Annotated in this window: 102 protein-coding genes and 1 riboswitch (1 of these 103 running past the window's edge); of the genes, 56 read left to right on the forward strand and 46 right to left on the reverse strand. The window is 72.3% G+C overall.

Annotated elements, in window-relative coordinates; translation table 11 throughout:
* Positions 1–187: 187 nt before the first annotated feature.
* From ACZ7G1_RS34755 to ACZ7G1_RS34800, 10 genes are all read left to right on the forward strand, one after another.
* Positions 188–796, forward strand: a complete 609-nt coding sequence (locus ACZ7G1_RS34755; protein ID WP_470879146.1) for a CDP-alcohol phosphatidyltransferase family protein — start codon at positions 188–190, stop codon at positions 794–796.
* A gap of 115 nt (positions 797–911) precedes the next feature.
* Complete coding sequence (locus ACZ7G1_RS34760; RefSeq protein ID WP_470879144.1) at positions 912–3,407, forward strand: sugar phosphate nucleotidyltransferase; 2,496 nt, start codon at positions 912–914, stop codon at positions 3,405–3,407.
* A gap of 100 nt (positions 3,408–3,507) precedes the next feature.
* Positions 3,508–4,437: a DUF881 domain-containing protein gene (locus tag ACZ7G1_RS34765; RefSeq protein WP_470879142.1), complete on the forward strand. Its 930-nt coding sequence runs from the start codon at positions 3,508–3,510 to the stop codon at positions 4,435–4,437.
* Positions 4,434–4,766 (forward strand): small basic family protein, encoded by a 333-nt coding sequence (locus ACZ7G1_RS34770; RefSeq protein ID WP_015032176.1) that lies wholly within the window; start codon positions 4,434–4,436, stop codon positions 4,764–4,766. The genes ACZ7G1_RS34765 and ACZ7G1_RS34770 overlap by 4 nt, the downstream gene beginning before the upstream one ends.
* Entirely contained in the window at positions 4,763–5,752 is a 990-nt protein-coding gene (locus ACZ7G1_RS34775; protein WP_470879140.1) for a DUF881 domain-containing protein, read from the forward strand. Before ACZ7G1_RS34770 ends, ACZ7G1_RS34775 begins: the two co-directional genes overlap by 4 nt.
* Before the next feature lie 79 nt (positions 5,753–5,831).
* Positions 5,832–6,773, forward strand: a complete 942-nt coding sequence (locus tag ACZ7G1_RS34780; RefSeq protein ID WP_470879151.1) for an FHA domain-containing protein — start codon at positions 5,832–5,834, stop codon at positions 6,771–6,773.
* Between the two features lie 29 nt (positions 6,774–6,802).
* Complete coding sequence (ftsR, locus tag ACZ7G1_RS34785; protein ID WP_470879139.1) at positions 6,803–7,546, forward strand: transcriptional regulator FtsR; 744 nt, start codon at positions 6,803–6,805, stop codon at positions 7,544–7,546.
* Positions 7,547–7,599: 53 nt separating this feature from the next.
* The gene (locus tag ACZ7G1_RS34790; RefSeq protein WP_367827877.1) at positions 7,600–8,073 is read left to right on the forward strand and encodes a bifunctional nuclease family protein; all 474 of its coding nucleotides are present in this window, start codon (positions 7,600–7,602) and stop codon (positions 8,071–8,073) included.
* 192 nt (positions 8,074–8,265) lie between these two features.
* On the forward strand, positions 8,266–8,883 hold the full coding sequence (locus tag ACZ7G1_RS34795; protein WP_470879137.1) for a MerR family transcriptional regulator: 618 nt from the start codon (positions 8,266–8,268) through the stop codon (positions 8,881–8,883).
* 110 nt (positions 8,884–8,993) lie between these two features.
* Complete coding sequence (locus ACZ7G1_RS34800; RefSeq protein WP_470879135.1) at positions 8,994–10,427, forward strand: DNA polymerase IV; 1,434 nt, start codon at positions 8,994–8,996, stop codon at positions 10,425–10,427.
* A gap of 96 nt (positions 10,428–10,523) precedes the next feature.
* Here ACZ7G1_RS34800 and ACZ7G1_RS34805 read toward each other — a convergent pair whose 3' ends face one another.
* Positions 10,524–10,889, reverse strand: coding sequence for a PRC-barrel domain-containing protein (locus ACZ7G1_RS34805; protein ID WP_470879134.1), 366 nt, complete (start codon positions 10,887–10,889; stop codon positions 10,524–10,526).
* Positions 10,890–11,002: 113 nt separating this feature from the next.
* Positions 11,003–11,102: riboswitch (glycine riboswitch) on the forward strand.
* Positions 11,103–11,279: 177 nt separating this feature from the next.
* Here ACZ7G1_RS34805 and gcvP point away from each other — a divergent pair.
* Entirely contained in the window at positions 11,280–14,165 is a 2,886-nt protein-coding gene (gene gcvP / locus ACZ7G1_RS34810; protein WP_470879133.1) for an aminomethyl-transferring glycine dehydrogenase, read from the forward strand.
* Between the two features lie 93 nt (positions 14,166–14,258).
* On the opposite strand, the gene ACZ7G1_RS34815 is transcribed toward gcvP, so the two are convergent.
* On the reverse strand, positions 14,259–14,465 hold the full coding sequence (locus ACZ7G1_RS34815; protein ID WP_017238438.1) for a DUF5999 family protein: 207 nt from the start codon (positions 14,463–14,465) through the stop codon (positions 14,259–14,261).
* Positions 14,466–14,797: 332 nt separating this feature from the next.
* Positions 14,798–15,388 carry a hypothetical protein gene (locus ACZ7G1_RS34820; RefSeq protein ID WP_470879131.1) on the reverse strand — a complete coding sequence of 197 codons (591 nt, stop codon included), beginning with the start codon at positions 15,386–15,388 and terminating at the stop codon, positions 14,798–14,800.
* 481 nt (positions 15,389–15,869) lie between these two features.
* On the opposite strand from ACZ7G1_RS34820, the gene ACZ7G1_RS34825 reads away from it, so the two are divergent.
* Both ACZ7G1_RS34825 and ACZ7G1_RS34830 read left to right on the forward strand, forming a co-directional pair.
* Complete coding sequence (locus ACZ7G1_RS34825) at positions 15,870–17,369, forward strand: glutamate-cysteine ligase family protein (RefSeq protein ID WP_470879130.1); 1,500 nt, start codon at positions 15,870–15,872, stop codon at positions 17,367–17,369.
* A 182-nt stretch (positions 17,370–17,551) separates the two neighbouring features.
* Positions 17,552–18,334, forward strand: coding sequence for a CPBP family intramembrane glutamic endopeptidase (locus tag ACZ7G1_RS34830; RefSeq protein ID WP_470879128.1), 783 nt, complete (start codon positions 17,552–17,554; stop codon positions 18,332–18,334).
* 80 nt (positions 18,335–18,414) lie between these two features.
* Here the strand turns inward: ACZ7G1_RS34830 and ACZ7G1_RS34835 are convergent, their stop codons facing one another.
* From ACZ7G1_RS34835 to ACZ7G1_RS34860, 6 genes are all read right to left on the reverse strand, one after another.
* Positions 18,415–19,224 carry a PhzF family phenazine biosynthesis protein gene (locus ACZ7G1_RS34835; protein WP_470879127.1) on the reverse strand — a complete coding sequence of 270 codons (810 nt, stop codon included), beginning with the start codon at positions 19,222–19,224 and terminating at the stop codon, positions 18,415–18,417.
* 655 nt (positions 19,225–19,879) lie between these two features.
* Positions 19,880–20,665, reverse strand: coding sequence for an ABC transporter permease (locus ACZ7G1_RS34840; RefSeq protein WP_470879125.1), 786 nt, complete (start codon positions 20,663–20,665; stop codon positions 19,880–19,882).
* Positions 20,662–21,714, reverse strand: coding sequence for an ATP-binding cassette domain-containing protein (locus ACZ7G1_RS34845; RefSeq protein WP_470879124.1), 1,053 nt, complete (start codon positions 21,712–21,714; stop codon positions 20,662–20,664). The genes ACZ7G1_RS34840 and ACZ7G1_RS34845 overlap by 4 nt, the downstream gene beginning before the upstream one ends.
* 78 nt (positions 21,715–21,792) lie before the next feature.
* Complete coding sequence (locus tag ACZ7G1_RS34850; RefSeq protein ID WP_470879122.1) at positions 21,793–22,635, reverse strand: DUF4097 family beta strand repeat-containing protein; 843 nt, start codon at positions 22,633–22,635, stop codon at positions 21,793–21,795.
* Positions 22,636–22,729: 94 nt separating this feature from the next.
* A complete protein-coding gene (locus ACZ7G1_RS34855) occupies positions 22,730–23,248 on the reverse strand; it encodes a hypothetical protein (protein WP_470879120.1) in 519 nt (172 codons plus the stop codon).
* Positions 23,249–23,514: 266 nt separating this feature from the next.
* Positions 23,515–23,892: a hypothetical protein gene (locus ACZ7G1_RS34860; protein ID WP_470879118.1), complete on the reverse strand. Its 378-nt coding sequence runs from the start codon at positions 23,890–23,892 to the stop codon at positions 23,515–23,517.
* Positions 23,893–24,023: 131 nt separating this feature from the next.
* Between ACZ7G1_RS34860 and ACZ7G1_RS34865 the strand changes: the two genes are divergently transcribed.
* Positions 24,024–24,641: a PadR family transcriptional regulator gene (locus ACZ7G1_RS34865; RefSeq protein ID WP_470879116.1), complete on the forward strand. Its 618-nt coding sequence runs from the start codon at positions 24,024–24,026 to the stop codon at positions 24,639–24,641.
* Positions 24,642–24,699: 58 nt separating this feature from the next.
* Here the strand turns inward: ACZ7G1_RS34865 and ACZ7G1_RS34870 are convergent, their stop codons facing one another.
* Complete coding sequence (locus tag ACZ7G1_RS34870; protein ID WP_470879114.1) at positions 24,700–25,128, reverse strand: type II toxin-antitoxin system Rv0910 family toxin; 429 nt, start codon at positions 25,126–25,128, stop codon at positions 24,700–24,702.
* 69 nt (positions 25,129–25,197) lie between these two features.
* Entirely contained in the window at positions 25,198–25,422 is a 225-nt protein-coding gene (locus ACZ7G1_RS34875) for a hypothetical protein (RefSeq protein ID WP_470879112.1), read from the reverse strand.
* 239 nt (positions 25,423–25,661) lie between these two features.
* Here ACZ7G1_RS34875 and ACZ7G1_RS34880 point away from each other — a divergent pair, with 239 nt between their 5' ends.
* From ACZ7G1_RS34880 to ACZ7G1_RS34890, 3 genes are all read left to right on the forward strand, one after another.
* Positions 25,662–26,303, forward strand: a complete 642-nt coding sequence (locus tag ACZ7G1_RS34880) for a Clp protease N-terminal domain-containing protein (protein WP_470879150.1) — start codon at positions 25,662–25,664, stop codon at positions 26,301–26,303.
* 41 nt (positions 26,304–26,344) lie between these two features.
* A complete protein-coding gene (locus ACZ7G1_RS34885; protein WP_470879110.1) occupies positions 26,345–27,412 on the forward strand; it encodes an EamA family transporter in 1,068 nt (355 codons plus the stop codon).
* A gap of 174 nt (positions 27,413–27,586) precedes the next feature.
* The gene (locus ACZ7G1_RS34890; RefSeq protein ID WP_470879108.1) at positions 27,587–28,561 is read left to right on the forward strand and encodes a DMT family transporter; all 975 of its coding nucleotides are present in this window, start codon (positions 27,587–27,589) and stop codon (positions 28,559–28,561) included.
* A 76-nt stretch (positions 28,562–28,637) separates the two neighbouring features.
* Here the strand turns inward: ACZ7G1_RS34890 and ACZ7G1_RS34895 are convergent, their stop codons facing one another.
* Both ACZ7G1_RS34895 and ACZ7G1_RS34900 read right to left on the reverse strand, forming a co-directional pair.
* Complete coding sequence (locus ACZ7G1_RS34895; RefSeq protein WP_470879107.1) at positions 28,638–29,282, reverse strand: FMN-binding negative transcriptional regulator; 645 nt, start codon at positions 29,280–29,282, stop codon at positions 28,638–28,640.
* Between the two features lie 32 nt (positions 29,283–29,314).
* Entirely contained in the window at positions 29,315–29,986 is a 672-nt protein-coding gene (locus ACZ7G1_RS34900) for a pyridoxamine 5'-phosphate oxidase family protein (RefSeq protein ID WP_471204381.1), read from the reverse strand.
* A gap of 35 nt (positions 29,987–30,021) precedes the next feature.
* On the opposite strand from ACZ7G1_RS34900, the gene ACZ7G1_RS34905 reads away from it, so the two are divergent.
* A complete protein-coding gene (locus ACZ7G1_RS34905; protein ID WP_470879105.1) occupies positions 30,022–31,356 on the forward strand; it encodes an aminotransferase class I/II-fold pyridoxal phosphate-dependent enzyme in 1,335 nt (444 codons plus the stop codon).
* A 54-nt stretch (positions 31,357–31,410) separates the two neighbouring features.
* On the opposite strand, the gene ACZ7G1_RS34910 is transcribed toward ACZ7G1_RS34905, so the two are convergent.
* Positions 31,411–32,397, reverse strand: coding sequence for a DMT family transporter (locus ACZ7G1_RS34910; RefSeq protein ID WP_470879104.1), 987 nt, complete (start codon positions 32,395–32,397; stop codon positions 31,411–31,413).
* 73 nt (positions 32,398–32,470) lie between these two features.
* Here ACZ7G1_RS34910 and ACZ7G1_RS34915 point away from each other — a divergent pair, with 73 nt between their 5' ends.
* Complete coding sequence (locus ACZ7G1_RS34915; protein ID WP_470879102.1) at positions 32,471–33,373, forward strand: LysR family transcriptional regulator; 903 nt, start codon at positions 32,471–32,473, stop codon at positions 33,371–33,373.
* A gap of 10 nt (positions 33,374–33,383) precedes the next feature.
* Here the strand turns inward: ACZ7G1_RS34915 and ACZ7G1_RS34920 are convergent, their stop codons facing one another.
* Complete coding sequence (locus ACZ7G1_RS34920; RefSeq protein ID WP_470879101.1) at positions 33,384–33,851, reverse strand: pyridoxamine 5'-phosphate oxidase family protein; 468 nt, start codon at positions 33,849–33,851, stop codon at positions 33,384–33,386.
* Positions 33,852–33,928: 77 nt separating this feature from the next.
* Between ACZ7G1_RS34920 and ACZ7G1_RS34925 the strand changes: the two genes are divergently transcribed.
* A complete protein-coding gene (locus tag ACZ7G1_RS34925) occupies positions 33,929–34,609 on the forward strand; it encodes a cysteine hydrolase family protein (RefSeq protein ID WP_470879100.1) in 681 nt (226 codons plus the stop codon).
* Here ACZ7G1_RS34925 and ACZ7G1_RS34930 read toward each other — a convergent pair.
* On the reverse strand, positions 34,596–34,994 hold the full coding sequence (locus ACZ7G1_RS34930; protein ID WP_470879098.1) for a Rieske (2Fe-2S) protein: 399 nt from the start codon (positions 34,992–34,994) through the stop codon (positions 34,596–34,598). The two genes, ACZ7G1_RS34925 and ACZ7G1_RS34930, sit on opposite strands and share 14 nt — an antisense overlap.
* A gap of 195 nt (positions 34,995–35,189) precedes the next feature.
* On the opposite strand from ACZ7G1_RS34930, the gene ACZ7G1_RS34935 reads away from it, so the two are divergent.
* Positions 35,190–36,257: an AraC family transcriptional regulator gene (locus ACZ7G1_RS34935; RefSeq protein ID WP_470879096.1), complete on the forward strand. Its 1,068-nt coding sequence runs from the start codon at positions 35,190–35,192 to the stop codon at positions 36,255–36,257.
* 106 nt (positions 36,258–36,363) lie between these two features.
* Entirely contained in the window at positions 36,364–36,972 is a 609-nt protein-coding gene (lepB, locus tag ACZ7G1_RS34940; RefSeq protein WP_470879094.1) for a signal peptidase I, read from the forward strand.
* A gap of 3 nt (positions 36,973–36,975) precedes the next feature.
* Here lepB and ACZ7G1_RS34945 read toward each other — a convergent pair whose 3' ends face one another.
* Entirely contained in the window at positions 36,976–37,578 is a 603-nt protein-coding gene (locus ACZ7G1_RS34945) for a TetR/AcrR family transcriptional regulator (RefSeq protein ID WP_470879092.1), read from the reverse strand.
* Positions 37,579–37,712: 134 nt separating this feature from the next.
* On the opposite strand from ACZ7G1_RS34945, the gene ACZ7G1_RS34950 reads away from it, so the two are divergent.
* From ACZ7G1_RS34950 to ACZ7G1_RS34985, 8 genes are all read left to right on the forward strand, one after another.
* Positions 37,713–38,393, forward strand: a complete 681-nt coding sequence (locus ACZ7G1_RS34950; protein WP_470879090.1) for a DUF6230 family protein — start codon at positions 37,713–37,715, stop codon at positions 38,391–38,393.
* Between the two features lie 118 nt (positions 38,394–38,511).
* Positions 38,512–39,030, forward strand: coding sequence for a DUF6114 domain-containing protein (locus ACZ7G1_RS34955; protein ID WP_470879089.1), 519 nt, complete (start codon positions 38,512–38,514; stop codon positions 39,028–39,030).
* Positions 39,027–39,803, forward strand: coding sequence for a DUF6230 family protein (locus tag ACZ7G1_RS34960; protein ID WP_470879087.1), 777 nt, complete (start codon positions 39,027–39,029; stop codon positions 39,801–39,803). The genes ACZ7G1_RS34955 and ACZ7G1_RS34960 overlap by 4 nt, the downstream gene beginning before the upstream one ends.
* A complete protein-coding gene (locus tag ACZ7G1_RS34965; protein ID WP_470879085.1) occupies positions 39,797–40,189 on the forward strand; it encodes a DUF6114 domain-containing protein in 393 nt (130 codons plus the stop codon). The genes ACZ7G1_RS34960 and ACZ7G1_RS34965 overlap by 7 nt, the downstream gene beginning before the upstream one ends.
* Entirely contained in the window at positions 40,186–40,800 is a 615-nt protein-coding gene (locus ACZ7G1_RS34970; protein WP_470879084.1) for a hypothetical protein, read from the forward strand. The genes ACZ7G1_RS34965 and ACZ7G1_RS34970 overlap by 4 nt, the downstream gene beginning before the upstream one ends.
* On the forward strand, positions 40,797–41,498 hold the full coding sequence (locus ACZ7G1_RS34975; protein WP_470879082.1) for a DUF6230 family protein: 702 nt from the start codon (positions 40,797–40,799) through the stop codon (positions 41,496–41,498). The genes ACZ7G1_RS34970 and ACZ7G1_RS34975 overlap by 4 nt, the downstream gene beginning before the upstream one ends.
* 116 nt (positions 41,499–41,614) lie before the next feature.
* On the forward strand, positions 41,615–42,988 hold the full coding sequence (locus ACZ7G1_RS34980) for a cryptochrome/photolyase family protein (RefSeq protein WP_470879080.1): 1,374 nt from the start codon (positions 41,615–41,617) through the stop codon (positions 42,986–42,988).
* A 254-nt stretch (positions 42,989–43,242) separates the two neighbouring features.
* Positions 43,243–43,905: an alpha/beta fold hydrolase gene (locus ACZ7G1_RS34985; RefSeq protein WP_470879078.1), complete on the forward strand. Its 663-nt coding sequence runs from the start codon at positions 43,243–43,245 to the stop codon at positions 43,903–43,905.
* A 17-nt stretch (positions 43,906–43,922) separates the two neighbouring features.
* Here ACZ7G1_RS34985 and ACZ7G1_RS34990 read toward each other — a convergent pair whose 3' ends face one another.
* From ACZ7G1_RS34990 to ACZ7G1_RS35000, 3 genes are all read right to left on the reverse strand, one after another.
* Entirely contained in the window at positions 43,923–44,483 is a 561-nt protein-coding gene (locus ACZ7G1_RS34990) for a GNAT family N-acetyltransferase (protein WP_470879076.1), read from the reverse strand.
* 86 nt (positions 44,484–44,569) lie between these two features.
* Complete coding sequence (locus ACZ7G1_RS34995; RefSeq protein WP_470879074.1) at positions 44,570–45,529, reverse strand: MerR family transcriptional regulator; 960 nt, start codon at positions 45,527–45,529, stop codon at positions 44,570–44,572.
* A gap of 40 nt (positions 45,530–45,569) precedes the next feature.
* On the reverse strand, positions 45,570–46,277 hold the full coding sequence (locus ACZ7G1_RS35000; protein WP_470879072.1) for an adenosylcobinamide amidohydrolase: 708 nt from the start codon (positions 46,275–46,277) through the stop codon (positions 45,570–45,572).
* A gap of 361 nt (positions 46,278–46,638) precedes the next feature.
* On the opposite strand from ACZ7G1_RS35000, the gene ACZ7G1_RS35005 reads away from it, so the two are divergent.
* The 9 genes from ACZ7G1_RS35005 (at position 46,639) to ACZ7G1_RS35045 (ending at position 64,084) form a co-directional block, all read left to right on the forward strand.
* The gene (locus ACZ7G1_RS35005; protein ID WP_470879071.1) at positions 46,639–57,237 is read left to right on the forward strand and encodes a LamG-like jellyroll fold domain-containing protein; all 10,599 of its coding nucleotides are present in this window, start codon (positions 46,639–46,641) and stop codon (positions 57,235–57,237) included.
* A gap of 35 nt (positions 57,238–57,272) precedes the next feature.
* Entirely contained in the window at positions 57,273–57,806 is a 534-nt protein-coding gene (locus ACZ7G1_RS35010) for an SMI1/KNR4 family protein (protein WP_470879069.1), read from the forward strand.
* Between the two features lie 269 nt (positions 57,807–58,075).
* Positions 58,076–58,921 (forward strand): HipA family kinase, encoded by an 846-nt coding sequence (locus ACZ7G1_RS35015; protein WP_470879068.1) that lies wholly within the window; start codon positions 58,076–58,078, stop codon positions 58,919–58,921.
* On the forward strand, positions 58,918–59,301 hold the full coding sequence (locus tag ACZ7G1_RS35020; RefSeq protein WP_470879066.1) for a DUF3037 domain-containing protein: 384 nt from the start codon (positions 58,918–58,920) through the stop codon (positions 59,299–59,301). The genes ACZ7G1_RS35015 and ACZ7G1_RS35020 overlap by 4 nt, the downstream gene beginning before the upstream one ends.
* Positions 59,302–59,483: 182 nt before the next feature.
* A complete protein-coding gene (fabG, locus tag ACZ7G1_RS35025; RefSeq protein WP_470879065.1) occupies positions 59,484–60,245 on the forward strand; it encodes a 3-oxoacyl-ACP reductase FabG in 762 nt (253 codons plus the stop codon).
* 32 nt (positions 60,246–60,277) lie between these two features.
* Positions 60,278–61,045, forward strand: a complete 768-nt coding sequence (locus tag ACZ7G1_RS35030; protein ID WP_470879064.1) for an SDR family oxidoreductase — start codon at positions 60,278–60,280, stop codon at positions 61,043–61,045.
* A 148-nt stretch (positions 61,046–61,193) separates the two neighbouring features.
* Positions 61,194–62,771 carry an ABC transporter substrate-binding protein gene (locus ACZ7G1_RS35035; RefSeq protein ID WP_470879063.1) on the forward strand — a complete coding sequence of 526 codons (1,578 nt, stop codon included), beginning with the start codon at positions 61,194–61,196 and terminating at the stop codon, positions 62,769–62,771.
* 82 nt (positions 62,772–62,853) lie between these two features.
* Positions 62,854–63,537, forward strand: a complete 684-nt coding sequence (ung, locus tag ACZ7G1_RS35040; protein WP_470879061.1) for a uracil-DNA glycosylase — start codon at positions 62,854–62,856, stop codon at positions 63,535–63,537.
* A 70-nt stretch (positions 63,538–63,607) separates the two neighbouring features.
* Positions 63,608–64,084 carry a hypothetical protein gene (locus tag ACZ7G1_RS35045; protein WP_470879060.1) on the forward strand — a complete coding sequence of 159 codons (477 nt, stop codon included), beginning with the start codon at positions 63,608–63,610 and terminating at the stop codon, positions 64,082–64,084.
* A 64-nt stretch (positions 64,085–64,148) separates the two neighbouring features.
* Here the strand turns inward: ACZ7G1_RS35045 and ACZ7G1_RS35050 are convergent, their stop codons facing one another.
* Together ACZ7G1_RS35050 and ACZ7G1_RS35055 are read right to left on the reverse strand one after the other, a co-directional pair.
* Entirely contained in the window at positions 64,149–64,631 is a 483-nt protein-coding gene (locus tag ACZ7G1_RS35050; protein ID WP_470879058.1) for a hypothetical protein, read from the reverse strand.
* 121 nt (positions 64,632–64,752) lie between these two features.
* Positions 64,753–65,406: a TetR/AcrR family transcriptional regulator gene (locus ACZ7G1_RS35055; RefSeq protein WP_470879056.1), complete on the reverse strand. Its 654-nt coding sequence runs from the start codon at positions 65,404–65,406 to the stop codon at positions 64,753–64,755.
* A gap of 102 nt (positions 65,407–65,508) precedes the next feature.
* Here ACZ7G1_RS35055 and ACZ7G1_RS35060 point away from each other — a divergent pair, with 102 nt between their 5' ends.
* Both ACZ7G1_RS35060 and ACZ7G1_RS35065 read left to right on the forward strand, forming a co-directional pair.
* Positions 65,509–66,756: an FAD-dependent monooxygenase gene (locus ACZ7G1_RS35060; RefSeq protein ID WP_470879055.1), complete on the forward strand. Its 1,248-nt coding sequence runs from the start codon at positions 65,509–65,511 to the stop codon at positions 66,754–66,756.
* Positions 66,757–66,865: 109 nt separating this feature from the next.
* A complete protein-coding gene (locus tag ACZ7G1_RS35065; protein WP_470879053.1) occupies positions 66,866–67,771 on the forward strand; it encodes a Gfo/Idh/MocA family protein in 906 nt (301 codons plus the stop codon).
* 44 nt (positions 67,772–67,815) lie between these two features.
* Here ACZ7G1_RS35065 and ACZ7G1_RS35070 read toward each other — a convergent pair whose 3' ends face one another.
* Positions 67,816–68,259 carry a nuclear transport factor 2 family protein gene (locus tag ACZ7G1_RS35070; protein WP_470879051.1) on the reverse strand — a complete coding sequence of 148 codons (444 nt, stop codon included), beginning with the start codon at positions 68,257–68,259 and terminating at the stop codon, positions 67,816–67,818.
* 81 nt (positions 68,260–68,340) lie between these two features.
* On the opposite strand from ACZ7G1_RS35070, the gene ACZ7G1_RS35075 reads away from it, so the two are divergent.
* Positions 68,341–68,934: a flavin reductase family protein gene (locus ACZ7G1_RS35075; protein ID WP_470879050.1), complete on the forward strand. Its 594-nt coding sequence runs from the start codon at positions 68,341–68,343 to the stop codon at positions 68,932–68,934.
* A gap of 5 nt (positions 68,935–68,939) precedes the next feature.
* Here the strand turns inward: ACZ7G1_RS35075 and ACZ7G1_RS35080 are convergent, their stop codons facing one another.
* Together ACZ7G1_RS35080 and ACZ7G1_RS35085 are read right to left on the reverse strand one after the other, a co-directional pair.
* Complete coding sequence (locus ACZ7G1_RS35080) at positions 68,940–69,812, reverse strand: undecaprenyl-diphosphate phosphatase (RefSeq protein ID WP_470879049.1); 873 nt, start codon at positions 69,810–69,812, stop codon at positions 68,940–68,942.
* Positions 69,813–69,893: 81 nt separating this feature from the next.
* Entirely contained in the window at positions 69,894–70,355 is a 462-nt protein-coding gene (locus ACZ7G1_RS35085; RefSeq protein WP_470879048.1) for a winged helix-turn-helix transcriptional regulator, read from the reverse strand.
* Positions 70,356–70,512: 157 nt separating this feature from the next.
* Between ACZ7G1_RS35085 and ACZ7G1_RS35090 the strand changes: the two genes are divergently transcribed.
* Positions 70,513–71,682: a thiolase family protein gene (locus ACZ7G1_RS35090; protein WP_470879046.1), complete on the forward strand. Its 1,170-nt coding sequence runs from the start codon at positions 70,513–70,515 to the stop codon at positions 71,680–71,682.
* A 21-nt stretch (positions 71,683–71,703) separates the two neighbouring features.
* On the opposite strand, the gene ACZ7G1_RS35095 is transcribed toward ACZ7G1_RS35090, so the two are convergent.
* On the reverse strand, positions 71,704–72,456 hold the full coding sequence (locus ACZ7G1_RS35095) for a TVP38/TMEM64 family protein (protein WP_470879044.1): 753 nt from the start codon (positions 72,454–72,456) through the stop codon (positions 71,704–71,706).
* Positions 72,457–72,589: 133 nt separating this feature from the next.
* Here ACZ7G1_RS35095 and ACZ7G1_RS35100 point away from each other — a divergent pair, with 133 nt between their 5' ends.
* Both ACZ7G1_RS35100 and ACZ7G1_RS35105 read left to right on the forward strand, forming a co-directional pair.
* Entirely contained in the window at positions 72,590–73,342 is a 753-nt protein-coding gene (locus ACZ7G1_RS35100) for a DNA alkylation repair protein (protein WP_470879042.1), read from the forward strand.
* Positions 73,343–73,402: 60 nt separating this feature from the next.
* A complete protein-coding gene (locus tag ACZ7G1_RS35105) occupies positions 73,403–74,248 on the forward strand; it encodes a spermidine synthase (protein WP_470879040.1) in 846 nt (281 codons plus the stop codon).
* Here ACZ7G1_RS35105 and ACZ7G1_RS35110 read toward each other — a convergent pair.
* Together ACZ7G1_RS35110 and ACZ7G1_RS35115 are read right to left on the reverse strand one after the other, a co-directional pair.
* Positions 74,210–75,532 (reverse strand): MFS transporter, encoded by a 1,323-nt coding sequence (locus ACZ7G1_RS35110; protein WP_470879038.1) that lies wholly within the window; start codon positions 75,530–75,532, stop codon positions 74,210–74,212. The two genes, ACZ7G1_RS35105 and ACZ7G1_RS35110, sit on opposite strands and share 39 nt — an antisense overlap.
* Before the next feature lie 124 nt (positions 75,533–75,656).
* Positions 75,657–76,769, reverse strand: a complete 1,113-nt coding sequence (locus tag ACZ7G1_RS35115; protein WP_470879036.1) for a DUF8017 domain-containing protein — start codon at positions 76,767–76,769, stop codon at positions 75,657–75,659.
* A gap of 97 nt (positions 76,770–76,866) precedes the next feature.
* Here ACZ7G1_RS35115 and ACZ7G1_RS35120 point away from each other — a divergent pair, with 97 nt between their 5' ends.
* The 3 genes from ACZ7G1_RS35120 to ACZ7G1_RS35130 all read left to right on the forward strand — a co-directional run bounded on the left by ACZ7G1_RS35120 (position 76,867) and on the right by ACZ7G1_RS35130 (position 80,737).
* Positions 76,867–77,304, forward strand: a complete 438-nt coding sequence (locus ACZ7G1_RS35120; protein ID WP_470879149.1) for a DUF4442 domain-containing protein — start codon at positions 76,867–76,869, stop codon at positions 77,302–77,304.
* Between the two features lie 157 nt (positions 77,305–77,461).
* A complete protein-coding gene (locus tag ACZ7G1_RS35125; RefSeq protein ID WP_470879035.1) occupies positions 77,462–80,017 on the forward strand; it encodes a beta-glucosidase in 2,556 nt (851 codons plus the stop codon).
* 66 nt (positions 80,018–80,083) lie between these two features.
* Positions 80,084–80,737 (forward strand): DedA family protein, encoded by a 654-nt coding sequence (locus ACZ7G1_RS35130; RefSeq protein ID WP_470879034.1) that lies wholly within the window; start codon positions 80,084–80,086, stop codon positions 80,735–80,737.
* A 72-nt stretch (positions 80,738–80,809) separates the two neighbouring features.
* Here ACZ7G1_RS35130 and ACZ7G1_RS35135 read toward each other — a convergent pair whose 3' ends face one another.
* The gene (locus ACZ7G1_RS35135) at positions 80,810–81,337 is read right to left on the reverse strand and encodes a gamma carbonic anhydrase family protein (RefSeq protein ID WP_470879032.1); all 528 of its coding nucleotides are present in this window, start codon (positions 81,335–81,337) and stop codon (positions 80,810–80,812) included.
* A gap of 131 nt (positions 81,338–81,468) precedes the next feature.
* Here ACZ7G1_RS35135 and ACZ7G1_RS35140 point away from each other — a divergent pair, with 131 nt between their 5' ends.
* Complete coding sequence (locus tag ACZ7G1_RS35140; RefSeq protein WP_470879030.1) at positions 81,469–82,224, forward strand: acyltransferase; 756 nt, start codon at positions 81,469–81,471, stop codon at positions 82,222–82,224.
* A gap of 50 nt (positions 82,225–82,274) precedes the next feature.
* Here ACZ7G1_RS35140 and ACZ7G1_RS35145 read toward each other — a convergent pair whose 3' ends face one another.
* The 7 genes from ACZ7G1_RS35145 to ACZ7G1_RS35175 form a co-directional block, all read right to left on the reverse strand.
* Positions 82,275–82,937 (reverse strand): hypothetical protein, encoded by a 663-nt coding sequence (locus ACZ7G1_RS35145; RefSeq protein ID WP_470879028.1) that lies wholly within the window; start codon positions 82,935–82,937, stop codon positions 82,275–82,277.
* Positions 82,934–83,383 carry a hypothetical protein gene (locus tag ACZ7G1_RS35150; RefSeq protein WP_470879026.1) on the reverse strand — a complete coding sequence of 150 codons (450 nt, stop codon included), beginning with the start codon at positions 83,381–83,383 and terminating at the stop codon, positions 82,934–82,936. The genes ACZ7G1_RS35145 and ACZ7G1_RS35150 overlap by 4 nt, the downstream gene beginning before the upstream one ends.
* A 22-nt stretch (positions 83,384–83,405) precedes the next feature.
* Entirely contained in the window at positions 83,406–85,829 is a 2,424-nt protein-coding gene (locus ACZ7G1_RS35155; protein ID WP_470879025.1) for a glycoside hydrolase domain-containing protein, read from the reverse strand.
* Positions 85,830–86,024: 195 nt separating this feature from the next.
* Positions 86,025–86,711, reverse strand: a complete 687-nt coding sequence (locus tag ACZ7G1_RS35160) for a hypothetical protein (protein ID WP_470879023.1) — start codon at positions 86,709–86,711, stop codon at positions 86,025–86,027.
* Positions 86,711–87,130 carry a hypothetical protein gene (locus ACZ7G1_RS35165; RefSeq protein WP_470879022.1) on the reverse strand — a complete coding sequence of 140 codons (420 nt, stop codon included), beginning with the start codon at positions 87,128–87,130 and terminating at the stop codon, positions 86,711–86,713. The genes ACZ7G1_RS35160 and ACZ7G1_RS35165 overlap by 1 nt, the downstream gene beginning before the upstream one ends.
* 64 nt (positions 87,131–87,194) lie before the next feature.
* The gene (locus ACZ7G1_RS35170; protein WP_470879020.1) at positions 87,195–89,669 is read right to left on the reverse strand and encodes a glycoside hydrolase domain-containing protein; all 2,475 of its coding nucleotides are present in this window, start codon (positions 89,667–89,669) and stop codon (positions 87,195–87,197) included.
* Positions 89,670–90,106: 437 nt separating this feature from the next.
* Positions 90,107–90,970 (reverse strand): EamA family transporter, encoded by an 864-nt coding sequence (locus ACZ7G1_RS35175; protein ID WP_470879018.1) that lies wholly within the window; start codon positions 90,968–90,970, stop codon positions 90,107–90,109.
* A 111-nt stretch (positions 90,971–91,081) separates the two neighbouring features.
* On the opposite strand from ACZ7G1_RS35175, the gene ACZ7G1_RS35180 reads away from it, so the two are divergent.
* Positions 91,082–91,654, forward strand: a complete 573-nt coding sequence (locus tag ACZ7G1_RS35180) for a helix-turn-helix domain-containing protein (RefSeq protein ID WP_470879017.1) — start codon at positions 91,082–91,084, stop codon at positions 91,652–91,654.
* Positions 91,655–91,698: 44 nt separating this feature from the next.
* Positions 91,699–92,262, forward strand: coding sequence for a YbaK/EbsC family protein (locus ACZ7G1_RS35185; RefSeq protein ID WP_470879015.1), 564 nt, complete (start codon positions 91,699–91,701; stop codon positions 92,260–92,262).
* A gap of 45 nt (positions 92,263–92,307) precedes the next feature.
* On the opposite strand, the gene ACZ7G1_RS35190 is transcribed toward ACZ7G1_RS35185, so the two are convergent.
* The 3 genes from ACZ7G1_RS35190 to ACZ7G1_RS35200 form a co-directional block, all read right to left on the reverse strand.
* Positions 92,308–92,757: a CoA-binding protein gene (locus ACZ7G1_RS35190; protein ID WP_470879013.1), complete on the reverse strand. Its 450-nt coding sequence runs from the start codon at positions 92,755–92,757 to the stop codon at positions 92,308–92,310.
* Between the two features lie 69 nt (positions 92,758–92,826).
* Positions 92,827–94,308 carry a carboxylesterase/lipase family protein gene (locus ACZ7G1_RS35195; protein ID WP_470879012.1) on the reverse strand — a complete coding sequence of 494 codons (1,482 nt, stop codon included), beginning with the start codon at positions 94,306–94,308 and terminating at the stop codon, positions 92,827–92,829.
* A gap of 15 nt (positions 94,309–94,323) precedes the next feature.
* On the reverse strand, positions 94,324–95,847 hold the full coding sequence (locus tag ACZ7G1_RS35200) for a long-chain-fatty-acid--CoA ligase (RefSeq protein WP_470879011.1): 1,524 nt from the start codon (positions 95,845–95,847) through the stop codon (positions 94,324–94,326).
* Positions 95,848–96,070: 223 nt separating this feature from the next.
* Here ACZ7G1_RS35200 and ACZ7G1_RS35205 point away from each other — a divergent pair, with 223 nt between their 5' ends.
* The 4 genes from ACZ7G1_RS35205 to ACZ7G1_RS35220 all read left to right on the forward strand — a co-directional run bounded on the left by ACZ7G1_RS35205 (position 96,071) and on the right by ACZ7G1_RS35220 (position 102,550).
* Positions 96,071–97,429 carry a PucR family transcriptional regulator gene (locus ACZ7G1_RS35205; RefSeq protein ID WP_470879010.1) on the forward strand — a complete coding sequence of 453 codons (1,359 nt, stop codon included), beginning with the start codon at positions 96,071–96,073 and terminating at the stop codon, positions 97,427–97,429.
* Positions 97,430–97,438: 9 nt separating this feature from the next.
* Positions 97,439–98,065 carry a YigZ family protein gene (locus ACZ7G1_RS35210; RefSeq protein WP_470879009.1) on the forward strand — a complete coding sequence of 209 codons (627 nt, stop codon included), beginning with the start codon at positions 97,439–97,441 and terminating at the stop codon, positions 98,063–98,065.
* A gap of 208 nt (positions 98,066–98,273) precedes the next feature.
* Positions 98,274–99,443 (forward strand): exonuclease SbcCD subunit D, encoded by a 1,170-nt coding sequence (locus ACZ7G1_RS35215; RefSeq protein WP_470879008.1) that lies wholly within the window; start codon positions 98,274–98,276, stop codon positions 99,441–99,443.
* Complete coding sequence (locus tag ACZ7G1_RS35220) at positions 99,440–102,550, forward strand: AAA family ATPase (RefSeq protein WP_470879007.1); 3,111 nt, start codon at positions 99,440–99,442, stop codon at positions 102,548–102,550. The genes ACZ7G1_RS35215 and ACZ7G1_RS35220 overlap by 4 nt, the downstream gene beginning before the upstream one ends.
* Here the strand turns inward: ACZ7G1_RS35220 and ACZ7G1_RS35225 are convergent.
* From ACZ7G1_RS35225 to ACZ7G1_RS35235, 3 genes are all read right to left on the reverse strand, one after another.
* Positions 102,540–102,989, reverse strand: coding sequence for an Lrp/AsnC family transcriptional regulator (locus ACZ7G1_RS35225; protein WP_470879006.1), 450 nt, complete (start codon positions 102,987–102,989; stop codon positions 102,540–102,542). The two genes, ACZ7G1_RS35220 and ACZ7G1_RS35225, sit on opposite strands and share 11 nt — an antisense overlap.
* An 86-nt stretch (positions 102,990–103,075) precedes the next feature.
* The gene (locus ACZ7G1_RS35230; RefSeq protein WP_470879005.1) at positions 103,076–104,779 is read right to left on the reverse strand and encodes a DUF885 domain-containing protein; all 1,704 of its coding nucleotides are present in this window, start codon (positions 104,777–104,779) and stop codon (positions 103,076–103,078) included.
* A gap of 49 nt (positions 104,780–104,828) precedes the next feature.
* A complete protein-coding gene (locus ACZ7G1_RS35235) occupies positions 104,829–105,326 on the reverse strand; it encodes an Lrp/AsnC family transcriptional regulator (protein WP_470879004.1) in 498 nt (165 codons plus the stop codon).
* 59 nt (positions 105,327–105,385) lie between these two features.
* Between ACZ7G1_RS35235 and ACZ7G1_RS35240 the strand changes: the two genes are divergently transcribed.
* Positions 105,386–106,612, forward strand: a complete 1,227-nt coding sequence (locus ACZ7G1_RS35240) for a trans-sulfuration enzyme family protein (RefSeq protein ID WP_470879003.1) — start codon at positions 105,386–105,388, stop codon at positions 106,610–106,612.
* Here the strand turns inward: ACZ7G1_RS35240 and ACZ7G1_RS35245 are convergent.
* The 4 genes from ACZ7G1_RS35245 to ACZ7G1_RS35260 form a co-directional block, all read right to left on the reverse strand.
* Entirely contained in the window at positions 106,524–108,296 is a 1,773-nt protein-coding gene (locus ACZ7G1_RS35245) for a GNAT family N-acetyltransferase (RefSeq protein ID WP_470879002.1), read from the reverse strand. The two genes, ACZ7G1_RS35240 and ACZ7G1_RS35245, sit on opposite strands and share 89 nt — an antisense overlap.
* 88 nt (positions 108,297–108,384) lie before the next feature.
* A complete protein-coding gene (locus tag ACZ7G1_RS35250) occupies positions 108,385–111,051 on the reverse strand; it encodes a DUF7824 domain-containing protein (RefSeq protein ID WP_470879001.1) in 2,667 nt (888 codons plus the stop codon).
* 89 nt (positions 111,052–111,140) lie between these two features.
* Positions 111,141–112,529: an SWIM zinc finger family protein gene (locus ACZ7G1_RS35255; RefSeq protein WP_470878999.1), complete on the reverse strand. Its 1,389-nt coding sequence runs from the start codon at positions 112,527–112,529 to the stop codon at positions 111,141–111,143.
* 80 nt (positions 112,530–112,609) lie between these two features.
* Positions 112,610–113,390, reverse strand: partial view of an alkaline phosphatase D family protein gene (locus ACZ7G1_RS35260; RefSeq protein WP_470878997.1) — the final stretch only. The gene runs 809 nt beyond the window's last position; the window shows 781 of its 1,590 coding nt (coding positions 810–1,590); its start codon lies off the right edge, out of view — the gene reads right to left on this strand; it ends in the stop codon at positions 112,610–112,612.

The raw sequence follows: 113,390 nt of genomic DNA on the forward strand, positions 1-113,390 counted from the left end.
CTGCAGGGGGGACCCTGTGGGAGAGTAGGACGCCGCCGAACAAATTTTAGCCTCAACCCCCGGATTTATTCCGGGGGTTGAGGCATTTTTGCGTTGTGGTGGCGGGAGGGGCCCCGTGCGGGGGAGGGGGTGGCTGAGGGTAAGGTCGGGGGGCAATGTCGGCACCAGCCCAGCAGGAGGCCCCCGGGTGGAGGTCCAGGAGACTCGCGTTCAGACGGACCGGGTCCTCACCATCCCCAACATTCTCAGCATGGCGCGCCTCGCTGGCGTGCCGCTGTTTCTGTGGCTGATTCTCCGTCCGGAGTTCGGCGGGCCCAACAGTGACGGGTGGGCGCTGCTCGTCCTGATGCTCAGTGGTGTCAGCGACTATCTCGACGGCAAGCTCGCGCGGCGCTGGAACCAGATCAGCAACCTCGGCCGGCTGCTCGATCCCGCCGCCGACCGGCTGTACATCCTGTCCACGCTGGTGGGTCTTACCTGGCGGGAGATCCTTCCGCTTTGGCTTACGGCCGCCCTTCTGGCGCGTGAGGCCATGCTGCTCGTGATGGTGGGAATCCTCCGCCGGCACGGGTACCCGCCGCCGCAGGTGAACTTCCTCGGGAAAGCTGCGACTTTCAACTTGATGTATGCCTTCCCGTTGCTGCTTCTCAGTGACGGAACGAGCTGGCTTTCGTCACTCGCTGAAGTTTTCGGGTGGGCCTTCGCCGGATGGGGTACAACTCTGTATTGGTGGGCAGGGATCCTCTACGTGGTCCAGGTCCGTCGACTCGTGAAGACGGATACAACGGCCGATTGAGCCCGTCCGTCCTGTGTCGAGCAGCGTCGCCGGCAACAACGAGGACAGCCGAGGGCTACTAGCGGACAGGTGAAGTCGGCAGGACCGTCGTCTCTTCAAGGAGGACGCTTCCGACATGAAGGCCGTCGTGATGGCCGGTGGCGAAGGCACACGCCTTCGCCCGATGACCTCGAGCATGCCCAAGCCTCTGTTGCCGGTGGTGAACCGGCCGATCATGGAGCACGTCCTACGACTGCTCAAGAGGCACGGTCTCAATGAGACCGTCGTCACCGTGCAGTTTCTCGCCTCGCTCGTCAGGAACTACTTCGGCGACGGCGAGGAGCTCGGCATGGAGCTCACGTATGCCAATGAGGAGAAGCCACTCGGTACAGCGGGAAGTGTGAAGAACGCCGAGGAAGCGTTGAAGGACGACGCTTTCCTCGTCATCTCGGGTGACGCGCTCACCGACTTCGACCTCACGGACCTGATCTCCTTCCACAAGGAGAAGGGCGCCCTCGTCACGGTCTGTCTGACCAGGGTTCCGAATCCGCTGGAATTCGGGATCACGATCGTCGACGAAGAGGGAAAGGTCGAGCGTTTCCTGGAGAAGCCCACCTGGGGCCAGGTCTTCTCGGACACGGTGAACACGGGCATCTACGTGATGGAGCCCGAGGTCTTCGACTATGTCGAGGCGGACGTTCCGGTGGACTGGTCGGGTGATGTGTTCCCGCGGCTCATGAAGGACGGCAAGCCGATCTACGGCTATGTCGCCGAGGGCTACTGGGAGGACGTCGGCACCCATGAGAGCTATGTGAAGGCTCAGGCGGACGTCCTGGAGGGCAAGGTCCAGGTCGACATCGACGGCTTCGAGATCTCGCCCGGGGTCTGGGTCGCCGAGGGCGCCGAGGTGCACCCCGACGCGGTGCTGCGCGGGCCGCTGTACATCGGTGACTACGCCAAGGTCGAGGCCGGCGCGGAGATCCGCGAGCACACGGTCATCGGGTCGAACGTCGTCGTCAAGAGCGGTGCCTTCCTGCACAAGGCCGTCGTCCACGACAACGTGTACATCGGCCAGCAGAGCAATCTGCGCGGCTGTGTGATCGGGAAGAACACCGACATCATGCGGGCCGCCCGGATCGAGGACGGGGCCGTCATCGGGGACGAGTGCCTGATCGGTGAGGAATCGATCGTGCAGGGCAACGTCCGGGTGTATCCGTTCAAGACGATCGAGGCCGGTGCCTTCGTCAACACCTCGGTCATCTGGGAGTCCCGGGGGCAGGCGCATCTCTTCGGGGCGCGGGGTGTCTCCGGCATTCTGAACGTGGAGATCACGCCCGAGCTGGCCGTGCGGCTGGCGGGGGCGTACGCGACGACCCTGAAGAAGGGCGCGACGGTCACCACCGCGCGCGACCACTCACGGGGTGCGCGGGCGCTGAAGCGGGCGGTGATCTCGGCGCTGCAGGCCAGCGCCATCGACGTACGGGATCTGGAGAACGTGCCGCTGCCGGTGGCGCGGCAGCAGACCGCGCGGGGAAGCGCCGGCGGGATCATGGTGCGGACCTCGCCCGGGGTGCCGGACTCCGTGGACATCATGTTCTTCGACGAGCGGGGTGCGGACCTCTCGCAGGGCGGGCAGCGGAAGCTCGACCGGGTGTTCGCACGTCAGGAGTACCGGCGGGCGTTCCCCGGGGAGATCGGTGACCTGTCCTTCCCGGCGAGCGTGTTCGACTCGTACACCGGCTCGCTGCTGCGGAACGTCGACACCTCCGGGATCGCGGAGGCGGGGCTGAAGGTCGTCGTGGACGCCTCCAACGGCAGTGCCGGGCTCGTGCTGCCCAGCCTGCTCGGGCGGCTCCAGGTCGACTCGCTGACGATCAACCCGGGGCTCGACGAGTCCAGGCCCACCGAGTCGGCGGAGAGCCGGCGGGCCGGGCTCGTACGGCTGGGGGAGATCGTCGCTTCGGCGCGGGCGGCGTTCGGGGTGCGGTTCGACCCGGTCGGCGAGCGGCTCTCGCTCGTGGACGAGCGGGGGCGGATCATCGAGGACGACCGCGCGCTCCTGGTGATGCTGGACCTGGTGGCGGCCGAGCGGCGCTCGGGAAGGGTGGCGCTGCCGGTGACGACCACCCGCATCGCGGAGCAGGTCGCCGCGTACCACGGCACCCAGGTGGAGTGGACGACGACGTCGCCGGACGACCTCACGAGGGTCGGCCGTGAGGAGTCGACGATCTTCGGTGGTGACGGGCGCGGCGGGTTCATCGTGCCCGAGTTCAGCAGCGTCTTCGACGGGGCCGCGGCCTTCGTGCGGCTGATCGGCCTGGTGGCGCGGACCCAGCTCACCCTGAGCCAGATCGACGCGCGGATTCCCAGGGCACACGTCCTCAAGAAGGACATCGCGACCCCGTGGGCCGTCAAGGGCCTGGTGATGCGCCGGGTGGTGGAGGCGGCGGGCAGCCGTTCCGTGGACACCACCGACGGGGTGAGGGTGGTCGAGGCGGACGGGCGCTGGGTGATGGTGCTGCCCGACCCGGCCGAGGCCGTCACCCATCTCTGGGCGGAGGGGCCCGACGACGCCTCCGCTCAGGCGCTGCTCGACGAGTGGGCCGAGGTGGTCGACAGCGCAGGTCGCTGACGGATCGGAGCGTTCGGCCGGGAGGTGCCCGTGGGGTGCCTCCCGGCCTCGTACGGGGGGCATTCGGCGGTAGGCCGTGCGACGTGCGACGATGTGCGGCATGTCGCAGCAGCCCCCCGTTCGGAGCACCGGATCACCACCGCCGCGCCCGGACGCGTCGATGTCGCTGCTGAACAACGTGATAGACCACGCGCTCGACGACGGCTACGCGGAGGCCACGGCCCGGCGCGCGGCCGAGGGCGGTGGTCTGCCCCGAAGCCTGCGGGCCAAGCTCGGCGTCGCCGCGGGGCTGGTGCTCGCGGCCGCCGTGGTGACGGTGGGCGCCGCCGAGGCGCGGATCTCCGCCCCGGTGGTCGCCAAGGAGCGGCAGGAGCTGATCGACCGGATCGAGGCGGAGACCTCGGCGGCGGACGGTCTCGAACGGGACGTCGAGCGGATCAGGACCGAGGTCGGGAACCGCCAGCGGCAGGCGTTGCAGCAGCACGGCGGCGACCAGGCCGAGCTCGTGGCGCTGCTCTCGGGGGCGACGCCGGTGCACGGGCCCGGCGTGAAGCTCGTGATCGACGACGCCAAGGGCACCGACACCGGTGGCGGCGGACCGCGGGAGAGCAGCGGCTTCTCGGACACGGGCCGGGTGCGTGACCGGGACATGCAGCGCGTGATCAACGGGCTGTGGGAGTCGGGCGCCGAGGCCGTCGCGATCAACGGTCAGCGGCTGACCTCGTTGTCCGCGATCAGGGCGGCCGGTGACGCCATACTGGTCGACAACCGGCCGCTGGTGCCGCCGTACACCGTCCTCGCGATCGGGGACGGGCAGCGGCTGAGCACAGCGTTCCAGGACAGCGCCGACGGGCAGTATCTGCACGCGCTGGTGGAGAACTTCGGGATCAGGAGCGGCATCTCGGCCGAGGGCGACGTGAGCCTGCCGGCCGCGCCGAGTCTGACCGTACGTACCGCAGAGCCGAGGGGGGCCGGGGCGGCGACGCCGTCCGGTCGGGCCACGGCAGACACAGGGAAGGGCACATCGTGATCGCCGTACTGGGCCTGATCGTCGGAGTCGTGGTCGGACTGTTGGTCCGTCCCGAGGTTCCGGCGGTGGTCGAGCCCTATCTTCCGATCGCCGTGGTCGCCGCCCTCGACGCGGTGTTCGGTGGTCTCCGGGCCATGCTCGACGGGATCTTCGTCGACAAGGTCTTCGTGGTGTCGTTCCTGTCGAACGTCGTGGTGGCGGCGCTGATCGTCTTCCTCGGCGACAAGCTGGGCGTGGGCGCGCAGCTGTCGACCGGTGTGGTCGTCGTGCTCGGCATCCGGATCTTCTCCAACGCGGCCGCGATCCGCCGCCATGTCTTCCGGGCGTGAGGCCGATGAGCGAGAACCCCCAGAACCCGCAGAACCCGCAGAACCCCCAGAACTCCGAGGACTCCCGGAACCCCGAGAGCTCCCAGGACCCGCGGAAGCCCGAGGGGCGCGGGGACGCCGGTGGCGTCGAGAGCCCGCGCGCGGCCGAGGCCGCTGGGGCGCCGGAGGTGCCGGTGGTCCCGGTGGCGTCTGAGGGCGCTGTCGGTGGTGACGCGCTGGGCCAGGACGTCCCGGCGCCCGGGCCGGGCGCGGTGGCCGGGGACGAGTCGAACGGGCGGCGGAGGCTGGCGTCCGCGCTGTGGCCGCCGCGGGTGACGCGGGCCCAACTCATCGTGGCGCTGCTGTTGTTCGTGCTCGGGCTGGGCCTGGCGATCCAGGTCTCGTCGACGAGCGAGAACAGTGCGCTGCGCGGGGCGCGCCAGGAGGACCTGGTGCGGATCCTCGACGAGCTCGACGACCGGACGCAGCGCCTGGAGGACGAGCAGGCCCGGCTCGAGAAGCAGCGCTCCGAGCTGGAGTCCAGCTCGGACCAGGCCGAGGAGGCCCGTAAGCAGACCCAGGAGAAGGAGCAGCAGCTCGGCATCCTGGCCGGCACGGTGGCGGCCCAGGGGCCCGGCATCACGCTGACCGTCGGCGATCCCACCGGTGCCGTCGAGTCGGACATGCTGCTCGACGCGATCCAGGAGCTGCGTGCCGCGGGCGCGGAGGCGATCCAGGTCAACGGTGTGCGGGTGGTCGCGGACAGTTATTTCACCGGCAGCGGTGAAGACATGCGGATCGATGGAACGAAGGTGGCCGCTCCGTACGTCTTCAAGGTCATCGGCAAGCCGGAGGATCTCGAGCCCGCGCTCAACATTCCCGGCGGTGTCGTGCAGACCCTCGAGAAGGAGCAGGCCACGGCCCGGGTGGAGCGGTCGGCGAAGATCGTCGTCGACGCCTTGCGACCCGCGAAGCGGCCTGACTACGCTCGGTCGTCCTCGCAGTGAGCGGGGACGAGGGGGTCCCGCGACAAGGGCATGACGTTGCGGGGGGTCGGCGCACCACAACGGTGGTGCGTGGTGGAAACTGTCCGGAGGATACGGACGTTGTGAAGGTGTCCGGGTCGGCAGGTGTGATGGATCTCGGTTCGTCCTGCCCCACGGGCGGGTCTGTTTCGGTCAAGGGGAATCGCCCGTGAGTTTTTTTGCGAAGTTGTTCGGCAAGAGCGGACGCGAGGACGGCGGTAACGCCAAGCACCGCGCGTCGCGCCACGCCCAGAGCGAGGAGCAGGGTGCCGAGCGCCCGCTCTTCCGCGATGAGGTCGGCGGCCAGGGCGGTGACATTCCGGGCACTCAGGGCGCGTCGTCTGTTGACCCCGCCGGTGCCGCCCGCATAGGTTTCGGAGAACCATCAACCTCAAGTACGGGTGGAGGGTTTGCCCCCGATCCGTACGCGACCCAGACCTCCGCGGGGCTGCCGCGGCAGGAGGACGCGTCCATGCCGGTGTGTACGAGGTGCGGTCACCGCAACACGGCCGACAGCCGCTTCTGCTCCCACTGCGGCACGCCGCTGCGGGGCGGGGTCGCCGCCGAGCGCGCGTCGGAGACGACGTCGACCATCTCCATCTCGGGCCTTGAGGCGTACGACGCCGAGGTCACCGGCCAGACGCAGCTGCCGTCGCTCTCTCCCGAGGCGCTGGCGGCCGTGGAGGCGCTGCCGTCGGGTTCCGCGCTCCTCGTGGTGCGCCGGGGTCCGAACTCGGGCAGCCGGTTCCTGCTCGACGGCGAGCTGACCACGGCCGGCCGCCACCCGCAGAGCGACATCTTCCTGGACGACTTCACCGTCTCCAGGCGGCACGTCGAGTTCCGGCGGGCGCAGGACGGCAGCTTCACCGTCTCCGATGTCGGCAGCCTCAACGGCACGTACGTGAACCGTGAACCGATCGACTCGGTCGTTCTGTCCAACGGCGACGAGGTGCAGATCGGCAAGTACCGGCTGGTCTTCTACTCGAGCCAGCGAGGCGTGTGACGCCTCGGAGAAGCCTTCAGGGAAGGTCCATGCTGCGAACACCGACGGGCGGTGCCGGATCCGGCACCGCCACCGCGGGCGACCGGCTGGTCAGCATCGGTACGGTGCTGAACCAGCTGCGCGACGAATTTCCCGAAGTGACGATCTCCAAGATCCGGTTCCTGGAGGCCGAGGGGCTGGTCGAGCCCCGGCGTACGGCCTCCGGATACCGGAAGTTCAGCCCGCAGGACGTGGAGCGGCTCGCCCAGATCCTGCGGATGCAGCGTGACCACTATCTTCCGCTGAAGGTCATCCGCGAGCATCTCGACGCCCTCGCCCGCGGGGAGCAGATCAGGCTTCCGGCGCCCGGGCGCCGGCGGGACCTCCTGGAGGGGGCCTGGGAGCAGGACGCGGAGGCGCCGACCGCCGCGCGGATCGGGCGGGCCGAGCTGCTCGCCGCCGCCGAGGTGACCGAGGCCGAGCTCGCCGAGTGGGAGTCGTACGGTCTGATCGCCGAGACAGAGGGCGGAGGCTACGACGCCGAGAGCGTGACGGTCGCCAGACTCGTAGCGGATCTGGGGAGATTCGGTCTGGAACCGCGCCACCTGCGGGCCGTGAAAGCGGCCGCGGACCGGGAGGCCGGGCTGATCGAGCAGGTGGTCGCACCGCTGCGCCGGCACCGGAATCCGCAGACCAGGGCCCATGCGGAGGCCACCGCGCAGGAGCTGGCGGCGCAGTCCGTACGGCTGCACGCGGCGCTCGTCCAGACGGCCCTGGGCATCCGGCTGCAGTGAGCCCCGAGGGGCCCGACTATCCAAACCGGTCGGGCACGTCCTAGGGTTGCTGTGTGAACGAGCTCGACGTTGTGGGTGTCCGGGTGGAAATGCCCTCCAACCAGCCGATCGTGCTCCTGCGTGAAGTGGGAGGCGATCGGTATCTCCCCATCTGGATCGGACCGGGGGAGGCGACCGCGATCGCCTTCGCCCAGCAGGGGATGGCGCCGCCGCGGCCGCTGACGCACGACCTGTTCAAGGACGTGCTGGAGGCCGTGGGCCAGGAGCTCACCCAAGTCCGCATCACGGATCTGCGTGACGGGGTCTTCTACGCCGAGCTGGTCTTCGCCAGCGGCGTCGAGGTGAGCGCGCGGCCGTCCGACGCGATAGCGCTGGCCCTGCGGACCGGGACGCCGATCTTCGGCAGTGACGGTGTGCTGGACGACGCCGGCATCGCGATTCCGGACGAGCAGGAGGACGAGGTGGAGAAGTTCCGCGAGTTCCTCGACCAGATCTCACCGGAGGACTTCGGGACCAACAGCCAGTGAGGCGCGAAGCCGCGGCCGGAGGCCGTTCGCGGGGTGCCGTCGGAGTAAACGAGTAGCCTTTCCCCGGGGAGAGATCAGGGAAACCACTCTCAGGGTGATTATCACTCGGCGTGCCGAGTGTGGCGATCGTTGACGCACCCCTGGTGACTGCCTACCTTCGTGTGGGCAGGTCAAGGACGGAGGGTCGGCGTGATGAGCAGCGCGGACGGTACGGCAGGTAGCTCGCTCGGACGTGTGTCCGGGGAGAGCGGTCCGTATCCGCTTCACGGCAGTGTGGGCGACTTCGGGACGGACGCGAGTGCCGGCACGGCGGACGAGGCCGTCGGCTATCGCGGACCGACGGCGTGTGCCGCCGCCGGGATCACCTATCGCCAGCTGGACTACTGGGCGCGCACCGGGCTCGTGGAGCCGAGTGTGCGGCCCGCGTACGGGTCGGGGACGCAGCGGCTCTACAGCTTCCGCGACGTCGTCGTGCTGAAGATCGTCAAGCGTTTCCTCGACACCGGGGTGGCGCTGCAGAACATCCGGGCCGCCGTGCAGCACCTGCGGGCCCGGGGTTTTCGCGATCTGGAGCGGATGACGCTCATGAGCGATGGCGCCACGGTCTACGAGTGCTCCTCGCCGGACGAGGTCGTCGACCTGCTCCAGGGCGGGCAGGGCGTCTTCGGGATCGCCGTCGGGGTCGTGTGGCGGGACGTCGAGGCAGCGCTCTCGCAGCTGCACGGGGAGCGCGTCGACACGGGCGAGACGCTGGTCGGACACAACCCGGGTGACGAGCTGGCCAGGCGCCGGCGCGACAAGGCCGTCTGAGCCGGCCCCTTTCGCGGCCCCGCGGATCGATTCGTACGAAGCCGGAACTTCAGCGGCCCCGCCGATCGTGTGCGGGGCCGTTGTCAGTGGCGTAGGGCAGCATCGGAACCGTGAGAGCCGCGCCGACGATCCTGCATCTCGACATGGATGCGTTCTTCGCCGCCGCCGAGCAGGCGGCGAAGCCGAGCCTGCGCGGAAAGCCGGTGGTGGTCGGCGGTCTGGGGCCGCGGGGTGTGGTCGCGACGGCCTCGTACGAGGCGCGGCGGTTCGGGGTGCATTCGGCGATGCCGATGGGGCAGGCGCGCAGACTGGCGCCGAACGCCGCCTATCTCGTGCCGCGGTTCGCCTTCTACCGGTCGATCAGCGAGCAGGTGATGGAGCTGCTCGGCAGACTCTCGCCGCTCGTGGAGCCGCTCAGCCTGGACGAGGCCTTCGTCGATCTGGAGGCCGGGGGTGTGGCCGACGACAGCGCGAGCGCGCGGGCCGTGGGGGAGCGGCTGCGGGCCGACATCCTGGCGACGACGGGGCTGACGGGGTCCGTGGGGCTCGCGGGGTCGAAGATGATCGCGAAGATCGCCTCCGAGGAGGCGAAGCCGAACGGTCTCGTGCTCATCGAGCCGGGCACCGAGCGGGAGCTGCTCGGGCCCAGGTCCGTGCGGATTCTTCCCGGGGTCGGGCCCGCCACCGGGGAGCACCTGCGGAGGGCCGGCATGACCACCGTGTCCGACCTCGCGGAGGCGGGCGAGGACGAGCTCGTACGGCTCCTGGGGCGGGCGCACGGGACCTCGCTGTACCGGATGGCCCGGGGGTACGACGACCGGCCGGTGGTCGCCGAGCGGGACGCGAAGTCCGTGTCGGTCGAGGACACCTTCGACGTGGACCTGCACGACCGGGTGCGGATCAGGGGCGAGGCGGACCGGCTCGCCGACCGGTGTGTGGGGCGGCTGAGGGCCTCGGGGCACTCGGGGCGGACCATCGTCCTGAAGGTGCGGCGGTACGACTTCTCGACGCTGACGCGGTCCGAGACGCTGCGGGGGCCGACGGACGATCCCACGGTGGTCAGGGAGGCCGTGGGGCGGCTCCTCGAGGCCGTGGACACCACCGGGGGCGTACGGCTCCTGGGGGTCGGGGTGAGCGGGCTCGCGGACTACACGCAGGAGGACCTGTTCGCGCAGGCGAGTGCGAGTGCGAGTGCGAGTGCGGAGGCGGGCGCGGGTCCGGGTCAGGGTCCAGGTGCGGAAGCGGGGGTGGGGGAAGGTGCGGAAGGCGCCGCCGCGGCCGTTGAGGGCCCCGTGGGCGGCCTGGAGGACGCGGAGGGGGCAGGAGTGGCGGGAGAGGCTGCCGGGCCCGTGGAGCGGCACTGGGCGCCCGGGCGTGATGTGCGGCATGCGGTGTACGGGGCCGGGTGGGTGCAAGGCAGCGGGCTCGGGCGGGTCACCGTGCGGTTCGAGGAGCCGAGGTCGGCCGTACCGGGGCGGGTCCGGACCTTCGCGGTGGACGATCCGGAGCTGGTGGAGGGGGAGCCGTTGCCCCTGGTGGGGTGAGACGGCCGCGACTGTGCCCCACCCGCGCCGGCCGGCGGTCGTGCGGGTGGGTGGGGGTGCGCCCCGCGGAGGTCGGCCGGGGCGGGGCGCCGGGGGTCAGGGGCCGGCGAGGCGCCCGAAGTCGGTGTCGGGGTAGTCGCTGGGGGGCGGGGGGAGGGTGAGGCTGTAGTGGCGGTAGAGCTGGAGCTCCTGCTCGGGGGAGAGGTGGCGGCCGACGCCGAAGTCGGGGGCGTCCTTGATGAGCGCCCGTTCGAAGGGGATGTGGAGGCCGTCCGCGAGGAGATCGCTGGGTTCCAGGGGGACGAAGGCGTCCCGGCTGAAGAGGCCGGTGCGGACGGCGGCCCATTCGGGGATGCCGGTCGCGTCGTCGAGGTACACCTCGTCCACGGTGCCTATCTTGTGTCCGTTGCGGTCGAACGCCTTGCGGCCGATCAGGCTGCGCGGATCGATGTCGGTCTGCACGGTCCCTCCAACTGGTCGCAACTGCTCTACACCCCTACCAAAGTGCACAACTGGGATGTCGGCCACTTGAGCGATGGGAGGGACAACCGCGCTGGTAGGCTGGCTGTGGCTGTCGACCCTGTGCGGGAGAGTCCCCCGGAGAAACCTTCCGGTGGGCGCCGAAGGAGCAAATCCTCCCCGGAATCTCTCAGGCCCCTGTACCGCGCGGACGAGGTCACTCTGGAAAGCAGAGCGGTGTCCGACGGCACTCGCTCTCACCGACGGTGAAAGCCGGCGTGCCGCGAGGCGTGCCGGTGAAACTCTCAGGTTGAGATGACAGAGGGGGAGGCCGTCCGGGTACCCGCGCCGTGGTGCCCCTCGCAGGTCGTGACGACCAGGAGGCCTCCGTACATGACCGCCAACCGCATTCCGCTCTCCGAGCTCGAGCAGGGCATCCCGTTCGAGCAGCGGCACATCGGACCCGACGCCGAGGCGCGGGCCAAGATGCTCGCCCAGGTCGGTTACGGCTCGCTCGACGAGCTCACCGCCGCCGCGGTGCCGGACGTGATCAAGAACGCCGAGGCGCTGGGCCTGCCGGCCGCGCGCACCGAGGCAGAGGTCCTCGCCGAGCTGCGTACGCTCGCCGACCGCAACCAGGTCCTGGCCCCGATGATCGGACTCGGCTACTACGGCACCTTCACGCCGCCGGTCATCCTGCGCAACGTCATGGAGAACCCGGCCTGGTACACGGCGTACACGCCCTACCAGCCGGAGATCTCCCAGGGCCGCCTCGAAGCCCTGCTGAACTTCCAGACCATGGTCGCCGACCTGACCGGTCTGCCCACCTCGGGCGCCTCCCTCCTGGACGAGGGCACCGCCGCCGCCGAGGCCATGGCGCTGTCCCGCCGTGTCGGCAAGGTCAAGAACGGCGTCTTCCTCATCGACGCCGACGCCCTGCCGCAGACGATCGCCGTCATCGAGACCCGCGCCGAGCCGACCGGTGTCGAGGTCGTCGTCGCCGACCTGAGCGAGGGCATCCCCGCCGAGGTCGCCGAGCGCGGTGTCTTCGGCGTGCTGCTCCAGTACCCCGGTGCCTCCGGCGCCGTCCGCGACATCAAGCCGCTGATCGACGCCGCCCACGAGCTCGGCGCGATCGTCACCGTCGCCGCCGACCTGCTCGCGCTGACGCTGCTGACCTCGCCCGGCGCGCTCGGCGCCGACATCGCGGTCGGCACCACCCAGCGCTTCGGTGTGCCGATGGGCTTCGGCGGTCCGCACGCCGGCTACATGGCCGTCCAGGACAAGCACGCCCGCTCCCTGCCCGGCCGCCTGGTGGGCGTGTCCGTCGACGCCGACGGCAACCGCGCCTACCGCCTGGCCCTGCAGACCCGCGAGCAGCACATCCGCCGCGAGAAGGCCACCAGCAACATCTGCACCGCCCAGGTGCTGCTCGCCGTCATGGCCGGCATGTACGCGGTCTACCACGGCCCGGACGGCCTGAAGCAGATCGCGCAGCGCACCCACCGGTACGCCGCCATCCTCGCCGCGGGTCTGACCGCCGGCGGCGTCGAGCTCACCCAGGGCGCCTTCTTCGACACCGTCACCGCCCGCGTCCCGGGCAAGGCCGACCAGGTCGTGGCCGCCGCCCGCGAGGCCGGCGTGAACCTCCACCGCGTCGACGCCGACCACGTGTCGATCTCCTGCGACGAGACCACCGGCCGCGCGCAGCTCGCCACGGTCTGGGGCGCCTTCGGCGTCACCGCCGACGTCGAGGCCCTCGACCTCTCCGTCGAGGACACCCTGCCGGCCGGGCTGCTGCGCTCCGACGCGTACCTGACCCACCCGGTCTTCCACGCGCACCGCTCCGAGACCTCGATGCTGCGCTACCTGCGCAAGCTCGCGGACCGCGACTACGCGCTGGACCGCGGCATGATCCCGCTCGGCTCCTGCACGATGAAGCTGAACGCGACGACCGAGATGGAGCCGGTGACCTGGCCCGAGTTCGGCCAGATCCACCCGTTCGCCCCGGTCGAGCAGGCGCAGGGCTACGTCACGCTCATCACCGAGCTGGAGGAGCGCCTCGCCGAGGTCACCGGCTACGACAAGGTGTCGATCCAGCCCAACGCCGGTTCGCAGGGCGAGCTGGCCGGCCTGCTCGCCGTCCGCGCCTACCACCGCGCCAACGGCGACCTGCAGCGCACGGTCTGTCTCATCCCGTCCTCCGCGCACGGCACCAACGCCGCCTCCGCGGTGATGGCCGGCATGAAGGTCGTCGTCGTCAAGACCGCCGACGACGGCGAGGTCGACGTCGCGGACCTGCGCGCCAAGATCGAGCAGTACCGCGACGAGCTGTCGGTGCTGATGATCACCTACCCGTCGACGCACGGCGTCTTCGAGGAGCACGTCGCCGACATCTGCGCCGAGGTCCACGAGGCCGGCGGCCAGGTCTACGTCGACGGCGCCAACCTCAACGCGCTGGTCGGTCTGGCCAAGCCGGGCAAGTTCGGCGGCGACGTCTCGCACCTGAACCTGCACAAGACCTTCTGCATCCCGCACGGCGGCGGTGGCCCCGGCGTCGGCCCGGTCGGCGTCCGCGCCCACCTCGCCCCGTACCTGCCGAACCACCCGCTCCAGCCCACCGCGGGCCCGGAGACCGGCGTCGGCCCGATCTCGGCCGCCCCGTGGGGCTCCGCGGGCATCCTGCCGATCTCGTGGTCGTACGTCCGCCTGATGGGCGGCGAGGGCCTCAAGCGCGCCACCCAGGTCGCCGTCCTCGCGGCGAACTACATCGCCAAGCGCCTGGAGCCGCACTTCCCGGTGCTCTACACCGGCCCGGCCGGTCTGGTCGCCCACGAGTGCATCGTGGACCTGCGTCCGCTCTCGAAGGAGACGGGCGTGACGGTCGACGACATCGCCAAGCGCCTCATCGACTACGGCTTCCACGCGCCGACGATGTCGTTCCCGGTGGCCGGCACGCTGATGATCGAGCCGACCGAGTCCGAGGACCTCACCGAGCTCGACCGCTTCTGCGACACGATGATCGCGATCCGCGCCGAGATCGAGAAGGTCGCCTCGGGCGTGTGGCCCGGCGACGACAACCCGCTGCACAACGCGCCGCACACCGCGGCCGCGCTGGGCGGCGAGTGGAACCACCCGTACACCCGTGACGAGGCGGTCTTCCCGGCCGGCGTCTCGGCCGCCGACAAGTACTGGCCGCCGGTGCGCCGCATCGACGGTGCCTTCGGTGACCGGAACCTGGTCTGCTCGTGCCCGCCCATGGACGAGTACGACCACTGAGCATGAGCCGAGGGCCGGTTCGGAGGATCTCCTCCGGGCCGGCCCTCGGTCTTTCCCTCGAAGGCCTTTCCCTCGAACGGTGGCGCCGCCCGCTCAGGCGGCGGTCGTCACCTGGCCCGCGGTGAGCGGCCGGTGCGGGGCGATGATCTGCCCGTCCGGCAGCAGTTCACCGGTGTCCTCGAAGAGCAGGACGCCGTTGCACAGCAGGCTCCAGCCCTGCTCCGGGTGGTGTGCCATCAGTCGGGCCGCCTCCCTGTCGGCGGAGTCGGCGGTCGGACAGGCAGGCTGGTGCTGGCACATGGGTGGGTTCTTTCGCTGCGTCGTAGTGGATGTCCTGCGGCTCTTCGCGCTCATCGCCGCCCCCGTCGGTCGGTTCGGTTCCGATCCCAGTCTTGCCCTACGGAAGGTCATCCGCAGGTATTTCGCGTCAGCTCGTCCTCTCCGGGGAAGACGCATCACCCGCAGGGGCGGTTCAGGTCAACTGCACCGTCTCTTCGGGTGGTTCGGGGTGGTCCGAGCGGGCTAGTCCGTACGGGAGGGGTGTTCGGGAGGTCCGTTCGGGCGCGTTGCTCGGACAGCAGTGCGCCCCGTGACCCGGCCGGGTCACGGGGCGGTGCGGCGCGTGCGGTGGATCAGGCGGGCGCCGCCGAGCCCAGAAGGGGCGGCGGCGCGAGGCGCGTACTCAGGACGGGCAGGAGGTCGGCCACCTGGTAGGGCCGGTGGGCCGCGATCCCGGGCGGCGCGGGGGCGAGCGGCACCATCAGGTCGGCGGCGGCCGGGGCGACGGCGGTGCCCTCGGGCTCCGGGTCCGCGTGCAGCCAGAGGGTCAGCATGTAGAGCTCCGGTACGGAGAGCAGCCGGGGTTCGTACGGGACGGGCAGCGCCTCGGCCTGGAGGAGGGCCCGTTCGGTCGCGGTGACGTACGGTCCCTCGAAGAAGTGCGAGAACGTCCAGCCGTCCGGTGTGAGCATGGTGTCCGCGGCGGCGATCGCCCGGTCCCCGTGCCGGATGAGGAAGCGCCAGCCGGCGAGCCGGGTGCGGGGCGCGATCCCCGGTGCTCCGGCGACGCCGAGGACGTGCACCGGCAGCGGGTGTTCGGGGCTCAGTGGTCCCTGTGCGGCCCGCAGGGCGGGCGTTCGCGCCTCGCGGACGGCGGTCGGCGAGCCGAGGGCCGCGAGGACACTGCGGAGGGCCGGCGCGGGGGCCGGAGAGGGTCGGAGCATGGTGGGTCGCCTCTCACTCAGGAGACACGGTGACGCGTGGGCAGGTACGACGGCGCTGTCGGCGGCGGGGCCAGAGAGGGGCCATGAGGCCATGGCCGGGCGCCAACACTCTGCCTCGTCCGCGGAGTTTATACGACACGTGTTCACACAGTGTTTCCGCTAGACGCCGCCGATATTCCTGACAAGGCGTCATCAAGCCGTATTCGGGGGGAGTTGAAGCGGAATCGTGATGAAGGCGCCGCCCTCACCTGCGTAAATCCCGTGGAGCCGGACGGCTGAATTCCGACCCCGGCTTCGCGGACAATAGGACATTGGTATATGTCGGCCGTTCCGTGCCTTCGGGATGTGCCGGTGGAGCTCTCCGTCAAGACTATCGTCCGACGGCTCACTTCCGCAGGCGTTGTGGATCAGAGGGTTGGGCATCATCGTCCGTGACACGCGGCCGCCATGCGCGGCCGCCCGCTCGGGGAGGGACGCTTCGATGGGGGAGAAGGTCGTGGCCGACGGGTTCGGCCCGTCCGACCGGCAGCACTACCGGAGAAAGCTCCAGCAGTGTCTCGCGGGACTCGCGAGGCTCCTGGCGGAGAAGAGGTTCGACCGGCCGCGCAATCTCATGGGCGTGGAGATCGAACTCAATCTCGCCGGTGCCGACGGGCTGCCCCGCATGCTGAACCAGCCCGTTCTCGAAAAGATCGCGAGCGCCGATTTCCAGACCGAACTCGGAATGTTCAACCTCGAAGTGAACATCGCCCCCCACCAGCTCGGCGGGCGCGTATTCGACCGCCTCGCGGAAGAGATCGGCACCGGGCTCGGATATGCCGACCGGAAGGCCGCCGAACTCGACGCGAGCGTCGTCATGATCGGCATACTGCCCACCCTCGCGCAGAGCGACCTCGTCCACGAGAACCTGTCGTCCGCCGACCGCTACACGCTCCTCAACGACCAGATCCTCGCCGCCCGAGGCGAGGACTTCACCCTCGACATCCACGGCGTCGAACGGCTGCTCTGCACCTCGGAGTCGATCGTCCCCGAGGCGGCCTGCACATCCGTCCAGCTCCACCTCCAGGTCACCCCCGCCCGCTTCGCCGCCGTGTGGAACGCGGCCCAGGCGGTCTCGGGCGTCCAGATCGCGCTCGGCGCCAACGCGCCCTTCGTCTTCGGCCGCGAACTGTGGCGCGAGTCCCGCCCGCCGCTCTTCCTCCAGGCCACCGACACCAGGCCGCCCGAGCTGCAGTCCCAGGGCGTACGGCCCCGCACCTGGTTCGGCGAGCGCTGGGTGGACTCCGTCTACGACCTCTTCGAGGAGAACGTCCGCTACTTCCCCTCGCTCCTGCCCATCTGCGACGAGGAGGACCCGCTCCTCGTCCTCGACGAGGGCGGAGTGCCGCGCCTCCAGGAACTCGTCCTCCACAACGGCACGATCTACCGCTGGAACCGCCCCGTGTACGGCTGGGTCGACGGCGTCCCGCACCTGCGCGTCGAGAACCGCGTCCTGCCCGCGGGCCCGACCGTCGCCGACGTGATCGCCAACGCGGCCTTCTACTACGGCCTCGTCCGCTCGCTCGCCGACGACCCACGGCCGGTCTGGAAGCGGATGACCTTCGAGGACGCCGAGGCCAACTTCGACGCGGCCTGCCGGCACGGCATCGAGGCCGAGCTCCGCTGGCCCCGGTCCGGCCGCGCGGGCGGCGTCGCGACCGTCCCCGCCGTACGGCTCGTCCTCGACGAACTGCTGCCGCTGGCGGCGGCGGGTCTCGACGCCTGGCACATCGAGCCGGCCGACCGCGACCACTACCTCGGGATCATCGAACAGCGCTGCCTGCGGCGGGTGAACGGCGCATCATGGCAGGCCGACACCTTCCATCAGGCCCTGGAATCGGGCCTCGACCGGGAGGCGGCGCTCGCGGCGACGACCCGGCGGTACCGGACGCTGATGCAGGAGGGGGAGCCGGTGCACACCTGGCCGGTGGGCATCGGCTGACGAGGAGAGGTGCTGCCCGCCCCGGGGCGGGCGGGCGGTGGGTCTCCTGCTCTCCGGCGGGTCATGGGTGATCATGTCAAGGTGGTCGAGTCCGGGCGGGGCCAACCGGTCCGGACGAGGCCGACGGATCGGCGTGCGCCCGCGACGGGGAAGTGGAGACAGGTGTGGTGTCGGAGCAATACGTGAGGGACGCTTCCCTGCCCCCGGACGGACTGCCGCGCAAGGTGCTGCGCTCCGAGACCCTGATCGTGCTGGCGCTCTCGCTCGGCGCGAGCGGGGTGTCGTCGCTCATCAGCTTCATCGGCTCGCTCACCAAGCCCGGCGCGCTGAAGGAGCAGGCGGCGACCCTCAACGGCTCGTACGCCCCCGGCCGGCCGTGGCTCGACCTGTCCTGGCAGCTCTTCGGCATCGCCACGGCCCTCGTGCCGGTCCTGCTCGTGGCCCACCTCCTCATGCGCGAAGGCGCCGGGCTCCGGGCCATCGGCTTCGACCGGACCCGCCCCTGGCCGGACCTCGGGCGCGGGACGCTCGTCGCGGCGGGCATCGGGAGCGCGGGCCTCGCCTTCTACCTGGCCGCGCGGGCGTCCGGCTTCAACCTCACCGTGGTGCCGGAGTCGCTGCCCGAGGTGTGGTGGAAGTACCCGGTCCTCATCCTCTCGGCGGTGCAGAACTCCGTCCTGGAAGAGGTCATCGTCGTCGGCTACCTGCTGCGCAGGCTCGGCCAGTTGGGGTGGACGCCGATGGCCGCCCTCGTCGCGAGTTCGGTGCTGCGCGGCTCGTACCACCTCTACCAGGGGATCGGCGGCTTCCTCGGCAACGTGGTGATGGGCGTGGTCTTCGTCCTGCTCTACCGCCGCTGGGGCCGGGTCGGACCGCTGGTGGTGGCGCACGCGCTGCTCGACATCGTGGCCTTCGTCGGGTACGGCCTTCTCGCCGGCAAGGTGGGGTGGCTGCCCACCGGCTGAGGTGCCTCGGCCGTTCTGGGGGGGGAGAGAGACGTGGGGCGTACGGACCGGGTCCGTACGCCCTTCGCCGTTCCCGGGTGTCAGGCGTGCAGTTCGCCGTCGATGACCGTCACGGCACGGCCGGTCAGCAGGGTGCGCTCGCCGCGCAGACGGGTGTGCACGAGGCCGGTGCGGGCGCCGCCCTGGAAGCCGGTGAGGTCCTCGCGGCCGAACCGGGCCGACCAGTACGGGGCGAGGGCCGTGTGGGCGCTTCCGGTCACCGGGTCCTCGTCGATGCCGACGGCGGGGAAGAAGCCGCGGGACACGAAGTCGTAGCCGCTGTCCGGGCGTTCGGCGGCGGCGGTCACGATGACGCCCCGCGAGGAGAGCGTCACCAGGGCCGCGAAGTCCGGGGTCAGGGAGCGGACGGTGGCCTCGTCGCGCAGCTCGACGACCAGGTCGCCGATGTGGGCCGCGGTGTCGTGGACCGCCACGATCTCGGCCCCCAGGGCCTTCGCCAGACCTTCGGGGGTGGGTACGGGGGTCAGGGACGAGGTCGGGAAGTCCATCGTGATCGTGCCGTCCGCCTCGGCCGTGGCGCCGAGGACGCCGGAGCGGGTCGCGAAACGGACGGTGCCGTCCGCCTTGCCGGTGGCGTTCAGGACGTGGGCGGTGGCGAGCGTGGCGTGGCCGCACATGTCGACCTCGGTGGTCGGCGTGAACCAGCGCAGGGCCCAGTCCACGTCCCCGCCGGCCGGCAGCGGGTGGGCGAAGGCCGTCTCGGAGAGGTTGACCTCCGCGGCGACCTTCTGGAGCCAGGCGTCGTCCGGGAAGGAGTCGAGGAGCAGGACCCCGGCGGGGTTGCCGGCGAACGGCCGGTCGGTGAAGGCGTCGACGATTCGGATGCGCATGCCACCGACCGTACAAGGGCCGTGAAGCCCCGGACCAAGGCCAATCGCCGAGAACTGGACCCTCGATGCCGGGCGTCCTCCGGGTGGGGCGTGACCACGCCCACGGTCTTGTGCCGGGCTTCCGGCGCACGGTCACTGGGGGGCTTCGATGATGTTCGGTTATTCGGACGAGTGGTGGGCGCTGCTGTTCGTCCCGGTGATGCTCTGGGTTCCGTTCGGGCCTTTCATCATGTGCGGCATGGGCGTTTGCTGCGCCCTGCGGCCGGGCTGGCGGGCCCGGTTGTGGTCCGTGCTGCTGCCGCTCGTACCCGTGGGGGTGTCCTCGGCCGTCATGCTGCGCCCCTGGGGAGAGCCGAGACGGACCGACGATCTCGTCGGGTACTTCGGTGTGTACGTCCTGGGGATCACCGTGCTGCCCTGGGTGCTGGGGTACGGGGTGACGCGGGTGGTGCGGGCGGTGAAGGCCGCTCGGGGTCGGGGTGCCAAGGGGGGGGCGGCGAGGCGGACGCGGAAGGGGCGGACGCGGAAGGGGGGGGGGGGGGGGGGGGGGGGGGGGGGGTGGTTGGGGGGGGGGGGGGGGGGGGGGGGGGGGAAGGGGGGGGGGGGGGGGGGGGGGGTGGGCCCCCCCCCCCCCCCCCCGGGGTGGGGGAGAGGGCTACTTCGGGTCGCGGTCGAAGGAGGACTTCGACCAGAAGTAGCCGAGCACGGAGAGGGCGAGGCACCAGCCGAGGGCGAACCAGCCGTTGTGGCCGATCTCGGTGCCGAGGAGCAGGCCGCGGAGGGTCTCGATGGCGGGGGTGAAGGGCTGGTACTCGGCGATGGGCTGGAACCAGCCGGGCATCGCGTCGATCGGGACGAACGTGCTGGAGATCAGCGGCAGGAAGATCAGCGGCATCGCGTTGTTGCTCGCCGCCTCGGGGTTCGGGCTGACCAGGCCCATGCCGACCGCGATCCAGGTCAGCGCCAGGGCGAAGAACGCGAGCAGTCCGAAGGCCGCGAGCCATTCGAGGGCCGTGGCGTCCGTGGCGCGGAAGCCGATCGCCACGGCGACGCCGCCGACGAGGGCCACGCTGACCACGCACTGCAGCACGCTGCCGATGACGTGGCCGATGAGCACCGAGCCGCGGTGGATCGCCATCGTGCGGAAGCGGGCGATGATGCCCTCGGTCATGTCCATGGAGACGGAGACCGCGGTGCCGATCGTGGTGCTGCCGATCGTCATCAGGACCAGGCCCGGGACGAGGTACGCGATGTAGTCGGAGCGTCCGGCGCCGCCCATGCCCGCGCTCATCACGTCGCCGAAGACGTACACGAAGAGCAGCAGCAGCATGATCGGCGTGAGCAGCAGGTTGAGCGTCATCGACGGGTAGCGCCGGGCGTGCAGGAGGTTGCGGCGCAGCATCGTGGACGAGTCGCGCACGGCGAGGGAGAGGGTGCTCATCGGACGTTCTCCTTCGACTGGTCGGCCGGGCCGGTCTGGCCGGTCTGGCCGGTCTGGTGGGGCTGGTGGGAGTGGTCGGGGTCGTCGTTGCCGGTGAGGGCGAAGAAGACGTCGTCGAGGTCGGGGGTGTGGACGGTGAGTTCGTCGGCCTCGATGCCGGTCGAGTCCAGCCAGTCGAGGATGGCCCGGAGTTCGCGCTGGCTGCCGCCGCTGGGGAGCTGGAGGGTGAGCGAGTCGTCGTCGCGGGTGACCTCGCGCAGCGCGGTGGCGGCGGCGCGGTAGGTGTCGGGGTCGGTGAAGCGGAGTCGTACGTGTCCGCCGGGGATGAGGCGCTTGAGTTGTTCGGCGGTGCCTTCGGCGGCGATCTTGCCGTTGTTGAGGACGGCGATGCGGTCGGCGAGTTGGTCGGCTTCTTCGAGGTATTGGGTGGTGAGGAAGACGGTGACGCCGGTGGTGACGAGTTCGCGGATGATCTGCCACATGTTGTGGCGGGAGCGGGGGTCGAGGCCGGTGGTGGGTTCGTCGAGGAAGATGACGCGGGGGTCGCCGACGAGGGTCATGGCGATGTCGAGGCGGCGTTTCATGCCGCCGGAGTAGGTGGAGGCGGGATTCTTGGCGGCTTCGGTGAGGTCGAAGCGGGCGAGGAGTTCGGTGGTGACGCGGCGGCCTTCCTTCTTGGGGAGGTGGTGGAGGTCGGCCATGAGGAGCATGTTCTCCTCGCCGGTGATGAGGCCGTCGACGGCGGAGAACTGGCCGGTGACGCCGATCGCGGAGCGGACCTTCTGGGCGTCGGTGGCGAGGTCGTGGCCCGCGATCTGGGCCTGGCCGGCGTCGGCGCCGATGAGGGTGGAGAGGATCTTGACGGCGGTGGTCTTGCCGGCGCCGTTGGGGCCGAGGAGGGCGAAGACCGATCCGGCCGGGATGCGGAGGTCGATGCCGTCCAGGACCACCTTGTCGCCGTAGGACTTGCGCAGGCCGATGGCGGAGATGGCGGTGGGCGGGAGTTGATCACCGGGTCGGGTGGGCATGGGCATGACAGAAGAAGGCATGAGGCCCTCCAATCGAGGGGTGAAAGCGGGGGTGAGGAGGGGCGTTGAGCGGCGCGGGGGCTGAGGGGGTGGTGGTGCTCAGGCCTTGGCGCGGCGGATGTCGATGTTGCCCCAGTTGCTGCGGGCGCGGACCTTGACCGTGTCCTCGGTCGCGTCCGGCGCCTCGGCGGAGGCGAGCGTGTTGCGGACCTGGCCGCGGTGGGAGCTGACGTCGAGCCAGGCGGCGGTGCCCTGGCGGATGCCGACCTCGATGGAGCCGTTCGAGGTCTCCAACTGGACGGTGCCACGGGCGACGTCGGCGACGCGGAGGAAGCCGTGGGTCGCGGTGCCGGTGACCGAGGACTCGGCGCGCATGATGTCGATGCCGCCGTTGGCGCCGCTGACGCGCAGTTCGCCGGTCACGACGTCGACGGTGGTGGCGCCGTGGGAGTTCTTGAGGACGGCGGGGCCGTCGATCGTGCCGATGCGTACGTTGCCGCTGCTGCTGGTGATCTCGGCGAGGCCCTCGACGCGGTCGATGACCGTCGAGCCGTGGGACGCGTTCAGCGTCACCGGGCCGGTGGTGTCGAGGCGGACGTCGCCGGCCGTGGTCTTCACGCGGACCTCGCCGAGCCGGCCCTCGCCGAGGATGTTGGCCGCGGCGCCGTTCACGTCGATCCGCGAGCCCGAGGGCAGGTCGACCGTCACGTCGACGGTTCCGGCGCGTCCGAGCAGGTTGGCCTTGGGGGTCCTGACGGTCAGCACGCCGCTCGCGTACGTCACCTCCGTCTGCTCGGCCGCCCGGACGTCCAGGTCCTTCTTCGCGACGCGGGGCCGCACTTCGACGACGGTGTCGTGACGGTCGCTCGCGGTGAACTGGATGGAACCGGTGTACACGTACGCGTTGACGGTGATCGGTGCGGGAGTGTCGAAAGAAGGCATGGCTGTCCCGTCCTCTTGGGTCTTCGGATCGTCCCCGCTGGTGGGACGTGGTGTGGGCGACGTGATGCGGGGCAGGGGCGCGCCTGCCGCCGGGCTAGCGGACCCAGCCCGTGATGCTCTGTCCGGCGGACTGGGCCTTCTGCGTCGACTGCGGCTGGGTGCCGCCGCCGACCGCGGCCGAGACGGCCCGTACCAGCCACGCGTTGACCGACAGGCCCTCGCGCGCGGCCGCCTCCTCGGCGCGGATCTTGAGGTGGGCCGGGAGGCGCAAGTTCACTCGGGCCGTGCCGCCCTCGTCGCCCTCGGCGGGCGCAGGCGCCGGGAGCGCCTCGGTGGGCACGGCGGGTTCGGCGGGGGTGCTGTCTCCGGTCGGCGGCAGCGTCACCACGAAGTCGGGGTCGAGGCCTCGGAGTCGTACGTCGACGGATCCGGGAGCGAGTTCACGCGTGATCTCGTCCGTCGCCGCGGACAGCACGTTGAGCATCGTCAGGCGGGCCGCCGACTCCAGGGGCGCGGTCAGCCTGTCCGCCAGCTCTCGTGCTTCCTCGCCGCCGGCCTCGGCGGCCACCGCGAGTTCGCGGCGGAGGGTGTCGACATACGGGGTGAGGTCCATGACGCCATCATGGCACCACCTTGGCGCCATGCGCAAGCGCTGAGGGCGTCTTGGGTGGGATGAAGTGCTGCGGGGTGGCGCTGACCTGGGGGAATTGGGTGATGGGGGGTTGTGGGGGAGTGGCGTCGGGGGGTGTGGGGGGATGCTGGGTGGCATTGGGTGGCGCCATCTGGTGCCACGTGGTGCCATGTGGCGCCATAGCGTGGCGCCTGGTGGTGCCGGTGGTTGCCGGGTGGTGCCGGTGGTGTCTGGTCTGGTGGTGCGGGTCAGTCCTTCGGCGGCGGGGGTTCGGTGAGGAGTCGGCGCTTCACGTGGGCGTAGTCGGCGAGGGCTTGTGGGTCGCCGCGGTGGTAGGACGTCCAGAATCCCGGGCGCTGCCACCTGGCGTCCGCGAGGCGGGTGTGGCCGTCGGTGGTGACCAGGGTCCAGTCCGGGGGGATGTGGCCGTCGACCGTCTCGAAGTCGGCGTGGTCCCAGAGGAGTCCGGGGTCGGGCGTGTCGGGGCCCATGACGCGGATCTGGCAGTCGATGTCGTACGCGACCAGCTCCAGGACCGGGTAGACGCCGCCCACGCGGATCCCGTCGTACTCGGCGACCGGGACGTCGGCCGCGGGATGGATGATCTGCCGGCATCTGACTCTCATGGGGGGAGTCTCGTTCCTCTGGGGGCTGCGGTCGAGATCTAGGTCGGGCGGCTTGTTCGGAGAACAGTTCCGATATATCGTTGAGGCATCGCGACAGTTCGACGATGAATCACGATGGAAGGAGCGTTGCGATGCGTTCACATGGACACGAGTACGGAAACGGACACGGGGCCGGACGTGGGGGCTGCGGGCCTCGTGGGGAGTTCGAAGGACGGCGGGCCGCGTTCGGGCCGTTCGGGCCCGGGTTCGGGGGCGGTCCCTTCGGGGGTGGCCCGTTCGGCGGGCGCGGGCGTGGCGGAGGCCGGGGGAGGGCGCGGCGCGGAGACGTGCGGGCGTCGATCCTGGCGCTGCTGAAGGACCGGCCGATGCATGGGTACGAGATGATCCGCGAGATCGGCGAGCGGAGCGAGGGCGCGTGGAAGCCCAGCCCCGGTTCGGTCTACCCGACCCTTCAGATGCTGGAGGACGAGGGGCTGATCACCAGCGCGAGCGAGGGCGGCAAGAAGCTGTTCACGCTCACCGACGCGGGGCGCGCCGAGGCCGAGGAAGGGTCGGAGGCTCCGTGGGAGGAGGCCGGGCGCGGGGTCGACTGGGAGGCCGTGAACGAGATCCGGCAGGCCGGCTTCGGTCTGATGGAGGCGTTCGGGCAGGTCTGGAAGACCGGCACCCCCGAGCAGCGGCAGAAGGCGGTCGGCGTGATCAACGAGGCCCGCAAGAAGCTGTACCTGATCCTGGCCGACGAGCACTGAGGCGTATACGGGAAGGGCCCCGCGGCGGTGTGCCGCGGGGCCCTTCCGGGTGTGCGGGTCAGACGACCAGACCTGACAGCTTGCGGAGGGACTCGGTCAGGGCCGCCGTCGCCGAGTCCTTCAGCTTGCCCGCCATCAGGGAGACCGCCGCACCGGTGAACTCGCCGTCGATCCGCACGGTCGTCGCGTCGCCGTCGGCCGCCAGCGAGTAGCGGGTGGTGACGATGACGCCCATGGGGCCCTTGCCCTTGATGGCGAAGGCCCGCTCGGACTCCAGTTCCTCGATGGTCCAGAGGACCTCGGCGGGGAAGCCCATCAGCTTCATGTTCTCCGTGAAGGTGGCGCCGGCCTCCAGGGGGGCGGGGCCGCCGTTCGGGAAGCTGGTGTGGGTGGCGTTCCATTCGCCGTACGCGGTGAAGTCCGTGAGCTGTGCCCAGACCTTCCCCGCCGGCGCCTCGATCCGTGCCTCCGCGCTGACTTCGGCCATGAGACCACCCCTTCACGCGTGCCAACTGGGTTCCGGTGTCGCGGAACGTAGCGGGGCGGCCGCGAACATTCAATACTGATGAACCGTCAGTTCTGCGGCGGCCGGTCCCGCGCCGTCGCCGATCCACCAGATCTCCGAGGCGTCGAAGCTGTCCGAGGCGCGGGGCGCCCCGTCCTCCTCGTGGCAGTGGAACGCGGCCCAGAACAGGTCGGCCGGCAGCGCTTCCCGGGGTGCGTACACCCGGTACACGTACTGCCGCCCGTCGACTGAGAGCAGAGCCACCATCCAGAACACGACCGGTGAGACGTGCCGGCGTGGGGTCGTGGTTGCAACAGGGGCGCAAAGCAAGGCGGCGCGCGCCCCTCGGGGAAGATCGGCGCGATCTCATCCGGAAGGAGGAGGAACCGCGCACCCGTGCCCAACTCCGGTGGGATGCGGACATGCTTCTCGCCGGTGATGCTCCGGCCGCGCCCGCCTGATGAGGTGAAAGGGTGCACGATCCCGTCCCGCTCCCTCCGCCCCTCCGGCAGCCCATCGCCCTGCGCGCCGAGCTCGCGTCCTTCCTGACGCCCTCGCTCGCCGCGGTGGTGACGGGCGCGCGCCGCAGGGCGCTGCGCGACGGGGACCGCCAGATCGACACCGCGCACCTCCTCCACGCGCTCCTCGAATCCGACCCCGAGGCCCGCGCCGCCTTCGCGGACGGCGCCAAGCTCGCCCGCGTCCTCGGCTATCTGGTCCAGCGGTCCATCGGATACGGCCTGCGCTGGCAGCGTTCGGTCGAGGACTCCGGGGCCCACCGCCTGCTCCCGGTCCTCCGTGGCGCCGAACCCCAGGGCGCCCGGGCCTCCGGCTGGTCGCCCGCGGCGGCCGTCGCCCTGGAGAGCGCGTTCCGGCGGGCCGCCGAGCGCGGTGAGGAGCACGCGCGGGGCCTCGATCTGCTGGCCGTGATCGCGGCCGACCCGGAGAGCCGCGCCGTGGAGGTGCTGCGGCGGGCGGGGGTCGATCCGGCCGGCCTCGCGGGCGGGACCGGCGGTCAGGCCGGCCTCGCGGGCGGGACCGGCGGCGGTCCGGTCGAGGGAGACGGCTTCGTCCACGCGCGCGTGGACGGCGAGTTGGACCTCCCCGGGGATGTTCGCGCAGGCACGCGCGGTGAGGGCGCGTCTCAACAGGTGTAACGGGGGTTACGCACCTGACGGCGTCCTGTCATCATGGCCCGATGCACGCGTCTCAGGGGAGAAGCGCCGGCCTGGGACTTGCCCTGGCATCGGCCTTCGCATTCGGTGGTTCGGGAGTGGCGGCGAAGCCGCTGATCGAAGCGGGACTCGACCCGCTCCATGTGGTGTGGCTCCGGGTCACCGGCGCCGCGCTCGTCATGCTGCCCGTGGCCTGGCGCCACCGGGATCTCCTGCGCCGCAAACCGGCCCTCCTCGTGGGCTTCGGCCTCCTCGCCGTCGCCGGTGTCCAGGCCTTCTACTTCGCCTCGCTGTCCCGGATACCCGTCGGCGTCGCGCTGCTCATCGAATACCTCGCGCCCGCCCTCGTCCTGGGCTGGGTCCGGTTCGTCCAGCGCCGCCCGGTCACCCGCGCCGCCGCGCTCGGGGTGATCCTCGCCGCCGGCGGTCTCGCCTGTGTCGTGCAGGTCTGGTCGGGGCTGAGCTTCGACCTCCTCGGCCTGCTCCTCGCGCTCGCCGCCGCCTGCTGCCAGGTCGGCTACTTCGTCCTCTCCGACCAGGGCTCCGACGAGGCGGGGCAGGCCGATCCGCTGGGCGTCATCGCGTACGGACTGCTCGTCGGCGCACTCGTCCTCACGGTCATCGCCCGCCCGTGGGGCATGGAGTGGTCGCTCCTCGGCGGTCACGCCGACATGGACGGGACCAGCGTGCCCGCGTGGCTGCTGCTCGGCTGGATCGTGCTGATCGCCACCGTCCTCGCGTACGTCACCGGGGTCATCTCGGTGCGCCGTCTCTCGCCGCAGGTGGCGGGTGTCGTGGCCTGCCTGGAGGCCGTCATCGCGACGGTCCTCGCCTGGGTGCTGCTCGGCGAGCACCTGGAGGCGCCGCAGATCATCGGCGGTGCGGTGGTGCTCGTCGGTGCCTTCATCGCGCAGTCGTCGACGCCGAAGGCGGCCCTGGCCGAGCCGGTCGCCGGTTCGGGCACAGAAGCTGAGGCCGGGGCTGGAGCCGGAGCCGCGGTCGGTGCCGTGGTCGCCGGGGTCGGTTCCGGGGGTGACGAGGGTGCCGCGGGGCAGGAATCTCGGTTGTCGGGCGAGCGGGCCGCGCCGTAGGGTGCCGGTCATGCATTCGACCGTGCTGCCGCCTCCCGCCGCCTAGCGCGCCGGGACACTCCTCGACGAAGACCGGGCTCGGGCGGGCGACTCCTCGCCCCCGAGCGGTTCGTCGCTGCCCGCGCGCGGACTCCAGCGACCACCTTTCCCTCCTGTCTTCCACGGAGAAGTCACGTGTCGAACTCCTCGGGATCCGCCCTGTCCGTCGGGCGGAGCCTGCTCTATCTGATCGTCGCCGGAATCGCCTGGGGCACGGCCGGTGCGGCCGCCTCACTGATCTTCAGGGTCAGCAACATGGGGCCGCTCGCCCTGTCGTTCTGGCGCTGTGTCGGCGGCCTCGTCCTCCTGCTCGGCGCGCTCGCGCTGCGGCCGCGGCGGGGCCGGGCCCGTACCGCCGGTGAGCCGCGCGGCCGGCGTACGGCCCGCATCCTCGGTACGGGCATCGGGCTGACCGTCTTCCAGAGCGCGTACTTCGCCGCCGTGCAGGCCACCGGTCTCGCGGTCGGCACGGTCGTCACCCTCGGCGCCGGGCCCGTCCTCATCGCGGTCGGCGCCCGGCTCGCCATGGGGGAGCGCCTCGGGCGCGGCGGGATCGCCGCCGTCGTCGGGGCGCTGGCGGGGCTCGCCGTGCTCGTCCTCGGCGGCGGCGCGGCGGAGGTCAGGCCGCTGGGTGTCGTCCTCGCGCTCGTCTCGGCGGCCGGATACGCGGCGATCACCCTGCTCACCCGGTGGCTCGGCAGGGACGGCGGCGGTACGGACGCCCTGGCGACCACTACCTGGGCCTTCGCGATCGGGGCCGTCGGGCTGCTGCCCGCCGCGCTCGCCGAGGGACTCGTACCGCACACCGACGCGCCGGTGAGCGTGGTGCTGCTCCTGGTCTACGTGGCCGCGGTGCCGACGGCGCTCGCGTACGCGCTGTACTTCGCGGGGGCCGCCGTCGTCCGGGCCGCCACCGTGTCCGTGATCATGCTGCTCGAACCGGTGAGCGCGGCCCTGATCGCCGTCTCGCTCCTCGGTGAGGAGCTCACGGCGGCGATCGTCCTCGGGACGCTGCTGCTGCTCGCCGCCGTCACGGGTCTCGCGTTCGCCGAGGCCCGGACGGCGGTGGAGGAGCGCAGGCGGGAGGCGGCGGTGGCGGCGGCGGTCTAGTACGCCCGCCGCGTGTACGGGGGGTGCGGGAGGGGTGGGGGGCTTGGTGGCCCGCACCCCTCCGGGCCCTGCGGCGTCAGCCGGTGGCGCGGCGGCGGAGCTGGTGGGAGCGGGCGGCCGGGTCGCGGGGGCCGGCGCGCTCGGCGAGCCGGTCCGAGACGCGGGTTTGGACGTCGAGCGGTTTGTTGCCCGCGTACTTGAACTTGGCGCGGACCTCGGTCACCTCCAGGTCCAGGACCCGGATGCCCGGGAGCAGGCGGCCGAAGGGGGCCTCGCCCGGGGTGACGGGGGCGGTGCCGCCGTCGGGCTGGAAGTGGGCGACCTGGCGGTCGAGGAGCTCGGCCTTCTCCGCCGGGTCGTCGACGACGCGCGCGGTGCAGCGCAGCTGGACGGCCGCGTAGTACGAGGTCGGGGTGCCGTGTGCGGGAGGCGCGCCCTCGGGGGCCGTCCACGTGCCAGGGACGTACACGTAGTCGTCGACCACGCTCAGGAGCACCGACGGGTCGGCCTCCAGGGCCCGCCACAAGGGGTTGGGGCGGGCGAGGTGGGCGAGCGCGCGGCCGTACGGGCCGGGCTCGGAGTCGTACCGGAAGTGCAGCGGCTGGACCCAGGGCGGGTCGCCGGGCAGGCCGTTGACGGCGAGCTGGCCGAAGTCGTGGCGGGAGAGCCACTCCCGCCACTCGGCCTCGTCGTGGGCGGCGTCCCACGGGTGGATCAGCATCGTTCCTCGTCCCTTCCCTCTCCCGCTCCTGTTTACAGGGTGGTGAGGTAGTCGGGCAGGGCGACGGCCGGGTCGAGGTCGGCGGCGGGGATCGGCGCGCCGTAGCCGGTCTGTACGGGGATGACGCCGGCCCAGTGGGGGAGGCCGAGGTCCTCGGGGTCGTCGTTGGGGCCGCCGGTGCGGACCTTCGCCGAGACCTCGTCCAGGTCGAGCCGGATGACGGCGGTGGCGGCGAGCTCCTTGGCGTTGCCCGGACGCGAGTCGGCGGAGCGGCCGGGGACGACGTGGTCGACGAGGGCGTCGAGGGCGGTGCGCAGCTCGTCCGGGTCGGTCACCTGGTGGGCGGTGCCGTGGACGACGACCGAGCGGTAGTTGAGGGAGTGGTGGAACGCGGAGCGGGCGAGGACCAGGCCGTCCACGTGGGTCACGGTGAGGCAGACGGGCAGACCGGGGGCCTTCACGCCGTCGCCCGCCGCGCGCAGCGGGCGCGAGCCGGTCGAGCCGTGGACGTACAGGCGGTCGCCGACCCGGCCGTACAGCGTGGGGAGCACGACCGGCGCGCCGTCGCGGACGAAGCCGAGGTGGCAGACGTACGCCTCGTCGAGTATCGAGTGGACCAGGGCCTTGTCGTAGGAGGCCCGCTCCCGGGAACGGGTGGGGACGGTCCGGTCGGTGGGCGCGTAGGTCTCGGCGGCGGCGGTCATTGCGTACTCCATTGCACTAGTGCATAATCTCTTTTGTGCTAGGAGAGTATCGGATCGAAGGTCGTCGCGCATCGGAGATCGCCGCCAGCGTCGAGCGGGGAGTCGGCACCGGAGCCCTTGAGCCCGGCCAACTCCTCCCGCCGATGCGGGAATTGGCCCAATCGCTCGGTGTGAACCCGAATACGGTCGCCGCCGCCTACCGCACCCTGCGCGAGCGCGGTGTCATCGAGACGGACGGACGGCGCGGCAGCCGGATCCGCCCGCGGCCCGCCACGACCGCGCGCGGCTCCATCCGCGTCGACGCGCCCGCCGGCGTCCGGGACATCAGCAACGGCAGTCCCGACCCCGCCCTGCTGCCCCCGCTCGACGCCGCCTTCGCGTCGGTCGCGCGCGACTACGCCGAACGCCCCGGGCTCTACGGCGAAGCCCCCGTCGACGAGGAGTTCGGCCGGCTCGCCCGCGCCGCCTTCGACGCGGACGGCGTGCCGGACGGTCCCGTGGGCGTCGCCTCCGGCTCGCTCGACGCCGTCGAACGCGTCCTCGCCGTCCACCTCAGGCCCGGCGACGCCGTCGCCGTCGAGGACCCCGGCTGGGGCAGCCTCCTCGACCTCGTCCCCGCGCTCGGACTCCGCCCGGTGCCGGTCGCCGTCGACGACGAAGGCCCCCTGCCCGAGGAGGTCGAGCGCGCGATCCGCCAGGACGGGGCGCGCGCCGTCATCGTCACCGACCGGGCGCAGAACCCCACGGGCGCCTGCGTCACCGCCGACCGGGCCCGCGCGCTGCGCCGCGTCCTCGCCGCCCACCCCGACGTCCTGCTCATCGAGGACGACCACGGACACGGCATCGTCTCCCAGCCCCTGCACCCGCTCGCCGGCGTCTCCGACCACTGGGTGCTCGTCCGTTCCGTCGCCAAGGCGTACGGCCCCGACCTGCGCATCGCCGCCTTCACCGGCGACGCGGAGACCGTCGACCGCGTCCTCGGCCGTCAACAGCTCGGCCCCGGCTGGGTCAGCCGCCTCCTCCAGCGTGCCGTCGCCCACCTCTGGGCCCACCACGCCGTCGACCCCGCCGTCGTCGCCCGCTCCTACGGCAGGCGTCGCGACGGCCTCGTCCGGGCCCTCGCCCGCCGCGGTGTCGTCGCCCACGGGCGCGGCGGCATGAACGTCTGGATCCCCGTCGCCGACGAGACCGCGGTGGTGGGGCGTCTCATCGCCGCCGGGTGGGCGGTCGCGCCCGGTGCGCGATTCCGCATGAACGCGGGGCCGGCGGTGCGGGTGACCGTCTCGGGACTCGCGGTGTCGGAGATCGAGGGCTTGGCGGAGGCCGTGGCGGGAGCGGTGCGGGTGGGGCCGGTGCGGAGCTGGGGGTGAGGGGAGTGAGGGGGCTTGCGGGCTGAGGGGGCTTGCGGACTGAGGGCTCGGGGCTCAGGTACGGGTCGCCGGTTCTCGGCTGGGGGTGCGGGTGGCGGTGACGCCGGTGGTGAGGGGGCTGGTCGGGGTTCGGGGGCGGGTGGGGGACTGGGTGAGGGCGGCGCCGGCGAGGACGATGAGGGCGCCGACGGGGGTGTTCCAGGCGAGGTGTTCGTCGAGGAGGGCGACGCCGGCGGTGGTGGCGATGACGGGGATGAAGTAGGTGACCATCGAGGCGGTGGTGGGGCCCACCTCGGCGACGACGCCGTACTGGAGGAGCATCGCGTAGCCGGTGCCGAGGGCGCCGAGGGCGATGACGGCGAGGAGGGGCAGGAGCTCGATCGAGTCCGGGAGGGTGGTGAACCAGGGCGTGACGAGGGCCAGTTGGAGCGTGGCGAGGCCCACCTGGGAGGTCGCGAGGGAGAGGTGGGAGGCGCCGGTGCGGGCGAGGGTGCGGCGGACGTAGATCCAGCCGACCGCGTAGCTGAAGGAGGCCAGGAGGGCGAGGGCCGTGCCGGTGACGTCGAGGCCGGAGAAGCCCTGCCAGGCGCCGAGGACCGTGAGGACGCCGACGAAGCCGATGCCGAGGCCGGCCGCGCGGACCCGGGTGGGGCGGTCCTCGGAGAGGGCGACGAGCGAGAGCACCATGCCCCAGAGGGGCGTCGTGGCGTTGCAGATGCCCGCGAGGGTCGAGGGGATCGTCAGCTCCGCGTACGCGAAGAGCGAGAACGGCAGGGCGTTGAGGAGGAAGGCCGCCACGGCGAGGTGGCCCCAGACGCGGGCGCCGCGCGGGAGGCGGTCGCGCTTGACGACGAGGGCGGCGGCGAGGACCACCGTGCCGAACAGGAGCCGCCCGAAGGTGACCTGGAACGGCGCGAAGCCCTCCGTACCGACCTTGATGAAGAGGAAGCTGAAGCCCCAGATCAGGGCCAGGGCGCCGAAGCGGACGCGCCAGTCGAGCAGGCGGGAGGTACGGGCGGTGGGCGGGGCTGCGGGGCTCATGTACTCAGGGTGACCGGCGCCATCTCTTAGGACAAGCGAGAATTCCTCGACCCCTTCCCTTAGTATCGCTTACATGTTGAACCTGGAGCGCCTGCGCACCCTCGACGCCGTCGCCCGCCACGGCTCGGTCAGCGGCGCCGCCGACGGGCTGCACGTCACCACCTCGGCCGTCTCGCAGCAGCTGTCCAAACTGGAGCGCGAGGTCGGCCAGCAGCTCCTCGCCAAGAACGGCCGCGGCGTACGGCTCACGGACGCCGGGCTGCTGCTCGCCGAGCACGCCGCCCGCATCCTCTCCCAGGTCCAGATGGCCCAGGCCGACATCGAGGCCCAGCGGGGGCAGGTCGTCGGCGAGGTGCGGGTCGCGGCCTTCCCGACGGCGGCCCGCGGGCTGTTCCCCGCCGCACTGGCCGCCCTCCGCGACGGGCACCCCGAGCTCCGGGTCCGTACGACGGAACTGGAACCCGAGCAGGGCGTGCGCGCGGTGCTCCGCGGCGACGCCGACCTCGCGCTCGTCCTCGACTGGAGCAACAAGCGCGCACCCGTGCCCGGCGGACTGGAGCGCGCCCACCTCCTCGACGACTCCGCCGACGTCGCCCTGCCCGCCGGGCACCCGCTGGCCGGCCGTGAGTCCGTCGACCTGGAGGACTTCGCCGACGAGGAGTGGGTCTCCTGGCCCGAGGGCGAGTTCTGTCACGACTGGCTGATGTTCACCCTGCGGTCCCAGGGCATCGAGCCCCGCATCGGGCACCTGGCGGGGGAGCACCACACCCAGCTCGCGCTCGTCGCCGCCGGCCTCGGGATCTGCGTCACGCCACGGCTCGGCCGGCCGCTGCCGGACGGCGTCGTCTTCGTTCCCGTACGGCAGAAGGTGCGGCGGCACATCTACGCCACCTGGCGCGCCGACGCGGGCCGCCGCCCCTCCGTGCGCGCGGTCGTCGGGGCGCTCCGGTCGGCCGCCGAGCCCCTGCGGAGCTGAGGGCGGGTTCTCAGAGTCCCGCCAGTTTTCTGAAGTCCCATGAGGCGATGGCGTCGGGGGTGAGGCGGAGCCAGGCGTGGCGGCCGTCGTGGGGCATGGTGTCGAGGCCGAAGTTCTTGGTGGCGAAGAGGCTTTCGGGGGCGTCGAGTTCGGGGCAGGGCTCGCCGGTGCGGGGGGCTTCGCCGACGAAGACGGCGGTGCCGGAGAGCTCGACGCCGCGGAGATCGCCGTACTCCTCGCCGTCGTCGATGACGACGGCGATCCGCGGGTCGGCGCGCAGCTCCGCCCAGCGGCGGCTGCGGGTGATCGAGTACAGCCAGAGCGAGGTGCCGTCCCAGGCGAACCAGAGTGCGCTGACGTGCGGGCGGCCGTCGGCTGAGACGGTCGCGACGCGGCAGGTGCGCTGTTCGGCGAGGAAGGAGTCGAGCTCGGCCGGGGTCATCATGATCCGGCGTCCACGGCGCTGTGCGACGGTCATCGTCCGCACCCTTCTGGATTTCTGATGAGACGTCAGAAAGCATGGGGGGCCATCCGCGCGCGTGCAAGGGGGAGACCATGGGGCAGAGTTCGTCGGAACGGCTCGGGGAGCGGATCCGCCCGGACGGCGGTGTCGTCCTGCTCACCGTCGAGTGCCAGCGAGGGGTCGTCGGCCCGGAGAGCGCGCTGCCCGAACTGGCCACCGCGGCCCGCAGGTCGGGCGCGCTCCGGAACGTCGCCCGGCTCGTGGCGGCGGCCCACCGGGCCGACGTCCAGGTGATGCACGCCGTCGCCGAGCGGCGCCCCGACGGGCGCGGGGCCAGTACGAACGCCCGGCTGTTCCGGGCCGCGGGCCGGCTGCCCGTACAGCAGCACAGCGGAAGCACGGCGGTACGGATCGCCGAACCGATCGAGGTCGCCGACGAGGACCTCGTGGTCCGGCGGCTGCACGGACTCTCGCCGCTCGCCGGCACCGACGTCGACGCGCTGCTGCGCAACCTCGGCTGCCGGACGCTGATCGTCACGGGCGTCTCCGCCAACGTCGCCATCCCCAACGCGGTCTTCGACGCCGTGAACCTCGGCTACACGGTGGTCGTGCCCGGGGACGCCATCGCGGGGGTGCCGGCCGACTACACCCCCGCGATGATTCGTCACACCCTCGCCCTCGTCGCCACGATCACCACGACGGACGAGGTCCTCGACTGCTGGAAGGCCCCCCGCGGTGCGGGGCGGCCCGGACCGGGCGTCAGCCGAGGCTGATCGCGTCGCCCACCACCTGGATCGGGGTGGGCGGCAGGGCGGAGGGCGCCGGGCCGGACTTCACGCTGCCGTCGTTGACGTCGAAGTGGCTCTGGTGGCAGGGGCAGATGATGGCGCCGTCCTTGACGGCGCTCACGGCGCAGCCCGCGTGGGTGCACTTCGAGGAGAAGGCCTTGAACTCCCCGGCCTTCGGCTGGGTGATGACGAGCCCCTGGTCGGCGAGGACCTTGCCGCCGCCCACCGGGATGTCCCCGGTGCGGGCGAGTGTGGCGCCCTCCGCTTCCGTGTTCTTCTCGTCGGTGCCGCCGCCGCAGGCGGCGAGTGCCGCCACCAGGCCCGCGCTGCCCGCCGCCGCGACGACCGTCCGGCGTGCCACTCCGCTCATGTACTGCCCCTTTTCCCTCGGTGCGCTGGTGTCCGGCCCTGACGGTACGGCTGTGAGCTGTGTCCCGTTCACAGGTTGGCGTCTTCGGCTGCCTTACAGTTCCCAGTAGAGTGTCGGAAGTTGGACATCGGTCGATGAAAGTGTCCAGCCCCGGTGAACCCGGGGCCCGACACCGCCGGGACGGGGGTCACACGGATGCCGACGCCTTCGGTCAGCGCCCACCACGTACGGGCCGTGCTCCTCGGGGCGGAGCGACGCGGGGTGGCCGTGGCTTCGCTGCTCGCCCGGGCCGGGCTGCCCGCCGCGCTCGTCGAGGAACCCCGCGCGCGCGTACCGGCCGAACAGTTCGGGCAGCTCGTCAGGATGCTCTGGGCCACGCTCGACGACGAGCTGATCGGCTTCGGCGGAGCGCCCAGCAAGGTCGGCACCTTCGCGATGATGGCCCACGTCGCCGTCCACGGCAGCCGAGACCTGCGCGAGGCGCTCCGCCGCTGCCAGACCTTCTACTCCCTCTTCCCCGCCGGGCCGCGCTTCCGCCTGGTGGAACCGGAGGTGGGAGGCGGCGGCGAGTCCGACGAGGCCCGCATGGAGTTCGACGTGTCCGCCTACGACGACCCGCTCCACTTCGGCGCGGAGTCCACCGTGCTCGTCGCGCACCGCTTCGCCGGCTGGCTCATCCGGCGCCGGATCGGACTGCGACGCGTCGAGTTCGCGCACCCCGAACCGCGCCACGCCGGGGAGTACGCCCTGCTGTTCGGCGCTCCCCGGGTCTTCGGCGCCGGGCGCACCGCCGCCGTCTTCGACCGGGCCGACCTCGACGAACCGGTCCTCCGCGACGCGGCGGCGCTCAAGGTCTTCCTCCGCCGCGCCCCGGTCGACGTGCTCGTCTGCGCCGATTACGGGAGTACGGCCACGGGCCGGGTACGGCACCTCATCGGGCGGGCCCTGCCGGCCGGGCCGGTGCCGACGCCCGAGCAGCTGGCCGACCGGCTCTCCGTCAGCCCGCAGACCCTCCGCCGTCAACTGGCCGCCGAGGGGACCACGTACCAGCGGCTCCGCGACCAGGTGCGGCGGGATCACGCCATCGCCGAACTGACCGGCGGCCGTGTCTCCATCGAGCGGCTCTCCCGCCAGCTGGGCTTCTCCGAACCCAGCGCGTTCCACCGGGCGTTCCGGCGGTGGACCGGCGAGACGCCCCGGGCCTACCAGGCCCGGCCCCGGGCGGTGGCGGCGGAGGCGGGTCCGCGCGGTCAACAACCCTGAGCGGTACGGTCACAGTCGCCGTCCGCGGCCCGTCCTACCGTCCCGCCATGACCGAAATCGACCGGTCCGGCGGCGCGCGACGGCCCCCGGACCCCAAGGGCCGCCGGTGAGGCCGCGCCAGGTCGCCGGTGCCGTGCTCGGGGCCGGGGTCCTGCTCTGTCTCGTCGCGGGAGTGGCCGTGACCGCCCTCGGGGTGCGGGTCGACGGCACGAGCATGGCGCCCACGCTCCACCAGGGCGACCGGATCCTCGTCGCCCCGGGGTCGGCGGGCGAGGCCCGCCGGTTCGACGTGGTGCTGCTGCGGGCCACCGGCAGGGACGCGCTGCTCGTCAAGCGGGTGATCGGGCTGCCGGGCGACCGGGTCGCCGTCGTGTCCACGCCGGACGAGCCCTTCCAGGTCCTCCTGCAGGAGGGCGGCCGGGGGCCCGTCTACCGGGTGGTGGCGCCGCAGTGGACGGACCGGGTCCGGCGTACGGGCGCCTGCTGCGGGCCGGACGGCAGCCGGTCGGCGCGGGCCGGGCTGCGGACCGTGCCCGAGGGCGCGTTCTTCTATCTGGGCGACAACCCCGACCTGTCGGACGACTCGCGGATGTACGGCTGGGGTGAGATCGGGCGCGTCGAGGGAAGGGTCGGGCTGCGGGCCTTTCCCGTCACCTCGGCGCGGGAGATCGGCAACCGGCCGGTCCTGGAGGAGTACCGGGGGCCGAGCCCGTGAAAGCTACTCGGGGAGCTTCTCGTGGCCGGTGCTCAGGGCGACCCGGACCACGGTGTCCGCGACGCGGCGGGCCGACGCCTCCGGTGAGGGGCCGGCCTGGACGATGTGACTGGCGGTCAGCCGGACGGCGGCGTCGACGGCCAGTTCGCGGGCGGAGGGGTCGACGGTCGGCCAGGCCTCGGTGACGTAGGCGTCGGCCATCGCCGTCGCCGTCTCGAAGGCCGCCGCCGAGCGGGTGGTCAGATAGGGGAGGAGTCCGTCCTCGCCGGTGCTGGTCAGCATGGCCTTGATCAGCGGATTGCGGCCGGCCAGCGTGAGGGTGAAGCCGACGGCCGCCTCGACCGCCGCGTGGAGGTCGTCCCGGTGCGCGTCCAGGCCCTCCTGGATGCCGACGAGGCAGCGCTCAAGCTCGCGCTGGAAGAGCGCCTCGCCGACCGCCTCCTTGGAGGCGAACTCCGAGTACAGCGTCTGGCGGCTGACGCCGACCGCCCCGGCCAGGTGCGCCATGCGCAGCTTGTCGAAGCCGCGGTCCGCGACCGCCTCGTACGCGGCGTCCAGCAGGCGCTCGCGCAGCAGTGTCCGGACCGTCTCCCTGAACCGTGGCATCGGGCAAGCCTAGACCAGCGCAAAAATCCCGACCCTTGTCCAAACTGTTGACACTCCGTCTAAGAGTGTCCAATTCTCGAACAGGCAGCCGCGAAGTGTCATTCGACCAGTGCGGCACGACGGTTGGAGATCCCATGCAGAACGAGAACAGAGGCGTCACCCGCTGGCGCAGATCCGCCTTCCTGGCCCTGCCCGCGAGCGCCGCCGTCGCGGCGATGGCCACGGCGATGGTCCAGGGCGCGCTCGCCGCGAACCTCTCGCTGACGAGCGTCCCCTTCGTCCTCAGCTCGAAGACCGTGGCCGCGCCCCAGGGCATCGGCGCCGTCATGCACACCATCGACGCCGGCGGGGCCAAGGGCGCCGCCGAGGTCGGCATCGCCAAGGCCGGACTCGACGGCATCTGCGTCCACGCCGTCCAGTCCGTCAACCTCCCGGTGATCGGCAACCTCGGCACCTGGTCGCTGAACATCTCCTCGCCCGCCGCGGCGACCCCGCTCACCAGCGACCAGCTCGTCGCGGGCGCCGGACTCCAGGCGAACAAGCTCGTCCTGGACGCCCAGTCGCTCAAGGCCGCGACGGCCACGCTCAACGCCAGCGACGCCACGCCGAACACCATCGGCGCCGCCGCCGACGCCGCCGCCATCAAGGGCACCGGCATCAACGACGGCACCCCCGGCCAGTTCGGCCTGGACGCCACCGGTGGCCGCACGGACATCAAGAACCTCAACGCCGACGCCAACGGCGCCACGATCTCCGGCGCGATCACCCTGCCCGACCTCGCCATCGGCATCGCCCACGGCGACAAGGGCTGCTGACCGGCACCCGTATCCGCACCGCACCGCATCCACCGCCCGTACGGGCCGGGACTCCGCGCGACCGGTACGCGCGCGCGGGGCCCCGGCCCACCCCCCGACCCATCGCTGTGAGGCCGCCATGACCATCGATCCGCCACCGGAGCCCGGAGACCCGACCGAGTCGACCGAGCCGTCCCCGCAGCCCGCCCCCGGCCGGCCGCGCCGCGCCCGCCTCGCGTTCCGCCGCTGGCGCCGCACCCGGCCGTTCTGGGCCGCGCTCTGGACCGGGACCGGCGGCTTCGTGATCTTCTTCCTGCCGATGGCGCCGCTCGGCAAGATCCTCCAGGTCGGCGTCGGAGGGATCGCCGGAATGGCCGGCGGGGTCGTCCTGATGGCGATGGCCCTGCTGATCCTGCTGCTGCCCGGCCAGCGTCACACCGCCGGGGTCATCGCGGTGATCGCGGGCGTCGCGTCCTTCCCCCTGTCCAACCTCGGCGGCCTCTTCGTCGGGATGATCCTGTCCGTCCTCGGCGGCTCCATGGCCTTCGCCTGGCTGCCCGAGAAGCCCGCACGCAAGCGCGGCCCGCTGCGCCGCGGCCGCCGGACCGCCGGCGGAACGCCCGTACCCCCCGTGTCCGTTGGGAGCGGATCCGTATGACACGCATGACCGGCCGCATCGGCCCGTCCCTCACCCTCGTGCGCACCAGCGGCCCGCGGGCCGTCGCCGACTGGAACGCCCGGATGCTCGCCGAGGCGGCCGACGGCACCCGGCGCGGCACCCGCTGGGGGCGCGGCGCGCTCGCCTTCGTCCCCTCGGTGCTCGCCATCGGCGCGCTCGGCACCGCCCTCGCGCAAGGCGCGCTCGCCGCCAACTTCAGCGTCACCGGGGAGCCCTTCACCCTGACCTCCAACGGCGTCGCGGGCACCGGCTTCGGAGCCATCGTCAACACCCCGGCCGTGGGCCGCCCGGACGGCACGTCGACGACCAACACCGCCATGGCGCGCGTCGGTTTCGCGAGCGCCGGGCTCGCCGGACTGTGCGGCATCGTCCACCAGACGATCGCCGGAGTGCCGTACTCGCTGCTCCTGACCGGCGGCCAGAAGGTGACGGCCACCCCGCCGGCCACCTTCACCACGGACATCGACGCGTCGAACCTCTACATCCAGGCCACGGAACTCCAGGCGTACGGCCCCACCACCCTCCAGAACGCGGTGCTCGGCCAGTCCGCCGACCAGGTCACCGTGGCCGGAAAGCCGCTGACGGGCGCGCTGCCCGGCGGGTTCGGGCTCGGCTCGGCGGGCGGCGAGGGCGGCAGCTCCATCAAGCTGCACGGGCTCAACGCCACCGCCTACGACGCCGAGATGGCCGGGGCGCTCGTGCTGCCCGACCTGAAGATCAGGGTCGTCGCGGGATCGGCCACCACATGCTGAGCCGGGCGAAGGCCGCGTACCGCTGGTTCCGCGCCTTCCGCCGCACCCGCCCGTTCTGGGGCGGGGTGTGGCTGGTCGCGGGAGGCTGGACCGTCCTCAAGTTCTCCTTCAGCTCGCTCCAGCTGATCGTCAGCACCGGCTTCGGGGGAGTGGCCGGCTACCTCGTCGGCGGCGGGATGATCCTCTGCGGGCTCATCCCGATCGCCCTGCCCGCCCAGCGGTACACCTTCGGGCTCATCGGCGCGGTGCTCGCGGTCGTCTCGCTGGTCGTCTCCAACCTCGGCGGATTCCTCCTCGGCATGGCACTCGGAGTCCTCGGCGGTTCGATGCTGGTCGGCTGGGGCGCCAAACGCCCGCGCCGGGCCCGTGCGGCGGTGGAGGGGTGACCCGCCGGGCACGGCGCAAGGCGGTCGCGCTGCCCGCCGCCCTGGCGCTCGCGGTCGCCACCGCCGTCTGGTCGGGACAGCCCAGCAGCGCCTCCGCTCCGAGCGCCGCGCCCGAACCGCTGGGCGTCCCCTTCCTGCCCTCGCCCGACCCGCTGCACGTCACCATCGACAGCATGGTCGCCGTCTCCATGACCGTGGACAAGAACGTCACGATCCGGCTCTCCGACGGCACGACGCGGACCACCACCCAGTACACCTTCACCAAACTCAAGATCCGCTCGCACATGAACGTCACCCAGCGGGCGGCCGGGCACACCGTCACCATCGACGTGCCCGGGGAGGGCTCCCTCGGCGGGTACGACAGCGCGGGGAACCCCGAGACGACCACCATGTGGGGGAACATCACCAACGTCTGCGTCCGGGTCCTCGTCAAGATCTGCGGGGTCCAGGGCCTGCTCGACTTCTTCGGCTCCTTCATCCCCCTCACCGCCGGGGCCGAGGACTTCGCCGGCGACATCTACGCGATCCGCACCGTCGACGACCACGCGGCCCTGAACTCCACCGACAACCCCGTCCACCTCCCCGGAACCATCACGGTGACCACCCCATGACCCCCGACCGCCACCCCGGCGAAGGACGCACCCACTGGCGCCGTTCCCTCGCCGTCGCCGTGCCCGCGCTCGCCGCCGCCGGCGGCATCGGCTCCGCCATGGCCACCGGAGCGCTCGCCGTCGGCCTCCAGATCCAGGACCGGCCCGTCGACTTCACCACCAGCAGTCTGTACGGGACGCAGTACGCCGCGGCCGTCGTCGACCAGGCCGTCGTACGGCCCGACGGCACCACCGCGACCGTACGGGTGCTCCGCATGGGCTTCGCCGACGGCATGCTCAACGGCCTCTGCCTCAGCCAGCGCCAGCAGATCGCGGGAGCCACGTACACGCTGCTCCTCACCCTCGGCGACGACAACCCCGGCTCCTGGGAGATCAGGACCAAGAACACCGTCCTCGACCTGCGCGCCGCCACCGGCGTCCTCGACATGGACGGGGTCGTCGACCTCAACGTCAACGGCGCCGACGTGAAGACCGTCAAGGACGCCACCGGCGCGTACGTCGTCAACCCCCTGAACAGCCCGCAGCACCGCTTCGGCATCCAGGCGCGCTACGCCAAGTTCGACCGGATCGTCGGCACCGCCCAGGACTTCCAGATCCCCGGCCTCCTCACCACCCCCCGACTCAAGCTCTCCGTCCGCCCCGGCACCGTGAACTGCCCCGCCCCGGCCGCCCCCACCGGCACCCCGGGCACGCCGTAGATCCCGCCGTAGATCCCCTGGCGCGCGTCGGCGTTCCGGTGCATCCGTCCGTGCCACCGGCACGGAAGTATGGCCGTGACCCACTCGACCGATGACCGAAGCCCGGGAAGGACGCCATGACCGTCTCCGTCGTCCTGTACACCTCCGACCTGCGCGTCCACGACCATCCGCCGCTGCGCGCGGCGGTCCGGGCGGCCGACGAGGTCGTGCCCCTGTTCGTACGGGACCCGGCCGTGGACCGGGCGGGATTCGCGGCGCCCAACCGGCTCGCCTTCCTCGCCGACTGCCTGGCCGATCTCGACGCCGGGCTGAAGCAGCGGGGCGGGCGGCTCGTCCTGCGGTCAGGGGACACCGTGGACGAGGTGTGCGCGGTGGTCCGGCGCACGGAGGCCGGCGAGGTCCACCTCGCCGCGGGACACACGGCGTTCGCCCGGAGCCGGGAGGAGCGACTGCGGCGGGCCCTGGAGTCCGACGGGTGCCGCCTGTACGTCCACGACGCCGTGACCTCCGTCGTACCGCCCGGAGACATCACCCCCCAGGGCTCCGACCACTACGCCGTCTTCACCCCCTACTTCAGACGCTGGTCCGCCGAACCGCTCCGGGCGCCCCTCGCCGCCCCCCGGTCCCTCCGCGTGCCCCCCGACCCGCGCTCCGACGCGCTGCCCGCCCGCGCCTCCGTCACCGGCGTCTCCGAGGGCCTCGCCACCGGCGGGGAGACGGAGGGACGCCGGAGACTGAGCGCCTGGCTGCTGCGGCACGCCGACGCCTACGAGACCGGCCACGACGACCTCGCGGGCGACACGACCTCCCGCCTCTCCCCGTACCTCCACTTCGGCGCCCTCTCCGCGACCGAGGCCGTCCACCGGGCCCGCGCCCGCGGCGGCCCCGGCGCCGAGGCCTTCGTACGCCAACTCTGCTGGCGCGACTTCCACCAGCAGGTCCTCGCCGCCCGCCCCGAAACCGCGCTCGACGACTACCGGCCACGGCTCGACCACTGGCGGCGCGGCAAGGAAGCGGAAGCCGACCTCCAGGCCTGGCAGGAGGGCCGCACCGGCTATCCCGTCGTCGACGCCGCCCTCCGCCAGCTCGCCCACGAGGGCTGGATGCACAACCGCGGCCGGCTGCTCGCCGCCTCCTTCCTCACCAAGACCCTCTACCTCGACTGGCGCGACGGCGCCCGCCACTTCCTCTCCCTCCTCGTCGACGGCGACATCGCCGCCAACCAGCTCAACTGGCAGTGGGTCGCCGGCACCGGTACCGACACCCGCCCCCACCGCGTCCTCAACCCCGTCCTCCAAGCCCGCCGTTACGACCCCGACGGCGCCTACGTGCGCCGCTGGGTCCCCGAACTCGCCGCCCTCCCCGCCCCCTCCATCCACGAACCCTGGCGCCTCCAAGGGCTCGACCGAGCCGCCTACGACTACCCCGACCCCCTCATCGACCTCGCCGACGGCCTCGGCCGCTTCCGCCGAGCCCGGGGCCGCGACTGAGCTCAGGGCCGTGGACTCCGTCGCCTTCGGTTCCTGGCCGCTGTCAGTGGCCGCGCGGTGGCCGCCGGCCGTAACACGGGGGCCGTATCCGGCGGCCCCGGTGACCTGACAGACTGCGGGTCCGATGCCCGGCTTCCCGTGGGGGAGCGGACCGCCGAGGGCGGGGAGCGGCAGGAGATCGAGGGAGGGCGCATGGCGCAGCGGCCCGGTGACGGGGCCCGCACGGCGGCTCGCACCAGCGGGGTGGCCGGGCGATGACGAGGTGTCGGACGCGCCGGGCCGAGGGGGGCCGGGCCGAGGGGGGCCGGCTGGTCGTGCGCAGTGCGCCGGGGGTGCCCGGCGCGGCCGTTCTCGTGCTGCACGGAGGGCGGGCCGACGCGATGGAGCCGCCGCCGGCGCTGAATCTTCCCGCGCTGCGGATGAGGCCCTTCGTCACGGCCGTGACGCGTGCGGTCCGGGGGCGGGACGTCCTGGTCGCCGAGGTGAGGTACGAGCGACGCGGCTGGAACGGGGAGCGGGCCGACGCGGCGCGGGACGCGGAGGCCGCGCTGGCACGGCTGCGCAAGGAGGTGGGGCCGGTGCCCGTCGTGCTGCTCGGGCACTCCATGGGAGGCCGCGCGGCGCTGCGTACCGCCGGAGATCCGGCCGTCCGCGGGGTCGTCGCCCTCGCGCCCTGGTGCCCCAGCGGCGAACCCGTGGACCACCTCGGCGGGCGCAGGCTCTACCTCCTCCACGACGAGGCGGACCGCGTCACCTCGGCCCGTGAGTCCTGGGACTTCGTCCGGCGGGCGCGGGCCGCGGGCGCCGACGCGGCCGGCATTCCGATGCCGGCCGGAGGCCACGCGATGCTCCGGGGCGCGGGCGTGTGGCACCGCCGCGCGGCCGAACTCACCGCCGCGCTGCTCTCCCACGGCTGAGGCGACCGGGACCGCTCCTACGCGGTGCCGTTTCCGCCGTCCTCGCGCGCGCGTACGTAGAGGTACGCGTCCCGGTAGCCGGAGGCGAGCCGCACGCCGTCGGGGACGAGCCGTTCGCGGCGGAAGCCCGCGCGTTCGGCGGTCCGTACGGAAGCCGTGTTCCAGGGCTCGACCTGGAGTTCGAGCCGGGGGATCGCCAGGTCACGCTGGGCCCAGTCGGCGACGGCCCGCAGCGCGGTGAGCGCGGCGCCGCGCCCACGCGCCGACTTGACCACCCAATAGCCCACCGACGCGTGACCGGGCTCCGGCCGCAGCCACAGCCCGACGTTGCCGACGGGACGGCCCTCGGGCGCCACGATGACGAACGGGTATCCCGTGCCGACGGCCGCCCGACCCCACTGCCGCTCGACGAACGCGATCCCCTCCGGCCCGGAGTACGCCCTCGGGACCGTCGTGATGAGGGGGATGTACTCGTCCTCCGACGCCTCCCGCACCAGCGGGAGATCGGTGAGCCGCCACGGCCGCAGCGTGAATCCGTCGGCGGCGGGGAGTTCGGGCACGTCGAGCAGGGGTTCCATTGGGCCATGGTGCCGGGGAGGCGGGCCGTACGCATCCGGATTCCGGACGCGTGACCGGGGCGGGGCGCCCGGGGCAGGCCGTCCGTCTAGGGCTGGGCGCCCTGGGTGCGGCCCAGGAGCGTGAGGGCCTCCGGCAGGCCACTCGGGCGCGCCATGCCCGGCTCCGGGGCGCGGCCCGCCCAGCCGGGTCCGGCGAGGAGCACCAGGGGGCTCGTCCGGGCGCCGCTGACACCGAACGCGCTGCCCGCGACGTGCCGGGCGAGCGCGTGGTGCGCGGTGGAGCGCGCCTGGGACCAGAGGACGACCGCGGCGGGTCCCGTCCGCCGCACGGCCGCGTCGAGGGCTTCGGCGGGGACGGCGGCACCGAACATCCTGGTCGGCAGGCCGAGTTCGGCGAGGGCGGCCATCAAGGCCTCCAGGGGCAGGGTGTGCTGCTCGCCGGGGACGCAGGCGAGGAGGATCGGGGAGGCGGGCGACGGCGGGCCGTGACCGGCGGGGACGGTCCGGCGGAGGGCGGTCGACACGTGCCAGGAGAGCAGGTGCTCCACTTCGACGTACCGGTCCCCGGAGGTCTCCCACTTCCGTCCCACCGCGTGGAGCGTCGGGGCCATCACCTCCTGCCAGGCGGTGACGAGTCCGTGTTCGGCGATGGCCTCGCGGAGCAGGGCGTCCACGGCCGGGCTGTCGAGGCGTACGGCGGCCCGGGCCAGGCCACGGCACTCACGGCGTACGTCGCCGAGGGGCAGGCCGGAGCCGGAGCGGGAGCCGGAAGACCGGGGGGGCGCGTCGGGTACGGCGACGGGCCGCCGGGTCCCCTGCGCCGCTCGGGCCGCCTCGGCGGGCGGCACTCCGGAGGCCGTGAGCCGGCACATCTCCTCCAGGAGCGCGATGTCCGCCGGGGTCCATCGCCGGTGCCGGGCCCCCTCGCGTGCCGCGGGGCCGATGCCGTACCGCCGCTCCCAGGAGCGGAGGGTGGTGGGGGAGACCCCGAGGTGCCGTGCCACCGTGCCGGTCGTGACACCGGGGCCGGCTGTCGTGTCGGACATGGGTTCAGATTACGACGCGCGGACGGTGCGCTCGCGCCGATCAGCCCCGACCGGCGGCCTCGGCGGCCTCGGCCGTCAGGAGTTCCGCGCAGGCGGCGCGGGTCGCGCGGTGGACGGCGCGGGCGAGCCGGGCGCCCCAGAGGGAGCGGGGTCCGGCGAAGGCCTGGGTGTCGGGGCCGGTGGGGGTGGGGGCGGCGACGCAGACGGCGTCGGTGGGGGTGCCGGAGGCGTCGGCGCCGAGTTCGACGAGGGCCTGGGTCTTGGCCTCGGTGGCGGTGGCGACCGCGTTGACGAGGGCGGCGTCGGTGAGGGGGACGGGCAGCGAGACGATGATGTTGATCGTTCCCGGGCGCGGGGGTACGAGGTTGCCCGCGCTGGGTGCGGCGGCCCAGCCGCGTACTCCGATGCCGGCGGTGACCACGGCCCGGGCGCCGCCGTCCTCGGCGTACCGCCGGTCCGCGACCGAGGCGGCGGTCATGAGGCCGACGCCGGGTCCTTCGAGCCCCGCGCCGGACGCGAGCTCGCGGAGGTGGGCCACGGGGTCGAGCCGGCCGTAGCCGGGCGGGACCTGGGCGTTGAGCACCCAGGCGCGCTCGCCGATTCCTCCGCCGAGGACCGCGCTCGACACCATCCGTACGCCGGGGCCTGGCACCCAGACCAGGAGCGGCCATTCCCGCCCCTGCTCGGTGTGGGAGAGCAGGGCTGCGTCGGCGAGGGAGCGGCAGGTGAGGAGGGTTCGCGGGAGCACCCCACACCCTAACGCGGGGTGTCCGCCGGGCCACGGGCCGCACGGGCCGCAACGGCCGCGAGGGGGGCGCGCCCGTCAGGCATGTGTCCGTCCTGGCGGACCCTCGACTTCGAGACCGGCACCGATCGGCGGACCGTCGCCCCGGTGTCGTGACGTCTGTCACGGGATCACCGCTCGCAGGTGGTGAGTTGGAAAGATCCATCACGACATGGGTGATATGGCCACACCTCCTGCCCGGGGTCCAGTTCGTCGGATCCTGCGCGGAGTTTGTGAGTTCCCTGTGGATGCATATAGGACTACCCCCCACTGATCATTTCCGTGGGAGCTTTAGGTGCGTATCACGCGTCCAATCGTCATATTCATGGCGTTCACCCTGGCTGTGCTTGCGGGCACGGAGCAGACAGCCCTGGCGGTCAACCGCTGGGGCGAGGCCAGATCCGGCCCAGGAGCCGGCGAATCACCCGAGCAGAGATGGGGATCGGCCCGCGGGCGTGGGCACAGCGCGTCCGGCGACGCCACGCACGCGGCCGCGTCCGGCGGCCGAAGCGGCGCCCTGAAGGGCCGCGGCGAACTCGCGTCGGACTCCGGTACCACCCGGCTGAGGCTGGGCAACGCGCCGAAGACGCCGCTGCCTTCGTACAGCAAGGTCCCGTCTCCGCGGCGAGCCGCGCCCAAGGGCTTCGACCCCAAGGCCAGTTCGGAAGTGACCGGCAAGCGGACCGCGGACGCTCGTACGTTCGCGAATCCGGACGGCACCTTCACGACCCGTTACTACAACGAGCGGGTCAACTTCCTTGGCGACGACGGCACGTGGAAGGCCGTCGACACGCGGCTGGCTAAGTCGTCGCCGCCGGCGGGCGACGAGGATTCCCCGGGCTCCGGCTGGCAGGCGAAGTCGACCGAGGACAAGGTCTACTTCTCCGAGTACGCCGATGCGGAAACGTTTGTGCGCCTGGGGGTCGACGACACCACCGCGATCGGCTACTCGATCGAGGGTGCGGCCCGATCGCAGGGCCGGGTGGCCGGCAGTGTCATCACGTACCCGGACGTCCGCCCCTCGGCGGACGTGGAACTGATCGCCGGCAGTGACTCCGTCAAGGAGACGCTGATCCTCAAGGACAGGACCGCACCGACCGAGTGGCGCTTCCCGCTGGCCCTGAAGGGCCTGACGGCGAAGCTCGACGGTCACGGCGGCGTCACCTTCCACGACGCGGCGGGCCGTCAGCAGGGCTGGATGCCGGCCGGCTGGATGGAGGACTCGAAGAAGGCGCCCAACTCCGACGAGGGCGCCGTCTCCTCCGGTGTCACCTACGGTCTCGTCCGCGAAGGCTCCCGCCAGGTCCTGGTCGTCACGCTGGACCAGAAGTGGCTGTCGGCCGACGAGCGGGTCTTCCCCGTGAAGGTCGACCCCTCCGTGAACGGCCTGGAGGCGGCCTCCGGCACCTACGTCGAGTCGCCGTACAGCCAGAACTTCTCCAGCTCCACCGAACTCAAGGCCGGCACCTACGACGGCGGCAGCCACAAGGCCGCCTCGTTCCTGAAGTTCAACGGCCTGGACACCACCCTCAAGAACGCATTCGTCATCAATGCGAACCTGAGCCTCTACAACACCTGGTCGTACTCGTGCACCGCACGGCCGGTGACGGTCCACGAGATCACCTCGAACTGGTCCGAGGGCAGCACCAACAGCTACCCCGGTCCCGCCACCGGTGGCGCCCTGGGCTCCAAGTCCTTCGCGCACGCCTGGCGTCCGGACGGTTCGACGAGCTGGCCCTGCGGTGCCGCCGCGTGGGAGTCGATCCCGCTCGGCGATTCCGGCCGCAAGCTGGTGGACGACTGGACGCACGGCCGCAAGGCCAACTACGGCCTGGCCGTGAAGGCGGCCACGAACGACTCCTACAGCTGGAAGAAGTTCGGCTCCGACAACTACCCGGGCGGCAAGCCCAGCCTTGACGTCACGTGGTCGAAGTACGGTGCCACGTACGGACTGGGCGGCTTCGTCCAGCCCCCGACGGCCACCAGCGAAGGCGCCTTCAAGGTCACCGTCACCAACCAGGGTCAGCAGACCTGGGGCGCGAGCAGCAACTTCAAGCTGCGCTACGACCTGTTCGACGCGAACGGCAACAAGGTCGGCGGTGACTACTGGAGCAAGATCCGGTGGACCCCGATGCCCTACGACGTCGCACCCGGCGCCTCCGCCACCGTCGACGCGAAGATCGCCCCGCTGGCCCCCGGCACGTACACCATCCAGTGGACCATGGACGAGTACGGCACCCGGGCCTTCGTCGACGACGGCGTCCCCGGCCCGACGGTCCGCTTCGACGCGGTCAACGCGCCGCCGTACCTGACGGGCGCCGCCCCGCCGAGCGGCACGGTCGTCGACACCCTCAATCCGACGCTGTGGGCGAAGGCGACCGACCTGGACAAGTCCCCGAGCTCGCTGACGTACCAGTTCGAGGTATGTGAGGTCGAGGGCAAGGACGTACGGAAGAACTGCCGTGGCAACACGCACGCGGCCTCCGAGAGCTGGACGGTTCCCGCCGGCTGGCTGAACTGGGCCAAGACGTACGCCTGGTACGCGTACGCCAATGACGGCAAGGACCAGTCGGCGCGCACCGCCCCGTCGATCCTGACCACGCAGGTCCCGCAGCCCGTCATCACCTCCCACCTGGGCGGCGCCGACAGCGGGCGGACCTTCGGCGAGCGGGCCGGCAACTACGCCACCGCCGCCACGGACGCCGCCGTACCGAGCGCGGGCCCCGAGCTCGCGGTCACGCGCACGTACAACTCGCAGGACCCGCGCACCGCCAACGCCTTCGGCACCGGATGGGCGACCCGCTGGGACATGCGGGCCGTCGCCGAGCCCGACGGCAGCGTCGTCGTCACCCTCGACAGCGGCAGCCAGGTCCGCTTCGGCAAGAACAGCGACGGCACGTACAGCGCCCCGGCCGGTTCGGTGGGTGTACTCACCGCCGTCACGGGCGGCGGCTGGACGCTGCGCGACTCGGCGGCCACGATCCACACGTTCGACGCGACGGGCCGCCTGACCAAGGTCAAGGACGGCCACGGCCGTGAGCAGCTCCTCACGTACACGTCCGGGAAGCTGACCAAGGCCACCGACGCGCTGTCGAACCGCTCGCTGACGTTCACGTGGAGCGGTGCGCACGTCGCCTCGGTGTCCACCGACGCCGTCGGCCCGGTCGCTCCGGCGCTCAAGTGGTCGTACACGTACACCGGCGACCAGCTGACCAAGGTCTGCCCGCCCGATTCGACCACCGCGTGCTCGACGTACGAGTACACCGCCGGCTCGCAGTACCGGGGCATGGTGCAGGACGCGGGCCCGGTCGGCTACTGGCGGCTGAACGAGACCGAGGGCGAGTCCGCGGCCAGTGAGGCGGTCTCCCGCACCGGCATGAACGCCGGCCACTACCGCGACGTGACCTTCGGGTCCGCGGGTGCGCTGGGCGCGACCGGCAACAAGGCCGTCTCCTTCAACGGCACCACCTCCTACGTGGAGCTGCCGGAGTCCACCCTGACACCCTCCACCGTGCTGTCGGTGGAGCTGTGGTTCAAGACGGACACTCCGAACGGGGTCCTCGTCGGCTTCCAGGACGACCCGCTGGGCCCGACGCACCCCAGCGTCTACAACCCGGTCCTGGCCGTCGACTCGGCGGGCAAGCTGCGCGGTGCCTTCGAGAAGGCCAACGGGGGACTCGTACCGATCACCTCCACGGCCACGGTCACCGACAACGCCTGGCACCATGCCGCGCTGACCAGCACCGGCACCGGCCAGACCCTGTACCTCGACGGGCAGGCCATCGGCACCCTCACCGGTCCCGTCAGCCACTCCACCAAGACGTACACCTACCTCGGCGGCGGCTTCACCGACCAGTCGTGGGACGGCGCCGGCACCTACGGCACGCGCTACTACAAGGGCCTCATGGACGAGGTCGCGGTCTACCACCGGGCCCTCGACGCCGGAGCGATCAAGGCCCGCTTCGACGCCCGCACGGGCGGGTCGAAGCTGACCAAGTCCACCCTGCCGTCCGGCCGGGTGAGCGCACTGGTCGAGTACGACGGTGACACCGGCCGCGCCACGAAGGTGACGGACGAGAACGGCGGCGTCTGGCAGATCTCCGAGCCGCGGTACGCCGCCGGCTCGCAGGCCTACAGCGATGCCGTACTGGCCTCCTCGCCCGTCAACTACTGGCGCTTCGGCGACCGGAGCGGTGCCGCCGCGGCCGACGAGATATCCGCCGGCGGCAACGGCTCCTACCGTGACGGTGTCACCCTCGGCGGCGTCGGGGCCTTCCTCGACGGCGACGACGGCGCGATCACCCTCGACGGCACGAAGGGCGCCGTCTCGGTGCCCAGCGAGTCGATCGCGGGTGCCACCTCCCTGTCCGTGGAGCTGTGGTTCCGTACGGACAAGCCGAGTGGCGTGCTGCTCGCGCTGCAGAACACCGAACTGGGCACCACACCCCAGATGTGGAACCCCAGCCTGGTGATCGACGCGGAAGGCAAGCTGCGCGGCCACTTCTGGACCGCTCCGTCCGCGGGCTGGCCCGTCATGGGCGGAGTCAAGGTCACCGACAACAAGTGGCACCACGCCGTGCTCGCGGGCGGTCCGGCCGGCCAGTCCCTGTACCTGGACGGCGTCAAGCTGGGCTCGCAGTCCGGCGGGGTCCATCCGGAGACCCTGAACTACGCCTACCTCGGCGGCGGGTACTCCAGCGAGGCCTGGGACGGCCAGGCACCGGCCACCCGCTACTTCCGCGGGCAGCTCGACGAGGCCGCGTTCTACTCCAAGGAGCTGGACGCCCAGACCGTCGCGGACCACTACAAGGCCCGCAACCGCCTGGTCTCCGGCAACGGCGACCAGTACGAGGGCGTCGTGATGGCGGACGCCCCGGCCGGCTACTGGCCGCTCGACGAAGCCGGCGGCACCGCCGTCGTCAACAAGGTCGCCGCCACCGGCGGCAGCGGCACGTACACCAAGGCCACCCTGGGCGCCACCGGTGCCTTCGGCCTCGGCGACCGGCCGTCGGCCGGTTTCGCGGGCGACGGGTACGCCGAGATACCCCCGGTCGGCACGTCGTCCACCGACGTGTCCGTCGAGCTCTGGTTCAAGACCACCAAGCCCGGCGTGCTCTACAGCGACCAGCAGATCCCGATGCCCGGCCCCTCGGGCGGCACCTACACGCCCGTCCTGTACGTCGGCACCGACAACAAGCTGCACGGCCAGTACTACACCCAGGGCGTCAACGCGACGAACGCATCGCCGAACACGGTGACGGACGACGAGTGGCACCACGCGGTGATCACCGCCCAGGGTGGCACCCAGACGCTCTACCTGGACGGATCGCAGGTCGGACAGGTCACCAACGCGCCCGTCAACCACCAGGCCAACTCGCACACCTACCTCGGTGGCGGCTTCACCACGGGGTGGCCCGCCGGACCCGGGGCCGTCAGCTACTTCACGGGCCGGATCGACGAGGTCGCGGTCTACAAGCGGCCGCTCACCACGAGCCAGGTGGCCAACCACTACAAGGCCCGCACCGAGGCGAGCGGCTCCTCACTCACCTCGACGGTGACGGTCACCGACCCGACGGGCGCCAAGACGTCCAGCACCTTCGACGCGGTCCGCGGCCAGCGCCGTACGGCCTCGACGAACGCGGACGGCGGTGTCACCACGTACGCGTACGACACCGGCGGCTTCCTGCACACGGTCACCGACCCCAACGGTCACGCGACCATCACCGGTCACGACGAGCGCGGCAACACCGTCTCGACGACGACCTGCCGGGACGCGAACTCCTGCTGGACCTCGTTCGCCGAGTACTCCCACAACCCCGCCGACCCGCTGGATCCGCGCAACGGCAAGCAGATCGCGATCCGCGACGGCCGCTCCTCCGGCCCGACGGACAACCGCTACCGGACGACGACCTCGTACACGGCGCTCGGCCTGACCGACACGGTCACCTCGGTCGACGGCCGTACCGCGACCACCACCTACACCACGGGCACCGAGGTCGCGGTAGGAGGCGGTACCACCCCGGCGGGCCTTGTCGCCACCAAGAAGTCCACGGGCGGCGCCATCGTCTCCTACGCGTACTTCGCGAGCGGCGACCTGGCCAAGACGACGGCGCCCTCCGGCGCGGTCACGACGTACACCTACGACGGCATCGGCCGGAAGCTGACCGAGACCCAGATCTCCGACGCCAACCCCGCCGGCGTCACCACCACCTACGCCTACAACGCCATGTCACGCGTCATCGCGGAGACCGGCCCGGGCGTGAAGAACGAGATCACCGGGGTCACCCACACCGCCCGCATCAGCCGCACGTACGACGCGGACGGGCAGCTGCTCACCGAATCCACGGAGGACACCACCGGCGGCGACGCCACCCGCACCACCACCTACCGCTACAACACGCGCGGCCTCAACGACAGCGTCACGGACCCGGCCGGCAACGAGTCGACCTACGCCCACGACGCCCTGGGCCGCGTGATCAGCGAGACGGACCCCGCGGGCAACGTCGTCACCCACACGTACACCAAGCGCGGCCAGTTGGCCGGGTCGGTCCTGAAGAACTGGACCGGCGACCCGTCCGGCCAGACCCGCGACCTGGTCCTGGGCTCGAAGGCCTACGACCCGGCGGGCCGACTGGCCTCGACGACCGACGCGATGGGCGCCACGACCGCCTTCACCTACTACGACGACGGCCTCCAGGCCTCGGCGACGGCGAAGCAGGTCACCCAGGCCGACGGCTCCAAGAAGGACATCCTCCTCGGGTCGACGGTCTACGACGGCGCGGGCAACGCGGTCTCGGCCACCGCGAGCGGCGGGGCCACCACCGTGAACACGGTCGACGCCCTGGGCCGTATCACCCGCTCGGTGTTCGACCCCAACGGGCTGAACCGAATCTCCACCTACGCCTACGACGCCGAGGACCGGCTCACCGAGTCGACCCGCTCCATCGACGGCACCGGCAAGAAGCTGACCTCGACCACCGAGTACGACGCGGTGGGCAACCCCAAGAAGCAGACCGTCACCGACGGGACCACCAACCGGGTCTCCTCGGCGACCTTCGACCAGCGGGGTCTCCCGCTCACCCAGACCACCCCGCGCGGCAACACGAGCGCCGGGCGGTTCGACGAGCTGGGCCGCCTGGTCGAGACGACGGCTCCGCAGGTGCAGGCCGAGGAGAACGGCGGTGCGGCCGCGGCCGTCACCCCCAAGTCCCTGGTCGGTTACAACACCTTCGGCGAGGTCACCGAGTCACGTGACGCACGCGGCCTGGTGACCAGGACCGAGACCGACAAGCTGGGTCGCACCGTCGCGGTCACGCTGCCCGACTACACGCCGCCGGGCGCGACCGCGGCCATCACGGCCGTCTCGCGCACGACGTACGACGCTCTCGGCAACACGGCCTCCACCACCGACCCGCTGGGCCGTGCCACCTACTACGGGTACGACCAGGTGGGCAACCTGGTCAGCAAGACCGACCCGGCGGTCGCCGGCGCGCAGGGCCTGACGGCCCCGGGCACGGCCTCCCTCAACGGCACCTCCAACGCCCTGTCCGGTGGTGGCGTCTCCACCTACACCTGGACCCCGACCGGTCTGCAGCTCTCCGCGACCGACCCGACAGGAGCACGCACCGAGTCCACCTACGACGAGCTGGGCCGCAAGCTCACCGCCACCACGGTCGAGCGCAAGCCCGTCCTCCAGAACCTCGTCTCCCGCTTCACCTGGGACGACGCGGGCAACCAGGTCTCCTCGACCACGCCCGGCGGGCGGGTCACCAGCGCGACCTACGACAAGGCCGGCCAGGCCCTGACGGTCACCGACCCGGCCGGCGGCGTCACGCGCGCCGCCTACGACGGCCTCGGCCGCCAGACCGAGAGCAAGGACGCGACCGGCCGCAAGACCGTCACCGCGTACGACCTCGCGGGCAGCCCGGTCTCCGTGGCCGACTACGGCACCGGTACGACGGCCCTGCGCACGACCACCACCGAGTACGACGCCGACGGCAACGTCACCGCGTCCGTCGCGGCCGGCGGCGCGCGCAGCACGTACACCTACGACGCGCTCGGCCGGCTCACCAAGCAGGTCGAACCCGTCACGGCCACGGCTGCCGACTCGATCACGACGGCCTTCGGGTACGACGCGGCGGGCCACCGCACGCGCCTGACCGACGGCCGCGGCAAGATCACCTCCTACACCTTCAACACGTGGGGCCTGCCCGAGTCCACGATCGAACCGAGCACGACCCTCCACCCGGCCCTGAGCAACCGCACGTGGACAAACGTCTACGACGCGGCGGCCCGAGTCGTCACCGAGCTGCTCCCCGGCAACGTCAAGCGTCAGAAGACGTACGACGACCTGGACCGGCTCACCGCGGAGACCGGCTCCGGCACCGCCGTGGCCACCCGTCCCCGCTCGCTCTCCTACGACCTCGCCGGCCGCCTGACCGGCGTCGGCGGCGACGGAGCCCTCGCAGGCAACACCTACACCTACAACGACCGCGGCCAGCTCCTGACCACGGACGGACCGGGCGGCACCTCGTCCTACGCGTACGACGCGGACGGCGAGATGACCACCCGCACCGACGCGGCGGGCACGACGGCCTTCACCTACGACGTCGGCGGCCGTCTCGACACGACCACCGACCCGCTCACCGGCACGCAGGCGCGCAGGGACTACGACGCGGCCGGACGCCCGACCGCCGACGAGTACGCACGTCCCGCCGCCGGCGGCACCTGGACGATCGGCGCGAAGCGCTCGTACACCTACGACGCCCTCGGCCGACTCACCGACGACAGCGTCAAGAACACCACCACAGGCAGCGCCGTCCAGGGCACGGCCTACGAGTACGACCTCGACGACCGCATGGTCAAGAAGACCGCGTCGGGCACGGCGGGGGCAGGCGCCAGGACCTACGCCTACGACCTCGCCGGCCGCATGACCGCCGAGACCAGCGGGGGCTCCACCACCGCCTTCGAGTGGGACAAGGCCGGCAACCTCACCAAGAAGGGAGACATCACCGGCACCTACGACTCCCGCAACCGGCTCCAGACCTGGGGCACCCAGACCTTCGACTACTCCGCACGCGGCACGGTCAAGGGCATCACGGACACCGCCGGCCCGGCCCGCACGATCAACTCGGACGCCTTCGAGCGGACGGTCAACAACGGCACGAGCACCTTCACGTACGACTCGCTCGACCGGGTCATGACCCACAACGGCACCGCCTTCAGCTACGACGGCGGCTCCAACGAGCTGGTCAAGGACGGCACGTCCACCTACAGCCGCACCCCCGGCGGCGCGCTGCTCGCCAGCGCCACCACCGGGACCGCCGGCTCGGCGCGCCTGGCCGTCACCGACGGTCACACCGACCTGGTCGCCGGCCTGTCGGCGGACGGCACCACGGTCACGTCCTCGCGTGCGTACGACGCCTCCGGCAAGGTGACCGCGAGCAGCGGCTCCACCCCGTCGGTCGGCTACCAGTCGGGCTGGACGGACTCCTCCACCGGCGAGGTCAACATGGCGGCCCGCTGGTACCAGCCCGGCACCGGCGGCTTCACCAGCCGCGACACCTGGCAGCTCGACCCGGACCCCTCGGTCCAGGCGAACCGGTACACGTACGGCAACGCCAGCCCGATGAACGGGACCGACCCGACCGGGCACAAGGTCGAAATGGGCGGCGGCAGCGGCTCGACGGGCACCTGGATGCCGGGCAAGTGGTCGCCGCCGCAGCCGAGCACGACCGCGGCCCAGATGCGCGCCGAGATGGACCGGTACCTCGGTCTCGTCAAGAAGTCAGGCGAGTACAGCTCTCAGTACCAGTCCTCAGGCGGTGGCGGCGGCTACCGAGGAGGGACCTACTGCGACAAGTACTGGTACCGCAGTGAGTGCGGTGGCCGGGGATCACGCAGCGACTACGTGTACTCCGGCGGCAATGGCGGTTATGCCCGTGGCAACAACAGCAGCAGTGGCAGCCGCGGCGGTGGCGGCCACAACTACTCGGGCGGCGGACGCGGCGGCACCTCCACGCTGACCCGTCCGAAGCGGCCGACGGCACCTCCGAAGCCGAAGGTCCCGCAGAACCCGTACACCGGCAAGAACCCGCCGCCGGCGCCCAAGCACATCCCCAAGCCGGACTGGAACCCCAGCACGGCCATCTGGACGGCCACCGAGGCCGTCGACATGGTCGTCAGCGGCGCCAACCTCCTCGCCATGCTGGCGGGCGGCGCCGACACGGTACACAACCCGGACCAGGTCCCGGACACCCAGGACGCGCCTGGCACGGATCCGGGGGCAGGCGGCAGTGACGACGGGGGGCAGGACTGCAGGCGTGGAGGCAAGGGCTGGGTCGATCCCGGTCCTCGCGACAGCATGAACGGGAATCGCGCCACCGGGGTGGAGGCATGCCTTGACCTCGCCCGTCTCACCACCCACCCCGGCACCCCCACCAACACCAAGGCCGGCATCACGCCACCTGGGTATGACTGGGCCCGGTCCTACGTCGGATATCTGGGAGGTCAGCCCCGCGACGTCAACGCCTGCCATCTCCTCGGCGCCCAGCTGGGCGGATCGGGGACCGACCTGGCCAACCTCGCGACCTGCGGATCTGACGCGAACGCCTACGTGGGCAAGCCCCAGAAGCCGATTCCTTCCATGGACAGCATGCTGACCTTCGAGGACAAAGTCCGGTCCCTCATCGATTCGAAGCATGTCGTGCGATACAAGGTGACACCGGTCTACAAGGACGGCCGAACCGTGCCCTACGAATTCCGCATGTCCTACACGGCATGGGACAGCAAGGGACGCTACGCGGGCTCTGATGCCACAGAGGTATCGAACCTGATTTACACCGCCGGCAGCGGTTGGAAGAATCTGGGCACCGCGATCGACAGCCGCACCGGTGGAGACGTGCCCCTGCCGGGGCAGTCATGAGATGGCCTTCCACCACCACGCGAAGGAAAACTGATATGCCTCACCGCGCCGTCGCGCGCCTGCGTGAAATTCTCCCGCCGCCCGTCTCCGGCGGCGACTCGATCGACTGGCAGGAAATCGAGCGGACGACAGGTCTGACGCTTCCCGTCGATTACCGCGAGTTCGTCGAGTCGTACGGAGGGGGAGAGATCGACGAGTACCTGTCCATCAGTACGCCGCCCGTCCCCGGGTCGGCGTACGGAGACCTCCTGGACAGAACAGATCCCGCCCTCGCGGACGAGGAACATCTCCTTGCGCTCCTGCCAGGAAGTGAGCTGCCGTCACTGCTGCCCTTCGCGGACTCGGCGAGCGGCGACGTGGCCTTCTGGCTGTGCGAGGGCGCTCCCGACGACTGGCGCGTGGCCGTCTTCCGGCGGCAGACGCCGTACGGGATGAACCGCTGGACCGTGTTCGACGGCGGAATGGCGTCCTTCTGTGTCGCGGTTCTGACCGGCGAGGTGAACCCGCTCAGCGAACGGTTCTCAGCGGAGGACCGGCACGAGTTCCTGACGTGGCGTCGGGTGACCTGATCCACTGAGGTAGTGGCGTGACAGAGCCCCTGGGTGTCGGCGGTGACGATTGCATTCACACCACCGACAGCCCGGGGGCTCTGTTGCTTCCGTCTCACTACAGTGAGAGCGGCTGGGGAATTCTTACGGATCACTCTCGGTTACCATGCTCACTTCATGCCGGAAGCCGGCGGCAAGGGGCGTGGCGCCATCGAGGGTGAATTGCGCCTCCACGCTTCGGACGAGTCGTCCGTGGAGTGCAAGGTTGAAGAGATGGGTGGCCTACGGAAGTGTTGCAAGAGGTCGTAGCGACCCGCTATGTCACGCCTTTGCGTGAGGGCGGATCACTCCCGGGGATCGTCGAGGCCGACGACTTCGGCACGTATGTCATGAAGTTCACGGGCGCCGGTCAGGGGCGTAAGACGCTGGTCGCGGAGGTGATCTGCGGGCAGCTGGCGCGCCGGCTGGGGCTGCGGGTGCCCGAGCTGGTCACGATGCAGCTGGATCCGGTGATCGGGCTCTCTGAACCGGACCAGGAGGTGCAGGAGCTGCTCAAGGCGAGCGGCGGGCTGAACCTGGGCATGGACTTCCTGCCGGGGTCGCTGGGGTTCGATCCGCTGGCGTACGAGGTGGACGCGAAGGAGGCCGGGAAGGTCGTCTGGTTCGACGCGGTCATCAACAACGTGGACCGGTCGTGGCGCAACCCGAACATGCTGGTGTGGCACGGGGACCTGTGGCTGATCGACCACGGCGCCACCATGATCTGGCACCACAACTGGCCGGGGGCGCAGGCCTCCGCCGCCAGGCCGTACGACGCCTCGGACCACGCGCTCGCCCCGTTCTCGCCGGACGTGGCGTCGGCCGCGGCCGAGCTGGCGCCGCTCGTGACCAGGGAGCTGCTCGACGAGGTCGCGGCCGACGTGCCCGACGAGTGGCTGGTCGACGAGCCGGGCTTCGCCGGTACGGACGAGGTGCGGGCGGCGTACGTCGAGGCGCTGCTGCCGCGTGCGGCCACCATCCACGAGCGGATCACGCTCGGCCCCCGGACCGACAGCCGGCCGCAGCAGCCGCCCGGCTGGCTCGCCGAGCGTCTCGCGCCCCGGCCGCACTCCACCGAGAAGGACAGCACCACGTGACCGACCGCGATGTCTTCGAGTACGCGCTGCTGCGCGTGGTGCCGCGGGTCGAGCGCGGCGAGTGCTTCAACGCGGGCGTGGTCGTCTACTGCCGCGCCCGGTCCTTCGTGGCGGCCCGTACGCACCTGGACGAGGCGAAGCTGGCGGCGCTTGACCCGGCGGCCGACGTGACGGGCGTCCGGGCGGCGCTGCGCGCGGTCGAGGGGGTGTGCCTGGGCGGCGACGCGGCGGGCCAGGCGGCCGGGGACGACGCCGGGCGCCGGTTCCGCTGGCTGATCGCGCCGCGTTCCACGGTGGTGCAGCCGGGTCCCGTGCACACGGGGCTCACGGCCGACCCCGTGGCCGAGGTGGAACGCCTGCTCGACCTGTTGGTGCGCTGAGCGCAGCCGCCCCGGAACGGGGAGTGACCTGGTGCACCCGGTGGGCCGTTGACACCGGGTGCCAGGGCTTCTAGCGTCTCGTTCTGCGGACGATACTAAGCGGTCGCTCATGTGCGGGACGCCTGAGCGCGCGAGAGGTTCGGCCGCGACCAGGGACGATCCAAGGGCGAGGAGAACCAAGCATGTCCACCACCGAGCAGCGCGTAGCCGTCGTCACGGGTGCCGCACGGGGCATCGGGGCCGCCACCGCGCTCCGCCTGGCGGCCGAGGGCCGCGCCGTCGCCGTACTCGACCTCGACGAGGCGGCCTGCAAGGACACCGTCGAGAAGATCACCGCCGCGGGCGGCACCGCCCTCGCGGTCGGCTGCGACGTCTCCGACAGCGCCCAGGTGGAGGCCGCCGTCGCGCGGATCGCCGCCGAGCTCGGCGCGCCGACCATCCTCGTCAACAACGCCGGCGTGCTCCGCGACAACCTGCTCTTCAAGATGTCCGAGTCCGACTGGGACCTGGTCATGAACGTGCACCTCAAGGGCGCCTTCCTGATGTCCAAGGCCTGCCAGAAGCACATGGTGGACGCGGGCTTCGGCCGGATCGTGTCGCTCTCCTCCTCGTCGGCGCTCGGCAACCGCGGCCAGGCCAACTACTCGGCCGTCAAGGCCGGTCTGCAGGGCCTCACCAAGACCCTCGCCAAGGAGCTCGGCAAGTTCGGCATCACCGCGAACGCCGTCGCCCCCGGCTTCATCGTCACCGAGATGACCGCGCAGACCGCCGAGCGCGTCGGCATGGGCTTCGAGGAGTTCCAGGCCGCCGCCGCCTCCATGATCCCGGTGCAGCGGGTCGGCCGCCCCGAGGACGTCGCCAACGCCATCGCCTTCTTCGCGGGCGACGACGCCGGCTTCGTCTCCGGCCAGGTCATGTACGTGGCCGGCGGCCCGCTCAACTGACGTACCGGCAGCAGCGAGAGGAGGAGGCGGACATGACCGCGAACGAACGGCCGGAGCTCTCCGGCAAGGTCGCCCTCGTCACCGGCGCGAGCCGGGGCATCGGCTACGGCGTCGCCGAGGCGCTGGTCGCCCGCGGCGACCGGGTCGTCATCACCGGACGCGGCGAGGAGGCCCTCAAGGAGGCCGTCGAGCGGCTCGGCGCCGACCGGGTCATCGCCGTCCCCGGCAAGGCCCACGACGAGGCCCACCAGGCCGCCGCGGTCGAGGCGGCGATGGACGGCTTCGGCCGGCTGGACTTCCTGGTCAACAACGCCGGTACGAACCCGGTCTTCGGACCCATCGCCGATCTGGACCTCGGGGTCGCCCGGAAGGTCTTCGAGACCAACGTGATCTCCGCGCTCGGCTTCGCCCAGCGCAGCTGGCACGCCTGGCAGAAGGAGAACGGCGGCGCGATCGTGAACATCGCCTCGATCGCCGGCGTATCGGCCTCGCCTTTCATCGGGGCGTACGGCATGAGCAAGGCCGCGATGATCAATCTGACCCTGCAGTTGGCGCACGAATACGCGCCGCTGGTCCGGGTCAATGCCATTGCTCCGGCCGTCGTCAAGACGAAATTCGCGCAGGCTCTCTACGAGGGCCGGGAGGCCGAGGCGGCGGCCGCGTACCCGCTCGGCCGGCTCGGCGAGCCCGCGGACATCGGCGGCGCGGCGGCCTTCCTGACCTCCTCGCAGTCGGAGTGGATCACCGGCCAGACCCTCCTGGTCGACGGCGGGATTTTCCTGAACGCCGGAGTCGGGTGACCGATAACCGGACACTTTCCGGATTTCGTGTCCGGATTGACCCCGGTTATACGTTGAATGCCTCAAGTGCCCCGTCAGGCTCGAACATTGACCTGGCGGGGTGCTGCGGTATCGTCGGCCGACCCCTGGCTGAACGAGGAGCGTGCACGTGTTCAACCGGACCAGTCTGCAGGCCGCTGCAGCCCTTGTGTCCATATCCCTGGTGTCCGGATGCGGTGTCTTCTCGGACAGCGATTCCGCCGGGGAGCAGAGAATCGTCATCGGCACGACGAGTTCTCCCACCACGCTTGATCCGGCCGCCGCCTGGGACAATTCCTGGGAGCTCTTCCGGAATGTCTTCCAGACACTGGTGGCTTTCCCGACGGGCAGTACGACCCCGCAGTCGGACGCCGCCGACTGCAAGTTCTCGGACACCTCCAGCCGGGTCTTCGAATGCAAGCTCATCGAAGGCCTCACGTTCTCCAACGGGCACAAGCTGGACGCCAAGGCCGTCCAGTACTCGATCGAGCGCATCCGCACGATCGACCAGGAGGGCGGCCCGAACGGGATGCTCGGCTCGCTCGACAAGATCGAGACCGTCGGCGACCGGACCATCGTCTTCCGGCTCAACAAGCCGGACGCCACCTTCCCGTACGTCCTCGCCACCCCGGCCATGTCGATCGTGGACCCGGCCGACTACCCGGCCGACAAGCTCCGCAAGGACGGCAAGATCACCGGCTCCGGGCCGTACGTCCTCGACTCGTACGAGGAGCGCAAGACGGCGGAGCTGACGAAGAACTCCCGGTACAAGGGATTCGCCGACCGCAAGAACGGCGGCGCGACGATCCGGTACTTCGACGACTCCGACGCGATGGTCGCCGCCCTCAAGAAGGACGAGATCGACGCCACCTACCGAGGCCTCACCGCCGAGGAGGTCGTCGGACTCCAGGACGACAAGCCCGAGAACAAGGGCCTCCAGCTCGTCGAGTCCACCGGCGCCGACATCCGCTACCTCGTCTTCAACGCCCAGGACCCCTCGGTCGCCAGGCTCCCCGTCCGCAAGGCGATCGCCCAGCTCGTCGACCGCGACGAGCTGGTCAACAAGGTCTACCAGGGCACCGCCGAGCCGCTGTACTCCATGGTGCCCAAGGGCATCGCGGCTCACACCACCAAGTTCTTCGACCGCTATGGCTCGCCGAGCGCCGCCAAGGCCAAGAAGATCCTGCGCGAGGCCGGCATCGACGAGCCCGTCGAGCTGACCTTCTGGTACACCACCGACCGGTACGGCTCCTCGACGGCCGCCGAGTTCGCCGAACTCAAGCGCCAGCTGGAGGAGGACGGCCTCTTCAAGATCACCCTCCAGGGCAAGCCCTGGAAGGAGTTCCAGGAGGGCTACCAGAAGGGCCGCTACCCGGTCTTCGGCCGCGGCTGGTTCCCCGACTTCCCGGACCCGGACAACTTCGTCGCGCCGTTCATCGGCAAGGAGAACGTCCTCGGGACGCCGTACCTCAGCCCCCGGATCACCAACGAGCTGCTCCCCAAGTCCCGCCGCGACAGCGACCGCGGGACCGTCACGGACGAGTTCGTGGAGGCCCAGGAGATCATGGTCCAGGACGTCCGGCTGCTGCCGCTCTGGCAGGGCAAGCTGTACATCGCGGCCGGCGAGGACATCGGCGGCGGCGAGCGCGCCCTCGACCCGCAGACCGTCATGCAGCTGTGGGAGCTGTACCGCAGGGCCAGCTGGTAGAGGTCCGCCGGGGGCCACTGTCAGTGGCCCCCGGTAGGTTCTCGGACGGAGAAACACGAACGTCCACCGGAGGTTGTTGACCGTGACCGACACCAGCATGCTGCCCGAGTCCTGGCGGGGTGTGCTCGGCGACGAGCTGCAGAAGCCGTACTTCGCGGAGCTCACCGAGTTCGTCGAGGCGGAGCGCGCGGCGGGACCGGTCTTCCCGCCGAAGGACGAGGTCTTCGCCGCCCTCGACGCCACCCCGTACGACAAGGTGAAGGTGCTGATCCTCGGTCAGGACCCCTACCACGGCGAGGGCCAGGGACACGGCCTCTGCTTCTCGGTCCGGCCCGGCGTGAAGACCCCGCCCTCGCTGCGCAACATCTACAAGGAGATGCACGCCGAGCTCGGCCACCCCATCCCGGACAACGGCTATCTGATGCCGTGGGCCGAGCAGGGCGTCCTCCTGCTCAACGCCGTGCTGACCGTCCGCTCCGGCGAGGCGAACTCGCACAAGGCCAAGGGCTGGGAGAAGTTCACCGACGCGGTGATCACCGCCGTCGCCTCGCGGCCCGACCCCGCCGTCTTCGTCCTCTGGGGCAACTACGCCCAGAAGAAGCTGCCGCTCATCGACGAGGAGCGGCACGTCGTGGTGAAGGGCGCCCACCCCTCGCCGCTGTCCGCGAAGAAGTTCTTCGGCTCGCGGCCCTTCACCCAGATCGACGCCGCCGTCGCGGCCCAGGGACACGAGCCGATCGACTGGCGCATCCCCGACCTCGGCTGAGCCTCGGCCGGATCCGGGCCGCAGGCGGCTAGCGTCGACCCTCCCAGTGGACGATCGGGTGGAGAGCGCGGTGACCGAGCAGCAGCAGGTGTCGGACGACGGGGTCATGACCAGGATCGGGCAGGCCCTCATGCTGCTCCACGGCGGTGACCGCGAGGAGGCCCGCAACCGTTTCGGGCTGATCTGGCAGCAGATCGGCCCGGACGGGGACCCCCTCCACCGGTGCACCCTCGCGCACTACATGGCGGACGCGCAGGACGACCCCGACACCGAGCTGGCCTGGGACCTGCGGGCGCTCAGCGCCGCCGAGGGCCTGGCGGAGGAGCGGCTCGCCACCCACGGCTCGGCCGTCGCGCTGCGCGCCCTCTACCCCTCGCTCCACCTCAACCTCGCCGCCGACTACGTCAAACTCCAGCGCCCCGACGCCGCGCGGGTCCACCTGGACCGGGCCCGCGCGGCCTCCGAGACCCTGGACGACGACGGCTACGGCAACGGGGTGCGGGCGGCCATCGAGCGCCTCGAACTGCGGCTCAGGGACGGCGGCTGACCCGCACCCGCTCACACGACCCCCCCTGCGCACCGGCCCGCCCCCGCTCACACGATCGCCCTGCTCAGCGGCCCGTCTTCCCGTGGCAGATCCCCGACGGGTCGCCTCCCGGCTCCCAGCCCCCGTACCGCTCGCCCAGTGCGCAGAGGTCCTCGCGGGCGGCCCGAGGGTCCTTCCGCAGCGACGCCAGGTCGGGCAGTTCGGGCAGTTCGGGCCGGGCCGCCGGATGCGGACGCTCCCGCCGGTGCGGCGCGGCATCGGGACGGGGCGACGCGGACCGGTGGGGGGCCGCCGCCCGACGGGGCTCTTCGGGTGGCGGTGCCTTGCGGGGCGCGGCGGACGGGGGCGGAGCGGGCAGCGCCGCTTCGAGCGCCTCCAGGGCCGGGCCCTCGACGATCTGCGGTGCCACCTCCTGGGCGGGTCGTACGGTCTCCGCCGCGGGAGCGGAGGCGGGCGCCGTCGCCGGCGCGTCCACCGAGACGCAGCCCGCGAGGGCGGCGACCGCCGCCCCGACCAGGATCTTCGCTGTTGTTCGGGTTCCATGCACCCGCGCAACTCTGACGCCCCGGTCGCGATCTTCGTACCCCTACCGGCGGGGAATGCCCCGCAAGGGTGCCGTGGCGGGCCCGGGCTTGACCCGTGTCCGGGTCGTGAGCCGTGCCGGGCGGCTACCGGTCCCCGGGCAGCATGCCGCGGAGCAACTCGTCGAAGCCGGTCCGCAGTTCCGCCCGGGTGGGCACCGAGGCGTGGAAGGACCCGGCCGCGCAGGAGAACATCAGGCCCTCGCACCAGGCGATGAGGGACAGCGCGTGCCGTTCGGGCTCGGGTGAGCCGGCCGCCTCCATCATCGCGACGAGCGGGGTGTGGAAGGTGGAGCCGGCCGTGTCGAAGAAGCTCCGCAGTTCGGGGCGGCGGGTGGCCTCGAGGGCCAGTTCGTAGCGGGAGACCAGCAGCGAGCGGTGGTCGGTGAGGTAGCGGTGCAGGGCGAGGGCGAGCGCGTCGACCAGCGCCGCGCCGCCGCTGTCCCCGGCGGGCAGCTCGTGCGGGGTGAGGACCTCCGACTCCCGCTGGACCTGGCGTCGTACGGCCGTCTCCAGGAGGGCCTGGCGGGTGCGCGCGTGGTTGGAGGTCGAGCCCTGCGGCAGCCCCGCGCGCTCGTCCACGGCCCGGTGCGTCAGGCCCCGCATCCCCCGCTCGACGAGGAGACCCAGGGCGGCGTCGCCGATGCGCTCGGCGCGGGAGGCGGGCGAGGCCGGTGAAGCGGGGGCGGTGGGGGAGGCGGCGGGCTCCGGGATCGGGGCTCCGGCGGGGGCTGGACTCATGGGGACAACCTACTACCGCCCCCTACCTCGGAAACTACACCTGTAGTACCGTCAGGGGGTCGGACTCACTACACCTGTAGTCCCCCGATCCGAGGAGCAGCCATGGAACAGCACCGTGCCGTCGTCGTCGGAGCCGGCATCGGCGGACTCACCGCCGCCGTCGCCCTGCACCGGCGCGGCTGGCGCGTCACCGTCCTCGAACGCGCCACGAGCCTCGCCCCCGTCGGCGCCGGCATCGGCCTCGCCCCCAACGCCCAGCGCGCCCTCGACGTCATCGGCCTCGGCGACCGCGTCCGTACGCTCTCCGCCTGGCAGGGCGACGGCGGCATGCGCACGCCCGGCGGACGCTGGCTCGCCCGCACCGACGCCCGGGCGGCGGCCGACCGCTTCGGCGGGCCGCTCGTCCTCCTTCACCGGGCCACCCTGGTCGAGATCCTCACCTCGGCCCTCCCCGAAGGCGTCGTCCGTACCGGCGTCGCCGCCACCGTCACCGACCCCGGCGACGACCACCGACCCGCCCGCGTATCCCTCACGGACAGCCAGGGCGGGGACCGGAGCGAGCTGGAGGCCGAGCTCGTCCTGGCCGCCGACGGCATCCACTCGGCGACCCGACGGGCGCTCTTCCCCGAACACCCCGGCCCCCGGTACTCCGGCAGCACCAGCTGGCGCGTGGTCGTCCCCGCCCCCGCCCGGGCCTTCGCCCCGCACGAGACCTGGGGCGCGGGCCGGCTGTGGGGCAGCCAGCCCCTGAAGGACGGCAGGGTCTACGCGTACGCCATGGCCGTGGCCCCCGCCGGCGCCCACGCGCCCGACGACGAACGGGCAGAACTGCTGCGGCTCTTCGGCGACTGGCACCACCCCGTCCCCGAGCTCCTCGCGGGCGTCGCCCCCGACCAGGTGCTGCGGCACGACGTCCACCACCTGCCCGACCCGCTGCCCGCCTTCCACCGGGGCCGGGTGGCCCTCCTCGGCGACGCCGCGCACGCGATGATGCCGAGCCTCGGCCAGGGCGGGAACCAGGCCATCGAGGACGCCGTCGTCCTCGCCCACCACGCGGGCTCCGCCCCCCGCTTCCGGCCGAGCGGCGCGCTCGCCGCCTACACCGCCGACCGGCTGCCCCGTACCACCGCCCTGGTCCGCAAGGCCGCCCGCACCGGCGCCCTCACCATGCTCTCCGCCCGCCCCGCCGTCGCCCTGCGCACGGCCCTGGTCGGCGCGGTCTCACGCTTCGGCCCCGGTCTCGTCCTGCGCGGCTTCGACGGCATCTGCGACTGGCACCCGCCCGTCGAACCCGCCCCGAGCACCCAGGACCCGAAGCGGACCGGCCGGGACGCGGGCACCCGCGCCTGACCGCGGTCAGGACCGCCGGGGACGCGACCCGCCCCCGCGTAAGCTGACCAGCGGGAACAGGCCCGGCCGAGGGCGGCCGGGTGTGGTGGACGACGACTAGGGAGACCCCGTGAAGGTTGGCTGCATCGGACTCGGCGACATCGCGCAGAAGGCCTACCTTCCCGTCCTCGGCACCGTCCCGGGCGTCGAGCTCCACCTCCAGACCCGTACCCGGGCGACCCTGGACCGGGTGGCCGACGCCCTGCACCTGCCCGAGGACCGGCGCCACGCGGACCTCGACTCGCTGATCTCCGCCGGACTCGACGCGGCCTTCGTGCACGCCTCCACGGCCGCCCACGCGGAGATCGCCACCCGGCTCATCGACGCCGGCGTCCCCACCTACGTCGACAAGCCCCTCGCCTACGAGTACGCCGACTCGGAGCGGATCGTGGAGCTCGCCGAGAAGCGCTCGGTCTCCCTCGCCGTCGGCTTCAACCGGCGGCTCGCCCCCAGCTACGCCCAGTGCCTGGACCACCCGCGCGACCTGATCCTCATGCAGAAGAACCGGATCGGCCTGCCCGAGGACCCCCGCACCTTCGTCCTCGACGACTTCGTGCACGTCGTCGACACGCTGCGCTTCCTGCTCCCGGGCGAGGTCGAGCACGTCGACGTGCGGGCCCGGATGCGCGAGGGGCTGCTGCACCACATCGTGCTCCAGCTCTCCGGTGACGGCTTCACCGCCATCGGCATGATGAACCGGATGAACGGCTCGACCGAGGAGATCCTCGAGGTCTCGGGGCAGGACACCAAGCGCCAGGTCCTCAACCTCGCCGAGGTGATCGACCACAAGGGGCAGCCCACCGTCCGGCGGCGCGGCGACTGGGTGCCGGTGGCCCGTCAGCGCGGCATCGAGCAGGCCGTGTTCGCCTTCCTCGACGCCGTCCGCGAGGGCCGGGTGCTCAGTGCCCGTGACGCCCTGCTGACCCACGAGCTGTGCGAGCGGGTCGTCACGGAGGCACTTGTCCAGGCGTCCTGAGCGGCCACTCGGCCGGACGCCCTGAGCGACCGGCCGTCCCGCTGTCAGTGTCGGCGCCACCGTTCGTCGACGACGACCGTGTGGAGGCGCCAGCCGTCGGGGGTGCGGCGGGCCGTGAAGGCGTAGCGGCCGCCGCAGACGAAGTCCTCGCCGGAGGCGAAGCGCATCGGGTTGACGTAGTCGGCGCGGATGTCGGCCTCGTCGCCCGGCTGGGGAAAGCCGCCGGGGGCGCGGAAGGTGACGAGCCGGTTCACGATGAGGTGCTGGCGTACGGGGAAGAGGGTCATCGCCTCCGCGAGCCAGTCGGCCACCTCGGCGACCGGCCCCTCGATCCCGCCCGAGCCCCGGTAGTCGGCCCGGCCGCCCGCGCCGAACAGGGCCCGGTAGGCGGGCCAGTCGCCGTCGTCCACGGCCGCCGCGTACCCGGAGACCAGGTCGTCGACGGCCAGTCGGTCCATCAGGGTCGCGAGGTCCACGCGCTGGGTCATCGGCTCAGTGTCCGGCAGCGGGCGCCCGGGGCCAAGGGGCGTGCGCCGGGGGAGTTCCGGAGCGCGGTCATACTGTCCGACATGCGCGTGAACTTCGACCCCGACCTGAGCGACGGCCCCTCCTTCTACCGGCTGCTCACCGCCACCGTCGTCCCCCGGCCGATCGCCTGGGTCTCCACGACGTCCGCCGACGGCACGGACAACCTCGCCCCGCACTCCTTCTTCAGCATCGCCTCGGTGAACCCCCCGGTCGTGCAGTTCACCTCCGTCGGCCGCAAGGACTCGCTGCGCAACGTCGAGGAGACCGGGGAGTTCGTCGTGAACCTCGCCCCGCAGGCCCTCTTCGAGCAGATCAACGCCACCGCGACCGACTTCCCGCGTGGCCTGAGCGAGTTCGACGCCTGTGGGGTCGAACGCGAGCCGAGCCTGCGGGTGAAGCCGCCCCGTGTCGCCGCTTCCCCCGTGGCGCTCGAATGCGAGCTCCACAGCACCCTGCGCATCGGCGACTCGACCGTCGTCTTCGGGCGTGTCCTGCATGCCGCCGTCGACGAGTCCGTCCTCGTCGACGGCCACCCCGAGATCACCCTCATGCGGCCCCTGTCCCGCCTCGGCAAAAACGAGTGGGGCACCCTGGGAGGGATCGAGGAGATCGCCAGGGTGCCCTACCGGGACTGAGGCCGTCAGCCCGCGGACTCGCCCGCGTGGGGGCTGAGGACGTCGGTGCCGACCAGGATGAAGAGCAGGATGCCGAGCAGGATCCGGTAGATCACGAAGGGCATGAAGGACTTCGTGGTGATGAACTTCATGAACCAGGCGATCACGGCGTAGCCGACGCCGAAGGCGATGATCGTGGCGAAGATCGTCGGGCCCCAGGAGACGTGCCCCTCGCCGGCGTCCTTGAGCTCGAAGACGCCGGAGGCGAGGACCGCCGGGATCGCGAGGAGGAACGAGTAGCGTGCGGCGGCCTCGCGGGTGTAGCCCATCAGGAGGCCGCCGGAGATCGTCGCGCCGGAGCGGGAGACGCCCGGGATGAGGGCCATCGCCTGGCAGAAGCCGTAGATGAGGCCGTCCTTCACGCCGAGGTCCTTGAGCGTCTTGCGCTCCCGGACCTGGCGGTGGCGGCCGCCGATCTCGTCGCGGGCGGCCAGCCGGTCCGCGACACCGAGCACGATGCCCATGACGATCAGGGTGGTCGCGATGAGCCTCAGGTCGCGGAAGGGGCCCTCGATCTGGTCCTTGAACGTGACGCCGAGGACGCCGATCGGGATCGAGCCGACGATCACCAGCCAGCCCATCTGGGCGTCGTGGTCGGAGCGCATCGCCTTGTCGGTCAGCGAGCGGAACCAGGCCGAGACGATCCGGGCGATGTCCTTGCGGAAGTAGATGAGGACAGCGGTCTCCGTGCCGATCTGGGTGATCGCGGTGAAGGCCGCGCCCGGGTCCTCCCAGCCGGCGAAGGCGGCCGTGAGACGGAGGTGCGCGCTGGAGGAGATGGGAAGGAACTCCGTCAGCCCCTGGACGAGCCCGAGGATGAACGATTCGAACCAACTCATGGGGCTAGGGCCGTCCCGTTATGTACGTGTGCGGTCAGAAGGTCGTCCGCAGCGTACCGTCCCAAGATGACGGCCCGGTGATCAGGCCTCCACGGGGCCTGTCGTCGTCCAGCCGGGTGACCTGACGTGGTGGCTGAGACTCGCCCTGTCGGCCTCGCCGCCGCAGTGGGCGCAGATGAGACGGGGGCTGAGGACCTCGCCGCACGCGTGCTCCAGGACGACGGGGCGGGCGTCCGCGTTGAGGTGACGGTCGCCCCAGGCCATCAGGGTCACCAGGACCGGCTGCAGCTCCTCGCCGGCGGCCGTGGCGCGGTACTCGTGGCGGAGCGGCCGTTCGCTGTACGGCACCTTCTCCAGGATCCCGGCGTCGACCAGCCGCTTGAGGCGGGCGGTGAGGATGTCGCGGGGCGCGCCCGTGTTGCGGGCGATCCGGTCGAAGCGGTGCACGCCGAGCGTGACCTCGCGGAGCACGAGGAGCGCGTACTTCTCGCCGACGAGCGCGAGGGTGTCGGCGATCGAGCAGGGGCGGGGGGCGGCCTTCATGGGGTCAGCCTAGGGCAGTGGCCGAGGGGAGGGTTGGGAAAACGAACTCACCGGGGCCGGAGGGTTTGAGAATCCAACTCGCTGGGCTAAGTTACCGATGAGTCTTCGTCCAGTTTTCCAACCATGTCAGTCCAGTTCTCCAACCGAGGAGCCTGTCATGCGTGACGCCGTGATCGTCGAAGCCGTCCGGACCCCGATAGGGAAGGGCAAGGCGGGCGGAGCCCTGTCCCACGTCCACCCGGTTGCCCTCCTGTCGCACACCCTGCGTGCCCTCGTCGAACGCAGCGGAATCGATCCCGCCCTCGTCGACGACGTGATCGGCGGCACCGTCGACCAGGTCGGCGAGCAGGCCATGAACACCACCCGCTACGCCTGGCTCGGTGCCGGACTCCCCGAATCGGTGCCCGCCACCACCGTCGACCGGCAGTGCGGCTCCTCGCAGCAGGCCGTCCACTTCGCCGCCCAGGGCGTGCAATCAGGTGCGTACGACATCGCCATCGCCTGCGGGGTCGAGTCCATGAGCCGGGTCCCGATGTGGTCCAACGTGCCGCCCGGCGCCGACCCCTTCGGACCCGGCGTCGCCGAGCGCTACCCGGAGGGCCTCGTCCCGCAGGGCATCAGCGCCGAGCTCATCGCCGCGAAGTGGTCCATCCGCCGCGAGGCCATGGACGCCTTCGCCACCGAATCCCACGCCAGGGCGGCCCGCGCCTGGGAGGCCGGACTCTTCGACCGGGAGGTCGTCCCGTACGAGAACGTGCGCCGCGACGAGTCGGTGCGCCCCACGACCACCCCCGAGATCCTCGCCGGCCTGCGTCCCGCCTTCGAGGACCCCGGCTTCGCCGAGCGCTTCCCGCAGATCGACTGGTCCGTCACCGCCGGCAACAGCAGCCCCACCAACGACGGCGCCTCCGCCGTGCTCGTCATGGCCGCCGACACCGCCCGGAGCCTCGGCCTGCGCCCCCTCGCCCGGCTCCACGGCTTCGCCGTCACCGGCTCCGACCCGCTGCTCATGCTCACCGGGGTCATCCCCGCCACCGAGAAGGTGCTGCGCCGCAGCGGTCTCGACCTCGCCGACATCGACCTCTTCGAGATCAACGAGGCCTTCGCCGGCGTCGTCCTCGCCTGGCAGCAGGAGACCGGCGCCGACCCGGCCAGGGTGAACGTCCACGGCGGCGCCATCGCCCTCGGCCACCCCCTCGGAGCCAGCGGCACCCGCCTCACCACCACCCTCGTCCACGCCCTGCGGGCCCGCGGCGCCCGCTACGGCCTCCAGGCCATGTGCGAGGCGGGCGGCCTCGCCAACGCGATGATCGTCGAGGCGCTCTAGGGGGTGTCCCGGAGAGGCGGCTCAGGCGGCGGTGACCACCCGCTCCGGCTCCCGTTCGGGAGCGGGAGCCGTCGCCGCGCGCAGCCCGTGCCGCTTGCGCCAGGCGACGATCGCGCCGACGAGGCCGGACACCACGATGAACCCGGCCGAGAAGAGGAAGGCGGGCGAGCCCGGCGAACCGGCCTGGGCGCCCGCCACCACGTACGCGGCCGTGTTCGGCACCGAGCCGAGGGCCGTCGCGAGGAGGAACGGCAGGTACTTCATGCGGGAGATCGCCGCACAGTAGTTGGCCGCGGCGAACGGCACACCGGGGAACAGCCGGATCGCCAGCATCGAGCGGAAGCCGTGCCGGCTCAGCTGCCCGTCCGCCGCCGTCAGCCAGCGGCCGCGCAGCAGCGGCCGCAGGGCGTCCTGTCCCAGGTACCGCCCGAGCGTGAAGGAGATGCCCGCGCCGAGCACCGTACCCGCGACCGCGGCCGTCAGACCGAACGCGGACCCGAAGAGCGCGCCCGCCGCCAGGTTGAGCACCGGCCGCGGCACGAAGGCCGCCGTGCACACCCCGTACGCGAGGCCGAAGAGCAGCACCGCGCCGGCACCGCTCGTCCGCGGGGGCCAGCCCGAGGCGAGCAGCCGCTGTGGTTCGTAGAGCACCACCAGGGCCGCGGCCGAGAGCAGCAGCAGCGCGAGCAGCGACAGCCGCGAACGCGGCGAGAGGAGGGCCCGGGAGCAGCGGACGGCGAGGGAGCCCGGCGGCCGGGGGGCGGGAGCGAGCATTCGGGGAGACTAACGGAAGCGTCCGTATGATCGCCGTAATGTGCGTCATGTCCGCCCGGGCCACCGCCCGGAGCGCGATCCGCGTCCTGCCAGTCCGGGCCCGCCCGGAACGTGCCGCGACCGAGAGGGCTCCATGACCGACGCCGGCTCCGCCGCGACCCCCGCCGACGCCGACACCGTGCTCCCCGGTGGCGTCACACCGCCGGACAGTGTCCTCGCCGACACGGTCCTGGAGCGGCTCACCGAGGTCTACCCGGCGGCGGGGAACCCGTTCCGGGCCCAGGAGATGGTCGCGTACATGAAGGGGGTGGCGCCCTTCCTCGGGGTGCGCACGCCGGAGCGGCGGGCGCTGTCCCGTACCGTCCTCGACGGGACGCCGCGCCCCGACGAGGGCGACTGCGCCGCCGTCGCCCTGCGCTGCTTCACGCTGCCGGAGCGGGAGTACCACTACTTCGCGGTCGACTACCTGCGCCGCCATGTGAAGCGCTGCTCGTCGGGTTTCCTGCCCGTCGCCCGCACGCTCGTCACGACGGTGTCGTGGTGGGACACCGTCGACCACCTCGCCGCCCATGTCGTCGGCGGCCTCGTGGCCGCCGACCCGGCCCTGGCGGCCCGGATGGACGAGTGGATCGAGGACGGGGACCTCTGGGTCGCGCGCACCGCGCTCCTGCACCAGCTCCGCTTCAAGGACGCCACCGACGCCGAGCGGCTGTTCTCGTACTGCCTGCGCCGCTCCGCCGACACCGACTTCTTCCTCCGCAAGGCGATCGGCTGGAGCCTGCGGGAGTACGGCAAGACCGCACCGGCCGAGGTGCGCGCCTTCGTCGCCGCGCACGAGTCCCGGCTCTCCCCGCTCTCCGTCCGCGAGGCCCTCAAGAACCTCTGACCGGCCCCGTACCCCCGGACCGGCCGACGGCACCGGCCCGGGCGGCGGCACAATGAGGGCGTGAACGAGCAGATTCCCGTCATCCGCGAGGTCGACCAGGGCACCGCGCGCCTCATGCCCGATGTGGACCGGGAGCGGGCCTGGCTCCTGACGGTCGACGGCGCGCCCCAGTCGTACGTGGACCTGGACGATCCGGCGTACCTGGAGTTCGAGTACGCGCGGCGGCTGGCGCACGTCGTCGACGGCGCGGCCGGCGAGGGCGAGCCACTGGACGTCCTGCACCTGGGCGGCGGGGGCCTCTCGCTGCCCCGGTACGTCTCCGTGACCCGGCCCGGTTCGCGGCAGGACGTCGTGGAGGCGGACCGGGGACTGCTTGACCTGGTCGCCGAACACCTGCCGCTGCCCGGGGGTTCGGGCGTCACCGTGCACGGAGCGGACGCCCGCGGCTGGCTGGAGGCGGCGGCCGACGCCTCGGCCGACCTGATCGTGGGCGATGTGTTCGGCGGCTCACGGGTGCCCGCGCACCTCACGTCGGTGGAGTACGCGCGCGAGGTGCGGCGGGTCCTGCGGCCCGGCGGGATCTACGCCGCCAACCTGGCCGACGGGGCGCCCTTCGCGTTCCTCCGCTCCCAGATCGCCACCTTCGCCGCCGTCTTCCCCGAGCTCGCGCTCGTCGCCGAGCCGGCCGTGCTGCGCGGCCGCCGCTTCGGGAACGCGGTCCTCGTCGCCTCGGGCCGGGAGATCGACACCGCGCACCTCGCCCGCCGGGCGGCGGCGGACGCCTTCCCCGCGCGCGTGGAGCACGGTACGACCCTGGACCGGTTCACCGGCGACGCGGAACCGGTCGCCGACGCCGGAGCCGTACCGTCACCCGTTCCCCCGGACGGCGCTTTCGGCATCGGCTGAGGCCTCCGGGGCCGCCCCCGCGACCTCCTTCGTGGGCGTACGCCGGGCCAGGTTCCGTACGTCGGGCACCAGGAGGACGAGCGCGGTGACGATCACCATCAGGGCGGCCGCGCCCCACAGGGAGGCGCTGCGGCCGAACGCGGTCTCGGCCGGGCCCGCGAGGGCGGTGGACAGCGGCAGCAGGGCCGTGGAGCCGAACCAGTCGTAGGCGGAGACCCGGGACAGCTTCTCCTCCGGGATCTCCTGGTGCATGGTCGTCATCCACGAGACGCCGAAGACCTCGATGGCCACGCCGCTCACGAACATCGCGACGGCCAGGCCCGCCGCGTCGAGCGGCACGGCGAGCGCCGCCGAGGGCAGCGCGATCGGGAAGACGCAGAGCGTTCCCACGAACAGCAGCCGGCGCGGCTTCCACCGGGTCATCAGGACGGCCCCGGCGACGGTCCCCACGCCGTACGCGGCGAGCGCGAGGCCCCAGGGGCGCGAGCCGCCGAGCTGGTCGCGGGCGACCAGCGGGCCGAGCACCGCCTCGACCGCGCCGATCAGCGCCACCACGACGGAGAACTGGGCGACGATCGACCACAGCCAGGGGCGGCCGATGAACTCCTGCCAGCCCTCCCGCAGATCGGCGAAGAGACCGCCGCTCGGGGCGCGCTCCGGGATGCCGCGCACGTCGAGGAACGCGCGGAGGCCACCCGCCACGGCGAAGGCGAGCGCGTCGATCGCGAGGACCCAGCCGGGGCCGACGAACGCGACCAGGGCGCCGCCGAGGGCGGCGCCGCCGATGCTGGCGCCGTGCATGGCCATCCGGTAGACGGCGAAGGCGCGGCTCGCCTGTTCGCCGGTGACGCTGGCCATCAGCATGGCCTCGGCCGCCGGGTTGAAGAAGGCCTGACCGGTGCCGCAGAGCGCGGTGAGCGCCATCATCTGCCAGATCTGCGCCTCGCCGGAGAGGACGAGGACGGCGAAGACGGCCTGCGAGACGCAGTTGAGGACGTTGGCGGCGACCATCACCCGGTGCCGGGGTATGCGGTCGGCGACCGCGCCGCCGATGAGCAGGAAGAGGACGAGCGGCAGGAAGCGCGCCATCGCGACGAGTCCCACGTCGCCCGGGTCGCCGCCGGCGTCGAAGACCGCCCAGGTGGTGGCGATGAGCGCGCCGTTCGCGCCGAGGTTGGTCACGATCGTGGCGGCGGTCAGCAGCAGGTAGTTCCGGCCTGCCCACTCGGGGCGTCGGCCGGGGGTGTGGCCGAGGGAGGCGGGGGAGTCGGCGGGATTCGTCACCCCGGGACTATCCCTGCCGCCTCCCCCTCCTGCCAAACCGATATCCGGACCGATGGATGCCCGGACCGATGCCCGGACCGATGCCCGGACCTATGTCCGGTCGCGAGCCGGAACGGGTCGTCCGTCAGGAACCGGAGAGCCGGACCGTGGAGAGGATCTGCTTGATGGTGGCGTCGGGCAGTTCGTCCTTGACGCCGTCCGCCGCATAGAGCACCCAGGTGGAGAAGTCGCCGGCGGCGTTCTTGAAGGTGAACGCGATGGACTTGCCGTCGGACTCGCACTTGTTGCGCTTCTTGACGCCCGGCGCCGTCGCCATCGCCATGCTGCCGGTGAGGCCGGACTTCGTCGTGTACGGCACGGGCTTGGTGATCTTGATGGTGCTCTGCGGCATGTGCTGCGCGTAACCGCCCCACACCCACGTCCCGGCCTCGCTGCGCGCCGCGTCGGAGGTGTTCTTGGCGCCCTGGCCGCCCTTGGTGCCCGCGGTGCTCAGGCCCCAGGTCTCCTCGGTGCCGTTCTTGTCGGTGTCGAAGGTGCACCACTTGCTCTTGAAGCGCGCCGGGCTCGACATGGTGACGAGCGGGGTGCCGTCGTGCTTCTTCTCGTCGTCGAAGTAGGTGATCATCCCCGGCTTCAGCACCTCCCACTCGGGCGGTACGTCGAAGAGGGTGCCGTACTTGGGGTTGTAGACGACCTTCCAGCCGGGGATCGTCGGCTGCTGGGCGGCGCCGTCACGCGGGTTCTCGATCGACGGCGAGGTGCTGGGCTCGGTCGTCGGGTCCGCGGAGGAGTCGCCCGGCGCGGTCGCCGTCACCGACGGCTTCTTGTCGTCGGCGTTCGGCTTCTTCTCGTCGTCCTTGCCGAGCACCAGGTAACCGGTGACACCGGCCGCGACGACCACGGCGGTCGCGGCGACGATCGCCACGAGCGTCGTCTTCTTCTTCCCGTCGCCGGGGCCGCCGGGCTGACCCGGACCCGGCACCGCGTACTGCTGGGGAACCGTCGGCTGCTGGTACGGGTTCGGCTGGTTGTATCCGGGCTGGCCGTAACCCTGCTGCGGGTACCCCGGCGGCTGCTGCGGATACCCCGGCTGCGCCGGCGGCTGCTGCGGGTAGCCGGGCTGCGTCGGCGGCTGGCTGTACGGATTGGGCTGCTGGTACCCCGGCTGCTGGTACGGGTTCTGGTTCTGGTCCTGCGGGTTCTGCTCGCCCCCGGGCGGCTGCTGTCCTGGCCACATGGCCAGTAACCATAGAGGTGCGGGGGCGGCCGGACCACGAGAGGGATGGCCAAGGCTGCTACTCGTGGGTAACATCACGGTCATGAGCGCAGACCAGATGACCGTCGGCGAGATGCTCGCCGCGACGGTTCCCATGGCCGGAACCCTCAACCTGGAGTTCCTGGAGACCACCGCCGAGCGCGCCGTCGTGCGCCTGCCGGACCAGCCCGCCTACCACAACCACGTCGGCGGCCCCCACGCCGGAGCGATGTTCACCCTGGCCGAGTCCGCCAGCGGCGCCATCGTCCTCGCCGCCTTCGGCGACCAGCTGAGCCGCGCGGTCCCGCTCGCCGTCAAGGCCGAGATCGGCTACAAGAAGCTGGCCATGGGCGTCGTCACCGCGACCGCCACCCTCGGCCGCCCCGCCGCCGAGGTCGTCGCCGAACTCGACGCCGGCGAGCGCCCCGAGTTCCCCGTGCGCATCGACATCACCCGTGAGGACGGCGCCGTCACCGGCGAGATGACGGTCGTCTGGACCCTGCGCCCGCACTCCTGACCCACCGCGCCCCGCGCCGCCCCCGCACCCCCCTTCGGGTGCGGGGGCGGCCGCGTTCCGGGCCACCGGCGCGGAATCGGACACCCCGTCACGCATAGTGCGCTCAGGGCACGGACGCACCCGGCCGGGCCCGCACCCCGCGCGAAGGAGCCACCGCGTGTCCGACGAACCGTCACCCGATCCCGCCCGCACACCGGAAAGCCCCACCACACCGGAAAACCGGGAAGGCCGCCCCACGCGCGCGCGTGTCCGGCTCTCGCGGCGGGCCCTGCTGCTCGCCCTCACCGGCGGGGTGGCGCTCACCACCACCGCCGGGCCCGCGACGGCGTCCCGCCGAAGGGGCCGCGAGGAGCCGGGGGCCGCGCGGGTCGACGGACTGCTCGCCCGGCTCACCCTCGACGAGAAGGTGTCGCTCCTGCACGGTGCCGCCGACCCCGCGAGCCTCGGCCAGGCCGGGTACGTGCCCGGCGTGCCACGGCTCGGCATCCCGCCCCTCCGGCTCGCCGACGGGCCGGCGGGCATCCGGGTGCGGAGCGCGGCGACGGCCCTGCCCGCGCCCGTGATGCTCGCCGCCGCCTTCGACCCCGGCCTCGCCCGCGCCTACGGGCGGGTCGTCGGCCGCGAGGGCCGGGCCCTGGGCCAGGACGTACTCCTGTCGCCCATGGCCAATCTGATCCGCACCCCGTACGCGGGACGGAACTTCGAGACCTTCTCCGAGGACCCGCTGCTCACCGCCGACCTGGTCGCCGAGGAGATCAGGGGCGTCCAGGCCGAGGGACTCGTCGCCACCGTGAAGCACTTCGCCCTCAACAACCAGGAACGCGACCGGGCCTCGGTCGACGTCCGCGCCGGCGAGCAGACCCTCCACGAGACCGAACTGCGCGGTTTCGAGGCCGCCGTGGCCGCCGGGGCGGGCGCCGTCATGGCCGCGTACAACAAGGTCGACGGCGTCCACGCCGCCGAGAACGCCACGCTGCTCACCGCGATCCTGCGGGACCGCTGGGGCTTCGACGGCTGGGTGATGAGCGACTGGGACGCCGTCCACACCACCGCGGGCGCCCTCGACGCCGGCCTCGACATGGAGATGCCCGGCGGCTCCCGCTACGGCGCCGCGCTCCGCGACGCGGTCCGCGCGGGACGCGTCCCCGAGGCCTCCGTCGACCGCGCCGTCCGCCGCGTCCTGTCCGTACGGGAGCGCTTCGGGCTCCTCGACGAGGGGGCGCGCCCCGAGCGGGACGCCGCGTCGGGCGCCCGGCTCGCCCTGCGGGTCGCGCTCGCCGGGGCCACGCTGCTGCGGAACGAGCGCGGGGCGCTGCCGCTGACCGGGCGGGCCGCCGGGTCCCTCGCGGTCGTCGGGCCGACGGCGTCGGTGCCCTTCGTCAGCGGCGGCGGCAGCGCCCACGTCGTCCCCGACGCGGCCGCGAGCCCGCTGGACGCCCTCCGTACCCGGGCGGGGGAGGGCGCAGAGGTCGCGTACGCCGTCGGCGAGGACCTCTTCGGCCGGCCGCTGCCGCCGCTGACGCCGGGCGTCGACCTGGCGGGCGTCAAGGTCGCCGCGGGTGCCACCTGGAGCCGTACGGCCACCCTCACCGCCACCGACCCCGACGAGTGGACCTTCCTCGTCCACTACAGCGGGGCCCGGCCCGCCGTCACCCTCGACGGCACCGAACTGTTCCCGGTCAGGGAAGGCGTCGCCGAGTACTTCGCGGGCGGCCTCCTCGGGCGGGCGGCCGACGGACTCACCGTCCGCCGGGCCACCCTCCGCCTGGCCGCCGGACCGCACGAACTGAAGGTCACCGCCCACGGCGGCCCCGCCGGGCAGCTCTTCAGGCTCCGGGCCGTCACCGGGGCGACCCGCGCCGCCGACGTGGCCGAGGCCGTTCGGGTCGCGCGCGCCGCGCACAGCGTCGTGCTCTTCGCCTACGAGGACGCCACCGAGGGCCAGGACCGGACGAGCCTCGCCCTGCCCGGCCACCAGGAGGCCCTGATCGAGGCGGTGACCGCGGCCAACCCCCGTACCACCGTGGTCCTGAACACCTCGTCGGCCGTCACCATGCCGTGGCTGGCGCGGACGGCCGCCGTGCTCCAGATGTACTACCCGGGCCAGGAGGGCGCGGCGGCGACCGCCTCCGTCCTCTTCGGGGACGCCGACCCCGGCGGCCGTCTCACCCAGACCTTCCCGGCCTCCGAGGACCGCCACCCCACGGCCGGCGACCCGGTCCGCTACCCGGGCAAGGACGGAGTCGAGGAGTACGGGGAGGGCGTGCACGTCGGCCACCGCTGGTACGAGGCGCAGGGCGTCACCCCGCTCTTCCCGTTCGGCCACGGCCTGTCGTACACCACGTTCCGGTACGAGGACCTGACGGTCGCCGCGGCGGCCGGCGGCTCCGGCGCGCTCGACGTCACCTTCACCGTCCGCAACACCGGCCGCCGCGCCGGCATCGAGGTCGCCCAGGTGTACGTCGGACCGTCGCCGGACCTGACGGCGCTCGGGATCGACCAGCCGCGCGGCGCCCTGGCCGGCTACCGGCGCCTCGAACTCGCGGCCGGCGAGCGGCGCCGGGTCACCGTCCACGTCGCCGCCCGCACCCTGTCCTCCTGGGACACCGCCCGGCACGGCTGGGTCCTCGGCACCGGCCGCCGTACGGTCCGGGTCGGCGCCTCCGCCGCCGACCCCGGCCTCACCGTCGGGGTCGAGGTCGGTCCGTACTGACCGGGTAGGCTTCCCCGGCGTGCCCGACGCGGTGCACGCCGGGCGGCCGACACGGGAGGAACCGCGTTGCACGTGCAGGAATGGCTGGAGACGATCCCGGCGGTGGCGATCTACGCCCTGGTCGGCGTGGTGATCGGTCTGGAGAGCCTGGGCATCCCGCTGCCCGGCGAGATCGTGCTCGTGAGCTCGGCACTGCTCGCCTCGCAGCACGGCGACATCAACCCGTACGTCCTCGGTGCCTGCGCCTCCGCCGGCGCGATCATCGGCGACTCGATCGGCTACGCCATCGGCCGCAAGGGCGGCCGGCCGCTGCTCGGCTGGCTCGGGAAGAAGTTCCCCAAGCACTTCAGCGAGGCCAACATCGCCCTGGCCGAGAGCTCCTTCCAGAAGTGGGGCATGTGGGCGGTGTTCTTCGGCCGCTTCGTCGCCCTGCTGCGCATCTTCGCCGGCCCGCTCGCCGGTGTCCTGCACATGCCGTACTGGAAGTTCCTCATCGCCAACGTCTTCGGCGGCATCCTCTGGGCCGGCGGCACCACGGCCGTCATCTACTCCGTCGGCGTCGTCGCCGAGGCCTGGCTGAAGCGCTTCTCCTGGCTCGGCCTCGTGCTCGCCGTCCTCATCGGCATCGCCTCGATGCTCGTGGTCAAGAACCGCGCCAAGAAGGCCGCCGCCCAGCGCGCCGACTCCCCCGAGGCGGAGCCGGTCCCGGTCGCGGACTGAGCCCCCGTCGTACGCGAAGGAGGGCGGCACCCGGTGACGGGCGCCGCCCTCCCTCGCGTAGGGGGGCCGGGCTCAGGCGTCGAAGGCCTCGGCGTGGCCCTTGGCGAGCAGCAGGTACATCTCGGCGTTCAGCTTGATGCCCTCCTTCTCCTCGTCGGTGAGCGGGCGGCGCACCTTCGCCGGCACGCCCGCGACCAGGGAGCCCGGCGGGATCTGCATGCCCTGCGGGACCAGCGCCTGGGCGGCGACGAGGGAGCCGGCGCCGATCCGCGCGCCGTTGAGGACGGTCGCGCCCATGCCGACCAGCACGTCGTCCTCGATGACGCAGCCGTGCACGGTCGCGTTGTGGCCGACGGTCACCCGGTCGCCGATGGAGACGGGGAAACCGGGGTCGACGTGCACGGTGCTGTTGTCCTGGATGTTCGAGTCCTCGCCGATCGCGATGGGCCCGCAGTCCGCCCGCAGCACCGCGTGGTACCAGACGCTGGCTCGGGCGCCGAGCGTGACCTCGCCGAGCACCACGGAGGTCGGGGCGGTGAACGCGGTCGGGTCGATCAGCGGCTCCTTGCCGCCCACACCCTTGATCAACGCCTCTGTCATGGTTCGCTCCTGATCGTCAGCCGTCGTGTCGCGCCCGGGGACACTCCCGCCCGCAGCCTATTGCGTGCTCATGACGGACATCACAGCGCACCGCGGTGATCAGGCAGGACGGCGCCGACTACGGTGGCCGGGTGCCCAGGAACAGAAACACGTTCTCCTCCCTCGCCGCCTGGCGACGCCGGGTCCTCGCCCGCGCCGTGCAGGGCGGCTGGCGCTGGGTGCAGCAGGCGGGCTCCGTCACCGCCGAGCAGCCGGGACGGCTGCGGTTCCGCCGGCTCGGCGCGGGCACCCGGCTCGCGTTCCCGCAGGGCACGGTCTTCGGCGAGCAGTGGATCGAGATCGGCGAGTGCTGCATCATCGCCGAGCAGGTCACGCTGACGGCGGGCATGCTGCCGGACCTCGACCTCGGCGCGGACACCGTCCTGACCCTCGGCGACGGTGTCGTCCTCGGCCGCGGCAGCCACGTCATCGCCGACGCGCGGGTGACCATCGGCTCCGACACCTACTGCGGGCCGTACGTCTACATCACCTCGACCAACCACAGCTACGACGACCCGGACGAGCCCGTCGGCCGCCAGTGGCCCCGCTCCGAGCCCGTCTCCATCGGCCCCGGCTGCTGGCTCGGCACCGGCTCCGTGATCCTTCCCGGCGCGCGGCTCGGCCGGAACGTGGTCGTCGCGGCGGGCGCGGTCGTCCGCGGCGAGGTGCCCGACCACTCGGTGGTCGCGGGCGCGCCCGCCCGGGTCGTCCGCAGCTGGGACCCCGAGCAGGGCTGGCAGCCGCCGCTGCGGACCCCGGCCCCCAAGCCGATCCCGGAGGACGTGACGCCGGAACAGCTCGCAGCCCTGGCGGGCTGGGAAGCCGAACAGACGACCACGTCCTCCTGACGAGTCACTCCGAACGCTGACGACGCGTCACGTGCTCAAGCGCGCGCCGGTCACGCGGCACGCCGGGCGAACGCGCGGGACGCGCGCCGGCGTTCGGGGTCGAACGCGTCGACCGCGCCCGCGCCCTCGTCGCCCGGACCGCTGTTCCAGCCGCCGATCTTGCGGGCGACCCCCTTCAGACGCGGGTGGCCGGGCTTGACCGCGATCTCGAAGTGGGACTCCTTCGGCGTCGTGAAGTCGCCGCCCCAGGCCACGACGCCGTCGAGCTCGGCGAGGATGTCCCGGACGACGATCAGCTCGTTCGGGTACAGGTTGCCCTTGGAGCCGACGGGGTACCACGTGGGGCGGATCGCCAGTGCGCTGCCGGACAGGTAGTTCGACTCGTACGGCTCCGCCACCGCCCGGTCGCCGGTCCAGCCGTGCACGTCGCCGGTGCGCAGCGCGTCGATCTCGTAGTGGAATCGCCGGGCCACGTGCAGCAGGACGGTGGCGGCGTCGCCGTCGGCGAGCGAGACGTGCAGGCCGCTGCCCTCGATGGCGAAGGTGTTCGCGTGGGCGAGGACGGGCCAGCCGCTGCTTGACGCCGTCGACTGCCACGTGCGGCTGTCGGCCAGGGCCGGGGCGGCCCCGCCGAACTCGACCAGCGTCGCGGCGATCGCGACACCGGAGGTGGCGCCGATGAACCGGCGCCGTGAGAGCCCGATCAGGTTCATGACTGGTGCTCCTTTCTGGACGGGCTGAGAAGACGGGCGACCGCGAATCGCAGCAGGACGACGAGTGCGGCCAGGGCGATGACAGTGAAGATCACGACGGCCGGGTTGACCCACGCGGGCACCAGGTCGTAGTCCGCGTTGCACTTGTTGTGCAGGGGGAAGAGCTTCCCGAACTCCTCCGCATGGGCCTTCCGGTAGGCCTCGTCGTAGTTCTCGTGGCGCATGTGGAGGCAGGTCTTGCGGGTGTCGAGGCCTCCCGCGAAAAGTCCCCAGAGCCACGACATCAGTCCGGCGCAGAGCGAGACGGAGAACACGCGCACCCACCACAGGGGGCGCCGCCATTTTCCGTCCCGCAGCCCGCCGGCGATGCGGAAGAGGTTCCATAGATTCCACAGCGTCCATCCGAGAAGAAGGAGGGCGCCGAGGGGTACGAGGATGTGTTTCATGCCGTGCTGTTCTCGCCGATCGTTACCGGGCGGACCGCGCTCGTGCGGCCTTGAGATAGTTCGAGTGGTTCGCCTGGAGCTTCGCCACGCTGCTCGTCTCCATTCCCATGCGGGCGAGCAGCGCGTCGACGAAGCCCTGCTCGAACCTCTGGAGCTTGTCGAAGCCGCCCGGGAGGTTCTGGTAGTCGGCCGGGAACGCCGCGCCGGCATAGCCGATGAGGTACGCCTGGGCGACGGAGAGCGTTCCGTCCAGAGCGGTCAGGGCATTATGGGCGGAGGTCTTGCAGTCCGTGGCGTTGCCCCACCGCCCGGTGAAGTAGTTGTTGAAGCGGCGCAGACCGCCACCACCGTTGTAGTGGGTCTTCATGGCGTCGACGATGTTCTTGCCGCCTCGCACGGCCTGGGCGAGCAGGTACCCGTCGGCGTCCTCGATGAGGTCGTTGAAGCCGAACGAGGAGGAGACGCCCGGGACACCGAGCCTGGCGTGGGCGAACGCCAGCGGATCGGCGTACTGCTGCTCGGAGTTGCGCCAGTCGGCCCAGAACGTCATCAGGTCACCGGCCCACCCGCCGACGTCACCGCCGTTGGCGGACTTCTTGTTGTCCGGCTGGGCGGTCAGCAGGTGGGCGTTGGCCGTGGCCATCATGTGCTCGGAGCCGAGCTGGTACCCGGTGAAGGGGTCGGTGAAGAACTGGGTGATGCTCATGCCCTTGGAGTTGCAGAAGTCGACGAATCCGCCGTCGTAGCCGCCGATGAGGTACCACCAGCCGAGCTTGTTGGCCGTGTCCTTGTTGCCGTACGCGGAGTGACGGATGTACTCCATGACCAGCTGGCTCTGCTTCTGGCCGGTGGCGCCGTACTGGCCCGCCAGGTCGTACAGCTTCTGGACATAGGCGATGAAACCGTCCGCAGGGCCGCCCGTCTGGTTCACCGAGGAGACGCCGACGTCGAGCCCGGAGGCGACGTCGTTGTCCAGGTCGAACGAGTCGGTGCCGTTGGTGACCTTGAACTCCTTGATCTGGTTGAACGCCCAGTTCCGCGGAATGGGGAAACCGAGGTTCCCGGAGAATCCCCAGGACATGCCGGAGACGAAGGAGAACCGGGCGAACGTCTTGTCGCTGACGGTGCTGCAGACGTTCCGCGATCCGTAGACGCCGTGCGTGTACTTCTTGCCCTGGGCGGCGAGGGCCGCCTGCACGCCCTGGAAGTACGGCACGATGGCGCTCGCGATCTCCTCGCTGGTCGCGTCGTAGTCGACGGCGAAGTAGATCGTGGTGCCCCGGTTGAAGCCGTATCCGTCGGCACACTTCTGGGCGTTCAGCCCGTGCTGGTAACCGGTGGTGTAGGAGAAGTCCGAAACCTTGCGGGCGTTGTCCTGATAGATCGGGAAGACCTTGAGCCCCGCGCGGAAGATGGTGTCCAGCTCGCCCGGCTTGATCTCCTTGTCGAGGGTGGAACCCGGCGGGTCGAAAATGTAGCGTCCGACGAACCGGTATCCGTTGTCGAACAGCCACTTGGCGCGTGACGCGGTGATCTCGAACCGGGTGTCCGACGCGGTCGCCTTGCGGTCGGGATCGCCCATGGACACCAGGAGCTGCGCCCATGTCGCGTAATCGCCGGTGCGGTTGTCGGTGAGCTTGTTGAACTTCTGGAACACGCTGACCCAGTCGCCGAGCTTGGAGTCGAACGTGGAGCGCCACGTCGTGACGACGGGGTCGCCGGTGGCGTCGAAAGTCGGGGAGTTGAAGAGGCACGCGGCGGAGAACAGCTGGACGAAGACTCCGGACGCGCCCTCGGAGAGGGTGTGGGACCGCAGTCCCGCCTGCGTCGCGGGGCCGAAACTGCCGTTCGGCGCGGCGATGCCCAGCTCGTACTGGAGGGCGATCATCAGCGACTTCTGGACGTCGCGGGAGTAGATCCCGTCGCAGGGCCCGATGTTGTAGGCGTCCTTGGTCCAGTAACGGCTGTTCAGCCACTGCTGGACCGTCCGGATTCCGTCGCTTCCGCCGGCCACGACGACATAGGCGTCCATGTTGAGAAGGGCCTTGGCGACCTTGGCGTTGATGACGCCCGCGCCGCCGATTCCCATGTCGCCGCGGAGCTTCGACACGGCGTCACGGGTGACGCCGGTGAACCAGCCTTCGCTCTTGGGCTCGACGGCCCAGTATCCCTTGCACCACATCGCGAACTGGAGGATCGCGGTGATGTTCCGGTTCTTCTCCCACCCGAAGCCGATGTCGCCGAGCGCGGCGAACTTGGAGTAGGTGGTCGGGCCGAACGAGGCCACGACCGGGGTGATTCCGAGTTCCTTCTGCAGGCCCATGACCAAGGAGTTCATGGTCCCCCAGCCCGTGCGTCCGTCCTCGGGGCACGGCACGTATCCGGCGACACCCGCATAAGTGGAGTTCACCCACTTCTGGGCCCGGAGAACTTGCTCGTCCGCCACAGTTTCATTCCTTTCGTACGTACGGGGGCGGACGTGACGTGGTGTCGGCGCGGCAGCGCTTCCCCCGGTCTATGCGGGTTGGTCGATCCCGCACAAAAGAAATCCGTGTTCCGCCCCCGTGTTGGATTCCCGGATTCCGAATCTATCCATGCCCCGGTGGCCGGGACGAGTGATCTTCCGGCCACACGGTGCCGGTTACGAAGCGCCTCGGGCTCTGAACGACGCGACCGTCGCCAGGCGCTCGGGTGCGAACGCGTCGATCGAGCCGGCCCCCTCACCGGGAGTGTCCCGCCACTCACGCAGCTTGCGGGCCACGCCCCGCACCTTCGGGTGGGTCGGCCCGAGAGCCAGCTCGAAGTGCGACTCCTGCGGGGTCGCCAGGTCGCCGCCCCAGGCGACGACGCCGTCGAGCTCGGCCAGGATGTCCCGCACCACGACCTGCTCGTGCGGGTAGAGCCCGCCGCCCACGCCGAGCGGGTAGGCGTCCCGGCGGATGGATATCGCCGTGCCGGACAGGTAGTTCGACTCGTGCGGCAGGCGGATCCTGCGGGTCGTGGAGTGGCCCGTCACGTCCCCCACGCGCAGCTCGTCGATCTCGTAGTGGAAGCGGCGGGCGACATGGAGCAGAAGCGTCGCCGCGTCGCCCTCGGCCAGCTGGACGGAGCGACCGCTGCCCTCGATGGGGTGCGCGGCGGCCGCGTCGAGGATCTTCCAGCCGTTGGCCGAACGGGTGCCGCGCCAGTCGGTCGGCTTCGGGACCGTGCCGGCCGCGGCGCCCGGGACGGCGGCCGCCGCCGGGGTGAGGTCAAGCAGGCCGAGGGCGGTGGCCCCGGCCAGACCGCCGGCGGCGCCGAGCACACGGCGCCTGCTCAGATCGTTCATCACGTGCCCTTCTTGTCGGTACGGCGCCGTACGACGGCCAGTCGTACGGCATAGGCCAGGCAGAGGACCGCCAGCGCGGGCAGCACGGCCAGGGTCGGGTTGACCCAGGCCGGGACGAGGTCGTATCCCGCGTTGCACTTGTCGTGCAGCGGGTACCACCGCGTGTACTCCTCGAAGTTCGCGCTCCGGTAGAGCGCGTCGTAGGTCTCGCCCGCCCGGTGGCAGGCCTCCTCCGGGTCGAGCGAGGCGCCGGCCAGCGAGCCGACGAGGTACGTGACCCCCGTGGCCGCCAGGAGCAGGAACGCGCTCCAGACGAACCAGCCGGGGCTGCGGCGCCATGTCCCGGCGAACAACGGACGGCTCCAGAAGAAGACCCCGGCCAGGAGGGGGATGAGGAGGGGGAGGAGGAGGATCACCATGGGCCAAGCCTGCACGCGCCGCGTGCCGCACCGGCCCTATCGCGCCACCTCGCCGCGGTCGCGCCTATCGCTCGGCCCCTCGCTGTGCCGCACGCTGGTCCGCCTGCTTGCGGTAGGTGGCGAGGTTCTGCTTGAACTGGACGGCCAGGCTGTTCTCCAGGCCGATCAGGGAGAGCTGACGGTCGGTGAACCCCTGGCAGAACAGGGCGAGCTTCTCGGTGTTGCCCGGCAGCAGGACGTAGTCCGCGGGGAGCGCGGCGCCGGCGCCCGTGATGAGCGCGAGGCGGGCCAGGTTCACGGTGGTGTCGGCGGGGCCGGCGAGGACGTCCCAGCAGCAGGCGCGGCAGTCGGTGCCGTTGCCCCAGCGCCGGTCGAAGTGGCTGCGGAAGCGTCGCAGACCGCCGCCGTTGTTGTAGTGGGAGTTCATCCAGTCGAGGATGTTCCCGCCGCCGTCGACGTGCTTGGCCAGCAGGTAACCGTCGACGTCCTCGATCATGTCCGTGTAGCCGAAACTGGAGACCTGGCCGGGGATGGCCAGCTTGGCCTGGGTGAACGTGAGCGGCGAGGCGTACTCGTCGACGTGGTTCCGCCAGTCCGCCCAGAAGGTCATGATGTCGCCGCCCCAGCCGGCGATGTCGCCGCCCACGGCTTCCTTCTTGTCGGACGGGTCCGAGTTGACCAGGAAGCCGTTGGCCGTGGCCATCAGGTGGGTGGCGTCGAGCTGGTAGCCCGTGATGGGGTCCGTGAAGGTGTTGAGGACCGACTCGCCGCGGGCCTTGCAGTAGGCGACGAAGCCGTCGTCGTAGCTGTCCGCGAGCCACCACCACTTCACGCCCTGGTACTTCTCGTGGCGGATGAACTCCATCACGAGACGGCTGGCGTTGGTGCCGACGTTGTTCGCCGTCTTGTAGGCGTTGGCGTGGTTGAGGAGCCGCTGCACGTAGGCGATGTAGCCGTCGGCCGGGCCGCCCGTCTCGTTGACGGAGCCCACGCCGGGCTCGCCGTTCTCCCGCCAGACGTCCCGGTCCAGGTCGAAGACGTCGGAGCCGTTGGTGACCTTGAACTCCTTGATCTGGTTGATGGCCCAGTTCGAGGGCAGCGGGTAGCCGAGGTTGCCGGAGAAGCCCCAGGACATGCCGGAGACGAAGGAGAAGCGCGCACCGGTCTTGGCGGTGACGTTGATACAGACGTTGCGGGAGCCGTACACACCGTGGAGGTACTTCTTGCCCTTGCTCGCGAGGCCGGCGACCACGCCGTTGAAGTAGGCGACGACGCCCTGCGGCTGGCCGTCGATCTCCCACTGCTGGGCGTCGTAGTCGACGGCGAAGTAGATCGTGGTGCCCCGGTTGAAGCCGTAGCCGGTGGCCAGCTCGTGCGCGTTGAGGGCGTGCTGGAAGCCCTGGCTGTAGGTGAAGTCGGAGAGCTGGCGGGCGTTGTCCTGGTAGATCGGGAAGACCCGCAGGCCGGCGCCGAAGATGGTCTGCAGCTCGCCCGGCTTGATCTCCTTGTCGAGGGTGGACCCCGGCGGGTCGTACAGATAGCGGCCGACCATCCGGTAGCCGTTGTCGTACAGCCAGCGGGCCCGGGAGGGCGTGATCTCGAACCGGGTGTCCGATGCGGTCGCCGCGCGGTCCGCGTTGCCCATGGAGACCAGGAGCTGCGCCCAGGTGTCGAACTCGCCCACGCCGTAGGAGGCGTCGCCCTTCTTGTAGAGCTGCGCGAACTCCTGGAAGATCCCGACGAATTCCTTGGTCTTCGAGTCGAAGGTGCTCTTGAAGGTCGTCCGGACCTCCTGGTCGTCCAGGCCGCGCAGGATCACCGGCTCGTTGAAGACGCAGGCGGCGGTGAAGAGCTCCACGAAGATGCCGGAGTCGCCCTCGCGCACGGGGTGGGACCGCAGGCCGGCCTGGGTGCCGGGGCCGAAGTTGCCGCTGGGGGTGAGGCCCAGCTCGTACTGGATGGCGATGACCAGGGACTTCTGTACGTCCCGGGAGTAGATGCCGTCGCAAGGGCCGATCGAGTAGGCGTCCTTCTGCCAGTAGCGGCTGTTGAGCCACTGCTGGATGTTGCGGATCTTCTCGGTGCCGCCGGCCACGACGACGTACGCGTCCATGTTGAGGATGCACTTGAAGATCTTCGGCGTCACCTGGCCGCCCGCGGTCCCGGTGCCGCCGTCCGGCAGGCCCATGTTGACCCGGAGGGACTTGACCGCCTCGGTGGTGACCGCGCCGAACTCGCCGAAGCCGTTGGCGCCCCAGTAGCCCTTGCAGAACAGGCCGTGCTGGATGATCCGCACGATGTTGGCGTTCTGGTTCCAGCCGAAGCCGATGTCGCCGAGCGCCTGGACCTTGGCCATCGTGGTGGGGCCGAAGCTCGCCACCACCGGCGTGATGCCCAGTTCGTGCTGGAGGCCCATGATCAAGGAGTTCATGGTCGACCAGCCGGTCCTGCCGTCCTCCGGGCACCGTACATAGCCGGCCACGGCGCCGTAGGTCGCGTTGACCCATTTCTGGGCGTCGAGCACCTTCTCGTCAGCCACGGGATTCCCCCAACGGTCCGCTGCGCGCGCAGGGTCGCGAAGCCTCGCGACACGGCCGGCAGTTCTGGAAAGAGCCAGGTGAACCTAAGCCGGTTGCCGTGCCGCTGAAAAGGGGTTTCGGATCCGGCCACGGGCCGCGAACACCCATTCCTCTCCTCCGAGTTGAGGACAGGTCGAGGCAGCGAGGGGGTGTTACTCGGCCATGCGTCGGAGGACGCTTTACGGCCGGTCGCGGGTGCCTCTGGGGCGGCCGGTGCCCCTGGGGAGGGGCCGATGGCCGGATGGCGCGCGATTCCGCGACACCGTGGGTAGGGGGTGATTCAGGCCATGGCGGGGTGAGGCGCGAAGAGTGCCGGAAGAGGCAGAGAAGAGAGCGAGAGCGCCAGAGTTCGATGGTGTGACCTTGGTCACTCGCAGGGGTTTGGGTGGGGTGATCCTCAGGCCGCGACGAGGAGGACCGTGCCGCCGAGGGCGAGGAGCGCGCCGGCGGCCTGGATCGCGCGGAGGCGCTCCTTGAGGACCGCGAAGGCCGCGAACGCGGTGACGACCGGGTAGAGGCTCGCGAGGACCGCGGCGAGGCTGACCGGGCCCTGCTGGGCCGCGATCGCGTAGGTGCCGTTGGCGGCGACGTCGGCGAGGCCGACGAAGGCGAGGGCCGGGAGCGCGGCGCGGATGACCGGAACCCCGCCCTCGGGGAGCGCGCGGGCGCCGCGCCGCACGGAGGCGTACAGGGCGCCGCCGCCCACCACGACGTTGGTGACGCGCTGGACGAAGAGGGCGAGGAAGAGGCCGGTGACCGTGGTGGAGGCTTCGGCGATCAGCGCCATCACCGAGCCGAAGCCGAAGGCCGCGACCAGGGTGAGCAGGACCGCCTGGCGCTGGACGGGTGCGCCGCGCAGCTCGGGGCCGCCCGCGAGGACGACGCCGAGGACCGCCACGCCGATGCCGGCGAACTGGAGCAGGCCCGGCCGGTCGCCGACGATCAGGCCGACGGAGACGGGGACGACCACGCCGAGCGAGCCGAGCGGGGAGACGACGCCCATCGGGCCGAGCGCGAGCGCCTTGTAGAAGGCGAGCATGGCGGCCGGGCCGACGACGCCGGCCCCGACCGCGTACCAGAGCTGGGGTCCGGCCTCGGTCCAGGCGCCGGTGGCGAGGACGATCGTGCCGAGCACCAGGACCGCGAGGACCTGAGAGACCACGACGACCGTGAGGGCGGGGATCCGGCGGGTGAGCAGTCCGCCGCCGAAGTCGGCGAGGCCCCAGAGCAGGCTGGTGGCCAGGGCGAACAGGGCGGTCATGGATCCTCGCAGTCGCGTACGGCAGGACGCAGTACAGTGCAGTGAACAATCGGGTGCATCCCACCGTAGTTCAGTTCATTGAACTCTGTCATCCAAAATATTGGACGGAATGTGTCGGACCTCGATCAGCTCACGCAGTCGCTCGCCCGGAACCTGAAGCGCTGGCGCAAGGAGCGCGGCTTCACCCTGGACGCGCTCGCCGCACGGGCGGGCGTCAGCCGCGGCATGATCATCCAGATCGAACAGGCCCGGACGAACCCCAGCGTCGGCACCACGGTGAAACTGGCCGACGCGCTCGGCGTCTCCATCACGACCCTCCTCGACTACGAGCAGGGCCCCCAGGTCCGGCTCGTCCCGCCCGGGCAGGCCGTCCGCATGTGGTCCACCCCCACCGGCAGCCACACCACCCTCCTGGTCGGCACCGAGGCCCGAGGCCCGCTGGAGCTCTGGTCCTGGACCCTCATGCCCGGCGACGGCAGCGCCTCCGACCCGCACCCGGACGGCACGACCGAGCTCCTGCACGTCACCGCGGGAGTCCTCACCCTCGTCGTCGACGGCGAGGAGCACGTCCTGCCCGCCGGCACCTCCGCCGTCTTCGAGGCCAACCTGGCGCACGTCTACCGCAACGACGGCGACGAGCCGGCCGAGATGACGATGGCGGTCTCCATCCCGCCCGTACGCTGAGACGGCCATCCGTCCCCGGGGCGCCGCTTGTTAGCGTGCGGGACATGCGCGCACCCATCGGAGACTTCACCGACGCCCGGCCCGCCGCCGACCGGCTCGACCTGCTCACCGCGCCCGTCGCCGCCGCCGTCCGCTCCTGGGCCGGCCCCGTCACCGTCGACCGGCTGCTGTACGTGGACACCGACCCGGCCATCGCCGACACCGCCGTCTTCGTCGAACACCACGGCGCCGAGCTGCTCGACGCGTCCGCCAACTGCGTGGTCGTCGCCGGAAAGCGGGGCGAGACCACCACCCTCGCCGCGTGCGTGGTGAAGTCGGCGACCCGGGTCGACGTCAACGGGGTCGTACGCAAGCACCTCGGCGCCCGCAAGGCCTCCTTCGCGCCGATGGACACGGCGACCGGCGAGACCGGCATGGAGTACGGCGGCATCACCCCCGTCGGCCTCCCGGCCGCCTGGCCCCTGCTCGTGGACGCCGCCGTCGTCGACACCGAGTGGGTCCTGATCGGCAGCGGCAGCCGCCGCGGCAAGCTCATCCTGCCGGGCAAGGCCTTCGCCCAACTGCCCGGCGTGGTCGTCCTGGAGGGCCTCGGCGTCCCCGTCGGCTGACCGGACACGGCCCGGGACGCCGGTGGGCGCCCCGGGCACCGGGTCTCAGCCCAGGCGCGGGATCTCGATCGCGGGGCACCGGTCCATGACCATGTCCAGGCCCGCCGCGCGGGTCCGGGCGAAGGCGTCCTCGTCGATCACGTCCAGCTGGAACCAGACCGCCTTGGCGCCGATCGCCACCGCCTCGTCGGCGATCCCGCCCGCCTGCTCGCTGTTGACGAACACGTCGACGACGTCCACCGGGAACGGGATGTCGGCCAGGGACGCGTACCCCTGCTCGCCGTGGACCGTCTCCGCCTTCGGGTGGACCGGCACGATCCGCTTTCCGAAGCGCTGGAGCACCGCCGCCACGCCGTACGCGGCCCGCGCCTGGTTCGAGGAGAGCCCCACCACCGCCCAGGTGTCGCCGGTGGAGGTCAGGATCCGCCGCACCGACTCGGACGCGGAGTACGCCGTCGGCTCGGTCGGTCCGGTGGTCGTGGTGTCGACGCTCATCGTCTGTGCTGCCTTTCCTCGGCGCGGTCCGTCCACGAAGGGAACGAACCGCGCCATGAGGTGATTCCCTCACGCCTCCCAGGCGAGCCTTTCGGTCTCGCGCGGGGCCTCTACCAGGGACGGAGTGCCCGGGCCGAAGGTCATGACGGGCCGGGCCCGGTCCCAGGCGCGCCAGCCCGGGTCGCCCGTCGTGGCGAAGGCCACCCAGGCGGCGTGCATCGCGGTCGCCAGGTCCTGGGGAGCGTTCGGGCCCGTCAGCGCGCGCGTCTCCGGCCGGTCGAGCGTGTCGAAGACGAAGCCGATTTCGAGCGCGTGGCAGGCGCGGAGGTTCTGGACGGGGGAGGGCCAGCCGAACTCGTACAGATACGTCGCGGCGGCCCCGCCGTTCAGCCGGAAGTCCGCGTACCTGTTCTGCGGGATCCGCAGCAGCTTGTCCGCCGCGAGCACGCCCAGGACCTCGCCCGGCTTCTCCCGCGTCCGGCTCTCCCGGTACACCTTCGCCACACTCGGCGAGATCTTTCCCATCCGGAGCAGGAACCGCTGTCCGAGCGGCCCCACCTTCTCGGTGTGCCCGCCCGGCACGAACCACAGCCGGTACTCGTCCGTGTTCGTGCCCATCAGCAGCTCCACGTCCGCCGAGGCGCCGTCCGCGATCAGGTCCCCCGGATGGTCAGGCAGCACCTCTCCGTCGATGGCGATGTGGAAGGTGTGCCTGCTCAGGATCGGATTGCCCTTGCCCGACACCGCGGTCTGCGCCGCGAGCAGCCGGTCCGGGTCGACCGCGGCGAACGCCTCCGCCGTCGCGGGCACCCTGAGCCGCGAGGCGATCGCCGCGGTGGTCCCCCGGGCGACCTCAAGCGACCGGGCGATCGGCGCTCCGCTCTGGATCACGGCCCGCCGGAACAGGCCCTTCGCGAGCGGCGAGGCCATCAGGGCGGCGATCGATATCGCGCCGGCCGACTCGCCGAACACGGTGATCCGGTCCGGGTCCCCGCCGAAGGCCGCGATGTTCTCCCGTACCCACGTCAGCGCGGCGATCTGGTCGCGCAGACCGAGGTTGGCGGGCGCGTCGGGGAAGACCCCGAACCCCTCGACGCCGAGCCGGTAGTTGATCGAGACGAGGACGACGCCGTCCCGGGCGAAAGCGGTGCCGTCGTACACGGGGACCGCCGAGGAGCCGTGGATCAGCGACCCGCCGTGGATCCAGACCATCACCGGACGCCCGCCTCCGCCGGGACCACCGCTTTCGGCTCCGCCGCCGGCGGGCCACGGCGCCCACACATTGAGGTTGAGGCAGTCGTCGCCCGCGACGTCGGGATCGGGGAGCAGCGCTTCGAGCGGCGGGCCGTACGGGCGCTTCGGCGCGGTCGGGCCGAAGGCCGTGGCCTCCCGGACACCCTCCCAGGGCTCGGCCGGCTCCGGCGCGCGGAACCGCAGCGCCCCCACGGGGGCCTGCGCGTAAGGGATACCGAGGAAGGCGGCCACTCCGTCCTTCCGGGCGCCGCGCAGAGCGCCGGTCCGTACGAGGGTCTCGGGGCTGTGCTGTGACATCAACTCAGGCCTTCCCTAAGGGCGATGGTGACTAGACCGTACGGAAATGACCTCACTTCGCGCCACCAGTGCGCGTTTGAGAACCTTGCCGGTCGGGCCGAGCGGCAGGGCGTCCACGAAACGCACGATCCGGGGGTACTTGTGACGGCCCAGCCGCTCCCGGGACCAGTCGACGAGCTCGTCCTCCGAGAGCGGGGCGGCGCCCTCGCGGCGTACCACCACCGCGCACACCTCCTCGCCCTTCGCCTCGTCGGGGACGCCGATCACCGCGACCTCCGAGACCGAGGGATGCCGCACGAGCACCTCCTCGACCTCACGCGGATAGATGTTGAAGCCGCCGCGGATCACCAGGTCCTTCTTGCGGTCCACGATCCGCAGGAAACCGTCCTCGTCGCGGGCGCCCAGGTCGCCGGTGCGGAACCAGCCGTCCACGAGCGCCGCGGCCGTCGCCTCCGGGTCGTCGAGATACCCGGCGAAGACGTTGTGCCCGCGCACCACGACCTCCCCGACCTCGCCGTCCGCGAGCAGCAGGACCGCGCCCTCGACGGCCGCGTCCGCCACCCCCACTTCCACGCCCCACACCGGATGCCCGACCGTCCCCGGCCTGCGGCCCAGGTGTGGCTGGTTGAAGGTGGCCACCGGCGAGGTCTCCGTCAGGCCGTACCCCTCGAGGACCTGCGTGCCGAAGGCCTCCTCGAAGCGCTCAAGGACGGCGACCGGCAGCGCCGCGCCGCCCGACACGGCGGCGCGCAGGGCCGCCGGGCGCAGCTCCGAACCCGCCGCCGCCTCCACCAGGGCGTGGTACATCGTCGGCACGCCCATGAAGACCGTCACGCCCTCGTCGGCGAGCACCCGCAGCGCCGCGGGGCCGCTGAAGCGGGGCATGAGGACGAGCGTCGCGCCCTGGCGGAGCGTGCCGTTCATCGCACAGGTCTGGCCGTAGCTGTGGAACAGCGGCAGACAGCCGAGGACGACGTCCCCGGCGCCCAGACCCAACAGGTCCTGGGACGTCACGGAGGCGTTCATGACGATGTTGAGATGGGTGAGCAGGGCGCCCTTGGGGCGGCCCGTCGTCCCGCTCGTGTAGAGGATCACGGCGGTGCCGGAGGCCTCGGCGGGCTCCGGCGCGGACAGCGGCTCCGCCGCCGACGGCGCCCCCTGGAAGGCCCGCACCCCGGCGGCCCGCGCCGCCTCGTCGGCCACCGCCCACAGCGGCCCGCCGCTGACGATGCCGACCGCGCCGCTGTGCTCCAGGACGTACCGCACCTCGTCCGCGACGAGCAGCGCGTGCACCGGCACCACCGTCGCACCGGCCGCGAGGGCCCCGTAGTAGACGCGCAGGAACTCGGTCGTGTTCGGCAGCAGCACGGCCAGCCGGTCACCCGGCCGCACCCCGGCCTCCCGCAGCCCCGCGGCGCAGCGCAGCGCCTCCGTCCACAGCTCCCCGTAGGTGAGCCGGGTCGCCCCCTCGACGACCGCGATCCGGTCGGGGAAGTGGCGGGCGGACTCGCCGAGAACACCGGCGACGCTCAGTGACATGACACGCTCCAGGGACGTGGAGGGGACGACACCGGGGCGCCGCTCACGGGAAGCGGAGACGACGGCGTCGTCGACCATCGGCCGACACGCCACAGAATCCGCCGCGACCCCGCCCCCGCACCATGTGCAGACGCCCACCATGCGACCGCCCCGGCTGGGCAGCGGCCCCTCCGTCGAGCCCGACCCGTGGCATTCGCCAAATCCCGCCGCTACCGTGCCTCGCATGACCCACAGCCCGGCCGCACCCGGCGAGCCCGCCGGCCCGCGCTCCGGCGGCAGCCACACGCCCCTGGGCGGCGCCGGAGGCTCCGGCGCGCTCCGCCGCTCCCTCGCCACGACGATGCTCGCCGACGTCGACCGGCTCACCGACCGCGCCGTCGACGACATCCGCGCCCACTCGGGCACGTACGCCTCCGGGGCCCCCGTCACCCGCGAGGACCTGTGGGAGATCTGCCGGGACAACCTGCTGCGCGCCCTGGAGGACTTCGGCGGCCTCCAGGCCACCGGCGGCGACTTCGAATGGGCGGCGCGCGAGACCGGACGCCGCCGCGCCGAACAGGGCGTGCCGCTCGACACCGTGCTCCAGGCCTACCGGCGCGGCGGCCGGGTCCTCTGGCAGGTGATGGCCGAGCACCTCAGGGTCCGGGCCGGCCGGGCCTCCGACAGCCGCGACATCGAACTCGACATGGCGAGCGGCGTCTGGGAGACCATCGACCGCTACTCGGTCGCCATGGCCGACGCCTATCGGATCGCGCAGCTGGAGCTGCAGAGCCGCCAGGACACCCGGCGCGTCGCCCTCTTCGAGGCGCTGCTCGACGGCCGCGCCGACGACCCCGCCGTCGCCTCGGCCGCCGCCGCCGCGCTCGGCGTCCCCCCGGTCGACCGGTACGTCGCCGTCGTCGCCGCCCAGGACCCGGCCGCGCCGCCGCACCTCGCCCCCGTCCTGGAGGCCCAGGGCCTGTGGTCCTTCTGGCGGCCCCGCTCGGGGCGGTACGCCGGCATCGTCCGGCTGCCCCGCCGGGTCACGCCCCAGGGACGGCCGGCGACCGGGCCTGGCGGCGACGATCCGGCGGTACGCACCCTCCTCACGGCCCTGCGCGAGCGGACCGGCGCGACCGCCGGCGTCTCCCCGGAGTTCGATCGGCTCTCCCAGGCCGGCCGCGCCCTGCGGCTCGCCGAACAGACCCTCCGCACCCTGCGGGCCGGCAGCGGCGAGGTCGCGGGCTTCGACGCCCGGCTCGCCGAGGTGCTCCTCAGCGGCCGCACCGACATCGCCGAGCGGATCGTCACCGTCCACCTCGGGCCCGTCCTCGCCACCGGCGGCGAACGCGCCGCGCTCCTCACCACCCTCCGGGCCTGGCTCGACCACGGCTGCTCCGCCTCCCGGGCCGCCGAGGAGCTCTACTGCCACCGCAACACCGTCCTCAACCGCATCGGCCGCATCGCCGAGCTCACCGGCCGCTCCAGTGAGTCCGGCGACGCCCGCCTCGGCTGGGCCCTCGCCCTGCGCGCCCTGCCGTACGCGGGCCTCGCCGCCGCACCCGTACCGGCCGCGGGGGAGCGGGACGCCGACGGAACGTAGGCTGGCCGGATGCAGGAGCAGTACCGCACGCCGGCCCACGAGGGCGTCCACGAGACCGAGATCAACCGCTCGCGCTTCCTCTGCGCGCTGGCGCCCGTCGCCGACGAACGGGAGGCGCAGGAGTTCATCGCGCGCGTCCGCAAGGAGCACCCGACCGCCACCCACAACTGCTTCGCGTACGTCCTCGGCGCCGACGCCTCCGTCCAGAAGGCCAGCGACGACGGCGAACCCGGCGGCACCGCCGGCGTCCCCATGCTCCAGATGCTGCTGCGCCGCGACATGCGGTACGTCGCCGCCGTCGTCACCCGCTACTACGGCGGCGTGAAGCTCGGCGCCGGCGGCCTCATCCGCGCCTACGGCGGTGTCGTCGGCGAGGCCATCGACGCGCTCGGCACCGTCACCCGGCAGCGCTTCCGGCTCGCCACCGTCACCGTCGACCACCAGCGGGCGGGCAAGCTGGAGAACGACCTCCGCGCCACCGGGCGCGCCGTGCGGGACGTCCGCTACGCCGACGCCGTCACCCTGGAGATCGGCCTCCCCGACTCCGACGTCCCCGCCTTCCGCGCCTGGCTGGCCGACATCACGGCGGGCACCGCCACCCTCGAACTCGGCGGAGAGGCGTACGGCGACGCGTGACCCGCGCCACGGCGCGCGGTGGCGTACCCGGGCGTGACCCGCGGCCCGTGGGCACGGTGCCGGCCGGGGGACGTGACGCCCGCCACCCGCTGGGCGTGGTCCCGCGCCGGACGGCCCCGGCCACCCCGTCCGCCGGGATAGCGTGGAGGGCGCACAGGACGGGAACGAGCGAGCGAGGAGCGGCACACATGCGGGGTGGGACGGCATCGTGAGGCTCCTGCACACCTCGGACTGGCATCTCGGCCGGTCCTTCCACCGGGTCGGCCTGCTCGACGCACAGGCCGCCTTCCTCGACCACCTCGTGGCGACGGTCCACGCGCACCAGGCCGACGCGGTCCTCGTCGCCGGGGACGTCTACGACCGGGCCGTGCCCCCGCTGACCGCCGTCGAGCTCTTCGACACCGCCCTGCACCGCCTCGCCGAGGCCGGGGTGCCCACCGTCATGATCTCCGGCAACCACGACTCCGCCCGCCGCCTCGGCGTCGGCGCCGGACTCATCCAGCGGGCCGGCATCCACCTCCGTACCGACCCCGACGGCATCGGCACCCCCGTCGTCCTCTCCGACGCCCACGGCGACGTCGCGCTCTACGGCCTGCCCTACCTGGAACCCGCCCTCGTGCGCGACCGGCTCGGCGCCGCCAAGGCCGGCCACGAGGCCGTGCTCGCGGCCGCGATGGACCGGGTCCGCGCCGACCTCGCGACCCGGCCCGCCGGCACCCGCTCGGTCGTCCTCGCGCACGCCTTCGTGGCGGGCGGCGAGCCCAGCGACAGCGAACGCGACATCACCGTCGGCGGCGTCGCGGCCGTGCCCAGCGGGGTCTTCGACGGCGTCGACTACGTGGCCCTCGGCCACCTCCACGGCAGCCAGACCGTCACCCCGCGCGTCCGCTACTCCGGCTCCCCCCTCGCCTACTCCTTCTCCGAGGCCGACCACCGCAAGACGATGTGGCTCGTCGACCTCGGCGCGGACGGCGCGATCACCGAGGCCGTACGCGTCGACTGCCCCGTCCCGCGGCCCCTCGCCCGCATCCGGGGGCGGCTCGACGACCTGCTCGCCGACCCCGCGCTCACCCCGCACGAGCAGGCCTGGGTCGAGGCCACCCTCACCGATCCGACCCGCCCGGCCGAGCCCATGGCCCGGCTCACCGAGCGGTTCCCGCACACCCTCCACCTCGTCTTCGACCCCGAGCGGACCGGGGACGACACCGGCGGCTCCTACGCCCAGCGGCTCCGGGACCGCAGCGACCAGCAGATCGCGGAGGACTTCGTGGCCCACGTGCGCGGCGGCGCAGCCCTCGACGGCGCCGAACGGACCGTCCTGTACGGCGCGTTCGACGACGTACGGGTCGACACGGCCGAACGGGAGGCCGACCGATGAGGCTGCACCGCCTGGAGATCACCGCGTTCGGGCCCTTCGGCACCACGCAGTCCGTCGACTTCGACGCCCTCTCGTCGGCCGGGCTCTTCCTCCTCCACGGACCCACCGGCGCCGGCAAGACCTCCGTCCTCGACGCCGTCTGCTTCGCCCTGTACGGGACCGTCCCCGGCGTCCGCCAGACCCCCGGCACCACCCTCCGCAGCGACCACGCCCCCGTCGGCACCCCGACCGAGGTCCTCCTCGAACTGACCGTGGGGGAGCGGCGCCTCGAGATCACCCGGCGCCCCGCCCAGCAGCGCCCCAAGAAGCGCGGCGGCGGCTTCACCACCGAGAAGGCCCAGACCTGGCTGCGCGAGTACGACTCCGCCACCGGCGAATGGAACGGGCTCAGCCGCTCCCACCAGGAGATCGGCGAGGAGATCACCCAGCTCGTCGGCATGAGCCGCGAACAGTTCTGCCAGGTCGTGCTCCTCCCGCAAGGCGACTTCGCCAAGTTCCTGCGCGCCGACGCCGAAGCACGCGGACGGCTCCTCGGGCGCCTCTTCGACACCCGCAGGTTCGCCGCCGTCGAAGAGCGGCTCGCCGACCTGCGGCGCGCCGCCCTCCAGGAAGTGGAGGAGGGCGACACGCGGCTGCTCACCCTCACCCACCGCATGACGCAGGCCGCGAGCGGCCTCGACGCGGCCCGCACCCCCGTCGAGGGACGGCCCGGCGACCCCGGCCTCGCCGAAGCGGCGCTCACCTGGGCCGCCGTCGCCCGCACCGAGTCCCGCGAGGCCCTCGACATCGCCGGAGTACGGTTCCACCGGGCCGAGTCCGGCCAGGCCGCCGCGCGCGCCGCCCTCGACGCCGCCCAGGACCTCGCGGCGCGCCAGGCCCGGCACGCCGACGCCCTCCGGCGCCAGGAGCGGCTCGCCGCCCTCGCCCCCGAGCGCGACCGGCACCAGGCCGCCCTCGACCGGAGCCTCAAGGCCGACCGGGTGGCGCCCGCCCTCGGCCTGCGCCGGGACGCCGAGCGCGAGCACACCACCGCGCACGCCGCCCGCACCCGGCTCCGCGCCCTGCTGCCCCCCGACCTCGCCGACGCCGGGACCGAACAGCTCTCGGCCCGCGAACACGGCCTGCGCGAGGACCTCGGCGGTCTCGAAGCGGCCCGCCGCGCCGAGCGCCGCGCCGCCGTCGTCGCCGAGGAGCGCGCCGGGCTCGCCAGGGAGGCGCGGGCCGACGAGGACGCCCTCCAGGACGCGGCCGGCTGGCTCGCCGGCTGGGACACCCGCCGCGCCGCCCTCATCGAGCGCGTCGAAGCCGCCACGGACGCCGCCGCCCGCGCCGAACACCTCGCCGGCCGGCTCGAACCCGCCCGCCGCCGCCTCGCCGCCGCCCGCCGGCGCGACGCGCTCGCCCACTCCACCCGGACGGCCGAGGCCCGCCTCGCCGACGCCCGCGAGCACCGGAACACCGCCCACGAGACCTGGCTCGACGTCAAGTCCCGGCGCCTGGAGGGCATCGCCGCCGAACTGGCCGTCACCCTCACCCCCGGCGACCCCTGCCAGGTCTGCGGCTCCACCGAGCACCCCGCGCCCGCGCGCACCACCGCCGACCACGTCGACCGGGCCACCGAGGACGCCGCCTACGCGGTGTACACCGCCGCCGAAGAGGCCCGGACCGCCGCCGAACGCGAGCTGGCCGGCACCCGGGAGGCCTGGTCGGCGGCCCGCGCGGAGGTCCTGGCGGGGGCCGCCGCAGACCCGGCCGGAGCGGCGGCCGGAGCGGCGGCCGGAGCGGCGGCCGGAGCCGCTGCCCAGCCGGCCGCGGACGCCGAGTGTGAGCCGACCGTCGACGAACTCACTAGCGAGGTCGACGAGTTGACCCGGCTGCACGCCGAGGCGCACGCCCTCGCCGGGCAGACGCACAGCGCCCGGGAGGCGCTCGCGCGGGCCGAGCGGGAGTACGAGGAGCGGGACGGCGCGCGTCGGGAGACCGAGCGGCGGGTCGCCGCGCGGACCTCGCGGCGCGAGGCACTGGACCGTGAGCAGGCCTCGCTCGACGAGGAACTCGCCCGGGGGCGCGGCGCGTTCGCCACCGTGGCCGAACACGCCACCCTCCTCGAACGCCGCATCGCCCTCCTGGTGGACGCCGCCGGCACCGTACGCGACGCCGAGCTCGCCGCCCAGCGCCTCAAGGAGGCCGACGACCGGCTCGCCGACGCGGCCTACCGCGCCGGGTTCACGACCCCGGAGGAGGCCGCGGGCGCCCTGCTCGACGAGGGACAGCGCCGCACCCTCCAGCAGCGCGTGGACGGCTGGCGCGCCGAGGCCGCCGCCGTCGCCGACCGGCTCGCCGAACCGGGCACCGCGGCCGCCGCCGCCCTCCCGGCCGCCGACCCCGCGGCGGCCGAGGCCGCCCACACGGCGGCGGAACGCGCGGTCCGCGAGGCCGCAGCCGTCCTGTCCGCCGCACGGGAACGGACCGCCGGCCTCGCCGAGTTGTCCGAGCAGGCCGCCCGAGAGGTCCGGCGGCTCGGACCGCTGCGCGAGGAGTACGACCGGGTGGCCCGGCTCGCGGGCCTCACCGCCGGCACCTCCGCCGAGAACGAGCGCCGGATGCGCCTGGAGTCGTACGTCCTGGCCGCCCGGCTCGAACAGGTCGCCGCCGCCGCGACCGCCCGCCTCCAGCGCATGTCCGCGGGCCGCTACACGCTCGTCCACTCCGACGCCCGCGCGGGCGGCAAGCGGGCCGGCCTCGGGCTGCACGTCGTCGACGCCTGGACGGGAAACGAGCGCGACACGGCCACGCTCTCCGGCGGCGAGACCTTCTTCGCCTCGCTCGCCCTGGCGCTCGGTCTCGCCGACGTCGTCACCGACGAGGCCGGCGGCGTCCGGCTCGACACCCTCTTCATCGACGAGGGCTTCGGCAGCCTCGACGAACAGACCCTGGACGAGGTCCTCGACGTCCTCGACTCGCTGCGCGAGCGCGACCGCAGCGTCGGCATCGTCAGCCACGTCGGCGACCTGCGCCGCCGCATCCCGGCCCAGCTGGAGGTCGTGAAGGCGCGGGACGGCTCGGCGGTGCGGCTGCGGACCGGCGGGGACGCGCTCAGCGGCTGATGGCGCGCCGGGGGAGCGGAGAGGAGTAGACGACGCTCGTCGTCACCGAGCCGAGCGTGGCGATCTTCCCGGAGACCTCCTCCAGGTGCTTCATGGAGCGCGTGGCGACCTTGAGGACGAAACAGTCGTCGCCGGTGACGTGGTGGGCTTCCAGGACCTCGGGCGTGCTGTCGAGCAGGTCGTGGAACGGCTTGTAGTTGCCGTGCGGATAGCGGAGCCGTACGAAGGCGAGGATGGGCAGTCCGAGCCGGTCCTGGTCCACGATCGCGGTGTACCCGGCGATCACCCCGGCCTCCTCGAGGCGTCGCACCCGCTCCGTCACCGCGGACGGCGACATCGACACGGCGCGGGCGAGTTCGGCGAAGCTGGCACGGCCCTCGGCCTGCAGGGCCTGGAGAATCCGCCAGTCGGTGGCGTCCGGGATGTATTCGCTGCTCATGAAGCAGACACTGCAGGGGAATCCCCGGCCGATCAAGTGATCAGCCGGGGATTCTCATGATCCGGAAAGAGCGCCTCGGCGGCCGGTCAGAGGCGGGACAGCTCGTCGACGAGGTCGTCGAGGCCGAGCGGCCCCTGCGACAGGGCCGCCATGTGCCAGGCCTTCGCGTCGAACGCGTCGCCGTGCGCCGCCCGCGCGTTGGCGCGGCCGAGCAGCCAGGCACGCTCGCCCAGCTTGTAGCCGATCGCCTGGCCCGGCATCGAGAGGTAGCGGGTCATCTCGCTCTCCACGAAGGCCGGCGGACGGCTGCTGTGCAGCTGGAAGAACTCCTGGGCCAGCTCCGGGGTCCAGGTCTCGCCCGGGTGGAACGGCGAATCGGCCGGGATCTCCAGGGCCAGGTGCATGCCGATGTCGACGATCACCCGACAGGCGCGCATCATCTGGCCGTCGAGATAACCGAGGCGCCGCTCGGCGTCGGGCAGGAACCCGAGCTCGTCCATCAGGCGCTCGGCGTACAGCGCCCAGCCCTCCGCGTTGGCGCTGACCTTGCCGAGGGTCGCCTGGTAGCGGGAGAGCCGGTCGGCCACGTGCACCCACTGCGCGATCTGCAGGTGGTGGCCCGGCACGCCCTCGTGGTACCAGGTCGAGACCAGGTCGTACACCGGGAAGCGGGTGGTGCCGTCGACCGGGAGCCAGGTGCGGCCGGGGCGCGAGAAGTCCTCGGACGGGCCCGTGTAGTACGGGGCCGCGGCCCCGCCCGGCGGGGCGATCCGGGACTCCACCCGCCGCACGCGGTCGGCGAGTTCGAAGTGGGTGCCGTCGAGCGCCTCGATGGCCTCGTCCATGAGCTCCTGGAGCCAGACGCGGACCTCCTCCGTGCCCTCGATGTGCGTGCCGTGCTCGTCGAGGTGGGCGAGCGCCTCCCAGGGGCCCGCGCCCGGCAGGATCCGCTCGGCCTCGGTCCGCATCTCGGCGAGCAGCCGGTGGTACTCGGCCCAGCCGTACGCGTACGCCTGGTCGAGGTCCAGGTCCGTGCCGTTGAAGAAGCGGGTCCAGCGCTGGTAGCGCTCACGGCCCACCGTGTCCGGGGCGCCGGCCACGGCGGGGGCGTACACGTCCCGCATCCAGTCCCGCAGCGCCGCGACGGCCGCGGTGGCCTCCTTGCCGGCCGCCGCGAGCTCGGCACGGAGGGCGTCGGGCAGCGTGTCGGGGCCGGAGGTGGCGAACTCCTCGAACCAGCCGCGCTGTCCGCTCGTCCCGCCGGACCACTCGGTGAGCTGGCCGATGAAGGTGGCGGTGGGGCGGGGGCCGCCGTGGAGCTTGCGCTCGAGGCCGAGTTCGAGGGAGGAGCGGTACCCCTCAAGGGCGGCGGGGACGGCGCGCAGCCGGGAGGCGACCGCGGTCCAGTCCTCCTCGGTGTCGGTCGCCATCACGGTGAAGACGATGCGGACGCTGTGCGCGGGCGAGCGCATGTTGCTGACCGCGCAGAGGCCCTCGTCGGCCTCGTGGACGGCGAGTTCGGCCGTCAGGCGCTCGCGCAGCAGACGGGCGCAGCGGCGCTCGGCGTCGTCGTCGGCACCGGGCACGCGCTCCGCCTCGTCGAGCCGGGCGAGGGTGCGGCGCGCGAGGTCGGCGACGGCGCGCTGACCGGCGGGCGAGAAGTCGGGCAGCAGTCCGGCGCTCTCCTTGACTCCCAGGTACGTTCCGGTGATCGGGTCGAGGGCGATGAGTGCGTCGACGTGGTCGTCGGCGACCTGGCGGGGCAGCGGGCTGCTGGAAGTCTCTGGCATGGGGGCCATCCTGATGCCTCCGGCATGCCCGCGTCACCCTGGCCCGGCCTCAGTCGGCTGACAAGGAGGGGCTCGGACCGGGCGGCAGGAGCGGGCCGCACTCCCACTGCTGGAAGATCAGCCGGGTCTCGACGCGGGCGACCTCGCGGCGCGAGGTGAACGCGTCGAGAACAAGTCGTTGCAGGTCGGCGGGGTCCGGGACGGCCACGTGCACCAGATAGTCGTCGGGCCCCGTCAGGTGGAAGAGGGCCCGGGTCTCCGGCAGCGCCCGGATCCGGTCGACGAACGGGCCGATCAATTCCCGCCGGTGGGGGCGGACCTGGACGAGAAGCAGTGCTTCGAGACCACGGCCGAGTTTGGCCGGATCCAGTCGTAGCTGGTGTCCGAGGATCACGCCCGTGCGGCGCAATCGGGCCACTCGGTCCAGGCAGGTCGAGGGCGCCACGCCGACATCCGCGGCGAGTTCGCGGTAGGTGCTCCGGGCGTCGTTCTGCAACAGGCGAAGAATGTGCAGATCGACCGCGTCCAGTACGACAGAATCGGCCATCGGGCGAACGTAGCACGGCGATTTTTCGCTACTTCCCGGTATCCGCGCACAGTTCCGCCATGGACGCCATGGACTACGGCCCCTCGGCCACCCCGAGGGCCCTCGCCACCGAAGCCGTGCACGCCGGCCGCGACGACCTCGCCGGACTCGGGCTGCACGCCCCGCCGATCGACCTTTCCACCACCTACCCGTCGTACGACGCCCGGGCCGAGGCCGCCCGGATCGACGAGTTCGCCGCCACCGGCGCCCGCCTCGACGGGCCGCCGGTCTATGCCCGGCTCGACAACCCCACCGTCGCCCGCTTCGAGGAGGCGCTCGCCCGCCTGGAGGGCGCCGAGGCCGCCGTCGCCTTTGCCAGCGGCATGGCCGCTCTCTCCGCCGTCCTCCTCGCCCGGGCGAGCCAGGGCCTGCGCCATGTGGTCGCGGTCCGCCCGCTCTACGGCTGCAGCGACCACCTCCTCGACGCCGGACTGCTCGGCACCGAGGTGACCTGGACCGACCCGGCGGGCGTCGCGGCCGCGATCCGGCCCGACACCGGCCTCGTCATGGTGGAGACGCCCGCCAACCCGACCCTCGCCGAGGCCGACATCCGGGCCCTCGCCCACTCCTGCGGCACCGTGCCGCTCCTCGTCGACAACACCTTCGCCACCCCGGTGCTCCAGCGGCCCGTCGAACAGGGCGCCCGCGTCGTCCTGCACAGCGCCACCAAGTACCTCGGCGGCCACGGCGACGTCATGGGCGGCGTCGTGGCCTGCGACGAGGAGTTCGCCCGTACGCTCCGCCAGATCCGCTTCGCCACCGGCGGCGTGCTCCACCCGCTCGCCGGCTATCTGCTCCTCCGCGGTCTGTCGACCCTGCCGGTACGGGTACGGGCGGCGTCCGCCTCCGCGGCGGAGCTCGTACGGCGGCTCACCACCGACCCCCGGATCGCCCGGGTCCACTACCCCCGCGTCGGCGGCGCGATGATCGCCTTCGAGGTGTACGGCGAGCCCCACGAGGTCATCGCCGGGGTACGGCTCATCACCCCGGCGGTCAGCCTCGGCAGCGTCGACACCCTCATCCAGCACCCGGCCTCCATCAGCCACCGGATCGTGGCCGAGGGAGACCGGCGCTCGGCGGGCGTCAGCGACCGGCTGCTGCGGATGTCGGTCGGTCTCGAGGACGTCGAGGATCTGTGGCGGGATCTGACCCAGGCGCTCAGCGCCCCGACCGCCGGACCCCCTCGTGCCACTGCTCCTGCGGGGTCCGGCCGGCCGGCCGGGGCGCCGCGGCCAGCCGGGCGGTGATCACCAGGGTGCCCTCCTCGATCTGGTAGTCGAGGGGGAGGTTCAGCGCCCGCATCGCGGCCACCATCCCGGTGTTGGAGGACTGCGTCACGGCGTAGACGCTCGCGCAGCCGGCCTCCTCGGCCAGCTTCACCAGCCGGCCGAGGAGCTCCGAGCCGATGCCGCGGCGCTGCCAGTCGTCCTCGACGAGGAGCGCGACCTCCGTCTCGTCGCCGTCCCACAGCAGGTGGCCGAGGGCGACGAGCCGGCCGGAGGCCGTCTGCACGGCGAGGGTGCGTCCGAAGCGGGGGCTGAGCAGATGGTCGAGATAGCGGTCGGCGTCGCCCACCGGGCCGTGGTAGCGCAGCCCGAGCGTGCGGGCCGAGCAGCGGTCGTGCATGGCGCGCGCGGCGGCCAGGTCGCGCTGGTCGGCGCGGCGGACGGTGATCTCGTTGCCCTCGGGCAGGGTCAGCACGTCCTGGCTCCGCGGCAGCCGCGGCCCCAGCCGCGCGTCGAGCTCCACGAGCGCGCGGGCCCGGGCGAACTCGGTGGGAGTGAACGGCAGATAGGGCCGCTCGACGAGCAGCGTGCCCCCGTGCGGGTCGCGCAGCCGCATCACCGTCTCCTCCAGGACCCCCTCGACCGGGGCCTGTTCGCCGATCGGCCGGCCGGTCAGCGAGACGGCCGGGATCGAGTGCAGCGTGCAGCGCCCGAGCAGCTGGCGCAGCGCGAGCGGAAGCTCCGCCGCGTCGAGCGCGGTACGGGTCGCCAGCCCCAGCACCCGGGTGGGCGTGTCCACCAGGTCGTGGGCGTCGGCCCGCTCGGTCCACGTGTCGCGCCCACCGCCCGCCGCGATCTCCCGCGCCAGGTCCTGCCCGGACAGCCCCGCCGGGGCCCGCAGCAGGAACTCGTCGACCGTGCCGTCCGCCAGCGGATGCGTCTGCAGCGTCAGGATGTCCACACCCAGCCGCGCCAGCACCGTGCACAGCGCGGCGAGACTTCCGGGCTCGTCCGCGACGGTCGTCCGCATCCGCCACAGGGCCGTCTCGACGGGCGCGGACGAAGCGTCCGGGGCGCCGGCCGCGCCGGACGCGCCGGTACCGGCGGCACCGGCCGCACCGGTGGTACCGGCGGCACCGGCCGCACCGGCGGCACCGGCCGCACCGGTGGTACCGGCAGCACCGGCGGTACCGGTCGTACCGGTCAGCCCGGCGGTACCGGCCGCACCGGCCGGATCGGCCGCTCCGGTGGTACCGGCCGCCCGGGTCGGACCGGCCGGTCCGGCTGCTCCGGTGGTACCGGCCGGTCCGGACGTTCCGGCGGCTGCGGCCGCGCCGGTCGCGCCGTACGTGCCCGTCGCCTCGGTGCGGCTCCGCCTGCCCTTGAGGCCGAAGCGTCGGCGGGGGCGCCGGCCGGCCGACGGGGCCGTGGCGGAGTGCCCGGCGGTGACACCGTCCGGGTCACCGCCGGGCGGGGCATGGCTGGCATGGCCGTGTCGCCGGGCCCACCAGGTGTGGAAGGCGGCGGTGGCGACCAGGGCGATGGCCGAGAACACCAGGAGGTAGGGGCCGTCCGGGCCCTTGGCGATGGTCTTGGCGATCGTGTCGGCCACCACCACGGCGGTGAACAGCGCGGCGAGCTCGATCAGGTCGTGCCGCCAGTGGTGCGGGCGGCGGGTGCTCTTCGAAGACGTCACATCGGTCATGTCCTCACTGTGACCCAGCGGTGTTGCGTGATCACGAACGCTTTGTGACTGACGGGTTAAGCGGCGATCTGGTGGCCTAACGACCGATTCAGACCGTTTCCGTCGTGGTCTGATCGGTCCCCTGGCGGAGTGCGTCCAGCAGGCGCTTCGCCTGGGTGACGAGCTGGGTGGCGCCACGCCGCGCCGCCAGCGTTTCCAGGCCCTCGGGCACCTCGCCGGGCCCGGAGCGCTCCACGCAGTCGGCTGCCACGGCGAGCACCTCCCCGAGCCCCCGCACCGGCTTCTCGGCGGCCAGCGGCTCGGGGAGCGCGGCGCCGAGGACCGACCAGACCGTTCTGTAGGCGCCACTGGCCGCCGCCGTCCTGGCCGCGTCCGCGAGCCGGTTCGGCAGGGCCATGCCGTCGGTGAGCAGCCACCCCAGCTGCTCGCCCACCAGACGCGGGTCGAGATCGCCGCGGGCCGCGAGCACGAGGAGGGCGTCCACCGCCCGCAGCCTGTCGTCCGCGTTCCCGACGCCCAGGGCGAGCGCCACGGCGAGGGCGACGGCCCGCCCGACCCGGCCCTCGCCCTCGGCCGTCCCGGTCAGCGGCTCGGTCGTCTCCCGCGTGCCGCCGATCGACGACGCCAGTGAGGGAAGGAGGCAGGCCGCGAGGACCTCACGGTCGGCCGGCAGGACGAAGGCCCAGTGCTCACGGCCCTCGACCCAGTGGGAACACGTGCGGGGCGTCGCCTCCATCGTGCCGCCGAGCCACCGGAAGGCCGGCGCGAACTCCTCCCGCACCACGGCACGGTCGGCGATGTCGATCACCATCCGCTGTCTCACCGACCACCTCATCAGCGTCCGGTCCTCCTCCTTCGGGACGAACCGCACGCTCGCCGCCACCGGCTCCTCGGCCCGCAGCCACGCGGCGAGCCGCCGCCCGGCCGGAGTGCCGAGCGCCTCCGCCTCCGCCTCGGCCCTCCCGGCCTCCGGCCCGGCCCGCAGCACCCTCAGCAGCGCCTGCGCCAGGTCGGCGGGGGCGGGCTCCACGCCCGCGTCCCGATAGGCCCGCAGCCGCTCCACGAGCACGAGCGGCTCGACGGCCCCGGTGTCCAGGGTGGGCGCCGCGAGCAGCAACGGGAGCGCGTCCGTGCCGATCAGCGCGGCCGCCTCCCACAACCGGGAGTCCCTGACCTCGGTCAGCGCCTGATGCAGACACTCCGGCGTCCGCCCGCCCCGCTCCAGGCGGTCCTCGATCCACGAGCGCTCCACCAGGCCGAGCAGCCCCGCCAGGACCGAGTGGAGCCCATGGGAGGAGTACGTGAAGTGGTGCGGCGCCTGCCAGTCCGTGACGGTGAACGCCTCCCGCACCGCCCGCGCCACGCCCTCCCGGTCCCGGTGCGCCTGCCGCACCAGCCCGTCGAGGGCCCGCTCGAACCGCACCGGATCGTCCTCCACCCCCTTCGCGAGCAGCTCCTCCACCAGCGCCTCCACCGTCGTCGCCGGCGGCCCGACCGGACGGGGTACGGGCACGGGCGGCAGGATCTCCTCGTAAGGCCCACCGCCCTCCGCCGCCGTGACCTCCCCGAACAGCTCCGCGGCCGCCTGCCGGTGCGTCGGGCCGAGCAGCCCGGCCCGGTCCGCCAGTTCATCCCGTACGGAGTCCTCGACCGCCGGCAGATGGCGGCCCACCAGCTTCAGCGCCCGCCCCTGGAGCGCGGTGTCCTCGTGCCCGAACAACTCCGCCACGGCGGGCAGCAGCATCCCGGCCGCGCCCGCGTCCCGCGCGAGCACCTTGCCGACGAGGACCAGTTGCGCCTGCACCAGCTTCTTCTCGGTACGGAACAGCACCGCGGCCGTCAGCTCGGCCAGCGCATCGGCCGACAGCTCGCCGTCCGCCGCGAGACCCGCCAGCGCCTCCTGCGCGTATCCGGCCACCGGCGACGGGGCGTCCGCCGCGATCCCGATCAGGTCCGCGACCCGCTCCCGGAACTCCTCCCCGGTCGGCTCGACCAGCCGCAGCACCTCCAGCGGGAACCGCAGGTCGTGCAGCCGACCGCCCCGCAACAGCCGGGACACGGCGGCGTCCACGACCGCGGACCGCTCCACCACACCCTCCCCGACGAGTGTCGCGACCGCCGTCGGCCAGTGCCGCTGGGAGTCGGCCTCGAGCGTCCAGGTCACCTGCTCGGGGGGTTCCGGCATCGCCAGGGCGTGCACCAGCAGCGCGGGCGTCTGCGGATCGGCCCGCAGCCGCTCCAGGAGCGGGGACGCGCCGTCGCCCTTCCTCCGCAGCCACCGGCTGCCGGGCGTGACCTCGTGCGCCCACGCCCGCACATAGCCGTCGGACGCCGGCACCGGACAGCCCGACCGCTCCACCAGGCCACGGATCAGCCCGTAGCTGTGCTCCGCGACGGCCGGCCGCGCGGCCAGGCGCTCCGCCAGCTCCGCCTGCCACTCCGGATCCCGCTCGGCGACCACCCGCAGCACCAGACCGCCGTCCGGCGACCGCCAGGCCAGCAGGTCACGCCCGCCGAGCCAGGTCGCCACTGCCGACGCCCCCGAATGGCAGCCGGCCCCCGCGACGTACAGCGCGCGCCGCACCTCCGCCGCCTCCCGCTCCCGCGCCCCCGCCCAGCCGCGTACCTCGGTGCGCAGCGCCTTCAACCGCGCGAGAACCGTCTTCCGCTCGCCCGCCCCGAGCGGTTCGAGCAGCGTGGGCACCGCCTCGGCGCGGCCCGCCCGCACGGCCTCGACGACCTTCTCGATCCCCATGACGTCGTCCCTTCCCTCGCCCCTCGCCGTTCCCCGGGTCTTCTCCGGATCCCGCCGTTCCGTCCCTCGCGATCCCACCCCGCCGCCCGTCACCGGCCTCGTCCCTCCGTCGCCCCGCGCCGGACCATCCGCACCGCGAGCGCGTGCTTGCACGGGCCGCGTCGCCCCTGGTGGTCGGCCCACCAGCGGCAGGTGCAGCTCAGCACCCCGTCGGATTCCCGGACCCGGTAGCGCCGTTCGCCCGAGGCCACGGTCGCCAGGGAGCCGTCGAGTTCCATGGCGCCGTCGAGTTCCACGGCGCCGTCCGCCACCAGCCGCCGGGCGTCGACCAGGCGTGGGTGGTGACGCTCGGCGCGGTCGGCGTCGTAGGGGAGTTCGCGGTGGAAGTAGGAGGCGTCCGCCACGTCGTACCCCACCCGACCGGCCGTGCCGAGCCGGATCAGCGCCGCGCGTGTCCGCTCGACCGTGAGTCCGGCCCGTGCCGCGAGGTCCGCCGGGTCGACGCGCGGCTCCCAGGCCAGGAGCATCGCGATCAGTTCCGCGTCCTGGGCGGCCTCGTCCGTCGCCAGGGCCTCAAGGACGCCGCCCTCGCCGGAGAAGCCCCGCACTGGGTCGGGCGAGAGCGTCAGGGTGAGCCGCATGCCCGGCAGGGTCACCTCCCAGGCGCTCGCCGTGGCCGCCGTGCCGTCCGGCGCCGGCCCGTACACCCGCAGCCCCGTCGCGTGCCGCAGGACGCGCTCCAGCGTGACGAGCCGCTCGGGCCCGGCCAGACAGACGGCACCCGGCCCCGGCCGGCTCGTCGGACGCAGGGCCCGGCCCGCCGGCACGATCCACAGCGGGCCGCGCCCACGTCCCCCCGGGCGGGGCAGCGAGCGCAGGAAGCGGACGGCCTCAGGGCCGGCGAGCTCGGCCCGCAGGTCGAACCGGGCCGACGCGACCTGCGCCTCGGCGAACCCCCGCAGCCAGCGGTCCGGCAGCGGGACCTTCTTCTCGACGACCGACCCGGTGAGGGTGGTCACCGCCAACTCCTCAGGACCGACCCGCAGATGCAGCGGCTCGTCCCCGGTCAACCGCGACAGCGCCTCGCGCAGAGGGGCGTTCACGTCGACGTTCGTGGTGCCGTGCCCCGTCTCCGTACCCCCGAGTCCCTCGTCGAGGACGTCAAGGCGCGCGTACACCCCACCGCAGCCGGAGAACGACTCGAAGCGCAGCCGGTCCCCGTTCCCGGTCACCACCGGGTCCCTCGAACCCGGCCGTGGCCGCCGGTCGTAGCGGGCCGCGGCCACGTCGGCCACCGCGAGCAGCCCTCTGGCGGCGGCCTGCGGCGCGGCCAGGAACCCGGCGAAGAACCGGGGACGGGCCACGGCCCCCGTGGGGGTGCGGCCCCCCGCCGTCTCCAGGCCGAGCCGCCGGCCGGAGTCCGAGGACTCCAGCGCGGAGGGGCGGGCGTAGGCGAGCGCCTGTACGGATCGCGTCATGGAAATGACGGTAGGGCCCGGCACTGACACTCACCCGTGCCGGGTCTCCACACCGCCCCTGACCTGGGAGACAGAGGGTGTCACTGACCCACGAGGCCCGGCCGCAGGACCTTGCTGAAGAGGACCGCGCCGCCCTCGGCCCGCAGGCGGACCGTCAGTTCGGCGCTGTGGCCGTCGATGTCGACCTCGCCGAAGTACTGGGGGCTCTCCATCGGCGAGACGTTCGCCCGCTGCGGCGCCCGCACGAAGACCCGCTCGGGCCCGAAGGTGCCGTCGAGCGCGTTGGCGGGGAAGCCGCCCGCGGCCAGCGGACCGGAGACGAACTCCCAGAAGGGGGCGAAGTCCTGGAAGGCGGCGCGCTCCGGCGCGTAGTGCTGGGCCGAGGTGTAGTGCACGTCGGCCGTGAGCCACAGCGTGCCGGTGATACGGCGGTGCTTCACGAACCGCAGCAGCTCCGCGATCTGGAGCTCGCGGCCCAGCGGCGCGCCCGGGTCGCCCTGCGCGACCGCCTCGAAGTTCGCCGCTCCGTCGGGCACGACGAGACCGAGCGGCATGTCGGCGGCAAGGACCTTCCACACCGCCGTGGACGCGGCGAGCTCCCGCTTCAGCCAGGCCAGCTGCTCGGCGCCGAGGATGCCGGTGGTGTCGTCGGCCTGCCGGCCGGGGGAGTTGGCGTTGCGGTACGAGCGCATGTCGAGGACGAACACGTCGAGCAGCGGCCCGTACCGCACCACCCGGTGCATCCGGCGCTCGCGCCCCTCACCGCGCGCGTGGAGGGTGGAGACCGGCGTGTACTCGGCGAAGGCGCGCAGGGCGTGCGCGGCGAGGACGTCCACGTCCTTCTCCGTGTAGCGCGGATCG

The organism is Streptomyces sp. NPDC037273, assembly GCF_055603625.1.

Bases quoted from the DNA above. Each gene is read 5' to 3' on its own strand.
- ACZ7G1_RS34760 (WP_470879144.1), top strand. From the start codon at position 912: ATGAAGGCCGTCGTGATGGCCGGTGGCGAAGGCACACGCCTTCGCCCG.
- ACZ7G1_RS34765 (WP_470879142.1), top strand. From the start codon at position 3,508: ATGTCGCAGCAGCCCCCCGTTCGGAGCACCGGATCACCACCGCCGCGC.
- ftsR (WP_470879139.1), top strand. From the start codon at position 6,803: ATGCTGCGAACACCGACGGGCGGTGCCGGATCCGGCACCGCCACCGCG.
- ACZ7G1_RS34795 (WP_470879137.1), top strand. From the start codon at position 8,266: ATGAGCAGCGCGGACGGTACGGCAGGTAGCTCGCTCGGACGTGTGTCC.
- gcvP (WP_470879133.1), top strand. From the start codon at position 11,280: ATGACCGCCAACCGCATTCCGCTCTCCGAGCTCGAGCAGGGCATCCCG.
- ACZ7G1_RS34815 (WP_017238438.1), bottom strand. From the start codon at position 14,465: ATGTGCCAGCACCAGCCTGCCTGTCCGACCGCCGACTCCGCCGACAGG.
- ACZ7G1_RS34820 (WP_470879131.1), bottom strand. From the start codon at position 15,388: ATGCTCCGACCCTCTCCGGCCCCCGCGCCGGCCCTCCGCAGTGTCCTC.
- ACZ7G1_RS34825 (WP_470879130.1), top strand. From the start codon at position 15,870: ATGGGGGAGAAGGTCGTGGCCGACGGGTTCGGCCCGTCCGACCGGCAG.
- ACZ7G1_RS34835 (WP_470879127.1), bottom strand. From the start codon at position 19,224: ATGCGCATCCGAATCGTCGACGCCTTCACCGACCGGCCGTTCGCCGGC.
- ACZ7G1_RS34840 (WP_470879125.1), bottom strand. From the start codon at position 20,665: ATGAGCACCCTCTCCCTCGCCGTGCGCGACTCGTCCACGATGCTGCGC.
- ACZ7G1_RS34845 (WP_470879124.1), bottom strand. From the start codon at position 21,714: ATGCCTTCTTCTGTCATGCCCATGCCCACCCGACCCGGTGATCAACTC.
- ACZ7G1_RS34850 (WP_470879122.1), bottom strand. From the start codon at position 22,635: ATGCCTTCTTTCGACACTCCCGCACCGATCACCGTCAACGCGTACGTG.
- ACZ7G1_RS34855 (WP_470879120.1), bottom strand. From the start codon at position 23,248: ATGGACCTCACCCCGTATGTCGACACCCTCCGCCGCGAACTCGCGGTG.
- ACZ7G1_RS34860 (WP_470879118.1), bottom strand. From the start codon at position 23,892: ATGAGAGTCAGATGCCGGCAGATCATCCATCCCGCGGCCGACGTCCCG.
- ACZ7G1_RS34865 (WP_470879116.1), top strand. From the start codon at position 24,024: ATGCGTTCACATGGACACGAGTACGGAAACGGACACGGGGCCGGACGT.
- ACZ7G1_RS34870 (WP_470879114.1), bottom strand. From the start codon at position 25,128: ATGGCCGAAGTCAGCGCGGAGGCACGGATCGAGGCGCCGGCGGGGAAG.
- ACZ7G1_RS34885 (WP_470879110.1), top strand. From the start codon at position 26,345: ATGCACGCGTCTCAGGGGAGAAGCGCCGGCCTGGGACTTGCCCTGGCA.
- ACZ7G1_RS34895 (WP_470879107.1), bottom strand. From the start codon at position 29,282: ATGCTGATCCACCCGTGGGACGCCGCCCACGACGAGGCCGAGTGGCGG.
- ACZ7G1_RS34900 (WP_471204381.1), bottom strand. From the start codon at position 29,986: ATGACCGCCGCCGCCGAGACCTACGCGCCCACCGACCGGACCGTCCCC.
- ACZ7G1_RS34910 (WP_470879104.1), bottom strand. From the start codon at position 32,397: ATGAGCCCCGCAGCCCCGCCCACCGCCCGTACCTCCCGCCTGCTCGAC.
- ACZ7G1_RS34915 (WP_470879102.1), top strand. From the start codon at position 32,471: ATGTTGAACCTGGAGCGCCTGCGCACCCTCGACGCCGTCGCCCGCCAC.
- ACZ7G1_RS34920 (WP_470879101.1), bottom strand. From the start codon at position 33,851: ATGACCGTCGCACAGCGCCGTGGACGCCGGATCATGATGACCCCGGCC.
- ACZ7G1_RS34925 (WP_470879100.1), top strand. From the start codon at position 33,929: ATGGGGCAGAGTTCGTCGGAACGGCTCGGGGAGCGGATCCGCCCGGAC.
- ACZ7G1_RS34930 (WP_470879098.1), bottom strand. From the start codon at position 34,994: ATGAGCGGAGTGGCACGCCGGACGGTCGTCGCGGCGGCGGGCAGCGCG.
- ACZ7G1_RS34935 (WP_470879096.1), top strand. From the start codon at position 35,190: ATGCCGACGCCTTCGGTCAGCGCCCACCACGTACGGGCCGTGCTCCTC.
- ACZ7G1_RS34945 (WP_470879092.1), bottom strand. From the start codon at position 37,578: ATGCCACGGTTCAGGGAGACGGTCCGGACACTGCTGCGCGAGCGCCTG.
- ACZ7G1_RS34950 (WP_470879090.1), top strand. From the start codon at position 37,713: ATGCAGAACGAGAACAGAGGCGTCACCCGCTGGCGCAGATCCGCCTTC.
- ACZ7G1_RS34955 (WP_470879089.1), top strand. From the start codon at position 38,512: ATGACCATCGATCCGCCACCGGAGCCCGGAGACCCGACCGAGTCGACC.
- ACZ7G1_RS34960 (WP_470879087.1), top strand. From the start codon at position 39,027: ATGACACGCATGACCGGCCGCATCGGCCCGTCCCTCACCCTCGTGCGC.
- ACZ7G1_RS34965 (WP_470879085.1), top strand. From the start codon at position 39,797: ATGCTGAGCCGGGCGAAGGCCGCGTACCGCTGGTTCCGCGCCTTCCGC.
- ACZ7G1_RS34975 (WP_470879082.1), top strand. From the start codon at position 40,797: ATGACCCCCGACCGCCACCCCGGCGAAGGACGCACCCACTGGCGCCGT.
- ACZ7G1_RS34980 (WP_470879080.1), top strand. From the start codon at position 41,615: ATGACCGTCTCCGTCGTCCTGTACACCTCCGACCTGCGCGTCCACGAC.
- ACZ7G1_RS34985 (WP_470879078.1), top strand. From the start codon at position 43,243: ATGACGAGGTGTCGGACGCGCCGGGCCGAGGGGGGCCGGGCCGAGGGG.
- ACZ7G1_RS34990 (WP_470879076.1), bottom strand. From the start codon at position 44,483: ATGGAACCCCTGCTCGACGTGCCCGAACTCCCCGCCGCCGACGGATTC.
- ACZ7G1_RS34995 (WP_470879074.1), bottom strand. From the start codon at position 45,529: ATGTCCGACACGACAGCCGGCCCCGGTGTCACGACCGGCACGGTGGCA.
- ACZ7G1_RS35005 (WP_470879071.1), top strand. From the start codon at position 46,639: ATGGCGTTCACCCTGGCTGTGCTTGCGGGCACGGAGCAGACAGCCCTG.
- ACZ7G1_RS35010 (WP_470879069.1), top strand. From the start codon at position 57,273: ATGCCTCACCGCGCCGTCGCGCGCCTGCGTGAAATTCTCCCGCCGCCC.
- fabG (WP_470879065.1), top strand. From the start codon at position 59,484: ATGTCCACCACCGAGCAGCGCGTAGCCGTCGTCACGGGTGCCGCACGG.
- ACZ7G1_RS35030 (WP_470879064.1), top strand. From the start codon at position 60,278: ATGACCGCGAACGAACGGCCGGAGCTCTCCGGCAAGGTCGCCCTCGTC.
- ACZ7G1_RS35055 (WP_470879056.1), bottom strand. From the start codon at position 65,406: ATGAGTCCAGCCCCCGCCGGAGCCCCGATCCCGGAGCCCGCCGCCTCC.
- ACZ7G1_RS35060 (WP_470879055.1), top strand. From the start codon at position 65,509: ATGGAACAGCACCGTGCCGTCGTCGTCGGAGCCGGCATCGGCGGACTC.
- ACZ7G1_RS35070 (WP_470879051.1), bottom strand. From the start codon at position 68,259: ATGACCCAGCGCGTGGACCTCGCGACCCTGATGGACCGACTGGCCGTC.
- ACZ7G1_RS35075 (WP_470879050.1), top strand. From the start codon at position 68,341: ATGCGCGTGAACTTCGACCCCGACCTGAGCGACGGCCCCTCCTTCTAC.
- ACZ7G1_RS35080 (WP_470879049.1), bottom strand. From the start codon at position 69,812: ATGAGTTGGTTCGAATCGTTCATCCTCGGGCTCGTCCAGGGGCTGACG.
- ACZ7G1_RS35085 (WP_470879048.1), bottom strand. From the start codon at position 70,355: ATGAAGGCCGCCCCCCGCCCCTGCTCGATCGCCGACACCCTCGCGCTC.
- ACZ7G1_RS35090 (WP_470879046.1), top strand. From the start codon at position 70,513: ATGCGTGACGCCGTGATCGTCGAAGCCGTCCGGACCCCGATAGGGAAG.
- ACZ7G1_RS35095 (WP_470879044.1), bottom strand. From the start codon at position 72,456: ATGCTCGCTCCCGCCCCCCGGCCGCCGGGCTCCCTCGCCGTCCGCTGC.
- ACZ7G1_RS35100 (WP_470879042.1), top strand. From the start codon at position 72,590: ATGACCGACGCCGGCTCCGCCGCGACCCCCGCCGACGCCGACACCGTG.
- ACZ7G1_RS35115 (WP_470879036.1), bottom strand. From the start codon at position 76,769: ATGTGGCCAGGACAGCAGCCGCCCGGGGGCGAGCAGAACCCGCAGGAC.
- ACZ7G1_RS35120 (WP_470879149.1), top strand. From the start codon at position 76,867: ATGACCGTCGGCGAGATGCTCGCCGCGACGGTTCCCATGGCCGGAACC.
- ACZ7G1_RS35135 (WP_470879032.1), bottom strand. From the start codon at position 81,337: ATGACAGAGGCGTTGATCAAGGGTGTGGGCGGCAAGGAGCCGCTGATC.
- ACZ7G1_RS35145 (WP_470879028.1), bottom strand. From the start codon at position 82,937: ATGAACCTGATCGGGCTCTCACGGCGCCGGTTCATCGGCGCCACCTCC.
- ACZ7G1_RS35150 (WP_470879026.1), bottom strand. From the start codon at position 83,383: ATGAAACACATCCTCGTACCCCTCGGCGCCCTCCTTCTTCTCGGATGG.
- ACZ7G1_RS35160 (WP_470879023.1), bottom strand. From the start codon at position 86,711: ATGAACGATCTGAGCAGGCGCCGTGTGCTCGGCGCCGCCGGCGGTCTG.
- ACZ7G1_RS35165 (WP_470879022.1), bottom strand. From the start codon at position 87,130: ATGGTGATCCTCCTCCTCCCCCTCCTCATCCCCCTCCTGGCCGGGGTC.
- ACZ7G1_RS35175 (WP_470879018.1), bottom strand. From the start codon at position 90,970: ATGACCGCCCTGTTCGCCCTGGCCACCAGCCTGCTCTGGGGCCTCGCC.
- ACZ7G1_RS35185 (WP_470879015.1), top strand. From the start codon at position 91,699: ATGCGCGCACCCATCGGAGACTTCACCGACGCCCGGCCCGCCGCCGAC.
- ACZ7G1_RS35190 (WP_470879013.1), bottom strand. From the start codon at position 92,757: ATGAGCGTCGACACCACGACCACCGGACCGACCGAGCCGACGGCGTAC.
- ACZ7G1_RS35195 (WP_470879012.1), bottom strand. From the start codon at position 94,308: ATGTCACAGCACAGCCCCGAGACCCTCGTACGGACCGGCGCTCTGCGC.
- ACZ7G1_RS35200 (WP_470879011.1), bottom strand. From the start codon at position 95,847: ATGTCACTGAGCGTCGCCGGTGTTCTCGGCGAGTCCGCCCGCCACTTC.
- ACZ7G1_RS35205 (WP_470879010.1), top strand. From the start codon at position 96,071: ATGACCCACAGCCCGGCCGCACCCGGCGAGCCCGCCGGCCCGCGCTCC.
- ACZ7G1_RS35210 (WP_470879009.1), top strand. From the start codon at position 97,439: ATGCAGGAGCAGTACCGCACGCCGGCCCACGAGGGCGTCCACGAGACC.
- ACZ7G1_RS35220 (WP_470879007.1), top strand. From the start codon at position 99,440: ATGAGGCTGCACCGCCTGGAGATCACCGCGTTCGGGCCCTTCGGCACC.
- ACZ7G1_RS35225 (WP_470879006.1), bottom strand. From the start codon at position 102,989: ATGAGCAGCGAATACATCCCGGACGCCACCGACTGGCGGATTCTCCAG.
- ACZ7G1_RS35230 (WP_470879005.1), bottom strand. From the start codon at position 104,779: ATGCCAGAGACTTCCAGCAGCCCGCTGCCCCGCCAGGTCGCCGACGAC.
- ACZ7G1_RS35235 (WP_470879004.1), bottom strand. From the start codon at position 105,326: ATGGCCGATTCTGTCGTACTGGACGCGGTCGATCTGCACATTCTTCGC.
- ACZ7G1_RS35240 (WP_470879003.1), top strand. From the start codon at position 105,386: ATGGACGCCATGGACTACGGCCCCTCGGCCACCCCGAGGGCCCTCGCC.
- ACZ7G1_RS35245 (WP_470879002.1), bottom strand. From the start codon at position 108,296: ATGACCGATGTGACGTCTTCGAAGAGCACCCGCCGCCCGCACCACTGG.
- ACZ7G1_RS35250 (WP_470879001.1), bottom strand. From the start codon at position 111,051: ATGGGGATCGAGAAGGTCGTCGAGGCCGTGCGGGCGGGCCGCGCCGAG.
- ACZ7G1_RS35255 (WP_470878999.1), bottom strand. From the start codon at position 112,529: ATGACGCGATCCGTACAGGCGCTCGCCTACGCCCGCCCCTCCGCGCTG.